A 112,390-nucleotide genomic window follows, 5' to 3' on the forward strand; every position below is an offset into this window, starting at 1 on the left:
ATCGGACACGGCCCCGAACACGCCCATGGCCGGCACCAGCTCACCGGCACCGTAGACTTTGATCTTCAGACGCCCGTCGGACATGGCCGCCACTTTTTTCGCGAAGCGCTCCGGCGCACTGCCGAGCCCGGGAAAGTTTTTCGGCCAGGTGGTGACGAGTTTCCACTCGAACGTTTCCTGATCGCTGCCCTTGGCGAAGTGCTGCGTCGGCCCTTTGGATGATGTGGAAACGACCAGGGCACCGAAGGTGATCACCAGCAGGGCGAGCAGGCCGAGAATGACCGGCGGATACCAGTTTATTTTTTTCATCGCGTTTTTTTATTTTTGTTGCTGTCTTGTTGATTAGTCAGTCCGGAGCAGGACGAAACTATGGTTCAGAGGGGCTGCAGCTTGGCCATCGCCACCACCAGCCACTTGCTGCCGGCGTCATCGAAATTGACCTGAACCCGCGCCCGTGGGCCGCTGCCCTCAAACTGTACCACGGTGCCCTCACCGAATTTCGGATGATCCACGCGGCCACCCAGCGCCAGCGGCGGCAGATCGTCGAAATCCGGTGCCGGATCGGAAAACTGCCCCAGGCTACCGACTTTACCGTAGTCAGGCTGGAATAGCGGCCGCGAGATCTCGGTCTTGAGCCGCACCTCGTGCACCAGGTTGGGCGGAATCTCACTGATAAACCGCGACGGGCTGTTATAGGTTTCCGTGCCGAACAGGCGGCGGTTTTCCGCATAGGTGATATACAGCTTCTGCATCGCGCGGGTGATGCCCACGTAACAGAGGCGGCGCTCCTCCTCCATGCGGCCCGGCTCCTGCGCGGACATCTTGTGCGGGAACAGGTTTTCCTCCACACCGGCCATAAACACCAGCGGGAATTCCAGGCCTTTGGCAGAGTGCAGTGTCATCAGCTGCACCGCGTCCTCGAATTCATCCGCCTGGCCCTCGCCGGCGTCCAGCGCGGCGCTGTCGAGGAACTGGTCCAGCAGCGGTGGCTCCTCCACTTCCTCATCGCCCTCGACAACCGGCACCGGCACGCCGTCGAAGGCGCGGCAGGCACTGACCAGTTCCTGCAGGTTCTCCACGCGGGTCTGGCCTTTCTCGCCTTTCTCCTTGCCGTGGAAGTCCAGCAGGCCGCTGGTTTCGATCACGTCCTCGGCGATGGCATCCAACAGCTTGTCTTCGGCATTGGCGGCGAGCTGGTTGACCAGATCGAGGAACGACTGCAACGCATTGCCGGCGCGGGCCGCCAGCACCCGCTGCTGCAACATCAGCTGCGACGCCCGCCACAGGGAGCAGCCCTGCTCGCGGGCGTAAGAGCGCACCATCTCGACGGTGCGCGCGCCGATTCCGCGGGTGGGCGTATTGACGACCCGCTCGTAGGCTGTGTCATCGTCACGGTTGCTGATCAGGCGCATGTAGGAGAGCGCGTTCTTGATCTCGAGTCTTTCATAGAAGCGCTGGCCGCCGTAGATGCGGTAGGGCACTTGTTCGCGCAGCAGGCCTTCTTCGAGAACCCGCGACTGGGCGTTGGAGCGGTAGAGGATCGCGATGCTGTCGCGGCGGTTGCCGTCGCGCACCCAGTCCTGGATCCGCTCGACAATAAAGCGCGCTTCATCCTGTTCGTTGTAGGCGGCGTAGAGGGCAATCGGCTCGCCTTCCTCACCCTCGGTCCACAGCTCCTTGCCCAGGCGCCCGGCATTATGTTCGATCACTGCGTTGGCAGCTTTGAGGATGGTGCTGGTGGAGCGGTAGTTCTGCTCCAGGCGCACAGTCTGCACGTCGTGCATATCGCGCTCAAAGTGCTGGATATTCTCGATCCTGGCGCCGCGCCAGCCGTAGATGGACTGGTCGTCGTCGCCAACGGCGGTGATATTGCACTGGTCGCCGGCGAGCAGGCGCAGCCAGGCGTACTGGATCGTGTTGGTGTCCTGGAATTCGTCCACGAGGATGAACGGGAAGCGGCGGCGGTAGTGCGCCAGCACCGCGTCGTTGTTCAGCAACAGCTCGTGGGCACGCAGCAGCAGCTCGCCGAAATCGACCAAGCCGCCGCGCTGGCAGGCCTCCTCGTAGGCGAAGTAGATGCGCACCATCGTCTGCAGCCAGGGATCGGCGCCGGCATTGATGTACTGCGGGCGCAGGCCCTCGTCTTTTTGTGCCCCGATCCACCACTGGGTCTCCCTCGGTGGCCATTTCTTGTCATCCAACTGCAGATCGTTCTGCACCCGCTTGATCAGGCGCAGCTGGTCATCGCTGTCGAGGATCTGGAAGTTCTGCGGCAGCTTCGCTTCCTGCCAGTGGGCTTTCAACAACCGGTGGGCGAGGCCGTGAAAGGTGCCCACCCACATGCCGAAGGTATTCACCCCCAGCAGCTCCTCGATACGCGCGCGCATCTCCTTGGCGGCCTTGTTGGTGAAGGTCACGGCGAGGATGGAGTAGGGCGAGGCACCCTCCACCTGCATCAACCAGGCGATGCGGTGCACCAGTACGCGAGTTTTGCCGGAACCGGCACCGGCCAGCACCAGCTGATTGCACGGCGGCGCAGCCACCGCCTCGCGCTGGGCGTCGTTGAGGGGGTCTAGAATTTGAGATACGTCCATGGCGGCGATTGTACCAGAGCTAGCGTCCACCACCTGTGTAAATAAACAGGTTTTTGCACCACTCCGGCACATGTTGCCTCCATCCCAGACGCGAAGGTCGTGCTGCTGGGGACCGTCTGGGAAACGATTGCCGATGAGGCTGTTGCGCGGACGGTCCCCGGCGGCACGACCGCCCGGGGCTCGCCAGCAGCGCGGCAAAGTCGCTCGCCAGCGGGGTTAGCAACCGCTAAACTGCGGTTCCGGAAATGAGAAGGAAGTCCCGTGAAGCCGGCGGAAGTCACGCAGAAAATCAGTGAGCAGCTGTCCTCCATGCGCAAATCCGAGCGCAAGGTGGCCGAATACATCCTCGCCAACCCGAATGAAATCATTCATATGCGCATTGTCGACCTGGCCACCGAGGCACAGGTCAGCGAACCGACGGTGGTACGTTTCTGCCGCGCCGTGGGCTGCTCCGGTTTCCAGGAATTCAAGCTGAACCTCGCGCAGCAGCTGGCCTCCAGCCCCAGCTTCGGCCAGATTGCCGTGACCGAGACGGATACCATTGCCGAATACAAGCGCAAGGTGTTCGACTCCACCGTCGATACGCTGCTGAACGTGCGCGACAAGATCGACGCCCGTGCACTGGAAGCGGCGGTAACGGCGATAGCCAACGCCAAACGGGTGGAGTTCTTCGGTTTCGGTGCCTCCGGTGCCGTGGCCGCCGACGCCCAGCACAAGTTCTTCCGCCTGCAGCTGGCCACTGCCGCCCACTCCGACCACCACATGCAGAACATGTCCGCCATGAGCATGGAGCCCGGCGATATCGTCGTGGCGATCTCCCAGAGTGGCCGCACCAAGGCCCTGCTGCGTTCGATGGAAATGGCCAAACAGCAGGGCGCCACCGTGATTGCCCTCGGCCCCAGTGGTTCGCCGGTGACGCAGCAGGCCACTATCCCGCTGGAAGTGGACGTGGAAGAGGACATCGAAATCTACACGCCGCTGTCGTCGCGCATCGCCCACCTGGTGGTGATCGACGTACTCGCCATCGGCGTCTCCCAGCGCAAGGGGCCGCAACTGCAGGAACACCTGCTGAAGCTCAAGCAGGGCCTCTACACGCTCAAGGAAGACAAGCACTGAAGCGCTCTTCCCGCTACATTTTCTACTGATGCCGCTGGCATCCCCCCAGGCGCGCCATTACCATGGCGCGCCTCTGGCGGTTGATCCCTGACGGTCAGCCGGCCATCTCTCTCGATATTCCGTTCCGCTGTACCTGAGCCGATTTATGAGCCCCAGTTCCCTCGCTGTCGACAAGACCCCACCGCGCTGGCTCGCCCTGTGGCTCGCCGCACTGGTGGCGCTAACGCCGTTTTCGATCGACAGCTATCTGCCGGCGATTCCAGCGATGGCCGCGGCGCTGGATACCGAAGTGGCGCGGGTGCAGCACTCGGTGTCCAGTTTCCTGCTCGGTTTCGCCATCGGCCAGCTGCTCGGCGGGCCGCTATCGGATCGCTGGGGCCGGCGCACCGTCGGCACCATCGGCCTGTCGATCTATATCGGCAGCTCGCTGCTGATCCTGTTTGCCAGCCATGTGGATCACCTGATTGCGCTGCGCCTGTGCCAGGCCATCGGCGGCGGTTTCGCCACGGTGATCTGTGCGGCGATTGTGCGTGACCTGTACAGCGGGCGCGAAGCGGCGCGGATCATTTCCCTGATCAGCACCATGATGCTGGTGGCGCCGCTGATCGCGCCGGTCATCGGCTCGGCGCTGCTGACTACGGCCGGCTGGCAGAGCATTTTCATTTTCCTGCTGTCGTACGCCACCGCGATGCTGGTGCTGGTGCGGATGCTGCTGCCGGAGACAGTGTCGCGCTTTTCCCGCGCGCGTCGCCAGCGCGGGCCCAAGCGGGATCTGCTGCGCAGCTACAAACAGGTGCTGGGCCAGCGACGGGCGCTGGGATTCCTGCTCGCGCAGGCCTGTATCAGCGGTTCGATGTTTATCTATATCACCACCGCACCGTTCGTTTTTATGCAGTATTTCGGCGTACCGGCGAGCCGTTTTCCGCTGTTTTTTGGCGCCTGTGTGCTCGGCCTGATCTGTATGGTGCAGCTCAATATCCGCCTGCTGAAGCGCTTTGAGCCGCGGCGTATCCTGCTGGCGGGCATATCACTGCAACTGGTGGGCTGCAGCCTGTTGCTGCTGGGCACACTGCCCGAAGGGAAAACCCTGTGGCTGTGGATGACACCGCTGGTAATGGTGATGGCCAGCATCGGCATTACCGGCCCCAATGCCGCGGCCTGCTACCTGGAATTCTTCCCGCGCATCAGTGGCAGTGCCAATGCGCTCTATGGCGCCACGCTGTTCATCGCCGGCGGCGTGCTCGGTGGGCTGGTGAATACGCTGCACACCGACACCCTGACGCCGATCGCCGCCGCCATGCTCTGCTGCGCACTGGTGGCACTGCTGTCGGCGCTGTTCATTGCCCGCGCACGGGATCCTATCGAGGTCGAGATGCCGGCGGCAAAGCGCTACGTGCCGCGCTAGCCCTTCAGCAGACCCTCTTCGCGCAGGGCTTTCTGCACGCCCGGTCGCGCTTCCATCCGTTTCTGGAAGGCGCCGAGCCTTGGCCACGCGTCGGCGTCGATCCCGTGGTTGCCGAGCCAGCTGGCGAGGGTATAGAGGTAGGCGTCGGCAACACTGAAATCGTCGCCGAGCAGGTAGTCATGCAGCAGATGTTTCTCGATGAAGTCGAAGCGCTTGGCGATGATCTGCTTTGCCCGGGCTTTCTCGTCATCCGGGCCGCTGCCGAACAGCGGCCCGAACGCCTTGTGTACCTCGGACGAAAGGTAATTCAGCCACTCCAGCAGCCGGTAGTGGTCGAGACTGCCGTACTCAGGCGCCAGATTCGCATCCGGTTTCTGTTCGGCGAGGAACTGCACAATGGCCGGCCCCTCGGTCAGTATCTCGCCCCCCTCCAGCTGCAGCGCCGGCACACACCCTTTGGGGTTGATCTCGGCGTAATCGGCGCCGCTTTCCAGCTTGTGCTCGCGCAGATTCACCTTGGCCAGCTCCAGTTCGATACCTGCCTCGCAGGCGACGATATGCGGTGATAGGGAGCAGGCGCCGGGGGCGTAAAAAAGTTTCATCGGGAGCCTCGCGCAGTGACAAACGGACTCCCTGCAGTATAGGTGCGGCCCGGTCGCGGAAGTGCCGCGCCGGAACCGAAAGCCCCATACCTGCTGCCAGGGCTGCTCGAGAACCGGGTAGGACGCGTCAACCGCGGTTATGCGGTGCCGAGTAGTCCAGTTCCGGCCCTTTCGGCACGATACCGGTGGGATTGATGGTGTCGTGGCTGGCGTAGTAGTGGGTCTTGATATGGTAGAAATCCACCGTGGCGGCGATACCGGGCCACTGGTACAACTCGCGGGTGAATCCCCACAGGTTCGGGTAGTCCGCCAGGCGTTGTTTGTTGCATTTGAAGTGACCGTGATAAACGGCATCGAAGCGGATCAACGTCGTAAACAGGCGCCAGTCCGCCTCGGTGATGCGGTCGCCGGTCAGGTAGCGGTTGCGACCGAGGCGTTGCTCCAGCTGATCGAGAGTGCTGAACAGTCGGTCATAGGCGTGCTCGTAAGCCTCTTCTGTCGTCGCAAACCCTGCACGATAGACGCCATTATTCACATTTTCGTAGACGATGTCGTTGGTAGCATCGATATCACCGCGCAGGTCAGCCGGGTAGTAGTCGTCGTCGTTTCCTGTCAGGCCATTGAAGGCGCTGTTGAACATGCGGATGATTTCCGACGATTCGTTGCTTACCACGCACTGGCGCTGCTTGTCCCACAGCAGTGGCACGGTGACGCGGCCGCTGTAGTTGGCGCGGTTTTTCGTGTACAGCTGGTAGAGGAAATCGCTGTTGTAGAGATGATCGCCGCTCGAGCCCGCGTCGGTGTCGAAAGTCCATCCGTGCTCGCGCATGTAAGGACTCACTACGGACACATCGATGTAATCGTCGAGCCCTTTCAGTTTGCGGAAAATCAGCGTGCGGTGCGCCCAGGGGCAGGCCAGCGACACATACAGGTGATAGCGGTCTTTCTCCGCAGCAAAGCCGCCCTCGCCGCTGGGTCCGGCGCTGCCGTCGGCAGTGATCCAGTTGCGCAGTTGCGCGGCCTCGCGCACAAACTCACCTTCGCTCTTGTCAGTGTCATACCAGCGGTCCTGCCACTGGCCGTTGACCAGTAAACCCATGGGGCCTCCTCGTTGATTCGGGGAATATTGGATATATCGGGAGTATTGAGTGGGCGCGGCCGCCGTGGTGGCCGCGCCCTGGGGGCAATCTCAACGATTGCGGCGGAAGAGGTGGTCGATGCTGAAGCGGCCGGCACCGGCGCAGGCGACGTAGATGAAACCACCGGCGATGGTCACGTTCTTCATGAAGTTGATCATCTGCGCCTGGTCGCCGGGATGGTAGTGGAACAGCCAAGCCGTCAGCAGCGAGAAGATCGCCAGTCCCAGCGCCACCCAGCGGGTCAGGAAACCGAACAGTATGGCCAGGCCGCCGCCCAGTTCCGCCAGGATCACCAGCGGCAGCAGCCCGCCGGGCACGCCCATAGCCTCCATATAGCCCTGGGTGGCCTCGTAGCCACCGATCTTGCCCCAGCCGGCGGTGATAAACATGTACGCCATCAGCACGCGGCCGAGCAGTTTTGCGAGATCGCAGGTTATTGCAGTATTCGTTCCTGAATTCATTTCTGAACCCTCTTTGTGAGATCAATCGATCAGTGATAGTGAAACTGCGTTCAGTGTAGTTCTATTATTTACTGTGAAAACCGCAAAATATCGCCAGTAACTTTCGAATTTTTCAATATTTGTCGCGAGAGACCACTGCAAGCTCACTCCAGCGGCCCGAGACAGTCGCGCAGGGCACCGATCAGCAGATTCGCCGCCGGACCGCAGCGATCGATATCGGCGTACACCAGGTAGACGGTGACATCGCGCTCCCAGGGCTCCTCGGTCGACAGGGGCAGCAGCTGGTCGGCGGACAGCGACTCGCGGATGCGGGTTTGCGGCAGCCAGGCAAATCCGAGTCCCCGCTCGATCAGCTCTACCGACGTTTGCACATTGGTGACGGTAATGCGCTGGTCCGAACCGAGCCAGCCTGCATCCTGGCGATTCCTGTGTGCGGAATCACGCACGACGATCTGCCGACAGCTTTTCAGGTCTTCACGTGTCACTGCCCGCCCGAGGTGGTGCAGCGGATGCTGCGGGTGCGCCACCGGCAGGAAACGCACACGGGCGATCGGCTCACCGACAAAACCCTGGGGCACCAGAGTACTTAGAATGAAATCGGCCTGTTGCGCCTGCAGCAGTTCCTCGGCGCCGGACAATACGGTTTCGCGCAACTCGATACGTGTGTGCGGAAACTCTGCAGCGCAGCGCTCGATGGCGTTGAACAGGCACTCGTAATCGAACAGCACATCCACGGCCAGGGTCAACACCGCTTCCTCGCCGCTGGAGAGACTGGCCGCCACCGATTCCAACGCTTCTGCCTCGTCCAGGAGTCCGCCGGCCCGTGCCAGCAGTATGCGCCCGGCGTCAGTGAGCTCGGCCTTGCGTCCACGCACTTCCAGCAGTGCCACGCCGAGACTTTCCTGCAGTTTGTGTACCGCGTGATTGATGGACGACTGGCTCTTGTGCACCGCCTGCGCAGCCTGGGAAAAACCGCCGTGTTCGACCACAGACTGGAACATACGCCACTGTTCCAGGGTTACCTTGGCCATCAGCACTCCTTTTGCATTGTTATCGACCGTTCGAGATATCCGCTCGCCGTGCGAACTGTATATAGCCCAACTAGTCTATGAATTCGAATATAAGCAGCGAATATTTGCCATTTTTTATCGAAATCATCGGTCTATACTGCCGACATCATCACACTGGGAGGTGAATATGTCAGCATTCGAACTCAAACCCGGCGCCCGCCCCGTAGTACGCGGTATCGCCAGCCAGGCCTCTTCCGACGGCGCCGGCGTCAAGATCCAGCGCGTAGCCGGATTCCAGAGCCAGGACTTCAGCCCTTTCCTGATGCTCGACGAGATCCGCTCGGAAAATGCGGACGACTATATCGCCGGTTTCCCGCCGCACCCGCACCGCGGTATCGAAACCCTCACTTATATGCTGAACGGCGAGTTCGAGCATCGGGATCACCTGGGCAATCGCGGCGCCGTCTCATCCGGCGGGGCCCAGTGGATGCGCGCCGGGCGCGGCATCATTCACTCGGAAATGCCGGCGCAGGCGCAGGACGGCACCGCTGGCGGCATGCACGGTTTCCAGCTGTGGATCAACATGGCCGCGGCCAACAAGATGGACAAACCCACCTGGCGCGATATTCAGGCGGCGGAGATGCCGGAAGTGCCACTGGATGACGCCGGCTCACTGGCCCGGCTGATCGCTGGCGAATGGACTGTTGCCGGCGAAAAGAAAAGTGCACCGCTGACGGACGCCGCGGCGGAAGCGGCGGTGGCGGATATCCGCCTGGCGGCAGATGCAGAAGTGTTACTGCCGCTGCCGGAGGCACACAGCGTGATGGTGTTCGTCTACAGCGGCGCGCTGGTGACCGAGCGCGGCCACATCCCCCGCGGCAATATGCTGTTGTATGGTGCTGGCGAAACGTTACAATTGCGCGCCGACCACTCGGGAGCAGGCTTGTTGTGCCTACATGGCCTGCCTCTGCGCGAACCCATTGCCCACTACGGCCCCTTCGTCATGAACAGCCGCGAAGAAATCGATCAGGCGCTGCGCGACTACAATAACGGCACACTCACCGACGACTAATCCGGGGCGCTGCGCGCGCCCCTTCCGTATCACTCCCGATCTGTGAGGGCGCCGCGCGGCATGGAAGTTTATTACACCTTTTGTTTTCTCGCCGCGGTGTCGGTGTTTCTCGGTTTTCTCAATCAATACGTCCTTCGCGCCCAGGCCACCATCGCTATTACCGCCGGTGCGCTGGCGCTGTCGCTGCTGGTCATCGGCCTTGGCAAGCTGGGGATAGTGTCGCTGCGCGGCTGGGCCGACCAGCTGCTGCCGCTGCTGGATCTCCAGAACCTGCTGCTGAAAGGCATGCTGGGCTTCCTGCTGTTTGCCGGCAGCCTGCACATTGACCTGCTGATGCTGCGCAACCAGCGCATCGAGATCACCCTGCTGGCGGTATTGGGTACGCTGATTTCCACCTTCGTGGTGGGCGCACTGCTGTACTGGTTCCTGCAGTTTGTCGGCCTGCCGGTGGGTTTCGTCTACTGCCTGCTGTTCGGCGCACTCATCTCCCCGACGGATCCCATCGCGGTGCTGGCGATCATCAAAAGCCTAAAGGCACCGGAGCAGGTGTCGATCCAGGTGGAGGGGGAATCCCTGTTCAACGACGGCTTCGGCATCGTCGTATTCACCGTGATCTTCGCACTGGCGTTTGAGGGCGCGGCGCCGACACTGCCGTCGGTAACCGAACTGTTCCTGGTGGACGCCGTGGGCGGCATAATTTTGGGACTCGCCATCGGCGGCCTGTTCCACTGGCTGATCGGCTGCACCGATGACCACAGCCTGGAGCTGCTGCTGACTCTGGTGATTCCCACCGCCGGTTTCTCCCTGGCCAATCTGCTCGGCGTCTCCGGCGCGCTGGCTATGGTGGTCAGCGGCATCATTATCGGCAACTTCACCCGCGAAACGGGTTTTTCCCGCGTCAGTCAGCACGAGCTGGACCACTTCTGGAACATCACCGAGGACTTCCTCAACGGCCTGCTGTTCCTGCTGGTCGGCCTGTTCCTGATCACCATCGACTTCCAGCTGTTCGATTACGTGTTGCTCGTTGCCGCAATCGTCATTGTATTGCTGAGCCGGGTGGTGGCCGTCACCGTGCCATTCACCGTCCTCAAGCGCTTCCGCAAATACCATCCCTATACCGAACGCATCCTGATCTGGGGCGGCCTGCGCGGCGGCCTGGCGCTGGCGCTGGCAATGTCGATCCCCGCCGGCCACGCGATGGTGCAAGGACAGGACATCCGCCATCTGTGGGTGGTGATGACCTACGGCGTGGTAGTCTTCTCCATCGTAGTGCAGGGTTCCACCATCGCCCCGCTGATCCGGCGCAGCCGCGAGTTCGCCGAGCCGGAGCAGCTGCCCGAAGCCGCCGGCGACTAGGGCAGGGCCACTGGCGGCGGCCGGACGGAAGCCCCGCACCCGTTGCAACCACACAAGAACAGACTCATGGAAGAAAGCGGCTTTCTGCTGCAGGCGGTGATCTACCTGACCGCCGCAGTTATTTCTGTCCCCCTGGCCACACGCCTCGGCCTGGGTTCCGTACTCGGCTACCTGCTCGCCGGCATGGCGATCGGCCCCTTCGCGCTGGGTCTGGTCGGTGACGCCAGCGACGAAATGCACATCGCCGAATTTGGCGTGGCGCTGATGCTGTTCCTGATCGGCCTCGAACTGCAGCCGCGCAAGCTGTGGCAGATGCGCGGTGCGATTTTCGGTACCGGCGGCGCCCAGCTGCTGGTCACCGCGGCCACCGTGGCCGCGCTGGCAATACTGCTTTATGAAGAGAACTGGCGCAGTGCCGTTGCCGTCGGCCTGATCCTCGCCCTGTCTTCCACTGCCATCGTGCTGCAGTCTCTGAGCGAGAAAGGCCTGCTCAAGACCGAGGGCGGCCGCGGTGCCTTCGCCGTACTGTTGTTCCAGGATATCGCGGTGATTCCGATCCTGGCGCTGTTACCCCTGCTCGCCGGCGGTGCCGCACCAGCGGAAGAGGGGGGGCTTGAAGGCTGGCGCTACGCGCTCGCGTTGATCGGCACCATCGTTGCCTTCGTCGCCGCCGGGCGCTACCTGTTGGGGCCGTTGCTGCGGCTGGTGGCGGGCAGCCAGCTGCGCGAAATGTTCACTGCCACTGCGCTGCTCATCGTGATGGCGGCCGCGGCGACCATGAGCTGGCTCGAATTGTCGCCGGCCCTCGGTACCTTCCTCGCCGGTGTGATCCTGGCCGAGAGCGAATTCCGCCACGAACTGGAGGCGGATATCGAACCCTTCAAGGGCCTGCTGCTGGGGCTGTTTTTCATCGCCGTTGGCGCCAGCCTCAATTTCCAGCTGATCGCCGAGTACCCTCTGTTGCTGCTGGCGCTGGTTCTGCTATTGGTGGTCACTAAGTTCCTGCTGCTGTTTGCCCTGGCGCGGTTTACCGGCATGTCCCGCGGCGAGGACTGGCTGTTTGCGCTGTCGCTGGCGCAGGCGGGGGAATTCGGTTTCGTGCTGGTGTCGTTTGCGATGCAGCACCGGGTACTCGACAGCACCAGCGGCAATCTGCTGACGGCGCTGATCGCGCTGTCGATGGCGATGACCCCAATCCTGCTGCTGATCTACGAGCGCTTTATCCTGCCGCGCTACATGCGCGGCTCAGACGCCGCCCGGGTCGCCGACGAGGAGCCACCGGTGGACAGCGGCTCACCGGTAATCATCATCGGCTACGGGCGCTTCGGCCAGATTGCCGGGCGCCTGCTCAATGCCTGTGGTTTTGACACAACACTGCTGGAACACAGCGCCGACCAGCTGGAAATGGTCCGCCGTTACGGCATCAAGGCATATTACGGTGACGCTTCCCGCGAGGACCTGCTACACGCCGCCGGGGCCGATAGCGCGCGTCTGGTGATACTGACCCTGAGCGACCAGGCCAAGTCGCTGGAAATTGTCGCGCAACTGCAGCGACACTTTCCGCACCTGGAGATTCTGGCCCGGGCGCGCAACCGCATGCACCACTACGCGCTGATGGAGGCGGGGGTCAAACACATCTTCCGCGAGACTGTGGATTCAGCCATATCCATCGGCGAGCGGGCACTGGAGTTGCTGGGCCTGAGCCCGCTGCAGGCGCGGCGCGCGGCGCGCAAGTTCAAGCAGCACGACCAGCGCATGCTGGAGTCGCTGTTCCCCTACTGGCGCGACGAATCCACCCACATCGCCCAGACCAAGATCTACCGCGAACAGCTGCTGCAGGCCCTGCGCGAGGACCGGCGCGACAAGGACCTGCACCTGGATCACTACTGGGAGGATTCCAGCAAACCGGGGCTCTAGGGCGCCTCTGAATAATTCGGTGATGCCTCCGGCTTGCAGAGATGCCCCGACCGGAAACTAATCCCGGGTGCACAAACTGGCCTCGAGCAAGTCGACCTCCAGCAGTAGTTTGCGGTGCAGTTCATCGTCGATCTGCCGCTCGAAACGCAGGTGGAACAGTTTTTCGCGCTCGGCGGCCAGAGCCGCCAACTGGTAGTCGCGCTCCGCCCGGGCCAGCACCCAGATCCGTTCGTCATCCACACTGCCATCGCCCGCCAGTCGGCGGTAATAAAGCTGGAGTACGAAGCCCGCCGCATCGAGCGCAATCTCGTTCTCTTCCCTCTCACTGTCGAGGCGCTGCTCCAGCTCCCCGAGCAGCTCTTCCAGCCGCTGCACTGCCGCCTGCGCCGCCGCCACACGGGCACTGCGCTCGTCGCCGATGTCGGCGAGGTGGGGCATCGGCGGCAGGCTGCGCACCAGCCGTGGCAGCGCAATGCTGGCCAGCAACAGCGAAACGAGAATGACACCCATCGCGATAACGATAGCCAGGTGCCGCGCGGGGAAGGGCGCTCCACCAGGCAGCAGCAGCGGCAGCGACAACACCCCCGCCATGGTGACGGCACCACGGACGCCGGCCACCGACGCGGTTGTCATCAGCAATAGCCGGGTCCGCAAATCCTTAACATCCCGACGCACGTGGGACAGGTGCATGGTCGCCGACACCCACACAAAGCGCAGGGCCAGCAGTACCGCAGCGATCGCGAGGATGTACAGCAACAGCGTCCAGTCGCTGGCGACGATACTGTGGCGCGCCGCCACCAGATCCGCGCGGAATACGCGTACCAGCTGCTCTCCGAGCAACACAAAAATGATGCCGTTGAGTACATCCTGCACGGTTTTCCACACTGCAGCCCTCTGCATCCGCGTCTCGGACAGCTCCGGACCGTGTAGATTGACGTACTGGGTGGCGATACCGGCAGAAGCGGCCGCCAGAATACCGGAGGCTCCCAGAGGCTCCGCCGCCAGATAGGCGGCAAAGGGCACCAGCAGGCTGACCAACACCTGCACCCCCGAATCCTCACTGCCGACGCGGCCGACCCAGCGCAGCAGATAGCCGCAGGCGAAACCGACACCGGTACCGATCACAACACCGGCCGCCGCCAGCCAGACAAAACCGAGCGCCGTCTGCGACAGGGAGAAACTGCCCGTGACCACCGCCAAAACCGCGAAACGGAAGCAGGCGAGTCCGGAAGCATCGTTCAGCAGCGCCTCCCCCTCGAGCACATGTTTCAGCCGCGGCGGCATCGGTGCGTCGCCGCGCACTGCGGCTACCGCCACCGGGTCTGTCGGTGCCAGGATCGCCGCCACAGCAAAGGCCACTGCCGCGGGCATCGCCGGCAACAGCCAGTGCACGAAGTAGCCCACGCCAATCACGGTGAAAATCACCAGTCCTACCGCGAGAATCAATATAGGCCGCAAGTCCCGCACAAAAGCGCCCTTGGGGATACGCCATCCATCCAGGAACAGTAGCGGGGGAATAAACAGCAGAAAGAAAATCTGCGGGTCCAGGGGTATCTCGACGCCAAGCGGGCCGCCGAGCAGGGCGCCGATCGCTATCTGCACCAGTGGCAATGGCAGGCGCAGGGGCAACAACCGGCAAACCATGCCGCTGAGCGCGACAGCCAGCAGCAGAACCAGCGAGAGGACAACATAATGCATCGCGCGCCGCCTCACCCGCCCACTATGGCACCGCCGCGGGGCTGAGGCCGGATCTAATGTAATCGCAGCAGAGTGTGCGGATAGGGCAAGGCGGCAAGGGAATCTCGCTGTAGAGCGGCGGATTTACAGCGAGTATAGAGTAAGTCGGCGCTGACAAACCGGGGCAGGGCGCGGCCCCGTTTAGTCAAACATCTCCGGCTGTTCGGCGCAGATCACGTTATATAGCGGCTGGAAACTGAATAGTCCCGCGAGCTCAGTACCGACCACGGCCCTGGTACGGATCGCCACTTCCGGCTCGATCAGTTTCGGTTGCCCGGCCGCCTCGGCGAGCAACTGTGCCTGGCAGCTGCGCTCCATGGTGATATACCACCAGGCCGCCTCATCGATCGACTTGCCCACGGTGAGCAGGCCGTGGTTCTGCAGGATCAGCGCCTTCTTGTTGCCCAGTGCCTGGGCCAGCGCCTCGCCTTCCCCCATTTCCAGCACCACGCCGGAAAAGGTGTCGAGCAGGCCGTGATCGCCGAAGAAGGCGCAGGCATCCTGAGTGATCGGGTCCAGCAAACGGCCGAGTGACGACCAGGCCTTGCCGTAAAGCGAGTGCGCATGGGCGGCCGCGACGACATCCGGGCGCATGCGGTGGATATGGGAGTGGATGGTGAAGGCCGCACCGTTCAGGTAACCGTCCCCCTCGACGACTTCCCCGCGGTGGTCGACTAGCAGCAGGTCCGACATTTTGATCTGGCGGAACGACACGCCCATCGGGTTGACCCAGAAATGGTCCTCCAGCTCCGGATCGCGCACAGTGACGTGGCCGGCCACCCCTTCGTCGAAACCGAATTTGCCGAATAGGCGGAAAGTGGCGGTGAGCTTGCGTTTGCGCTCGTCGCGCACCTCCTCCAGCGGCTGGGTGCTGTCCCCCAGCAGTACATTCACGTCGCCGTTCATGACGGCGGAATTAATGTCCTGCGCAGGTCTGGTTTTTTCTGTTGTTGTCATGCCCGGCCCTCTCATCATTTTTTAGCCGAGCGCTGGTTATAGCACGTTGATCGACTTTTGAGCGAGAGGGGGCGCCAATGTGAATAGCCGCAGGCGCCCCTTGCGTCAGCGCGACGGGCGGCGCTGCCAGGTCATGCTTGCCAGCACGCCGTCGCGGCGGACTAGCCTGTGCACCAGCGCCGCCGCCATATGACCGAGGATCAGCACCAACAGGCCATAGGCGAGCCAGCGGTGCGCCGGGCGCAGCAGTGCATACCAGTGATCCGACTGCGCCAGCAAAGGCGGCAGCTGCCAACCGCCGCCGAGGGACACCGGGTATCCGCCCGCCGACAGCATCGCCCAACCTACCAACGGCAGTGCCAACAACAGCCCATATAGCAGCAGATGGGACACTTTGGCGGCCAGTTGCGCCGCTTTCGGCAGTTCCCCCGGCAGCGGTGGCGCGCCGGTGGCCAGTCGCAGTGAAAGCCGCAGCACGGCCAATACCAGGATGGCGACGCCGAGGGGTTTGTGCAGATCGACCAGCCACAGGTGGCGCGCCGATACCGAACTGACCATGCCGGCACCGATAAACAGCATCGCCAGCACCGCCAGCGCCATCAACCAGTGCAGCAGGCGCAGGCTCCAGTGAAAGTGGGTTTTCATTGTTGCCCCTCCGCTTGTGCCTGTTCGCCGATGCGCTTGTCGAATGAGCGCGCGTAAACCGCCGAACGCGCCGCCAGCAGCGGATCGGCGGATGGCACCACCCCCTGCGGCACTATCAGTGGATCAAAATTGATATCGCGGCAGGCGCCCTCGGCCCGCGGCGCGCCGCCGGTCAGCACCAGGGTGCCGGCGCCTATGTGCGGATTCGAGGCGGGCCAGGCGTGGGTGGCGTCGTCGACGGGATCCCCCGGTCGGGCCAGTTGCAGCACCAGCTGCCAACGCAGCGGCCCCTGTGCCAGGCGGGCGGCGATGTCGTCAAACAGGAAGTCGTCGCCGGCGTCCGCGGCGCCCGGTGCAAAGGGCGTCTGTGGCACGAAGGACCAACGCACGGCCTGCCGTCGGCCGTGGTCATTGATGAGAAAGAAACTGTTTAGGCTGTTGTATTGGGTATTGGCGAAGCTGTCGGACGGCGTGTGCGACCCGGCCCAGGCGCGAAAAGCTGCCGTTTCCGGGTGCTGCGCGAAAAACGCACTGACCCGCGCCGGATCGGGCTTGCCGCTGGCGGCCGTGGGAGCCTGGGCGCGCAGCAGTTCGATAAACGCCTCGGGCCTCGACACCACGAACACCGGTGAAGAGATCATCGCCATGCGCCACTGCTGGCCATCGTCGGCGGTGAACTGCAGCGCCAGCGAGCGCACCAGCGCCTTGCCGTCGCTGGCGAGGGGGTTGCCCCCCGGGATCGAGAAGCGGCCGACGACCGGCGTGCGACCCGGTGCAAAGACCGCGGCGCTGGACAGCGCGGCGGCGGCACCGCTGCTGTCGAAGTAGCCGTCGACACAGAGGCCCTTGGCGTGGTTGCGGCGGTAGCCGGGATGTACCCCGGCGTTGGCTTCGAGTTGGCGCACATAGGTTGTCGGCGTCAGGCGGTCGGGTGCCAGGGCGCCCGCCACATAGGCGAAGGCCGCGCCGAGGGCGACCACAGGCAGCGCCACCAGCAGCCAGCGAGCGCGCTGTTTGGATAGGGTCATGGGAACATCTCCATTGTTATTGCAATATAAATACGCGCGGACGGCGGCTTTATTCCCCGCGGCGGGAATAAAGCCGCCGCTCGCGCGTATTTACCCACTCTGACGATGAGTGCTAGACCCGTGAACGATCTGGAACAGGAACTGGCGGCCGAGATCCCGGCCTTGCGCCGTTTCGCCACAACGCTGACCCGCCACACCGCCAATGCCGACGACCTGGTGCAAACGACGCTGGAGAAGGCCATCGTCGCCTGGGCGCGACGCGACGAGGATCGAGACATCCGCACCTGGCTGTTCTCCATCCTCTACCGCCAGTTTGTCGACAACCAGCGCCGCAGCAGCCGCCACCGCCGGCTGCTGCAGTGGTTCCTCCCCAGCGACGAGCCGGCGACCGGCAGCCTTGAGCAGCAGTACGAAGTGCGCAGCGCCCTCGGCGTCTTCGACCGGCTGCCGGAAAGCCAGCGCACGGTGCTGCTGCTGATCGCCGTGGAGGGCATGCGTTACAAAGAGGTTGGCGCGGCCCTGGGTATCCCCGTCGGCACCGTGATGTCGCGGGTGTCCCGGGCCCGCCAGACCTACCGCCAGCTGATGGAGAAGCCGCAGCGCGCGCGGCACCTGAAGGTGATGAAATGAAACCGACCCACGAACAACTGAACGCCTACCTGGACGGCGAACTGACAACTGCGGAACACCAGCAGGTGGAAGCCTACCTGCGAGAGCACCCGGACGTTGCGGCCACGCTGGAGGCCTGGCGCGCCGACGGCGCCGCCTTGAAACACGCGCTGGACACCGCGCCGCAGCCACCCAACCCGGCGCTGACGCCGCCGGCGATCCGCCGGCGCCGCGCGGCGCGCCAGCGGCACCGCTTCGGCCTCGCCGCCGGCCTGGCTCTGGCACTGGGGCTGGGTGCCGCCGGCGGCTGGCAGGCCCGCGGCAGTCTCTACGCCGCCGCCAGCCCACCGATGGCCGATGCGGTCGAAGCCTACAAACTGTTCGCGGCGACGGCCGATACGCCGCCGCCGAGCCAGGCGCAGTTGGCCGACTGGTTCAACCGCTATTTCGAGGGCGCCAGCCCACCGCCGACACTGGAGACCTATGGGCTGGAACTGGTAGACGCGCGCCTGATGGCCACCCAGGACGGTCCAGCGGTGGTGGTGCTGTACCGCAATGGCAACCGGCAGACGCTGCTGTTCTATATCCGCCCGCCGTCGCCGGGGGGCCCGTCGATGCCCAATGGCCAGCGCCACGACGGCGACCTGATGGCGCGCTACTGGTCCGACGGCCGCTTCAACTACGCACTGGTCAGCCGCAGCAATACGCCGCTGGTGCCGGGACCGGAACTGTTCGGTGCCTGATGCGGCCGGCCGTTTGGAGGGAATCTGAAAGGCCGGTGAATACCTTCCCCTACATTCCCAGCGGAGCGGGCTTCAGATAGAGGATCAGGCAGCAGATGCACATTCCGAGGGCAACCACGGAAAACTTCAGCGCGACAATCGAGGCAATGCCGAAAAAGCATAAAGTCACAATCGAGCGGATCCGCATGGATCTGAGCACCTTCAGCGACACATTCCTCTCGCCGATAAGCTCCCAGATCAAACAGATGTATGTGGCATTTACAAGGAAGAAAACCGCTGCATAGAAGGAAACGGGCTGCGGCGCCAATTTGCTCTCGGCCATCCAGGCGGTGGCGAGAGGAAGTAGTGACACAGAAAACAAATGCGCGAAGTTGAACCACAACAGTCGGGCGTTTGCGACAGTGGCATAGCGCAGGAGGTAGTGGTGATTGGTCCAGACAATGGCAATAAAAACATAGCTCACTATGTAGCTTAGCCATGTGGGCCAGTGGACAAGGAAGGCACTGTAAGTTGGAAGCTGCGGTGGATGCAGGTCCAAAACCAATACGGTGATTAATACGGCGAATACGGCATCGGAAAACCCACTGAGTCTCGAAGGGGACGCTTTGTGAGGCTTGGCCATATTTTCTGCACTAAGAATCTTCGTATGCTTTCCGACGTCCTAACGTCGCCGGCTCAAGAGCCGGCGCGCAGGGACCAGTTAGAGGAATAGAGAATCGCGATCAGGCTTTCTCTCCCCCAATCACTTCGCGAATTCGCCTGGCGATGTGAGCCACATGGGTTTCCAGGGCAAAGTGGCCAGTATCCAAAAGCTCCACCACCGCATTGGGGATGTCGCGCTTGAAAGCCTCGGCACCCGGGGGGATGAAGAAAGGGTCGTGTTCGCCCCAGATCACCAGTACCGGCGCGCGGGTCTCCCGGAAGAAGGCCTGGAAGTCGGGGTAGAGCGCAAGGTTATTTGCGTAGTCCAGGAACAGGTCGAGCTGGATGTCTTCGTTGCCGGGGCGCTCGAACAGCAGGGTGTCCAGGTGGTAGGCCTCGGGGGCGACGCTAAGTGGATCTTTGACGCCGTGGAGATACTGCCATTTGGTGCCCTCCAGGCTCAGGATGGCGTCCTTGACGGCCTGGCGGTTCTCGGCGGGGTTGTCCCAGTAAGCTCGAATGGGCGCCCAGGCATCACCCAGGCCTTCGAGGTAGGCGTTACCGTTTTGGGAGATAAGGCCGGTCACCCGCTCGGGATAGGCCAGGGCCAGGCGCAGTCCGATAGGGGCACCGTAATCAAATACGTACATTGCGTAGCTTTTCAGGCCTAACACATCAACAAAATCGACAATGGTCTTGCCTATCGCATCGAAGCTGTAGACATATTTGCGCTCCTCCGGGATCTCAGTGAAGCCGAAACCGGGAAAATCCGGCGCAATGATGTGGAACTTGTCTGCCAGCAGTGGGATTAGCTCGCGGAACTGGTGAGAAGAGCTGGGAAAGCCGTGCAGCAGCAACAAGGTCGGATTGCTGCTTTCGCCGGCTTCACGATAGAAGACGCGGACGCCATCGGCATCGGCAAACTGGTAGCGAACAGGGAAGTGGGTGTTGGCGGCCATCGCGGGGCTCCATGTAACTTTAAAAAACAGTATTTAACGGTTACCGTCACGCAAAGTATGCATTCTTACTGTAACTAGTCAATATTTATTTTAATGGTTACAATGCGACTGTGTTTTCACCTGACGAGGTATCTGAATTGAATGCGTCCAAGCAGGCCTCGCGGCCTGAACCCTATTTCCTCGCGGACCATGGCGCCCTGGACCTGCTCAACAGCGTGGCGAGCGTCGATGGTGAAACTCACGACTTCTGGCAATCAGATGAAGATGTCAGGCAGTGGCTCCTGCTGTCCGGACTGGTTCAGGTTCCGGCGGCGCTCGAATTCGAGAGTGGTGCCTTACTGACAGAGGCGCGTGCGTTGCGGGAAGCACTGCGACTCCAGGTTGAAAACCGCAAGGCGGGAAAGCCGGTATCCGTCGAGGGCCTAAACCGATTTTTGGCGCAATCACCCAGCTACATTCAGATTAGCCAAATGGACGACGGTGGCCTGCGCACGGAACGAATTTATCGACAGCAAACGCCGGCACAGTTACTGGGCCCGGTGGCCGAACTGGTCGCCAGCCTGCTGGTTGAAGGGAATTTTGATCTTATCCGTGTCTGTGAGCATCCCGATTGCACACTGTGGTTTTACGACAGAACCAAAGCGCACCGTCGCCGCTGGTGCAGCATGGCGTTGTGCGGTAACCGGGCCAAAGTGGCGAAATTTAGGCGACAGCAGAAATAGCCGTGATCTTGGTACCGGGCGTATCGAACCCCGGTATCGAGGGCTCCTGAAGGGCGAGGGCACCAGGCCAGGCCCGGATCAGGCATAACCCAGTGAAAGGCGGGCGGCAATACACTCAGGGGGAAGAAGGCTCTCCCCCCTGTCCGCGCGGCCGCCACGGCAAGCGATTATTCTACGGTCACTGACTTGGCCAGGTTGCGCGGCTGGTCCACATCAGTGCCCTTAAGAAGCGCCACGTGGTAGCTGAGCAGCTGCAGCGGCACCGTGTACAGGATCGGCGCCAGGCTGTCCGGCGCATCCGGCACCTCCACCACCGTGATGCCCGCCTCGCTGACAAAGCCCGCCCTTGGGCTCGCGAACACAAACAGCTCGCCCCCGCGGGCACGAACTTCCTGCAGGTTGGATTTTAATTTTTCCAGCAGCTCGTTGTTGGGCGCCACCACGATCACCGGCATATCCGCATCGACCAGGGCCAGCGGGCCGTGTTTCAGCTCGCCGGCGGGGTAGGCTTCCGCGTGGATATAGGAGATTTCTTTCAGTTTCAGCGCCCCTTCGAGGGCGATCGGGTACTCGACGCCGCGGCCCAGGAACAGCGCGTGGTGCTTTTCGGCAAAGGCCTCACTGGTGATCTGCACCAGAGTATCCAGACCGGTGAACTGTTCCATCAAGTCCGGTAACTGGTGCAGCGCGCGCACCAGCTCAGCCTCGCGCTCCGCCGGCAGACCGTTAACTTTGGCCAGGGCGATACAGAACAGCTGCAGCGCCACCAGTTGGGTAGTGAATGCCTTGGTGGAAGCCACGCCTATCTCCGGACCCGCCTCGGTCATCAGCGACAGCTCCGACTCACGTACCAGGGAACTGTTGGGCACGTTGCAGATAGTCATCGACGCCAGATAGCCGAGTTCCTTCGCCTGGCGCAGCGCCGCCAGGGTGTCGGCGGTCTCGCCGGACTGGGAGATGGTCACGAATAAAGTGCCCGGCCGCACCGCGGTCTTGCGGTAGCGGATCTCGCTGGCCACCTCGACGGAGCAGGGGATACCGGCCCAGTCCTCGAGCCAGTAGCGCGCCACCAGGCCAGCGTGGTAACTGGTGCCGCAGGCTACGATCTGTACCTGCTGCACTTCCGGCAGTATTTCGTGGGCCCGAGCACCCAGTGCTTCAGACAAGACCGTAGATTCGCCGATTCGACCAGCCATGGTCGCGGCTACCACCTGCGGCTGCTCGAAGATTTCCTTCTGCATGTAGTGGCGGTAGCGGCCTTTGTCGGCGGCGTCGTGACTGCCATCCAGCTTGTGCACCGGGCGGCTGACCTCGGCACCGCTGTGGTCGCGCACGGCGATTCCCGCGTCGGTAATCTCGGCGATATCGCCTTCCTCGAGGAAAATAAAGCGGTCAGTAACCTGGCGCAGGGCCATCGGGTCCGACGCGATAAAGTTCTCCTCGATGCCCACACCGATCACCAGTGGGCTGCCGGATCGGGCGCATACCATCACTTCGGGTTCACGGGCACTGATCACACCGAGGGCGTATGCGCCGTGCAATTGTGCAGTGGCCGCAGTCACCGCCTCGACCAGGCTGAGCCCGGAGGCGGCGAGCGAATGAATCAGGTGTACTACCACTTCGGTGTCGGTATCCGACAGGAATTCGTAACCTTTGCCCTGCAGCTCCGCGCGCAGGGTCTGGTAGTTTTCGATGATGCCGTTGTGCACCAGCGCTATGTCGCCGGACACGTGGGGATGGGAATTCCTGTCCGACGGCTCGCCATGGGTCGCCCAGCGGGTGTGGGCAATGCCGAGTCGGCCTCCAGCGGGTGATTCGGCGAGTTTCGCTTCCAGATCTGCCACCTTGCCGCGACTCTTGCGCAGTTGCAGTTGGCTGTCGCCGTCGACTAGGCAGACACCTGCGGAGTCGTAGCCGCGGTATTCGAGCCGCCGCAAACCTTCCAGCAGGATTTCACTGACATTGCGCTGGGCCAGCGCGCCGACAATTCCACACATGCTCTAAACCTCGTTCACTCTAAAAAACACACCCGCCGCGGTAACGGCTAGGCGTAAGTACTCACTTCCGCGCAGATTACGCGCACGCCAAGCCCCTCCAGCTGGGCGCGCACGGCGCCATCCAGGCCGTCGTCGGTAACCAGCGTGTTGACCTGCGCCCACGGCAGTTCCAGGTTGGGAATGCGCCGCCCGACCTTGCTCGACTCCGCCAACACCACCACCTCGCGCGCGACTTCCGCCATGATCCGCGACAGGCCGATCTGCTCGTTGAAGGTACAGGTGCCCCGCGCCAGGTCGATGCCGTCGGCACCGATAAATGCCTGATCGAAGTCGTAGCCGCGCAACACCTGTTCGGCGACGCGCCCCTGGAAGGCCTCGAAATGGGGATCCCAGGTACCGCCGGTCATCAGCAGCGTGGGTTCGTTTTCCAGCTCGCGCAGGGCGTTGGCCACGTGCAGGGAATTGGTCATCACCACCAGGCCGCGCTTGCGCTCCAGCTCTGGAATCATTGCCGCCGTAGTGCGGCCGTAATCGATGACGATGCGGTGGTGGTCGGGGATCAGCGCCGCAGCGGCACGGCCGATGGCACGCTTCACTTCCGACGGGGCCTCTTCGACCACCAGTTCCTTCGGTACCGGTATGGCACCACCGTGGCGCCGCAGCAGCAGGCCGTGGTTTTCCATGGAGCTCAGATCCTTGCGAATCGTAACTTCAGAGGTTTCGAACTGGCGCGCCAGCTGCTCGACGCTGGCTTCGCCGGCCTCGTTGAGCAGGGCAAGAATCTGGTGACGTCGCTGTTGGGTGTTGCGTTTGGACATAATCACATAAGTTTCGTTTCGAAACTTAAATATAGCAAAGCGAAAGAAATCTTCCCAGAAATTTCTATTTGCGCGGTCGGAACAGGCCTCAGGCGGACAGCGCCTCCATCATCACCTTCAGGAAGCGCGCGAGCTCGCCGCCGGTAACGGCGCGGTGGTCGGCACTGATGGACAGCGGCAGCAACGGGCGCACCGCAGGCTCGCCGTCGACACCAATGACGCCGTCGTAGGTTCGTCCGGCACCGACAATAGCCACCGTCGGCGGCATCACCACCGGCGTCGCGAAGCGACCGGCCATGCCGCCGAAATTGGACAGCAGAATGGTGGCGCCCTTCAGGTCCTCCTGGGCGATACCACTCTCGCTAGCCTGCCACTTGAACGCCTCGACCTGCTCCAGCAAATCGCCGTCGTCGCGGCTGGCGACATCCTTGAGTACCGGCACAAACAGGCCGCGCGGGGAATCCACGGCGAGGCCGATATTGATGGACGGGGTGGGGGACAGTTGATCGCTCTCATAGAGGGCGTTCAGGTTGGGCTCGGCGGTACAGGCGCGCTGAATGGCGCGGATCAGGCGCAGCGTCGCGCCCTCGCGGCGCCACCAGCGACCGATATCCACCACGTCGCACAGGGTCATCGGCGCCACCTGGTCCCGCGCGCGGGTCATTGCCAGCGCCATCGCCCGCCGCGCCGGGGACATCGCCGCCCCCGACTTCTGAGCTGGTCGGCCCGGTTTGGCCGGCGCCGCGCCGGCCGCGGCGCGAATTTCTGCGGCAGTAAATCGCTCCCCGGCCGGCCGCAGTGCGCTTAGATTCACACCCAGTCGCCGCGCCAGAGCGCGCACGGAGGGCGTGGCCGGGCGCTGCGCAATGCCGGTGGGGGCAATTTCCGCATCGAGGACCTGGCCGCTGCTCTGAATTTTGCCGACGACAGTGCCGCTGTCGGCGGGCTCCGTCTTTGTTTGATCGCTTTTCGCCGGGGGAGCTTCTGCAGCGCCAGCCTCGGCGGTTTCGACATCGGCGAAAGCCACCAGCGGCTCGCCGACCTCGACGGTGTCGCCTTCCTGCACATACAGCTTTTCCACGATGCCGCTGCGCGGTGCCGGCACTTCCACCAACGCCTTGGCGGTTTCCACGGTGACCAGGCTGGCGTGGGCGGCGACATGCTCCCCCTCGGCCACATGCCACTCGCGAATCACCGCATCCGGCAGTCCCTCGCCCAGATCAGGCAGCTTGAATATTTTCATCGCGCACCTCCCGCCCGGTAGTCCAGGGTTTCGCGGGCGACGGCCAGTATCCGCTCGACGCTGGGCAGGTAGTCGTATTCGAGTCGGTAGTAGGGCATCACCGTGTCGTAACCGGTGACCCGCGCCACAGGTGCATCGAGCAGGTCGAAGGCGTATTCATTGATCTGTGCCGCGATCTCCCCACCGAGTCCGCCGAAGCGCGCCGCCTCGTGCACGACGACGCAGCGGCGGGTTTTCTCCAGCGAGTCGATAACCGTGTGGATATCCAGCGGTTTCAGCGTGGCCGGATCGATGACTTCCGCCTCGATACCCTCCGCCGCCAGCTGGTCGGCGGCGGCGAGGGTTTCCTTCAGCGCCGCGCCCCAGGCAATCAGCGTCAGGTCCTGGCCCTCGCGCAGCACGAAGCAGCGATCCAGTGGCAGCGCCTCGCCGTTGTCCGGCACCTCCTGTTTGGCCGCCCGGTAGATGCGCTTTGGCTCGAGAAAAATCACCGGATCCGGATCGCGGATCGCCGCCAGTAACAGGCCGTAAGCGCGCGCGGGGGAGGAGGGCACCACGACGCGGAGACCGGGGATATGGGTGAAGATGGCTTCGGTGCTTTCCGAGTGGTGTTCCGGCGCGTGAATGCCGCCGCCATAGGGCGCGCGATAGACAAGCGGGCAGGACAGACGGCCACGGGTGCGGTTGCGAAAGCGCGCAGCGTGACTGAGGATGTGATCGAGTGCGGGGTAGATAAAGCCCATGAACTGGAACTCCGCCACCGGGCGCAACCCCTGGGTCGCCATACCCACCGCGATGCCGGCAATCATGTTCTCTGCCAGCGGGGTGTCCAGCACGCGCTCGGCACCGAACGCCTGCTGCAGACCGTTGGTGGCGCGGAAGACACCGCCATTGGCGCCGACATCCTGGCCGAATACGACCACGCGGGGATCTGCCGCCAGTTCGTGGGCCAGGGCCTGGGTAACCGCCTCGAGCAGGGTGATCTGCGCCATCAGCTACCTCCGTTGCCGGCAAGTTCATCGTATTGGTCGAGAAACGCTTCCGGCAGTGCCGCGTACAAGTGGTCGAACATGGCGGTGGGGGGTTCCTTTTGGCGATCGCGGTAATCCGCCAGCGCGCGCTCCAGGATTTCCGCCAGCTCCCGCTGCAGCTCGCTTTCGGCTTCGTTGCTCCAGTAGCCACCCGCGCGCAGGTAGCGGCCGAGGCGCACCAGCGGTTCGCGCTTTTGCGCTTCCGCGAGTTCGGCCTCGGGGCGATAGCGGCTGGCATCGTCGGCAGTAGTGTGGTCGCACATGCGGTAGCTCAATGCCTCGATCAGCATTGGCCCGGCGCCGTTGCGCGCGCGTTCGACGGCATCCGCCACCGCCGCGCGCACCGCGATGACGTCGTTGCCGTCCACCTGCAGACCGGGTATGCCGGCGGCCACCGCTTTCTGCGCAATCGTCTGTGCCGCTGTCTGTGCGCTGCGCGCGACCGAAATAGCCCACTGATTGTTGTTGATCACGAACACCGCCGGCAGTTTCCAGACCCCCGCCAGGTTCAGCGCCTCATAGAAATCGCCTTTGGAAGTCGCTCCCTCGCCGGCACTGGCCACCGCCACCCGCGCCGGTCGGCCCAACTGATCACGCTGATATTTCAGTGCGAAGGCGACGCCGGCGGCGTGCAGCAACTGCGTCGCGATGGGAACACACAGGGGGAGGTCTTCCGGAGCGTGGGCGTAATTCTGGCCGCGCTCGTCGCCGCCCCAGATGGCGAGAATCTCCTCGATTTCCACACCGCGTTCGAGCAGGGCGCCGGTCTCGCGGTAATAGGGGCAGTAGACATCTTGAGGTTGCAGCGCAGCACCGGTGCCGACGCCGATGGCTTCCTGTCCGAGTGTGGAAGGGTAGGTACCCAGCTGGCCGGTGCGCTGCAGTTTGACTGCGCGATCATCCACCAGCCGCGCCAGTGCCATCTGCCGGTACATGGCAAGCAGGGTGTCCGGCGTGGCGAAATCGGGTAACTCCTGAGTGGCATGGCCCTGTTCATCTAGGTATTGCAGGTGCGCAATATCGAACGAGGCGACCAGGTGCATTCGGGGCTTGTGCATCGGGCGAGTCCTTTTATTCCCGTTGCGCAAGTGTAATGGATGGTCGGAATGCTGCCGCTGAGGTGCACAGGCAGGGGTGGGGTTAGCCGCCGGATTTTATGCGGAAATGTCGCAACGGGGCGTTCAGAAGAGTGCACCAGGGCCTTCGCATCGGCTTCACTATTCTAGAAATAGAACAACTTCACCGCCGGGCGAAGGCAATGGTACCGCCACAAGGGCGATCAGGATTTCTTGGTTGGCCGCTGCCAGCCGCTGATATTGCGCTGCTTACCGCGGGCCACCGCCAGTTCGTCAGCGCTCACTTCGCGGGTGATGGTCGAACCCGCGCCGACCGTTGCGCCGGCACCGACCGACACCGGGGCCACCAGTGCAGTATTGGAGCCGATAAAGGCACCGTCGCCGATTTCGGTCAGGGACTTGTTCACGCCGTCGTAATTGCAGGTGATGGTACCCGCGCCGATATTCACGTTTTCACCGACCACCGCATCGCCGACATAGGACAGGTGATTCACCTTGCTGCCGCGACCGATCTTCGCTTTCTTGGTCTCGACAAAGTTGCCAACCTTGGCGCCGTCGGCCAGCTGCGTGCCCGGGCGCAGGCGCGCAAACGGACCGATGGTGCAGGCGGCGCCAACATCGGCGTCCTCGATGATCGAGTTGGCCTCGACGCGAGTGCCGTCCGCCAGACGGCAGTTTTTCAGCAGGCAGTTGGGGCCGATATGTACATCCTTGCCGAGGGTGACCTCGCCCTCGAACACGCAGTTGATATCAATGGACACGTCGGTGTCGCATTCGAGCCGGCCGCGGACATCGATGCGCGCCGGATCCAGCAGCGTCACACCCGCATTCATTAATGCCAGTGCGCGGCTGTGCTGTAGGGCGCGCTCCATCTGCGCCTGCTGGGCGCGGCTGTTGACGCCGGCGACTTCCAGCGGATCGCTGGCGCGCACACCGGTAACGGTAATATTCTCGCTGACCGAGCGCGCGATCACATCGGTCAGGTAGTACTCGCCCTGCGCGTTGTCGTTCGACAGTTCCGGCAGCCACTGGCGCAACAGGTCTGCCGGTGCGGCGAGAATACCGGTATTCACTTCGCGGATGGCGAGGGTGTCGGCGTCTGCGTCTTTTTCCTCGACGATCGCCTGCACGCGGCCGGCGTCGTCGCGCACGATACGGCCGTAGCCGGCAGGGTTGGCCATCTCCACCGACAGCAGGGCGGGGCCCCGGTCGGACGCACTCAGCAGGGACTGCAGTGTGCCGGTTTTGACCAGCGGCACGTCGCCGTAGAGCACCAGCACAGTGGCCCCGGCGCGGAAATTCGGAATGGCCTGGGCCACCGCGTGGCCGGTGCCGAGCTGCTCGGTCTGCTCGACAAACTGCACTCCGCTGTCGGCGAACTGCTCGCGCACGGTGGCGGCGCCGTGGCCGATAACGACGGTGATGGCAACATCCCCCAGCTGCTGGGCAGCGTCAATGACCCGCCCCAGCATCGGCACACCGCCGATCGGATGCAGCACTTTGGGCAGGTCGGAACGCATGCGCGTGCCTTTGCCGGCGGCGAGAATGACGACATCAATGCTCATAGAAACCCCTTAAAAAAAACCAACGCGGCAGGCCGAAAAATGCCGGCAATTGTGGCTACTGGAATCGTTTAACTCAAGTTTGCCCTTTTTGCGGCGGCCCATCCCTCTCCGCCACCGGTTTACACGCGTCGCTGCACTACACTTTGCGGTTCTGGAATACCGGAATATCAGTGGTCGGCATTCGCATTCCCACAGCAGTACACCTCCACAGAACATCATAAAAGGATTAGTCCCATGGAAGCTGTGTATTCTGAAAGCAAATCCAACTCCGCCACACCCAACCCCGCCAAAGTCGAGGCTTTCGCCGGCCGTATGCTCGGCGATCTGGCCGTGGCCGGTGCGCACGCGCTGGTGTACCTCGGTGATCAGCTGGGGTTGTTTATCGCTCTCTCCCGAGGGCCGGCGACGGCCGAAAAACTGGCCAATCGCGCCGGTCTGGACGCGCGCTATGTGCGCGAGTGGGCCAGCGGCCTGGCGGCAATCGGTTACCTGACCTATGACGCCGAGTCCGGAAAATTCAACCTGCCGCCCGAACACGCTGCGGTGCTGGCCGACGAATCTTCGCCGACATTTATGGCCGCAGCCAGCTCGGTGATCCGCACGCTATACCATTCGGCCGATGAGATCGCCGAGGCGTTCAGAACCGGAGACGGTTTTGGCTGGCACCAGCACCACCAGTGCCTGTTCCGCGGTACCGAGCGATTTTTCCGTCCCGGTTACCGGAACTACCTCGTGTCGGAATGGTTGCCAAAGCTCGAAGGTATGATCGACAAAGTCTCCGCGGGCGGCACAGTACTTGACGTCGGTTGTGGCCACGGCGCATCCACAATCATTATGGCCGAGGCTTTCCCGCACAGTTTCTTCGTCGGCATCGACTACCACGCAGATTCCATTCAGGCAGCGCGCCGGGCTGCGGTTGCCGCCGGGGTGGAGGGTCGAGTGGAGTTCCTCGTCGCTGGCGCACGCGATATCCCCACCGGCCCCTACGATCTGATCTGCTATTTCGATTGCCTGCACGATATGGGCGACCCGGTGGGTGCCGCCCAGATGGCGGCAGACAACCTGAAGGCGGGCGGCTCGCTCATGTTGGTGGAACCGCTGGCGCACGACAGCCTGGAAGACAATTTCAATCCGCTCGGCGCCCTCTACTACGCCGCGTCCACCTTTCTGTGTACGCCCTGTTCCAGGTCGCAGAAAATCGGGCTCGCCCTCGGCGCCCAGGCGGGGCCGGCGCGGTTGTCGGCAGTTTTGCAGAGCGCAGGTTTTTCCCGGGTGCGCGTCGCCACCGAGTCCATGACGAACCTGGTGATTGAGGCGCGCCTGTAGTGTTGTACCCGCCGAGAAAAAGCCGGTGCTTGTCTGTGTGTGCCGGTCTTTTCACTTCGTTTCGCCAAATGCCGTACAGCAATGATCCGGACTAAGAGCTCCTAGCGGAATCGCGCTAGAATCCTGCCGGTAGCGGGGATAACAAAAGAGGTCACGGAAGGCATGGAAACAAAGGGACTGTGGTTATCGATTCTGGGCTGCCTGTTTATGGCGGCGCTGGGATTCGGCTTCGCGCAACTAACTGGCTCCACAGCGATTTTTCTCGACGGCGTTTTTTCCCTGGTCAATTTCGTCATGTCACTGGTGATGCTGAATGTGTCGCGGCTGATCCGCAGGAGCGCAGACCGCCGCTTTCCTTTCGGTTACGCCAGCTTCGAGCCGGCATTCAATGTCCTGCAGAGCATGGTGATTCTGGGCGTGATGCTGATGGCGCTGTCCTCCGCCATTGCCGCGCTGTACCAGGGCGGCCGCTCGCTGGAAGCCGGGCTCGCGACCATCTACGCCACCATTGCCAGTCTGGGCTGCCTGGCTGTCTGCCTGGTGCTGCGGCGCATCGCCAGAACGACCAACTCCGCCCTGATCCAGGTGGATGCAGTTGCCTGGTTGATGGACGCCGTGCTCAGCTCCGTAGTCCTTATTACCTTCGCATTCGTGTGGCTGTTCGGGGAGCACCTGGGCGGCTGGCTGCCCTATGTGGACTCGTGGCTGGTGATTGCGATGGTGGCAGTGATGCTTCCGATGCCGATCCGAATTCTGTACCGCAACCTGATGGAAGTTCTGCTCGCCGCGCCTTCGGCCCGTGTGCAGCGGGAAATCCGTAGTGCCTTTGCGGATGCGCTGCACAGTATCCCGGCGGAAAATTGGTCATTGAGCATGACCAAGGCGGGCCGCTCCCTGTACCTGCACGCGCGCATTCTGCTGCGCGCCGATTACCACAGTGCACCGGTAGAGCAGGCGGATGAATGGCGCGAGTTGCTCACCGAGCGATTGAGCAACTTTGTCTCGGAGCAGGAATTCGATGTGGTGTTCACCACCGATGCTTCCTATATCTGAGCGATTTACTGTTGGCGCCGGGTAGCTATATAGCCGTACTTGAGCAGCCCGACGAATACTGAGCCGCCGATGGCGTTACCCAGCGTTGCGATGGCGAGAAAGCGGATCACGTCGATAACGCCTATGGTGCTGCCCGTATCCAGCCAGGCACTGAAGATGGCCACGGCGCCGGCGATACAGTGCGCCAGCCCACCCAGTCCGATCACAAACGTAATCACGACGATCACGACGATGCGACCGATGGTATCAGAGGACGATGCCACCACCCATCCCAGTAATCCCATCAGCCAACCGGCGAAAACCGCGCCGAGAAACAGTCCGGAGTTGCTGTCGGCGATCAGCTTCGCGCCGTAGTAACTCAGTGCGCTATTGTCGACATTGTGGCTCAACTCGATGAAGCGTACGAATATCACGCTGAAGGCGAATGCGCCGAGTAAATTGCCGGTGTAAATCACTGCCCAGATACGCGCCAGGTCCCTTCGGCGCTGCGCACGGTCGAGCACCGGCAATATCGCCAGGGTGGTGTGCTCGGTGAACAGATCGGCACGGCCGATAATGACCAGGACAAATCCAATCGGGTAGCTCAGGGAAATAATGAAGTGCAGCAGCTGCTCACCCACCAGATCATGGAAATGGGTATACAGGGCTGCCATCAGAAACACGCTGAAACCGATTTCCAGTCCAGCGGCGATGGACGACAGGAACAGGGAGCGATTGTCGCGCTCGTATTCGTGCAGACTGGCTTCCATCTGCTCGTGCAGAATCTGGCGGTCGCTCTTGGGCCGGTCAGAATCGCTGGTCATACGCTATGCTCATATCCTTGTTGCCGCCGACCCGTGAAGACCGACAGTTAACTCATAGCGTAGTTGTGCTCACGGCAGCTACAGCGAAAAAGCCCCCGTAATCGCGGGGGCTTCACTACCGCAGGTCGGCGCAGGAAGTCATCAGGCCTCGGTGGTTTCCCGCACGAGCGCGTCGTCCAGCGCGTTTGCGCGGATGAATGCCTCGCGTCCGCTGACCCGCTCAAAATAGGCGGAAAATTCATCGCGCTTTTCAATAGTACCGAACTGCAGTCCCCAGCCAATCTGCGCGCCCACATAGACATCGGCAGCGGTGAAGCGTGTACCGGCGATATATGGGTTGGCCTTAACCGCAAATGACAGCATGTCGATCGCGTCCGCATAGCAGCCGTAACCGAGCATCCGCTTCTTTTCTGCCGGCGGCTCTTCACCGAAAACAGACCGGTTAGTGATCGCCGCTTCCAGCGGTCCCGCAGTGAAGAACAGCCAGCGGAAGTACGCGGCCCGCTCGGCATCGTCCGCCGGTGCCAGCCCCGCGGCAGGGAAGGCCTCCGCCAGGTAGGCACAGATGGCCGCGCATTCGGTGATCACATTGCCGTTGTGGGTGACGGCCGGCACCTTGCCCATCGGGTTGATCGCCAGGAATTCCGGCGATTTCATGCTGGTGCCGTAATCCAGTACCTCCGTGTGATAGGGCGCTTCAATCTCTTCCAGCATCCAGCGCACAATGCGGCCGCGGGACTGGGGGTTGGTGTAAAAAACAAGATCGCTGCTCATTATCTCTCCTGAGCCGCATTTCCTTGCGGCAATTATTCGGATTGGCTTTTTATCCGCCTACCGCGCTTGCGGAAAAGCGCGGCGGGCAGATGATGGCAATTTACCACTGGGGACATGTAGGCACAGTGACAATGTGCGATTTGGCACGATATGGAAGTTTCGATAGCCGATTAATCGAAGGTATTTATTTAGTCGTGTCTTTGCTCGCACTAATCTTTGCCAGGCGCATACATAGATTGCAAAAAGCTGGCGAGAATATAGGAGCGGGAAGCAATTTAGTGTTGCAAGACCATATCTTCCAGCCAGGTCCGCAACCGTCGCGCCTCACGTTCCCCGGCGGCAACGGCCTCCGCGGCGCGGGCGTATTCCATCCCGCTGATCCCCCCCACTTTCGGCATAATCAGTACATCGGGAGGAGATCCCATCATTTTCGTGCGCTTGTGGCGGCGCTCCAGGATATCCATGGCCTGGTGCATGGTATCGAACATGCCCGGCGGAGATACCCGCGGGCGATTGCGCAGTTCGCGGAACTGCGTGAGCTGCTCCCGGCCCTGCTCCAGCAACCGTGCCAATCCATTGCTGTGATGATCTTCCTTCACCGCTTTTACGGGCGGCTCCCCGTGTGATATCTCAGCGCTTTCATCGGCCAGCTCGCGCATCTCATCATCACCAGTTTTTTCGCTGACGATGCGCTTTACCTCGCCTCGCTCGCGTTCGAGCAGAGGTCCCCCATCTTCGGTCACATCGACGGCGATGACACAGGTAGCGCCCATCGCGCGACACACGTCCACGGGGACGGGATTCACCACAGCACCATCCACCAGCCAGCGACCCGCCAGTGCTTTCGGCGACAACAAGCCGGGGATCGAACAGGAAGCGCTGACCGCGTCCTGCAGGTTGCCTTCCTGCAACCAGATTTCTTGGCCGCTGTGCAGGTCCGTGGCCACGGCAGTGAAGGGTAGGGGCAGGTCCTCGATGTTCTCGAATTGAAATTCTTCAAAGAAGGCGCGAAACGGCTTGATTCCGCCGAGTACGCCGCCGCCGAGAGTCCAGTTGATATCCAGCAGCGAGAAGACTTTCCAGTTATCGAGCTGACGCACCCACGCCTCAAGCTGGTCGAGCTTGCCGCCGGCATATGCGGCGCCCACGAAAGCCCCCATGGAGGTTCCCGCGATCACATGGGGTTTTATGCCCATCTCGTCTAGCACTTTCAGCACACCAATATGCGCAAAACCTTTGGCTGCACCGCTTCCGAGCGCAACTCCGAGACGAAGTTCCTGGTTAGCATTCACTTCTTGTCACTACCTTTTGATATTACACAACTCGAGGCTAGCTATTAGAGGCCGGACAGGTTTGATTGTTCATTCTGGGTTTTAGAGCCTTTCTATGAATCCGGACCATTAGACGTTTAAAACTCCTTCTTTGGACGCCCAGGCGATCGCACTATCAATGGTCTCCCCCCAGTTCATTTCCAAATCCCTCGCGAAGGCTATTTCTTTGTCGATTTCGAAAGGCGCACTGACAGGATCTTTAGCGTGTACTCTCGCAAGAGTATTCCACGCGCACTCCACCTCAACCGAAGAGAGATCAAGAGACAGCGCTTGATTCGCATAGGTTAATTCTGCGACGGGGTTTTTGCGCAAGGATTCCAGCGTTAAATGTCTTCCGTTTTTCTCGTTACCATGCAGGTCACCAAGTTGAATCGCCTTTTTTTGTGCACTGTAGCAACAGGCAATAAGGCAGCAGATGCTTGTCATACTATCTGTGAAGTTTTGCGCCTGTCTCACAAACTCACTGGAAATACTGCCCACTCCACACAATTTATCCAGGAGCTCGAGCGTTTGTCGGATTCTCGGTTTGCCGCCGCGAAATATCGATATAATGTACGAGCGAATTTCACTGCTTATAACAAGGGAATAGCTGTTATTTCTCAATCCAACATTGTTGGCCGAAATAAGAATATTGTCCCAGTTAGAAAGTTTTATAACCGACTTGACCTCGGTTCCCGCCCAAAAGACAAAGCGGCTGAGCAGCATATCAAACAAGAGTTGCAATTCTTCGGCTTCACCCGAATTGGCAGGCAAGCTTGCATAGAAGTTTGAGAGCTGAGTAATTGCGCGGGGCTCTCTCAGCACGAAGACTTTACCCGGAACCGAAAGCACTCGACTGAGCAGTGTGGAACCACAAAAACCGGTGTGTAAGATCAGCCTGGGTGGCGATAACACATCACGGGCACCGTACAACCAATCCTTGGCCCTATCTTCTTCGATTTCAACAATATCGTTTGTTGCTGCTATTGGCTGCCTGCCATCATGAAATGGCATATCAGAAATTTCAGCAATAGTAATTCGCGAAAATTGTAATTTTTTCCTATCTGTATCGTAGCTTATTGGTAGCCAATTCGGACTATTGAGAATCTCACTGGAGGATTCTATCGACAGTGCGCGTGCAGTGCGGACAATTCCACCTGGTTCCATAATGACTCCATCCCAGGAACTCGAACCATGATTGGAGCGACTTCATTGTTTTTAGGTTTTTCCGAGACAAGAAAGTATCCGAGGATGTCCCTCGAGATTGATTTCTAGATGGGATTCGAGCTGATTTGCTTCTGGCCCAACTGCATAACATGACTGACCTCACACTGAGGAACAACGTCACTTGTCGCAGCAGTTCATTGCTTTGTCGCAATGGCACAGTGGACCCGTTACGGGACTTATCGGCGTCTTTGAATGATCTGGGAGTGCGGCCAGTAGCAGGGAACCGGTCTCGAATGGTGCGCTTTCGGCCAATAATTGATCAGCTCGTTGCCGTGACCGGCTGGAAATACACAAGCGGGTTAGTCGCAAACTGGACAGCCCATAAAAAAAGCAGCCGAAGCTGCTTTTTTTATTGCCCGCAATCGGGGCCTTACACGGGGGTAAGAACCGATTACTTGCCGGTGGCCTTGCGAATGGCTTGCAGGGTGCGCAGGCGCGCCTCTGCTTCTGCCAGCTGGGCGGAGATGCGGGCATAGTCGATTTCCGACGGTGCCTGATGCAGCGCGTGGGCCGCTTCCTCGCGGGCCTTTTGCGCGGCTTCTTCATCGATTTCGCGCTCGGCCACATCGGCTAGGATGGTGACCATATTCGGCTGAACCTCGGCGTAACCGCCGCTCACGAACAGCACTTCCTCTTCACCGCCATCCTTGATGATACGTACCGGACCCGGCTTCAGTGCGGTGAGCAGCTGAGCGTGGCCGTAGGAGATACCCAGTTCCCCCTCGACGCCAGTGACGACCACCATCTCCACCAGTCCGGAGAAGAGGGATTGCTCGGCGCTTACGATGTCGCAATGTACAGTCATAGCCATAAGGCTACCTCATTCTCTGCTATTTGCCTGAAGAATTTCCGCCGCGGCACTCGAGTACCGGCGGCAGATAATTCAGCGCTTACTTGGCCTTGCTGGCTTTCTCGACGGCTTCGTCGATGGTGCCGACCATGTAGAACGCTTGTTCCGGCATGTGGTCGTAGTCGCCGTTGAGGATGCCCTGGAAGCCGCGGATGGTTTCCTTCAGGGAGACGTATTTGCCCGGCGCACCGGTGAATACTTCCGCAACGTGGAACGGCTGGGACAGGAAGCGCTCGATCTTACGCGCGCGGGATACGATCTGCTTGTCTTCTTCAGACAGCTCGTCCATACCCAGGATCGCGATGATGTCTTTCAGCTCCTTGTAGCGCTGCAGTACGGACTGCACGCCGCGGGCACACTCGTAGTGCTCCTGGCCGATCACCAGCGGATCCAGCTGCCGCGAGGTGGAATCCAGCGGATCCACGGCCGGGTAGATACCCTTGGAGGCGATGTCACGGCTGAGTACTACGGTGGAGTCCAGGTGCGCGAAGGTCGTTGCCGGAGACGGGTCGGTGTTGTCATCCGCCGGTACGTAAACCGCCTGGATAGATGTAATAGAACCAGTCTTGGTGGAGGTAATACGCTCCTGCAGAACACCCATTTCTTCCGCCAGGGTCGGCTGGTAACCCACCGCAGACGGCATACGGCCGAGCAGGGCGGATACTTCGGTACCAGCCAGGGTGTAGCGGTAGATGTTGTCGACGAACAGCAGTACGTCGCGGCCTTCGTCGCGGAATTTTTCCGCCATGGTCAGGCCGGTCAGGGCCACGCGCAGACGGTTGCCGGGCGGCTCGTTCATCTGGCCGTAAACCATCGCTACCTTGGATTTGCCGAACTCTTCGACGTTAACAACGCCGGCTTCCTGCATCTCGTGGTAGAAGTCGTTACCTTCACGAGTACGCTCACCAACACCCGCGAACACGGACAGACCGCTGTGCTCGGTGGCGATGTTGTTGATCAGCTCCATCATGTTCACGGTTTTGCCCACACCGGCACCACCGAACAGGCCGACCTTACCGCCCTTGGCGAACGGGCAGACCAGGTCGATTACCTTGATGCCGGTTTCCAGCAGCTCGGAGGAGCTGGACAGCTCTTCGTAGCTCGGGGCTGCGCGGTGGATGGAGGCGCGCTCTTTCTCACCGATCGGACCACATTCGTCGATCGGGTTTCCGAGCACGTCCATGATGCGACCCAGGGTCTCGTGGCCGACCGGCACGGAAACCGGGGCACCGGTGTTTTTCACCGGCAGGCCGCGGGAAATACCCTCGGAAGAACCCATGGCAATAGCGCGTACCACGCCATCGCCCAGCTGCTGCTGCACTTCCATGGTGAGGTTTTTCTCCTCAACCAGGAGTGCGTCGTATACCTTGGGCACGGAGTCGCGCGGAAATTCCACGTCGATGACCGCGCCGATCACTTGCACAATTTGTCCGTTACTCATTTCCGGATCCTCAACTTTAAATTCTGTCTTCAGCCGCCTTAGACCGCTGCGGCGCCGCCCACAATTTCGGACAGCTCCTGGGTAATGGCCGCCTGGCGCGCCTTGTTGTATACAAGCTGCAATTCGTCGATCAGGTCACCGGCGTTGTCGGTGGCGTTCTTCATTGCAATCATGCGCGCAGCCTGCTCACAGGCCTTGTTTTCTACTACTGCCTGGTACACCTGGGATTCGATGTAGCGGGCCAGAAGGCCGTCCAGCAGTTCCACCGGCTCCGGCTCGTACAGGTAGTCCCACTCGTGTTTGAGCAGCTCGTCTTCGTCCTTCGGCAGCGGCAGCAATTGCTCTACGCGCGGCTTCTGGGACATGGTGTTGACGAACTCGTTGGACACGAGATAGAGGCGATCGATATCGCCTTCGGCGAAGCGATCCATCATCACCTTCACGGAGCCAATCAGCTTGTTGGCCTGTGGGTGGTCACCGACATCGCGCAGTGCAGCCACGACTTTGCCACCGATGGTGTTGAAAAAGCTGGCCGCTTTGTTGCCGATCGCGCAGATCTCTACGTCGACGCCTTTTTCGGACCAGGCCTGCATTTCGCGAATCGCCGCCTTGAACATGTTGATGTTCAGGCCGCCGCAGAGGCCGCGATCGGTGGATACCAGAATGTAACCGACCCGCTTGGCTTCGCGCTCCTGCAGGTAGATATGCTGGTATTCGGCCGAGGCGTTGGCGACATGACCGATTACCGCGCGTATGCGCTGGGCATAGGGACGCCCCAGTGCCATGCGATCCTGAGCCTTGCGCATCTTACTCGCCGCAACCATTTCCATTGCGGAGGTAATTTTCTGCGTGCTCTTGATGCTGGCAATTTTTGTGCGTACTTCTTTTCCGCCTGCCATAGTTGATTACCCTGCCGGGGCACTGCGCTCTCCGCGGAGAGGCACAGCGCCGTTAGTCGTGTTTACCAGCTACCGGTAGCGACGAATTTCTCGATGGCCGCCTTGAAAGCAGCGTCGATTTCGTCGTTGTAGTTGCCGGTACTGTTCACTTTCTCCATCAGCTCTGCGTGTTCGCTGTTCATGTAAGCGAGCAGGGCGGATTCGAAGTCGAGCACTTTGGCAACTTCCACGTCCTTCAGGTAACCCTTGTCAGCGGCGTAAACGGAAACAGCCATGTCCGCGATGGACAGCGGAGAGTACTGTTTCTGCTTCATCAGCTCGGTGACGCGCGCGCCGTGGTCCAGCTGGGCCTTGGTGGCCTCGTCCAGGTCGGACGCAAACTGGGAGAAGGCCGCCAGTTCGCGGTACTGGGCCAGGGCGGTACGGATACCACCGGACAGCTTCTTGATCACCTTGGTCTGAGCGGAACCACCCACACGGGATACGGAGATACCCGGGTTGATGGCCGGGCGCACACCGGCGTTGAACAGATCAGTCTCGAGGAAGATCTGGCCGTCGGTAATGGAGATCACGTTGGTCGGTACGAACGCGGAAACGTCGCCGGCCTGGGTCTCGATGATCGGCAGTGCGGTCAGGGAGCCGGTCTTGCCTTTCACTTCGCCGTTGGTGAACTTCTCCACGTAGTCAGCGTTGACGCGCGCGGCGCGCTCCAGCAGACGGGAGTGCAGGTAGAAAACGTCACCGGGGTAGGCTTCACGGCCCGGGGGACGCTTCAGCAGCAGGGAGATCTGACGGTAGGCCCAGGCCTGCTTGGTCAGGTCATCGTAAATGATCAGGGCGTCTTCACCGCGGTCGCGGAAGTACTCGCCCATGGTGCATCCGACGTACGGTGCCAGGTACTGCATCGCGGCCGGATCGGCAGCGCCGGCGGCAACCACAATGGTGTGGTCCATGGCGCCGTGCTCCTCCAGCTTGCGTACTACGTTGGCGATGGACGACTGCTTCTGGCCGATCGCGACGTAGATACACTTAATGCCAGTGCCTTTCTGGTTGATGATCGCATCGATCGCCACGGCAGTTTTACCGATCTGGCGGTCGCCGATGATCAACTCACGCTGGCCGCGACCGATCGGGATCATGGTGTCGATCGCTTTCAGGCCGGTCTGTACCGGCTGATCAACGGACTGACGGGCGATAACGCCGGGCGCTACCTTTTCTACCGCGTCGGTCAGTTTGTTGTTCAGCGGGCCCTTGCCGTCGATCGGGTTACCCAGTGCGTCTACAACGCGGCCGAGCAGTTCCGGACCCACCGGGGTCTCCAGAATGCGGCCGGTGCAACGACACTTCTGGCCTTCGGCCAGGGACTTGTAGTCACCCAGGATTACCGCGCCGACAGAGTCGCGTTCCAGGTTCAGGGCCATACCGTAGATGCCGCCGTCGAACTCGATCATCTCTCCGTACATCACATCGGCCAGGCCGTGAATGCGGATGATACCGTCGGAAACGGATACGATGGTGCCCTCGTTCTGGGCTTCGGTGCTCACATCGAGATTGTCGATGCGGCTCTTGATAATTTCACTGATCTCAGAGGGATTCAGTTGCTGCATGCTCTGTTCCTCAAGTCCCCGGATTCCTACCGCAATCCGGGAAAGTAATTTAGGAGTTCATCGCCTCGGCGAGTTTGGTCAGACGACCGCGCACCGTGCCGTCGATTACGGTATCACCGGCGCGGATGATCGCGCCGCCCAGCAGGCTTTCGTCTACCGAGTGGTGCAGGTGCACTTCGCGTTCAAACTTCTTGTTAAGCGCCTGGGCCAACTGCTGTGCCTGCGCGTCGCTGAGCGGGCGCGCGGATACGACATCCACTTCCAGGGTGGCTTCCGCCTGTGCTTTCAGCTCTTCAAACAGCACGGAAATTTCCGGCAGCAGAGTCAGGCGGTGGTTTTCCGCCAGCAGCCGGATGAAATTCTTGCCGGAATCACTGAGGTCATCCGCACAGATCGACAGGAATTTTTCTGCGCGCTCGTTACTGGTGAGCTGCGGGTTTTCCAGCAGCTCACGCACTTTCTCGCTCTGGCTGACCGCCGCCGACGTTGCCAGCGCAGTGCTCCAACCGGCGAGGTCGGAGGCTTGCTGCGCATAACTGAAGGCCGCTTTGGCGTAGGGCCGGGCCAGTGTGCTGAGTTCCGCCATGGGGTTCCTCGCTTACAGCTCGGCTGCCAGTTTGTCGATCAGGTCGTCGTGCACCTTGGCATCGATATTGACCGAGAGAATCTTCTCCGCACCGGCAACAGACAGGGCAGCCACTCGGCTGCGCAGCTGTTCCTTGGCGCGGTTCACTTCCTGGTCGATCTCAGCCTTGGCTGCCGCCTTCAGGCGATCGCCTTCGGCTTCAGCAGCCTGCTTGGCTTCGTCGACTATCTGATTGGCGCGCTTGTTGGCACCATCGATGATCTCGGCCGCCTGTTCTTTGGCTTCTTTCAGCTGTTCAGCGGCTTTGCGCTGGGCCAGCTCCAGATCCTTGGATGCACGCTCGGCCTCTTCGAGACCGGTGGCGATCTTCTGCTCGCGTTCCTGCATGACGCCAAGCAGCGCCGGCCATACGAACTTCCAGCAGAACCATACAAAGGCCAGGAAAGTAATCGACTGGCCGATTAGAGTCAGGTTGATATTCACACCGACACCTCTTGCTCTTTGCTCTTTATAAAAAAAGAACTTTGGGGGTTAAGGGCAATTGGAACGATGGAATTAACCAGCCAGACCAGGAGCGACCGCGAAGATCAGGTACATGGCGATACCAACACCGATCATCGGAACGGCGTCGAGCAGCCCCGCCATCAGGAACATTTTACCCTGCAGGGCAGGAGCCTGTTCCGGCTGACGCGCGGAGCCTTCCAGCAGTTTGCCACCCAGAGTACCGAAACCAATCGCAGTACCCAGCGCGCCCAGACCGATCAGCAGTGCGCTCGCGATGTAAACCAGACCTAATGCTTCCATTGTGTTCTCCATTAAAAGGTTGAGAGTTGTTGAAAAGTTTGTGTAAAGGGTTAATCGTCAAAAAATCAGTGGTCGTTCTCGTGCTCGTCTTCCCGGTTATGCGCCATTGCCATGTACACGGTGGTCAGCACCATGAATACAAACGCCTGCAGCGTAATGACCAGAATGTGGAAGATGGCCCAGCCCATGTGCAACAGGCCGGCACCGATAAAGCCGAGAACCCCGACGCCAAACACGATGGCGATCAGGATAAAGATCATTTCACCCGCATAGAGGTTACCGAACAGACGCAGACCGAGAGAAACGGGCTTGGCCAGCAGGGAAACCGCTTCCAGCAGGAAGTTGAACGGGATCAGGAAAATATCCACATACCACTTACCGGAGTGGAACGGGTGCAGGGTCAACTCCTTGAGGAAGCCCAGCGCACCTTTTTCCTTGATGCTGAAGAAGATCATCAGCACGAACACCGCCAGGGCCATGCCCAGGGTCGCGTTCAGGTCGGTGGTCGGCACCACCTTGAAGTAGAGGTGCTCATTGCCGGCGGCCTTGGCGGCGGCCATCGGCAGCCAGTCGACCGGAATCAAATCCATCAGGTTCATCAGGAACACCCACACGAAGATGGTCAGCGCCATCGGGGCGACCATGCTGTTGCGGTGCGGGAAAGTGTCCTTGACCAGCTTGTCGACGAAATCGACGACCAGCTCGACCATGCTCTGGAACCCACTGGGCACACCGGCGGTGGCTTTCTTGGCCGCACGGGCAAACAGGAAACAGAACAGCATGCCCAGGCCGATAGACCAGCCCAGGGTATCCAGGTGAATAGCCCAGAACCCCATATCCGACGCCTCCTGGGAGGAGTGGGCGAGGGTCCAGGTGCTTTCCTGGAGAATCGAGCCATCGGCACGGGTGTAACCCGCCGGCAACTTGCCGTATGCCATGTTCTGCAGGTGGTGTTGGATATAATCCGTAGCGGTTTGAGCTTCGCCTGCCATAGTTCCTCAGCAATCGTAAAAGTATGAATTCTTTCTATTGCGCCGGTCTGCGGAGCTCATACCTACATAATAAGTAGAGCGATCAACGCACCGCGCGCGCCACCAGGACCCACTGTACGATCACACAGAGGCCATAGCTGATAAACAGTGCCGCCGGGTCCAGCGGTCTTACTACGACGAACACCGCCGCAAACCCCACCAGGGTGAGCACGAATTTGCCCGTTTCCCCTCGGTAGAAATTCTCCAAGACCCGATTGGCCGCGCGCGCGCCGCTATCGCGGAAGGCTCGCAGGCCGAAATACGCATTGGGCAGCGCGCACAGCAAACCGCCGAGCACGACGGAGAGCGCGGTCACCGGTTTGCCGCCAAGGTGCAGACCTGCACCGGCGAGCGATACCAGCAGCAGCTGTACCGCGGCAACAATCAACACCGGGGGTTTATACATAGACGGGGATTAGCCGACCCTGGTTGCCAAAACCTGAATATTCAGGGCATTTTCGTGCGCTGTCCGCCCAAATTTTGGGCGTGCGAATTATAGGAGCAACCGCATGGCCGGTTCAACCGGCAAATTTCGCCAAGTTATTTAATTTTCGACGTTTTTTCCGATCGAATTGGCCACCCTGTTAGTGGTCACTAACAAGGTGTTCTCGCGCCATTTTGGGGCAGCTTTGCTGTTTGCCGTTGGCGGCGGGGGGCGGCGATTGCCCCATACGGATCACCCGGGTTTCAGTCCTCTTTGTACCCGAGGTGGGCGAGGATGCCGTCGAGTTCATCGAGGCTGCTGTACTTGAGCACCAGCTTGCCGACCCCCTTCTCATTGTGATCAATGCTCACCGGGACGCCGACCTTCTCCGACAGCTGCTCGCTCAGGCGGCGGATATTGGGATCTTCCTTGGGCTTGGGCGCGGTGGGATTCTGCGCCTGCTGCTGCAGGCGGCGCACCAGCGCCTCGGTCTGGCGCACGGTCAGACCGCGTTCGACGACCTGCCGCGCGGCGGCGCGCTGGGTCTCGCCGGCGAGCCCCAGCAGGGCCTTGGCGTGACCGGTTTCCAGATCGCCGCGCTCGAGGAAAGTTCGCACCTCCTCGGTCAGGCTCAACAGGCGCAGCAGGTTGGTCACCGCGGTGCGGGATTTACCCACAGCCTCCGCCACTTCTTGCTGGGTTAGCTGGAATTCGTCCTGCAGTCGCTTCAGGGCAGCCGCCTCTTCGACGGGGTTCAGGTCTTCGCGCTGGATATTCTCGATCAGCGCCATGGCGATGGCGGCTTCGTCGGGCACTTCGCGTACCAGTGCGGGAACGCGATCCAGCTCGGCCAGCTGGGCGGCGCGCCAGCGGCGCTCACCGGCGATGATCTCGTATTTGTGCTCGCCCACCGGGCGCACGACGATCGGCTGCATGATGCCCTGGGCGCGAATGGAGTCGGCCAGTTCCTGCAGGGATTCCTGCGGGAAATCGCGGCGGGGCTGGTAGCGGCCACGCTGCAGGAATTCGATCGGCAGTTCGCGCAGTTCACCGTCCACGGATTCCTTGCTGCCGCCGTCGCCGGTGGCCATGGCAATCGCCTGGCTGGCTTCGCCACTGATCAGATGGGACAGGTTCTTGCCCAAACCTTTGCGCCGGGTGGCCATATGGTATTACCTCAGATTAAACGGCTTCCGCCACCGGGCGGTTTTGATTCTGGTTGGCGGCGTGGCGGCGGGTCATCTCGCCGGCCAGTGCCAGATAGGCGATTGCGCCCTTGGAGTGGCGGTCGTACTCGAGCGCGGGCTGGCCGAAACTCGGCGCCTCGGCGAGACGCACATTGCGTGGAATACAGGTGCGGTACAGGCGCTCGCCGAAATATTCCGACAGCTGCTCGGATACGTCGCTGGTCAAACTGTTGCGCGGGTCGTACATGGTGCGCAGGATGCCCTCGATCTTCAGCTCCGGATTGGCGGCGCGCTGGATCTGGGTGATGGTGTCGATCAGCGCCGACAGCCCCTCGAGCGCGTAGTACTCGCACTGCATCGGGATCAGCACACCGTGGGCAGCGCAGAGCGCGTTGACGGTCAGCATGTTCAGGGAGGGCGGGCAGTCGATGACGATGTAGTCGTAATCGGCGCTGATATCGCGCAGTGCGCGACGCAGGCGCGACTCGCGGCCATCCATGGTCAGCAGCTCCACTTCGGCGGCGGAGAGATCGCCGTTGGCGGGCATCAGTTCAAAACCGCTGGAGGTAGGGACGATCGCCTTGCGCGCCGGCAATTCACTGGCGAGCACGTCGTAGCTGGACAGCTGCAGTTCGCCCTTGTCCACGCCACTGCCCATGGTGGCATTGCCCTGGGGGTCGAGGTCGATCAACAGTACCCGGCGCTTGCTCGCGACGAGGGAGGCGGCCAAATTGACGCAGGTGGTGGTCTTGCCTACCCCGCCTTTCTGGTTGGCCACAGCGAATATTTTGCTCAAGGTTTTTATCCTTTGTTCTCCCGAAAAGTGGTCTCCCCGATACTTTTCAGGTCTCGCCGCGGAAAAGCCGGCATCAATCGGCACTCGGCTCCCTGCAACGGAGTGCGCTGGACTTGCAAAAATTGCGAATCAGATTCGTAAATTCAGCGGGATTTACGCCAGATCGCCGCGGTTATCGTCGCGGCTGAGTACGATGAGGTGGCGATCCGCGTCGCAACCCGGTACCGACAGGGGGTGCACCTGTTCGACCTTAATCCCTTTTGGAAGTGCGCTCAACTCATCTTCCGGCAACTTGCCCTTCATAGCGTAAAACCTACCACCCGGAGCTAGCAAGTGCTCACTTCCGCAAACCATATCCTCGATCGATGCGAAGGCCCTGGAAACCACCGCGGCGAAGGGTTGCTCGGGCCGGAAGGCTTCCACCCGCTCATTCACGACGGTCACGTTCGGCAGGGGCAGGGTGGTTGCCACCTGGAACAGGAAACGCGTCTTCTTGCCATTGCTGTCGAGCAGGGTGACCCGGCGCTCGGGGTGCATGATCGCCAGCGGAATACCGGGCAGGCCGCCGCCGCTGCCGACGTCGATCAGGTCGCCAGTGCCACACAGGTTGACCACACTGAGACTGTCGATGATATGGCGCTCGAGCATCTGCGCCGGATCGCGCACGGCCGACAGGTTGTAGGCCGCATTCCAGCGCGCGAACAGTGCCAGGTATTCCAGCAGCAGGTCCTGCTGGCGCTCATCCAGGTCAACCGCCATGCTCCGGGCGGCTTCGGTCAGGCGGGGACGAAATGATTCCATCTGCGGCAAAGCGGGCGAACTCCTGAATACAACGGTGCCGCGTTAAACGGCTTTCTTGCGGGTCAGCAGGCCGCGTTTCTTCAACTGGATCATCAGCAGCGAGATGGCGGCCGGCGTGACACCGGGAATCCGCGAGGCCCGCGCAAGAGTGTCCGGACGGGTGTCGCCGAGCTTCTGCTTGACCTCACTGGAGAGGCCGGAGATATCGCTGTAGTCGAAATCCGCCGGGATCGGTGTGTCCTCGTAGGCGTGCAGGCGCTCGATTTCATCGCGCTGGCGATCGATATAGCCCGCATATTTGGCGGAGATCTCCACCTGCTCGGCCACGCGCTCGTCCTCAACCGGCTCGCCTTTCAGCACCGCGACGTCGGCGTAGCCGAGTTCCGGGCGGCGCAGCAGGTCCATCAGGTTGTACTCGCGCGCCAGTGGTTGCGGCAGTTTTTCCTCGACGGCCGCGGCCTCAGGCGTGCGCGGGTGCACCCAGGTCTCGCGCAGGCGCTGCTCCTCGCGCGAGATGGTCTCGCGTTTTTCGCTGAAAGCGGCCCAGCGCGCATCGTCAACCAGGCCCAGCTTGCGGCCGGTTTCTGTCAGGCGCAGATCCGCGTTGTCCTCGCGCAGCAGCAGCCGGTACTCGGCGCGGCTGGTAAACATGCGGTAGGGCTCCTTGGTGCCACTGGTGATCAGGTCGTCCACCAGGACACCCAGGTAGGCCTCGTCGCGGCGCGGCGCCCAGGCATCTTTGCCCTGCGCGCGCAGGCTGGCATTGGCGCCGGCCAGCAGGCCCTGGGCGGCAGCCTCCTCGTAGCCGGTGGTGCCATTGATCTGGCCGGCAAAGTAGAGCCCCTGAATAAATTTGGTTTCCAGCGACGGCAGCAGATCCCGCGGATCGAAGAAATCGTACTCGATCGCATACCCGGGGCGGGTGATATGCGCCTGTTCGAAGCCCTTGATCGAGTGCACCAGGTCGATCTGCACGTCGAACGGCAGGCTGGTGGAGATGCCGTTCGGGTACAGCTCGTTGGTGGTCAGTCCTTCCGGCTCGATAAAGATCTGGTGGCTGTCCTTGTCGGCGAAGCGGTGCACCTTGTCCTCGATGGACGGACAGTAGCGCGGCCCGATGCCCTCGATCACGCCGGAATACATCGGCGAGCGGTCCAGACCGCCGCGAATGACGTCGTGAGTATTGCTGTTGGTGTGGGTAATCCAGCAGCAGACCTGGCGCGGGTGCTGCGCACGGCTGCCGAGGTAGGACATCACCGGCGTCGGCGCGTCTCCCCACTGCTCCTCGAGGTCGGAAAAATCCACCGAACGCGCGTCGATGCGCGGCGGCGTGCCGGTTTTCAGGCGCTCCACGCGGAAGGGCAGTTCCCGCAGGCGCTCGGCCAGGGCAATGGACGGCGGATCACCAGCGCGGCCACCGGAGTGGCTGTCGAGGCCGATGTGGATGCGGCCGCCGAGAAAGGTGCCGGCGGTAATGACGACGGTCCTGCCACGAAAGCGCACGCCGGCATTGGTGACAACACCGGTCACGCGCTCACCCTCGACAATCAGGTCATCGGCAGCCTGCTGGAAGATCTCCAGGTTCTGCTGGCGCTCGAGGATGCCGCGAATCGCACCGCGGTACAGCGCGCGGTCGGCCTGGGCGCGGGTGGCGCGCACGGCGGGTCCCTTGCGGGCATTGAGGACGCGGAACTGGATACCGCCGAGGTCGGTGGCTTCGGCCATGGCGCCGCCGAGCGCATCGACCTCCTTGACCAGGTGACTCTTGCCGATGCCGCCGATGGCGGGATTGCAGGACATCTGGCCCAGGGTCTCGATATTGTGGGTCAGCAGCAGGGTGGCGGATCCCATGCGCGCGGCCGCAAGGGCGGCTTCGGTGCCGGCGTGTCCGCCACCGATCACAATCACGTCGTAAGTTTTCGGGAAATCCATAGCTGCTGCCACAGGGGGTAAAAATGGGCGCACATTTTATAGTCAGCGGGTGTGAGACGGCAAATGGTGCGCGAATAAATTGCTGCTGTTGAAACTATAGGGTCTGTGCTGTTCCGGCTCTTCGCGGATGTTTGAGTTTCATGGACTTTTCTTAACTAATGAATAATTAAGTTATACATATCTTGTATGAGTATTGGTTTGTATTAGTAGTAATTATTAGGGGCCGGTGCTTTTCTGTATAAGCCTAAAATTAACATATAAATCAATGTCTTAGTGGCCATGCTAAGTTGCTGGTAACCCCTGTTCCGGAGCAGGGGTAACGACGGTACGAGGCTGTGGACAGATGGGATAACTTTTGCCCGTTGAGAACCCTCGCGGAGTTATACCCGGCTGGGCTCTCAGTTTTTGCGCGGTTTTCCCCCGTTTTTGTGCACAGCGGTGCGAATGAAGGGGGTTGTTGTGGCCAGATGGCGGCATTTTCTGGGGGCGGCCTGTGCATAAGTGCGGCATTCTGGATAACCCTGTGGGTAGCTGTGCGCAACTTTTGTGTTTTTTCCGTGGGTTAGGCGGTATTCAGTCCGGGCGACCCCCATGCTTGTGAGCAATTATGACCGTAGTGAACACGGTTTTTCGTCGGAGAGGTAGGTGCTGGTGTTGTGGTGTGTCCCCAATTTAAGTAGCTGGTTTATTGCGGAGATCTTGTTGTGCTGAACATGAATTTTGCCGAGCGCGTCGTGTTGGATACGGCGAAGATGGCCTGGCAGGCGAGCCCGATGGCGGGGGTGGAGCGCAAACCGCTGGCCCGCGAAGGGGCTGAGTCCGGTCATGCGACCAGCATCGTACGCTATGCCGCCGGTGCACGGTTCTCGACGCACGAGCACCCGGGAGGAGAGGAAATCTTTGTTCTGGACGGTGTGTTTTCCGATGAGTCCGGTGACTATCCAGCCGGTAGCTATATTCGCAATCCGCCCGGCAGTTCGCATGCGCCGTTTAGCGAGCAGGGTTGTACCCTGTTTGTGAAACTGGGGCAGTTTGCCGAGGGGGACACCGCTACGGTGCGCATCGACACACGCGCTGCGCCCTGGGTGCCCGGCCGCGGCGGACTCGAGGTAATGCCGCTGCATACCTTTGAGGGGGAACACACCGCGCTGGTGAAATGGCCGAAGGGGGAGCGGTTTGCCGACCACGGCCACTTTGGCGGCGAAGAGATCCTGGTGCTGTCCGGCACCTTCATGGATGAGTACGGGGAATATCCGACGCATTGTTGGCTGCGCAGCCCGCATATGAGCCGGCACCACCCATTCGTCAAAGACGAGACGCTGATCTTCGTGAAAACCGGCCACCTGCCGGTGAGCTGGCCCTCGTCGGCCGACTGAGCGGCGGCGTATGCCCCGGGCGGCTGCCAGAAACGGTTGCCGTCAGTTATTTGCCGATGCAGAAGCTGCCGAAAATCTTGCCCAGCAGTTCGTCGGCGCTCACTGCTCCGGTGATTTCCCCCAGTGCCTGCTGCGCCTGGCGCAGATCTTCGGCGAGGAGTTCGCCGGCGCCACTTTCGTGTAACTGGCTTTGTCCCTGTTCGATAAAGGCGCGGGCCCGCGCCAGCGCATCCAGGTGTCGGCGGCGGGCGCTGAAAGTGCCCTCGGCGGCGCCGCTGTAGCCCATGCTCTGTTTCAGGTGCTCTTTCAAGGCGCCGAGGCCGGCGCCTGTGCGCGCGCTGATCGCAATCACCGGCACGCCGTCGGTGTGGGCCTGTAGACCGGCGCTGTAGTCAGTCAGGTCAATCTTGTTCAGTACCAGGGTCAGGTTTTCCGTATCGGGCAGCTGTTCGGTGAATTCCGGCCAGACCGTATCCGGATCCAGACTGTGGGCCTGCTCCGCATCCACGACCAGCAACACGCGATCGGCGTGGCGGATCTCTTCCCAGGCGCGCTGGATACCGATTTGTTCCACCTGGTCGGGTGAATCGCGCAGGCCGGCGGTATCGGCGAACTGCAGGGGCAGGCCATCGATATGGATATGTTCGCGCAGGATGTCCCGTGTGGTGCCGGCAATATCGGTGACGATGGCCGCCTCGCGCCCGGCCAGGGCGTTGAGCAGACTGGACTTGCCAGCGTTGGGTTTGCCGGCAATGGCGACCCGCATACCCTCCCGCAGGATGCTGCCCTGGCGGGCCTCGTCTTCCACGGTGGTCAGTTGCTCGAGCAGCGAGCGCAAATCCGCCGAAACCTTGCCGTCGGCGAGAAAATCGATTTCTTCCTCAGGAAAATCGATCGATGCTTCGACATAGATGCGCAAGTGGGTCAGATTTTCGACCAAGTCTTCGATTTTTTCGGAGAATGCGCCTTGCAGAGAGCGCATCGCATTGCGTGCGGCCTGTTCGCTGCCGGCCTCAATCAGGTCGGCGATGGCCTCTGCCTGGGCCAGATCGATCTTGTCGTTGAGAAAAGCGCGCTCGGAAAACTCCCCGGGGCGCGCCTGGCGGGCACCCAGTTCGATGCAGGCGCGCAGTAGCTGATCGAGAATCACCGGCCCGCCGTGTCCCTGCAGTTCGACGATGTCTTCACCGGTAAAGGAATTGGGGCCGGGGAATGACAGCACAATCCCCTGGTCGATCAGCTGCTCGCCGTGGCGAAAGTCGCGGTAGTGAGCCTGGCGGGGTTTCAGAGGCTGCGCGCCGCAGAGTTGCTGGGCAATCTCCAGTGACTGTGGCCCGGACAGGCGGATAACGCCGATGCCGCCGCGACCGGGGGCGGTGGCGACGGCGGCAATGGTGTCGCGATTGAGGCTTTGCTGAGACATGGGGAAAGTTTACTCGACAGAAAAGCATTGAGGCCGCGAATGCGGCCTCAATGGGGTAGACGGTGTGTCGGCGGGCCTTAAGCCTTGCCGGACGCTTCCACCTTCTTGTTGATGTACCAGGTCTGGGTGATGGTGATCAGGTTGTTGGCAATCCAGTAGAGTACCAGCCCTGCCGGGAACCACAGGAAGAAGAAGGTCATCATTACCGGCATCAGCTGCATGATGCGCGCCTGGGTCGGATCCGCCGGCTGCGGGTTCAGGCGCTGCATGAACCACATGCTGCAACCCATGAAGACCGGCAGGATGAAGTAGGGATCGCGCGCCGACAGGTCGTGGATCCACAGCATCCATGGCGCGTGGCGGAGCTCTACCGTCTCCGTCAGCATCCAGTAGAGCGCGATAAAGACCGGCATCTGCAGCAGGATCGGCAGGCAGCCACCCATTGGGTTGATCTTCTCGCGGCGGTAGAGCTTCATCGTCTCTTCCGCGAGTTTCTGGCGGTTGTCTTTGTACTGATCCTGCAGCTTTTTCATCTGCGGCGCGAATTTGCGCATGCGTGCCATGGAGCGCATGCCTGCGGACGACAGCGGGTACAGCAGGGCTTTGATAAACACGGTCAGCAGGATGATGGCCCAGCCCCAGTTGCTGACGATGTTTGACTGGATGAAGTGCAGGATGCGGAACAGGGGCTTGGCGATAAACCACAGCCAGCCGTAGTCGACGGTCAGGTCCAGGTACGGAGAGATCTGCTCCAGGCGGTAGACATCTTTCGGGCCCGCGTAAAAGGAGGCGTTCAGCTCACCCTGCTGTCCCGGTGCGATGGTCACCTGCGGTGTGGTGAAGCCCATGCGGTAGAGACCGCTGGAGAGCTGGCGCAGGACGATGTTGTTGTTGGTGTTCTGCGGCGGAATCCAGGCACTGAGGAAGTAGTGCTGCACCATGGCCACCCAGCCCCCCTGAATGGTGATATCGGTGGGCTTCTCCGCGATTTCGTCGAACTTCTGTTTGAAATAGTTTTCATCCGGCGTGCGGATTGCCGCGCCGAGGAAGGGGTGAACGCCGATGCCCACATCGGTGGCCGGTTCGTAGCTGTCGCGCTTCAGCTGGCCATACAGGGCCGCAGTCCACGGTTGGGCAGCGGTGTTGTTTACCTGGTAGCTGACGTTCACCAGATAGTCGCCGCGCTTGAAGGTGTAGCGTTTGACGATGTCGGCGCCGGACTGCTGCAATTTCAGATCGACAGTCAGTGTGTCCTTGCCTTCCTCCATTGCATATTTGCTAGAGGCAGTGGAGAACAGGGGGCGGCCCTTGGCGCTGTCGGTACCGTTGTGGCCTATCAGGCCACTCTGGGCAATATAGGTGTGCTCGCGCGTCTGGTTCAGCAGAATCAGCGGTGTGTGGGAGTGCAGCTTGTCGTCGTACTCGCGCAGGGCCACTTTGACGATATCGCCGCCGCGCGGGTCGATGCTCACTTCAAAGACATCGGTAGTGACCGAGATCAGCTTGCGCTCGCCGCCGTTGTTGGCGGTGGCTGTGGTTTGCCCGTTTTTCAGCTGCGGTACGTCGCTGCCGGCATTTTTTTCTTCCGGCGGCAGGGTCGGTGCATCGGCGCGAACTACCGTTGTGCGGTCCACGGCCGGAGTGTTGACCTGTTTGAATTCGGTCCACTGAAATATCAGTGCCAGGACAACTGCGGCGATACCGCCCATCAGTGTGTAGCGTTGCCAATCCATCATAAAGCCTAGTGATCTGATTTACGGGGGGCGGGGGGAACCGGGTCCATACCGCCGGGATGCCAGGGGTGGCATTTTATAAGGCGCCGCGCGCTTAAATAACCCCCCTTTAGGAATCCGTGGGTTTTTAATGCCTCTTCCGCATAATGGGAGCAGGTGGGGTAGAAGCGGCACTGGTTGCCGACCCACGGGCTTGCCACGTAGCGGTAGAGGTGAATTAGCCGGATGGCCAGCCGGGTCACGACGCGCCGCCCTGCTGGGATGGCTGGGCCTGGGCCCGCTTGGCCAATTTGCGCCACAGCTTGTCGAACAGTTTCGTCAGTGCAGCATTGTCGAGCTCACCGGCGCCGGGGCGTGCGAGTACGACCGCATCAACGGCGGGCAGCTGGTGCTGGCGCAGGCGAAAAGTTTCACGCGCGATACGCTTGATGCGATTGCGGTCGGTGGCGTTACGGACGTGTTTTTTGGCCATGACAAGGCCGAGACGCGGGTGATCGAGCGCGTTGGGGCAGGCGAGAATCAGGAGATTCGGATGCGCGGCGCGTATCTGGGTACCCGAGAAGACCGAGCGATACTGCGCCGCGTTTAGCAGGCGCAGCGGCTTGGCAAATCCGAAGTCGCTGCGCGCCTGTTGCATAACTAAAAGACTGGTCCCGGGATTCGGGACGGCAGCAGTCTTATGCAGACAGTACTTTGCGGCCTTTGGCGCGACGGCGAGCCAGAATCTTGCGACCGTTCTTGGTCGCCATGCGGGCGCGGAAACCGTGGTTGCGCTTGCGCTTCAAATTGCTGGGTTGAAAAGTGCGTTTCATTGTCTTGCTACCTGAGACTTTGTGTTCGGAAATTCGTGGGGCTGGCCCCGGCTGCGCCCTGCATTCCAAAGCCTGACCGGCGGAGCAATGCGCTGCAAAGGCGGCGGATTGTATAGAAAGGCACCAGCTAAATCAACGCGGGTATGCAGGTAATTTTAGCCCTTTAGGGCCAAGTCTTTGATGTAATTAGCGCTATTGGCGACTGCCCACCGATTGACCCCAAGATACTCACAGTCCACTGTGGATAACCTCCGTGACGGCGCGCTGTTTTCTGCTCAAAAAGTGTGCAAGTGCTTGATTGTAAGGGAGTTTTCGCCGGCTTTTTTATGATAAATCCGCTGTTTTCTGTGGATAACCCTTGGGGCTAAAGGTATACTGGCTCGATCTTTTTGGCGGTACCGGGCGGTAAACAGCACCGGATTGGCCGCGACCATTCTCTCTTCTTTATATCTTGGGTTTTAGGGGGTTTCTTGTCTGAGTCCGTCTGGAAGCAGTGCGCTGACTGTTTACAGGATGAACTGCCGTCGCAGCAGTTCAATACCTGGATCCGGCCGCTGCGTGTCAGTCCTGCGGCAGCGGGTGAATTGCGCCTGCTGGCACCGAATCGCTTTGTATTGGACTGGGTCGGCGACAAGTTCCTGAGCCGTATGCTGGAGTTGGTGCAGCATTTTGGCGGTGAGCAGCCGCCACAAGTGGTGCTGGATGTCATCGAGCGCCGTCCCGCGCGTTTCCAGCGCGGGCGCCCCGCGGCGGAACCCCGGCCGGCGCCACGCGCGTTTGAGCCTCCGGCAGCCGCCGAGCCGACGCCGATGGACAGTCCGCAGGGGAGTCTGGCGTTCGGGCAGCAGTCCCGGGCCCAGAGCCCGGCGTCCCGCGCTGCGGCCGAAGAGGCGACTGCAGAGCAGATGACCAGCGGCGAGCTGGCGCTGACCGACCTGCGTCCGCCGCCCACCCAGCGTCCGCCTGCAGAGCCGGCGCGCAAGGTGGAGGTCGAGGGGGCCATCAAGCACGGTAGTTCGCTGAATCGGAACTTTACCTTCAAGTCGTTCGTCGAGGGCAAGTCCAACCAGTTGGGCCTGGCCGCGGCACAGCAGATCGCCGACAACCCCGGCGGCGCTTACAATCCTCTCTTTATTTATGGCGGTGTCGGTCTCGGCAAGACGCACCTGATGCACGCGGTGGGCAACGCGCTACTGGAGCGGAATCCCAATGCCAAAGTGGTCTACCTGCACTCGGAGCGCTTTGTCGCCGATATGGTCAAGGCGCTGCAGCTGAATGCCATCAGTGACTTCAAGCGCTACTACCGTTCGGTAGACGCGCTGCTGATCGACGATATCCAGTTCTTCGCCGGCAAGGAGCGCTCCCAGGAAGAGTTCTTCCACACCTTCAACGCGCTGCTCGAAGGTGGCCAGCAGATCATTCTGACCTGTGACCGCTACCCGAAGGAGATTGTCGGTCTGGAGGAGCGCCTGAAGTCGCGCTTTGGTTGGGGTCTGACAGTGGCTGTGGAGCCGCCCGAGCTGGAGACCCGCGTGGCGATTTTGATGAAGAAAGCGGAGCAGGTCGGTGTCGACCTGCCACACGATTCTGCGTTCTTTATCGCCCAGCGCATTCGCTCCAATGTGCGCGAGCTGGAGGGCGCGCTGCGCCGTGTGATTGCCAACGCCCAGTTCACCGGTCGCGCGATCGACGATATTCTGGTGCGCGAGGCGCTGAAGGATCTGTTGGCGCTGCAGGATCGTCTGGTCAGCGTGGATAACATCCAGCGCGTCGTCGCGGAGTACTACAAGATTAAAGTGGCCGATTTGCTCTCCAAGCGTCGCAGCCGCTCGGTGGCGCGCCCCAGGCAGGTTGCCATGTCGCTGGCGAAGGAGCTGACGAATCACAGCCTGCCGGAGATCGGCGATGCATTTGGCGGGCGCGATCACACCACGGTGCTGCATGCGTGCCGTAAAATTCGTGAATTGCAGGAGTCCGATGCGGATATCCGCGAGGACGTGAAGCTGCTGACGCGCTCATTGACTACGTAAACGCTATCAGCGACAAACCGAATAACTGACGATTAATTGATAAAAAAGTAAGGCGAAATATCCGATGAAATTCAATGTGAGCCGGGACGCCCTTTTGAAACCGCTGCAGCTGGTCGCCGGCGTGGTGGAAAAGCGCCAGACCCTGCCGGTGCTGGCCAATGTATTGATGCAGTTGCAGGGCCAGGAGCTTTCCCTGACCGGTACCGATCTCGAGGTGGAGATTGTCGGCAGATTGCCGGTGGACGGTGTGGAGATGGAAGGTGAAGTCACGGTGCCGGCGCGCAAGCTGCTGGATATCTGTCGCTCCCTGCCGGACGGCGCCGAGTTGAAGTTTGAGCGCGATGGTGAGCGCCTGATACTGCGCAGTGGCCGCAGCCGCTTTCAGCTGTCGACCCTGCCGGCAGCGGATTTCCCCAACCAGGAAGAGACCAGCGCCCAGACCCGCTTCAGCATTTCGCAGCGTGAAATCCGCCGCCTGATCGAGGCCACCGGCTTCGCCATGGCGCAGCAGGATGTGCGCTATTACCTCAACGGGCTGTTGCTGGAGTGTCGCCCGCAGCAGCTGCGCGCTGTCGCGACTGACGGCCACCGCCTGGCACTGTGTGATCGCGATGCGCCAGGACTGAATGTCGAGGCGCCGATTCAGGCAATCGTGCCGCGGAAGGGCGTACTGGAGCTGGGCCGCCTGCTGGATGATACCGATGCGTCCGCCGAGGTGGTGCTGGGCAATAACCATATTCGTGTGATCAGTGGCCAGTTCACGTTCACCTCCAAGCTGGTGGATGGCAAGTTCCCGGATTACGAACGGGTATTGCCGCGCGCTACCGGCAACGAGATCTATGCCGATCGGCAGGCGCTGCGCCAGGCGTTTTCCCGCGCGGCCATTCTCTCCAATGAGAAGTATCGCGGCGTGCGCCTGCAGATTTCCGAGGGAATGCTGCAGATTGTGGCGAACAACCCCGAGCAGGAAGAGGCGGAAGAGCAGCTGGTGGTGGATTACGTGGGCGATCCACTGGAGATCGGTTTCAATGTCGGTTACCTGCTGGACGTCACCGGTGCTATTCACAGCGACCAGATCCGCATTGGGCTGGCGGATGCCAACAGCAGTGCGCTGCTGCAGCAGCCGGAAGAGGGCGACGCGCTCTATGTGATCATGCCCATGCGGCTCTGATGGCTGCAGCGTTGTTCTCGATTAAGCGATTCGCAAAAGCCGCCATCCCCCCGGGAATGGCGGTCTTTTTATATATGGGGTACGGCAAGTGCGGGCCCTTAGACCGGGGAGTGGTTCAGTGGCGCTGAAACGACTCGCATTGACCAATTTTCGCAATATCGCCAGTGCGGACCTGGAGTTGGGGCCGGCCGTAAACCTATTCTGTGGCGTCAATGGCAGCGGCAAGACCTCGCTGGTGGAGGCGGTGCATATGTTGGCGACAGGCCGCTCTTTTCGCTCTCGCCAGCACCAGGCTGTGATCAGGGAGGGGCAGGAGAGACTCGCGGTATTTGCCCAGCTGGATACGGGCTACAGCCTGGGTGTCGAGCGCGGTCGCGATGGCAAGGGCAGAATCCGCATCAACCAGACACCCGCGGAGTCCAGCTCCCAGCTGGCAGCCTGCCTTCCTCTGCAGGTAATCAATAGCGACAGCTTTTCTGCTTTGGACGGTGGTCCCGGGGTGCGCCGGAGCCTGTTGGACTGGACTGTGTTCCACGTGGAACATGGGTACGCACAGGACTGGAAAAGTTATCAAATCGCACTCCGCCAGCGAAATGCGCTGCTGCGACGTGGTAAAATCGACGATGAATTGATGGGCGTATGGGAACAAAGGCTCGCCGAGAGCGGCTCACGGGTCGACCAGCTGCGCCGCGCCGTCTTTGAGCAGCTATCTGAGAGTATTCGCGGTTTTGTCGATGAACTCCCGGACTCCCCGCTGAGGCGGGTTGAGATGGCCTACCGGCGCGGCTGGAATAAAGACAAGGAATTGGCAGAAGCCCTGCGGGAATCCCGAGAGGGCGATCTGGCGCAGGGGCACACCCGCACGGGGCCGCATCGGGCGGACCTGCGTTTCGGCGTGGCCGGTGAGTCTGCGCACAACATCCTTTCCCGCGGCCAGCAGAAGATGCTGGTCTGCGCACTGCGCACGGCAATGGGCGATCTGGTCTGCCGGAAGGGCCAGAAACCGGTGTTCCTCGTGGACGATCTCCCCGCGGAACTGGATGAGAAGAATCAACTGCAGTTTGCCCGCTGGGTGAGCCGCTGCGCCAGCCAGGTGCTGGTGACAGGTATCGATAAAGGCGCCACCAGCAGCCCTTGGCGGCAACTGGCGCAACCCTGGAATAGTCCGACTGTGTTCCACGTGGAACATGGACACATTAGTGCCGAGCCCGAATCGGCCCCCTAAGTTGAATGGAGCGTGTAAATGTCAGAGCAGAACAGCTATGACTCCAGCAGTATCAAGGTGCTTAAAGGTCTGGATGCGGTACGCAAACGACCGGGCATGTATATCGGTGACACCGATGACGGTACCGGTCTGCACCATATGGTGTTCGAGGTAGTCGATAACTCCATCGACGAGGCACTGGCTGGGCACTGCGACGAGATCCGCGTGACCATTCACCCGGATGAATCAATCTCCGTATCGGACAATGGCCGCGGTATTCCCACGGAAATACACCCGGAAGAGGGTGTCTCCGCCGCCGAAGTGATCATGACGGTACTGCACGCCGGCGGTAAGTTCGACGACAACACCTACAAGGTTTCCGGCGGCCTGCACGGGGTGGGGGTATCGGTAGTGAATGCCCTGTCGAAAGAGTTGAAGCTGACCATCCGCCGCGGTGGCAAGGTCCACGAGCAGGTATACCACCACGGCGTGCCCCAGGCGCCCCTGGCCGTGGTCGGTGACACCGATACCACAGGCACCATGGTCCACTTCAAGCCGTCTGCGGATACCTTTACGAACATCGAATTCCACTTTGATCAGCTGGCCAAACGCCTGCGTGAACTTTCCTTCCTGAACTCCGGCGTGCGTATCGTGCTGAAGGACGAGCGCAGCGGCAAAGAGGAAGTTTACGAGTACGAGGGTGGTCTGCGCGCCTTTGTCGAGTTCCTCAACCAGAACAAGACGCCGATCAATAAGGTCCTGCACTTCCAGAACCAGCGCGAGGACGGTATCGCCGTGGAAGTGGCCCTGCAGTGGAACGACAGCTTCCAGGAAAATATCTACTGCTATACCAACAACATTCCCCAGCGCGACGGTGGCACCCACCTGGCGGGCTTCCGCGCCGCACTGACCCGTGGCCTGAACAGCTATATCGAGAAGGAAGGTGTCGGCAAGAAGGACAAGGTCAGCACCACCGGCGATGACGCCCGTGAGGGCCTGACTGCGATCATCTCGGTCAAGGTGCCGGATCCGAAATTCTCCTCGCAGACCAAGGACAAACTGGTTTCCTCCGAGGTGAAACCGGCGGTCGAGCAGGAGATGGGCCACTCGTTTAACGACTACCTGATGGAGAACCCGCAGGAAGCCAAGGCTGTGGTCGGCAAGATGATCGACGCGGCGCGTGCCCGCGAGGCCGCGCGCAAGGCCCGCGAAATGACCCGCCGCAAGGGCGCCCTGGACATCGCGGGCCTGCCCGGCAAGCTGGCGGACTGCCAGCAGAAAGATCCGGCCCTGTCTGAACTGTACCTGGTGGAGGGTGACTCCGCCGGTGGCTCCGCCAAACAGGGCCGGGACCGCCGCACCCAGGCGATCCTGCCGCTGAAGGGCAAGATCCTCAATGTGGAAAAGGCGCGATTCGACAAGATGCTGTCCAGCGCCGAAGTGGGCACACTGATCACCGCACTGGGCTGCGGTATCGGCAAAAGCGAATTCGACCCGGACAAGCTGCGCTATCACCACATCATCATCATGACCGATGCAGACGTGGACGGCGCGCACATCCGTACACTGCTGCTCACTTTCTTCTTCCGCCAGATGCCGGAGCTGATCGAGCGCGGGCATATCTATATTGCCCAGCCGCCTCTGTACAAGATGAGCAAGGGCAAGCAGGAGCAGTACCTGAAGGATGAGGCCGCACTGACCCAGTTCCTCACCAACGCCGCTCTGGAGGGCGCCAGCCTGTTCGTGAACGCGGATGCACCCGGCTTGTCCGGTCAGTCCCTGGAGACACTGGTGGGCGAATACCGCGCGGTGCTGGCGACCATCGACCGTCTGTCGCGAGTCTACCCGGAAGAGGTACTGCGCAGCATGATCTACCTGCCGAGCCTGACACCGGAAGATCTGAAATCCCGGGAGAAGATGGCCAGCTGGTGCGAAGCCCTTCAGGAGAAACTGGGCGAGGAAGGTGCCGGAGGCGGCCGCCGCCACACGGTGACCGTGGTGGAAAACACCGAGCGGGATCTGTTCCAGCCGCATATCCATGTGGTTGCCCACGGTGTCGGCAGCGACTACGCCATCAGCCACGAGTTTTTTGAATCCGCCGAATACCGCGCCATCCGCAGTCTCGGCGAGAAACTGGTGGACCTGCTGGAAGAGGGCGCCTTCATCCAGCGTGGCGAGAAAAAGCAGCCGGTGGACAGCTTCCCCGAAGCCCTGGAGTGGCTGATGAACGAGAGCCGCCGCGGCTACGGTATCCAGCGCTACAAGGGACTTGGTGAAATGAACCCGGAACAGCTATGGGAAACCACTATGGATCCCGAGAGCCGCCGCATGCTGCAGGTGACTGTCGAAGACGCCATCGCCGCGGACCAGATTTTCACCACGCTGATGGGCGACCAGGTGGAACCGCGCCGCGATTTCATCGAGAGCAACGCGCTGGCGGTGGAGAATCTGGACGTCTGACCAGCTTCGCTTGCTCACCCCAAAAAAAGGCCGCATCACGCGGCCTTTTTTATTGGGGGTCGAGGGGAATTCCGCGCGATCTACCCAATATTCCGAAATATTCCTGTACCTCCACGTCCGCGCCGCCTAGTTTTGCGAAAAATGACAACGGGAGCCGCCGATGAAAAGCATCACTATTTTTTTGCTGATGGGGATGACAACCGCAGCCATAGCTGAAAGCGACCGCTTCAATTTGCATGTCGAAGACGAGCGGCTTGCCGATGTCTGGCAGCTGGTGGAAAATTTCTGCGACGGCGGAATCCCGACAAAAACCGCCAGCCTGAAGCACCCCAATGCGCGTGTGAATACACAAATGGAGCAGGTAAACTGTAGCGAAGCCTATAAAAAACTGAGAGAGCTGGATGACGGGGCAGGGGAGTAGCCACCAGTTAGGTGAGACGATGAAACTCGCTCGGCTTGAACGGCGCATGAGTCAACGCGCGGTTGCCGAGCAACTCGGTATCCAGCAATCCTACTTATCCAAAGTGGAAACTGACGCGGCAATACCGTCCGTGGATATCCTGCGGAAACTCTGCGATTTCTATGGTGTGAAAACGCATCGTCTGCTGCGCCAACTGGATGGCGTTACGCTGCGCAGGAATGCCGCTTACCGCGCCCATCTACAGTGGGTTGAGCGCCGACAGCAGATAGTTAGCGCGAGTGCCATCGCGTTCCTTGTCGCAATCGCGATTATCACTTCAAGCCTGCTGCGGAATGAGGAAACAGCGTCGCCAATCCATCTACCGGTCACACTGGTCCTGAACGACATCGATGGCGCCGAGGCAATCGATCTCTTTGCAGCCTTTGGCCAGTTGGAAGTTCGAGGGCGCGATCTGGTCAAAGGCAAAACGGTTAGTATCGAGGTCAGGGATATACCCTGGGATCAAGCCTTTGCCGAGCTGTCCGACCGGCTGGGTGTGCGGGCCGAAATTTCCGGCGCATTGGTGGAGTTACACCCAAAGAATGGATAGGGCATGACGAGGCATCCCCGCCTGCTGAAGTCGCAAAAAAACGGCCGTTGCAAGCGGCCGTTATCATTTTAGCGGTGAGGGGCGCTTACTTCTGCAGTAGTAGCCCGCACTCGCGGTGCTCCTCGCCCTTGGTTGGGTCGAAATAGACGTCATTGTCGGGCAGTTCATGCTCGTACACGTACTCCTCCACATCGATCTCTTTCAGGTGGAACATCGGTGCGACGCGAATGATGCCGTGGTTGCCCTTGGTGAAGATATCCAGCGTGCGGCGATGGGCGTTCTGATCGTGGCGGATGCCATTCATCCAAACGTCCGGCTTAAGCTCCTGCATCGCACGGTTGAAGGGTTCCAGCTTCACGGTGCGGGAGAAGAAATCGTGCTCCGGGGTGTCCAGATCGGGAATGCCACCGTGGACGGCGTTGTAGTGCGCCGCGGACATCTTCGGCGAATAGACGTGCAGGTTCAGGTCCAGTCCCTTGATCAGGCCCTCGATGTGGCGATAGGTCTCAGGGGTGTTGTAACCGTGATCCACCCAGATCACCGGAATATCCGGCCTGGCGCGTGTCACCAGGTGCAGGAAGGCGACGGCCAATGGGCGGAAGTTGGTGAAGACCACCGGGTTTGCCGCATTGGCGATGGTGAATTGCATGATCTCGCTGGGCTTGGCACCTTTAAAGCGGGTATTGAGCGCTTCCAGGTCCGCGCCGTGATGGAAAACTGGTTCCGGAATACTGCTGTGGGTAGCGTTGAGTGCCATGTTTCTTCCAAGCCGTAATAATGCTATCTGCCCAGCATGCTACTTGCTCAAGAAACGGCTGAGAAACAATAAAAATAAGTTATAACCAACCTTTTGGTTATATAAGAGGTGCACTCACATCCTTGGAGCCTGGGCGCCTCGAGGGGCGGGGTCATTGGCTGCACTGTAACTCATCAGGATTTCCGCCTGGCCGGCGGCGGGATTCGGCTGCCGTTCGGTTTCGACAAAACCGTGTTGCTGGAGGAAATAGCGGCCGAGTAGATTTTCCTGCAGCAGGCGAGCCTCCAATTGGGGCTGGCTGCGCTTGACCGCCTCCATCAGCGCACTGCCGATACCGTGTCCGGCCTCGGACGGCGTCACGCAGAGAAAGGTGAGGGCGCCGTCCCGGTCCACTGCCGCGAACCCGTCGGCACTGCGGTGCTTTCCCGCCGTATACACCAGACTGCATTCGGATACCTTGCAGCGGCGGCGAAAGTCCCCGAGCCGCGACTGCCAGTAGTGTCGCGGCACCGATGGATGCGCGGTAATCACCGAGTACAGCCAGAGTTGCTCCATGCGCTCCAGATCCGCTCTGCTTGCCTGTCGAATCATGTGATGCACCGTAAGTGAACACTCGCACACAATGCTAGTCCGGACGGGATGGCGATCCTAATGCGCCTGGAAGTGCGATAAGAAGCGCCGCCTGAGCGACAGAATTATTTTACCCGGGTAAAAAATTGAGCTATTTTTACCCGGGTAATAAACTGAACGCTATCGGGAGTAGCGGACTTATGGAAGCATCAACCGGGCGCACCTGTAGCGCCTTTCTCGGCCACCGCTGTATCGCCAGCGGCCCTCTGCACCAGGTTGCAGCCACAGCAAAACGTACACTGGCGGAGGTGGATCTGCAGCAGCTGCTGGTTTTTGACGACTCTGACAGCCGGTCGGTAGAAATCGACTTTCGCGGCTCCGAGCAGGATGTGCTGGCGCGACTCGACGCCGACCGCAGCGCGAACCCAAAGGAAGCGGAAGCCAGCGCAGAAACGGAAAAGCCCCGCGGGCGCGGACGCCCCAAGCTGGGCGTCATCGCACGGGAAGTGACACTGTTGCCACGCCACTGGGATTGGTTGCGCAGCCAACCCGGCGGCGCCTCTGTGGCCCTGCGCAAGCTGGTAGAAGAAGCGCGCCGCGCCAGCCGCGGCCACGACCGGCGCCGCGCGGCACAGGAATCCTGTTACCGCTTTATGATGGCGGTTGCCGGCAACCTGCCGGGACTGGAAGAGGCCACGCGCGCACTGTTCGCTGGCGAGGAAGCCCTGTTCCGCAACGAAATCAGTGCGTGGCCCCAGGACGTGCGGGTGCACTGCGAACGCATCGCCAGCGACACCTTTACCTGCGCACGGAACAGCAGCGGGGTCAGGAGCCAATGAAGCGGATGACACACCTGGCCCCCACCGACGCTTCGGCGGTGGCACTCTTCCGGCGGGAACTGCGCGGCGAGGTGGTGATGCTGAACCTGCTGCGCCTGCGCCAAACCGCCGACTACTCCGCGCATCCTGCTTTGTATCCGCAGACGCCGATCAGCGGCCGCGAGGCGTTTCAGCGCTATATCGACCACACCCTGCCACTGTTGCGGGCCAGCGGCGGCGAACTGCTGTTTCTCGGTGAGGGCGGTGCCTTTTTTATCGGCCCGCAGGATGAGCAGTGGGATCTGGCGATGCTGGTCCGGCAGCGTTCCGTGCAGTCGTTTATCGACTTTGCCACGGACGACGCCTACCTTGCCATCGCCGGCCACCGGGAAGCCGCGCTGGTAGATTCACGTCTGCTGCCGCTGCAGGCGACCGGGAATGGTTTGTCTGCAGATTCAGTCCGCCGGTAACTCCGGCGGACTGATATGCCGACGCGAACGGGCGACTCTCGGTCACTGCAGGTGCACGAAATGGGCCTTCAGATAGCGGGTTTCGGGAATGGCCAGGTGCACCGGATGGTCCGCCCCCTGGCCGCCACTGGCAAGCAGTGACGCGCGGCGTCCCTGGTGGTGGGCCGCCCCGCGCACACAGTCGAGCAGCTCGTCTGCCTCCAGGTGCATAGAGCAGGAAGCACTCACTAACAGCCCACCCGGCGCCAACAGGCGAATCGCCAGTTCGTTGATATGGCGATAGGCAGCGAGCCCCGCCTTGTGGTCCTTGCGCCGCTTGATGAATGCGGGCGGATCCAGCACGACAATATCGAAGCGCTCGCGGGCATCGAGCAGCGTTTTCATGACGTCGAGCGCCTTGCCGCGCTCGGTGTGCAGCCGCTCCTCGACATTGTTATGCGCCGCATTGGCGCGGCACCAGTCCAGTGCCTGTTCGGACGCGTCCACACAGGTGACGTCACTCGCGCCACGCACCAGTGCCTGCACGCCCCAGCCGCCGGCATAGGAAAAAAGATCCAGTACCCGCTTGCCCGCTACCCACTGGTTCAGGCGTGCACGGTTATCGCGGTGGTCGTAAAACCAGCCGGTTTTCTGCCCGCGGTGTACCGGCGCCAACAGCGGTACGCCGTTTTCCTCAAACGGCGCCATCTCCGGAACCTCACCGAATACCACTTCATTGACCGCCGGCATGTCTTCGACGCCGCGGCCCTGGTGGTCGTTGCGCAGCAGTATGCCTTTAGGAGACACCAGCTCCCGCAGCTTGTCGATCACAACATCGAGTTGTTGCTCCATGCCCCAGTTGCTGACCTGAACCACCAGGTAATCGCCAAAGCGATCCACCACCAGTCCCGGCAACCAGTCCGAATCGCCGTAAATCAACCGGTAACTGGGATGACCGAAATAGCGCTCGCGCATGGCCAGTGCAGTCTGTAAGCGCTCACTGATCAGCGCCTCATCGAGGGGACCGGCGCGGGAAACCAGGCGTCCGCAGATCAGCTGACTCGGATTGACGAAGGCGGTGCCGAGCGCCTTGCCGCGGCTGTCGACAATTTCGCACTGGCTGCCGGGCTCGATCCCTTTGAGCGGCGAGCGCTTGGTATCCACCTCGTTGCTGTATATCCACAGATGGCCGCGTTTAAGGCGACGTTCGGCGCCGCGATTCAAAAACAGCTGTGACAAAGGCTGATCTCCATGACTGTAAAAGGCACCCCGCCAATTGGTGAGAGGCGTGCCGGGGCCGCCATTGTGCGCGCCCGCGCCGCCCGGTCAAGCGCGGCGTCGCGCGGCCGCTGAGCGGTAGGTAGCCTTTGACTATCCGCAGTACTACTGCCTCGATGAATTTGTGCTGGCAGTTTTTGCTGCCATTCTGTCGTTTCTGCCGTCGTCACTTTATGAAAAACTTTACCCATGCCACCCGAGTTCTCCAATACAGCCGCGTCGCGCACTGTCGCGATGGTGATTTACAGCGGCGCCCAGTGTCTGGATGTCACCGGTCCCCTCGAGGTCTTCTCCCTCGCCAATCGACAGTTGTGCGATATGGGACGGACCGACCGCGATGTCTACAGCATAGAACTGCTCGCCGACGCTCCGGGCCCGATCGCGACCTCCTCCGGGATCCGCCTCACTGCCGACCGCGCTTTCCGCGACGCCGACAATATTCATACGCTGCTGGTATGCGGGGGAACGGATGAAGCCTCCGCCCGACAGCGAGCCAACCGGGAACTGATCGACTGGCTCACTGATTCTGCGGCCAGGGTCGAGCGGCTAGGCTCCATCTGCAACGGTGCCCTGATCCTCGCCGAGACCGGACTGCTGAACGGGCGCCGCGCCACCACTCACTGGATGGATGTTGCCGAGCTGCAGGGTTACGACGGCGTCGATGTCGACGGCGATGCCATCTATATCCGCGATGGCAATTTTTACAGCTCTGCCGGCATTACTTCGGGCATCGATCTCGCACTCGCCCTGGTGGAGGCAGACTTTGGCAAACCGTTGGCGCTGGCGATCGCCCGGCGCCTGGTTTTGTACCTGAAACGGGACGGCGGCCAGCGCCAGTACAGTTCCTATCTCTCGAGCCAGGTGGCGAGTGACCGCTTTGCCGAACTGGTTGCGTGGGTCTACGCCAATCTCGAGCAACCGCTGGACGTTGACAGCCTGGCACGACGTGTAGCCATGAGCCCGCGCAATTTCGCCCGCCACTTTACCGCCGAGCTCGGTCTGACCCCGGCAAAATTTGTCGAGCGGGCGCGCGCGGAGAAGGCGCGGCAATTGCTCGCCGAAAAAAATCTGCCCCAGGCAAAAGTCGCCGCCCTGTGCGGATTTCAATCCCAGGAACAATTGCGCCGAGCCTTTAAGCGCCAGCTCGGTGTGCTGCCCGATGACTACCGCAAGCGCTTCAATCGCTAGCGAACGACAATAAAAGAAGAGGGAACTTTCGATGTCAGCAAAAAAATCATCCGCTGCCTTTGCCATCGCGGCGATCCTTGCAGTGCTGTACGCCGTCCCCGGTGTCAGCGAATCGCTGGACAATGGCCTTACCGCCGCGCGGTTCGATGCCGCGGAAAAACTGCAGCGGCCGGATAACCTGGATGAGTGGATTTTTCTCGGCGCCGTCGTCGGACACGGCTATCCGAACAGCGAAGAGCGGCAGTTCAGTGCCGACAGCCCCGGCATGATCCAGGTAGTCCAGATGGAGCCGGCAGCCTATCGCTATCTAAAACAGCACGGTAAATACGCCGACGGCACCATGCTGGCGCTGTCTTTCTACAACACACAGCAAAAACCGCAGCCGGAAGTGGATGGCATCGTACAGGGCGAGCTGGCCAGTTTTGAAATTCATTTGCTGGACAAACAGAAGTTCACGGACCGCAGCGCGTTTTATGTTTTTCCCAATGACAAAGACGCGATAGCGATGATACCCGCGGGGAATAACTGCGTGTCCTGCCACAAGGAAGATGGCGCTTACGACGCAACTTTCGCCCAGTTCTATCCGCAACTGTGCGACAGACTGTTGGCCGGCGCTTTACATGCCGCTGCCAAATAGAGTGTCTTGAGCAGCGCTGCTCCGGCGATACGATTTTTTCGCTTTACGTGAAAGGCAGGGTGCTGGACGCGCACGATACGGAAAACCAGTGCAGTAGGCTCGCCCGATAAACTCAGCGCAAAATAAAGTTGGCGAATTGCGCCAGGTCGTCGAAAACCGCCGTTGTCGCCAGCGCGGGATCGGGGTTTTCGATCAACTGATTGAGAGTCTGCGCACCGGCACCGGTTTTGACCAGTGCGGGTTTGCAGCCTTTGGACCGTGCTGCGTGCAGATCCTTCAACTTGTCGCCGACCATGTAACAGTCGTGCAGGCTGGTATCGAACTCCGCCTCGATGGCATCGAGCAAACCGGTTTTCGGTTTGCGACAGCGACAGTCATCAGCGGGGCCGTGGGGACAGTAGAAGATGGCGGCGATCTCGCCGCCGGCATCTTCCACCAGTGCGCGCATCTTGGCGTGCATGGCCTCCAGGTCGTCCAGGTCGAACAGGCCTCGAGCGAGGCCGCTCTGATTGGTGGCTACCACCAGCTGGTAGCCGGCGCGGCTCAAGTCCGCCATGGCGTCGATGCTGCCCGGGAGCGGAATCCACTCGTCGACATTCTTTATGTAGTCGGCGGAGTCATAGTTGATGACGCCGTCCCGGTCCAGCACGATGATGGTCATGGGCTTATTTCGCCGGCACCAGCAGCGAGATATCCGCCACTTCCAGGAACAGTGCGCGCAGCTGCGCCAGCAGCGCGAGGCGGTTGTTGCGCAGCTGCTCGTCGTCCGCCATGACCATGACGTGATCGAAGAAGCTGTCGACGGTTTGGCGCAGACCCGCGAGGCCGGCGAGCCCCTCGGTATAACAGGCATCGTCGTAGAGCGGTTGCACCTGCACCTGGGCATCTTTCACCGCTGCGTAGAGCGCCTTTTCCGCATCTTCCTGCAACAGGCTTTCGTCGACTACGGTCGGCGCCGGGCCGTCCAGCTTGGCCAGAATATTCGACACCCGCTTGTTCGCTGCGGCGAGGGCTTCGGCTTCGGGCAACTGGCTGAACGCGTGCACTGCGTGCACCCGGTTGTCGATATCCAGCGGGCGGGACAGTTTGCGCGCGGCCACGGCCATGAACACCTCGGTAGCAATGCCCTGGTCTTCGTAGCGGGCGCGGAAACGCTCGAGAATGTAATTCAGCGCGTCATCGACAACGCTGTTGTACTCACCCAGCGCGGTGCGCGGGTAATTGTCACGGGCCTTTTCCAGCAGCTCGCGCAGGTCCAGGTCAAGCTGCTTCTCTACCAAAAGGCGGATTACACCCAGGCTGGCACGGCGCAGTGCAAATGGATCGCGCGAACCGCTGGGCGGCTGGCCGATACCGAAAATACCGACGAGGGTATCGAGACGATCCGCCAGGGCGATCACGGTACCGGTGTCGCTCTTCGGCAATTCGTCGCCGGCGAACTTGGGCATGTACTGCTCGTACATCGCCTTGGCTACCTCAAGCGGTTCCTTGTCGTTTTCCGCATAGTAGTAACCGGCGATCCCCTGCATATCGGCGAACTCGAACACCATTTCGGTGACCAGGTCCGATTTGCACAGTTTCGCCGCGCGTTCGGCCCACTGGGTATTGGCGCCGGTCAGCGCGGCGATCTTCGGAGCCAGCGCAGCGAGGCGCTCGGTCTTGTCGTACACGGTGCCGAGCTTCTGCTGGAAGATCACGGTTTTCAGCTTTTCGCGGCGCGCTTCCAGGCTGGTTTTCTTGTCCGTCTCGAAGAAGAAGGCGGCGTCGGCCAGGCGCGGGCGGATCACCCGTTCGTTGCCGTGAATTACCTGGGCCGCGTCTTTGCTTTCGATGTTGGCCACGGTAATAAAGAAGGGCAGCAGCTGCCCGTCGCCGTCCACCACGTGGAAATATTTCTGGTGCTCCTTCATCGACGAGATCAGCGCCTCGGCGGGCACTTCGAGGAAACGCTCCTCGAAACGGCCGGTAAGCGCCACCGGCCACTCGACCAGGGCGGTGACTTCGTCGAGCAGGTCGTCGTCGATCACTGCTTCGCCGTTGACGTTGTGGGCTTCGGCGGTGACCTGATCGCGGATCGCCTCGCGGCGTGCGTCGAAATCTACGATCACATAGCCCGGGTCGCGCAGGTGCTGCACGTAGTCGTGGGCGGAGTGGATTTCCAGTTCCTGGTCGCAGTGGAAGCGGTGGCCGCGGCTGATTTTGCCGGCCTTCAGGCCGAGAACCTCGGCATCCACCACGTCGTTGCCGAACAGCATCAACAGCCAGTGCACCGGGCGCACGAATTCCTCGCGGCGCGCCCCCCAGCGCATGCGTTTCGGGATCGGCAACTGGGCCAGGGATTTTTCCACGATCCCGCCCAGCAGCGTGCTGGTGGCGGCGCCTTTCTGTTCGCTGACAAACGCAAGGCGCTCGCCCTTGTCGGTATCGACTTTGGACAGCTGCTCGACGGTCACGCCGTTGCTGCGCGCGAAGCCCTCGGCGGCCTTGCTCGGGTTGCCGTCCTTGTCGTAGGCGGCTTTGACGGCCGGACCGAGCTTCTCGATCTGCTTGTCCTGCTGCTTTTCCGCTAGGCCGGCGACGACAACCGCAAGGCGGCGCGGTGCGGCATAGGCCTTGATATCGGCGAAATCCAGTTCGGCGGCTTTCAGCCCCTGCGCGATACCATCGGCAAAGGCGTCCATGAGTTTGCGCAGCGCTTTCGGGGGCAGCTCTTCGGTGCCCAGTTCAACCAGAAAATCCTGCGCCATTACTGCTTCTCCTCTTGCTTGGACTGCTGTTCCGGCTCTTCGGCCAGAATTTCGCGGCGTAGTTCCTCGGCGGCCAGCGGGAAACCGAGCGCGCGTCGCGTGTCGTAGTAGGCCTGGGCCACTGAACGGGCGAGGGTGCGCACGCGCAGGATATAGCGCTGGCGCTCGGTGACCGAGATGGCGTGGCGCGCATCCAGCAGATTGAATGCGTGGGATGCCTTCATGACCTGCTCGTAGGCCGGCAGCGGCAGGCCCAGCTCGATCAGGCGGCCGCTCTCGCGCTCGCAGTGATCGAAGGTGTTGAACAGGAACTCAACGTCCGCGTGTTCGAAGTTGTAGTGGGACATCTCCACTTCGTTCTGGTGGAAGACATCGCCGTAGGTGACCGGGCTGCCGTCCGGGTTGCGGGTCCACACCAGGTCGTAGATGGACTCGACGCCCTGCAGGTACATGGCGATCCGCTCCAGGCCGTAGGTGATCTCGCCGGTGACCGGGTAGCACTCGATACCGCCCACCTGCTGGAAGTAGGTGAACTGGGTGACTTCCATGCCGTTCAGCCACACTTCCCAGCCGAGGCCCCAGGCGCCGAGGGTGGGGGATTCCCAGTTGTCTTCGACGAAGCGGATATCGTGCACGGCCGGGTCCACGCCCATGGCGCGCAGGCTGTCCAGATACAGGTCCTGGATGTTGTCCGGCGACGGCTTCATGACCACCTGATACTGGTAGTAGTGCTGCAGGCGGTTCGGGTTCTCGCCGTAGCGGCCGTCGGTGGGGCGGCGGCAGGGCTGCACATAGGCGGCGTTCCAGGTCTCGGGGCCGATGGCGCGCAGGAATGTGGCCGGGTGAAAGGTGCCGGCGCCCACTTCCATATCCAGAGGCTGTAGAATGACGCACCCTTGGCGCGCCCAGTAATCCTGCAGGGCAAAGATCAATCCCTGAAAGGTGCTGAGGTCGTATTGCTTGGACACCGCTATCTCCGGATATGTTGTGTTCGTTGCCGCCGCCGCGCCAGTGTGGACCGGCGGCAGCGGGCAAAGGGACGCAATTATAGCGGCAGCGGGTGGCGCACTAAAGGCGCCACGGCCGCCATCTCTGTGATTCCGTCGCCATACTGAAGGAGTCGGGAACGGGTTGCCGCTATCGGATCTCGTATAGGAAGTTGTTGCTTTGGATATCAAAGGCTGGCTCGCGGCCACTGCATTGAAATTAATGGGTAAGTTGCCTCTGCGCTGGTCGCGCCGCTGCGGCCGGGTGATCGGCCGCATCGCGGTACTGACGGGCAGCGAAAGCCTGCGTGTCAGCCGTATCAACCTGGAGATCTGCTACCCGGGTATGGATCCGGCCGAGCGCGAGGGGCTGGCGCGGCGCAGTGTCGTCGAGACGGCCATCGCCGGATGCGAGGTGGCGACCATCTGGCACCAGCCGTGGAGCCGCAGCGAGGACCAGATAATCCGGGTGCGCAACCAGCAGCTGCTGTGCAACGAAATACAGGATGACCGCGGCGTTCTGGTCCTGATGCCCCATACCGGCAACTGGGAAATCTTCGGCATGTACTTGGCGACACTGGGGTCGTCGACCGCGCTCTACGCGCCGCCAAAGATCGCCGCGCTCGACCCGATCATTCGCGCCGGTCGCGAAGCCACCGGTGTGCAGATGGTGCCCACCAATGTGCACGGCGTGCGCGCGCTGCTGAAGGCTTTGAAAGCCGGGGGCATCGTGATGGTCCTGCCAGACCAGGAACCGGATTCCAGCGGCGGCGATTTTGCCCCATTTTTTGGCAAACCGGCACTGACTATGACGCTCGTCCACAACCTGCAGCAGCGCACCGGCTGTCGCTGTGTGTTCGGTTTCGGCAAGCGCGTCGAAGGTGGATTCGAGCTGGTCTTCCTCCCCGCCGAACAGGCTATCTACAGCGAAGAGACCAAGGTATCGCTCGCGGCGATGAACCGCGGCGTCGAGGCATGCATCGCCGAGGCGCCGGAACAGTACCAGTGGGAGTACAAGCGCTTCCGCCGCCAGCCAGAGGGCAAGAGCCGCATCTACCGCAAACAGTAGCGGGGCTTGCCACCTTCACCACTGAGGTGCTGCTAGGCTGGGTGCAAGTGAACGATCGGAGTAGCGGTATGCACAAGGCGCCCAACCTGCTGGCGCAGATGGCCGTGTTTGCGGCCATCGGCATCGCTTACAGCAACACCATTGTTATCCTCTGGGGCTATCTGGCGCAGCACAACCCGTTGTTCCAGTGGATGCTGGCGCACCTGGCCGGTACCGGCTGGTTCTATCCGGCGGTGTGGCTTCAGGATTTCATCGCCTACCTGATGCTGTACCTGCCCCTGGCACTGTTAATATTTCGCGTCGCACCGGGCCGCCGGCTGCTGCTTCTCGCGGCCGCAGTATTGCCGTATTTTGTCTTTCAGAACTGGCCCCTTTTCTCCGCAGCGGGTTTTTCCTTTGCACCGGGTTACCTGCTCGGCTGGATACTGGAGCTGGCGGTGCTGCCGGTGGCGCTGCTGCTGATCTCGCGATTTCGCCGCGCCTAGGGCCGGGCCCCGGGGTGGAATTGCCGGCCGGGTGACTGCAAGTGCCCGGTCAACTTAACTCTATCCACTAAAATTCCACGACAGTCACCGAATAATCGGAAGCCGCAGGTGCCCGAACAGAAGCAACCCGAGCCGCCATCCCGCTGGCGCCATCTGCCGAATGTCCTTTCTGGGCTGCGCATCGCGTCGATCCCGCTGATTATCTGGCTGGCGCTGAAGCACGACTCGATGCCAGCATTGATCGTATTTCTCGCCGCCGCGCTCACCGATGCGCTGGATGGATTTGTCGCGCGCCGCTATCACTGGGAGACCCATTTCGGCGCGCTCCTCGACGCCATCGCCGACAAACTGTTTGTTCTCTGCCTGATGCCACTGTTGTGGTATTACGGAGGGGTAGTCACCGTCTACTCGGTTCTGGTAATCATGCGCTACAGTCTCGACCTCAGCGTGTTGCCGATCCTCGTGGCGTGGCTGAAGCGACGGTTCAAGGTGGCGCTGCGACCGGCACGGCGGTTAGCCATCGGGGTGGCCTTTCTGGTCCTCGGGCTGGGCTTTTTGCAGCAAGTGGCGATTGAATGGGTGCCGAACTACACCCTGCGCGGCAATGTGATCGACAACCTGATCACGGTTGCCAGCTCGGCCGGTTGCCTGCTCGAGGCGTGGATACTGGTGACTTTTGTGCCGCGCTACTGGCGCGTGGCGCGGGGCAAGCAAGATACGCTGGACTGACGCTGCTCCCGGCATCGGATCCGGGAACAGCGTTCCGGCACAATCGATCGCGTCAGGTTGTCTGCCGGAAGGCGACGATTACCGGCAGGCGCGCCGCACGCCAGGCGGGGAAAAACCCGCTGACGAAACCGATAACCAGCGCCAGCATTGCGCCCTGTACGAAAAGCTCCGGCGACATCTCGAAGCGGAACACCACCTGGGTAAAGCTGCCGCCGAGGGTGGAGGCGTTGAGGCCGTCGAAGAACAGAAACGCGGCGGCGGAGCCGAGCAGGCCGCCGGCAATCGCCAGCACCAGCGCCTCGGCAATGGTGCCGCAGAAGGCGGAAAAATTGCTGAAACCCAGCGCGCGCAGTGTGGCGATTTCCCGGGCGCGGTCGGCCACCGAGGTATACATGGTGTTGAGCGCGCCGGCCAGAGCGCCCAGCGCCATGATAAAGCTGATCACCCGGCCGAAAATGGCCATGTACTGCAACTGTTTGCCCTGACTGGTGAAGTAGGCCTTCTCGGTCTGCACATCCAGATTCAGGCGCGGGTCGGCGTCAATGCCCTGCTGCAGCGGTTGCAGATCTCCGGGCTTTTGCAGCTGCACGCGGATCGTCTGGAAACTGCTGCCGCGGTTGTAATGACTCTGGATGACCTTGGCATCCGCCCACAGCTCGCTCTCGAACACATTGCCGCCGGTAGAGAAGGCACCCACCACTCTCCAGGTGTTCTTGCCGAAGCGCACTTCACTGCCGACATCGAAGCCGTCGAATTCCCGCAGTACCCCCTCGCCGACGATCAGCTCGTTGGTACCCGGCGTAAAGCTGCGTCCGCGGGTCAGCTGCACATTCCCGCGCAGTGCCATACCGCGGCTATCGAGTCCGCGCAGGGGAATATTGGCCTCGGTACCGGTGGATTTCTTGATGCCGTCCACGATGACATACAGCTCCGGTGAAACCACCGGCCCATCCTTGTCGCTGGCGATACCCGGCAGGTCTTCCACCAGGTTGACCTGGTCGCGTGTGACGACGCTATTCAGCTCCGCCGCCGCACCCTCGCGCATCAGCATCGCGACGCGGTCGGAGCCGGCACTGCTCATGGTGGTTTCAAAGCCCTTGGCCATGGCGAGGAAAGCGAGCAGTATCGCCACCACTACCGCCGAGGCCAGTACCATCGCCAGCGACATCCACAGGCGCCGGGGCAGGCTGCGGATATTCATCACCGTGACGGTGGCGATTTGAGAAATTAGAGATCCCATTGTTCACGCCCCTCCGCGGTTAAACGCTGTGACGATGTTCAAACGCAGCGCATTGAACGCCGGCAGCAAGCCGGTGACCAATCCCAGCAGCAACATAAAGCCGACCGCCTGCGCGACGATATCCCCGCCCATGACCAGGTTGGGCAGGAACTGGGCCATGGCTGCCTTGGCGCCCTCGATCAGCAAATGCGCCGCCCCGAGGCCGGCGAGACCGCCGATCAGTGCGATCAGCAACGATTCCCCCAGCACCATTTTGAAAATGCGCGGACTGGAGAAACCGAGGGTTTTCAGTACGGCGATTTCACCGGTGCGCTCGCGCACCGCCAGCGCCATGGTATTGCCCACCACCACCAGGATGGTGAAAAACGCCATAAACACCACGCCGAAAATAATCAGGCCGATATTGCCGACCTGTTCGATAAACGCCTTGCTGAAAGCCTTTTCCGTGCTGGTGTCGGTCTCGAAGGCGGAGTTGGCAAAAGTCTCATCGATTTTTTTCGCCACCTGTTCGTTCAGGGACGGATCCTCGGTGGTCAGCACCAGCCAGCCGATATTGTCGCCACCGAAGGTCTGCGTTTCCTGGAAATACTTGTAATGGAAAACCATGTAACCGGTATCGTACTGCTCGGTGTTGCCGGTAAAGATGCCGTCGATAACGAAATCCCAGGTGTGGCCGCCGTCCTTGTGAGAAAAAATATTCGACGAGACCGGGATCTTGTCGCCGATTTTCCAGCCGTACAACTTCGCCAGTTTTTCTCCAACCAGCATGCCCTGGCGGTCGCGCAGCCAGGCCTGCTTCTGTTGCGGATCGACCACGACTTCCGGATAGACGCGCAGGTAGGATTCCGGATCCACCGCCATCACCACCAGCTGTTTTTTCGGGTCCTGGTAGTAACCGCCGAACCAGTTTGCGTGGGTCACATTTTTAACGCCGTCCATCGCCGCTACCTTGCGGAAGTAGGCAATGGGCAGTGGCACGGTGAAATTGATGCGGTTGACCACCATCAGCCGGTTGTCGGCGGCCAGGTCGATGCCGGAATCCATCGCGCTCTTCAGTGTGGTGACCGCGCCGTAAATCAGGAAGGCGATAAAAATGGCAAAACAGGTGAGGAAAAGCCGCAGCGGTTTCCTCGTCATATTTTTGTAAATTAGGTAGAGATCGTTCATGCCGCCACTTCCCTCTGCACGAACTTGCCCTTGTCGAGATGCACGGTCTTTTTCGCATAACTCGCAGCGGCGGGGTCGTGCGTCACCATGACGATGGTCTTGCCGTGATCCTGGTTGAGCAGCTGCAGCATTTCGAGAATTTCATCGGCGGTTTTGCGGTCGAGATCACCAGTGGGTTCGTCACACAGTATCAGTTGCGGATCGGAGACGATGGCGCGGGCAATGGCCACACGCTGTTGCTGGCCGCCGGACATTTCGCTGGGCATGTGTTTGGCGCGGTCATTGAGGCCCACCAGGGTCAGCGCGGTTTCCACGTTCGCGCGTCGCTGGGCTTTGGAGAGATTGGTCAACAGCAGCGGAAGTTCCACATTGCGCGCGGCGTTGAGCATCGGCATCAGGTTATAGAACTGGAAAATAAAACCGATATTGTGTGCTCGCCAGCGGGTCAGCTGACTTTCCTTGAAGCGGTCGATGCGCTCGCCGTTAAACCAGATTTCCCCGCCGGTGGGCTGGTCGACACCGCCGAGCATGTTCAGCAGCGTCGTCTTGCCGGAACCGGATGGCCCCATGATGGCGAGGAACTCGCCGCGGTTGATGGTCATATCGAGGTCGTCAAAAATAGATATCTCTTCCTTGCCTTTGACGAAACTCTTGCTGACTCCCTTGAGTTGAAACAGTACTTCTTCTGACATCACCAATTCCCTCCGGATTTCTCAGTCTTTGTAATCTGGTATTTTTACTCGCCCACCATTGATGGTTCCTGCGGCAGGAAGGCGACCTTAACTCCCATGTCGGGCAGTATGCGCGCGTCGGTCGAGTCGATGCCGATGCGCACGCGCACGGTCGCTTTGGCGCGATCGGCGGTCGGAATGATGGCCACCACGGTGGCGGGGATATCCCAGTCGGGATAGGCGTCCAGGTTCGCGCGCACTTTCTGCCCGGTAGCGACACGGCCGATAAAGGCCTCGTTGACGTCCACTTCAATTTCCAGCGAATCCATATCGACGATGGTGCAGATCCCGGTGCGGGTAAATCCACCACCGGCGGAACTGGGGGCGACGATTTCACCGGGCTGGGCATTTTTCTGCGTGACCACACCGGCGAAGGGCGCGCGAATTGTGTGGTCAAGGAGCTGCTCGCGCTGGCGCTGCACCTCCAGCTTTGCCACCCGGATATCCGCCTGTGCGCTGGCCAGCTGCGCCTGCAGGTTCTCCTCGTTGGCCTCACTCTGGGTCAGCTGCGCGCGGCTCGAATAGTGCTTGTCGATGAGGTCGGCGTAGCGCACCTTTTGGCGGCGCGCCTCGCCGAGATTGGCGGAGATGCTGCCGAGCCGCGCCTGCAGTACCTGTACCTGGGCCTGGGCCAGTTGGAGGTTGACCCGCGCCTTGGCATCGTCCAGCCGCGCGAGTACCTGTCCCTCGCTGACGCGCATTCCCTCCTCGACATCGACGCTGGTGATCAGGCCCATGACTTGCGCGGAAACGGTGGCCATGCGCCGTGCGGTGATATATCCGGAGGCGTTGAGTACCGCTTCGCGCTGCTCGACGCTGAACGTCGCGGTTTCGGCCGGTGCGGGAATAGTTGCTGTGGTATTCGCCGCCGGTTCGGGCGCGGCCGCCGCGGGCGCGGTATCGTCGGCCAGCAGGGCACTGATCAGGACGCTGGCGATGGCGCCGACGGCGGCACCGAGGGCTGCCGCCAGTAGTGTGCGCCGATAGGGCGCGGTGGGTGGAGGTGGCGCGTCGCGATCAATTTTCAGCTGACCGAGCAGCTCGCTGGTATCTCTGGTCATACAGCCCTGACTCTTATTATTACTTCCTGTATCGGGCTACTTTGGCAGAAAAATTGCGCGCTGACTATCGCACGCGGGCCTTGCCCACGGCGCATTCAGGGTACGCCGCATCGCGCGGCCGGTGGAATTGGCGGGCAATAATATTAATGGCGCCAGAATGCCGGCGTCAGCAGTACCAGCAGGGTGAAAATTTCCAGGCGGCCCAGCAGCATGGCCAGGATCAGGAACCACTTGGCGCGTTCGTCGAGTCCGCCGTAGTGGGCGGCGGCATCGCCGAGGGCCGGGCCGATATTGCTGAGACAGGACGCGACCGTGGAGAAGGCGGTCTCGAAATTTTCCCCGCAGGCCATGACGGCCACCGTGAGCACAAAGAACGACAGGATATAAACTGCGAAAAAGCCCCACACCGCATCGGTCACCCGCTCGGGAATGATCTTGCGGTTCACCTTGATCGGAATCACCGCGTTCGCGTGCACCAGGCGGTTCAGTTCGCGCAGACCGGATTTCATGATCAGCATCACCCGCACAGCCTTGATGCCGCCGGATGTGGAGCCGGCACAGGCACCCATGATGCCGACCATGATCAGCACGTAGGGCAGGAAGGCTGGCCACTTGGAGAAGTTCTCCGAGGCGAAACCTGCCGTAGTGCCGATGGAGACCACCTGGAAGACGCCGTGCAGCACACTCTTCTCCATATTGAAGGTGCCGGACATCCACAGGTAGCCGACGATCAGCACACAGGCACTCAGCGTCATCATGATGTAGAAGCGGAACTCGGAGTCGCGCCAGTAGTGGCTCAGGCTGCGGTTGCGGAAGGCGAAGAAGTGCAGGCTGAAGTTGATGCCCGCCAGCAGCATGAAAATGATGCTCACCACCATGATCGCGTGGTTGTTGGCAAAGAAGCCCATGCTCGCGTCGTGGGTGGAGAAGCCGCCATTGGCGACCGTGGCAAAGGCGTGGCAGACCGCATCGAACAGGGTCATACCGGCGGCCCAGTAACCGAGGGTACACAGCGTGGTAATGGCGATATAGATCACCATCAGCGCCCGCGCCGTTTCCGCGATGCGCGGCGTCAGTTTGGTGTCCTTCACCGGGCCCGGGACCTCGGCCTTGTACAGCTGCATACCACCGATACCGAGCATCGGCAGGATGGCCAGGGCGATCACGATCACGCCAATACCGCCAAACCACTGCAGTTGCCCACGGTAGTAGAGGATGGCCGGCGGCAGGTCGTCGAGCCCGGTAATTACCGTGGCACCGGTGGTGGTCATGCCGGAAATGGATTCGAAGATGGCGTCGGTGACGTGCAGGTGCGGCTGGGTGCTGATAATAAAGGGCAGGGCGCCGAAACAGCCGAGAATCAGCCAGAACAGAGACGTCACCACGAAGCCGTCACGAGTGCGCAGTTCCTGATGCAGGTCATGCACCGGCAGCCACATAAACAGACCCGTAATCAGGGTAATGACAAAGGCGGCGCTGAACGCGGTGTGAGTGTTGTCGCCGTACCACAAGGACACGCCGATTGGCGGCAACAGTGTCAGGCTGAACACTGTCAGAAGAATTCCGAAAACTCGCGCAATTACTGCTATCCGCATCGGCGCCAATCAGCCTGTTATTAAAATATTCAGTTATACCGGCGGGCATCGGCCCGCCCGGCACTTGGATTCTTTACACGGGTCGCTGCCAAGCGGTGGCAAAGCGTTGCTTCGCGCCCGGCATTAAATTCCGCCGATGCGGCACTAGAAAAAACCGAACCCCACCTGGAACAGCTGTTCCACGTGCCGCGTATGGCGGCGGTCGACCAGGAAAACGATCACGTGATCGTTGGTTTCCACCACCACGTCGTCGTGGGCGATCAGCACTTCGCTGCCGCTGTCCGTCTCGCGCACGATGGCGCCGATCGCGGCGCCCTCCGGCAGGTCGATATCCTCGATCTTGCGTCCCACCACCTTGGAGGTGCGGTTGTCGCCGTGGGCGATCACCTCAATGGCCTCGGCGGCGCCGCGGCGCAGCGAGTGGACGTTCACCATGTCGCCGCGGCGCACATGGGTGAGCAGGCTGCCGATGGTGTTCTGCTGCGGCGAGATGGCGATATCGATTTCGCCACCCTGCACCAGTTCCACGTAGGCCGGGTTGTTGATCAGGGTCATCACCTTGCGCGCGCCGAGGCGCTTGGCCAGCAGCGACGACATGATGTTGGCTTCGTCGTCGTTGGTCAGTGCGAGGAACACATCGGTGTCCTCGATGTTCTCTTCCAGCAGCAGGTCCTGATCCGAGGCGCTGCCGTGCAACACGATGGCGTTGGACAGTTCTTCCGACAGGAACAGGCAGCGCGCGTGACTCTGCTCGATGAGTTTGACCGAGTAGCGGCTTTCCAGTTTGTGCGCGAGGCGCAGACCGATGTTGCCACCGCCGGCAATGGTGATGCGCTTGTAACCCTGCTCCAGCCGGCGCAGCTCGCTCATCACCGCGCGGATATCGGCGCGGGCGGCAATAAAGAACACCTCGTCGCCGGCCTCGATGACAGTGTCGCCCTGGGGAATGATCGGGCTGTTGCGGCGGTAAATCGCCGCCACGCGGGTATCGACCTTGGGCATATGCTGGCGCAGGTAGCGCAGCTGGTGGCCCACCAGGGGCCCGCCCTGAATCGCGCGCACGGCGACCAGCTGCACGCGGCCATCGGCAAAATCGAGCACCTGCAGTGCCCCCGGGTGCTCCATCAGGCGCGCGATATATTCCGACACCAGCTGCTCGGGGCTGATCAGTACGTCGATCGGAATGGCCTGGGTGTCGAACAGCTGCGGGTATTGCAGGTAGGAGGCGGCGCGCACGCGGGCGATCTTGGTGGGCACGCGAAACAGCGAGTGGGCGATCTGGCAGGCCGCCATATTGGTTTCGTCGTTGTTGGTCACCGCGACGACAATATCGGCGTCTTCAATTCCGGCGTCGAGAAGGATATCCGGGTGGGAGGCGTGGCCGGCGACAATACCGATATCGAGACGGTCGCGCAGCTCGCGCAGGGTTTTCTCGTTGCTGTCCACGAGCACAATGTCGTTGCGCTCAGAGGCCAGGCTTTCCGCCAGCGATCCGCCCACCTGGCCGGCACCGAGAATAATAATTTTCATAACAGTTTGGGCTCGCGGCCGTTACCGCTTATTCCGTCTTGTTCAGCAGAGCGTAGTAGAAACCGTCGCCGCCTTCGGGATCGGGAAATATCTGCATCCCCACCGACTGCGGTTCTCCCCAGTGCGCGCCGCCCAGCAATTGCGGGGTATTGTCGCTCGCATCCTCGGTCTCCGCAACGAAGCGCGCTACCACCTCGGCATTTTCCGCCGGCAGGATCGAACAGGTGGCGTACAGCAGGGTGCCGCCGGATTTCAGCATTTGCCACTGTGCGCGCAGGATTTTGCCCTGCAACTGCGCCAGTTCGCCGATATCGGATTCCCGCCGCAGCAGCTTGATATCCGGGTTGCGGCGGATCACGCCGGTGGCGGAGCAGGGGGCGTCGAGGAGGATGCGGTCGTAGGGCGTGCCGTCCCACCAGGCGTCGGTTTCCACCGCGTCCGCGCAGATCAGCTCGGCCTCGGCACCGGTGCGGGCCAGATTTTCCGCCACGCGCTCGAGGCGGTCCTCGTCAATATCCAGCGCCGCGAGGTGGATATCCGGCTGCTGTTCCAGCAGGTGGCAGCTCTTGCCGCCGGGTGCGGCGCAGGCGTCCAGCACCCGCTCGCCGGCTGCCGGCGCCAGCAGCAGCGCCGCCAGCTGTGCGGATTCGTCCTGCACGCTGACGAGCCCGTCGTCGAAACCGGGCAGCTCGGTCACCGCGCGGGCCTCTTCCAGCGCGATGCCGACCGGCGAAATAGCACTGGCCTTTGCCGGGATTTCCGCTGCGGCCAGCGTCTGCAGGTACTCGTCGCGGGAGACCCGGGCGCTGTTTACCCGCAGTGTCATCGGCGGATTGGCGTTGTTGGCGCGGAAGATATCACCGGCGCGCTCCGGCCAGGCGGCCTTGATCCGCTGTTGCAGCCACGCCGGGTGCATGGAACTGAACTGCGGGTTGCCGGACAGCTTGCGCTGAAGTTGCTCGCGATTGCGCTGCGCGTTGCGCAGCACACCGTTGATCAGGCCGGTGGCGCGGTCCAGTTCGAGGACGCGGGCGGCGTTGACGGTGGCAGAAATGGCCGCGTGATCGGGAATGCGGGTGTATTCCAGCTGGTACAGGCCGAGCAGGATCAGCGCTTCGACTTCGGCATCTGCCGGCTTCTTGCGCAGCAGTTTGCCCGCCAGCAGCTGCAATCGTGGCGCGGTGCGCGCGCCGCCATAGCAGAGTTCCCGCAGCAGGCCGCGGTCGCGCTCGTCGACATTGGCCTCGGCGCGCGGCAGCAACCGCGCGAGCGAACCCTGCCCGGCGAGCAGGGAAGTCAAAACCTGCGCCGCCTGGGCGCGGACGTCGTTGTTCATTTATGCACCCAGCTGCACACCGGGCGCAAACAGCTCCCGGTAGCCCTTGAGGATTTCTTCAGCCGGCAGCGCCTTCTTGCCGGGCAGCTGCAGCAATTGCAGGCGCAGTGCCTCGCGGCCACAGGCGACCAGGATGCCCTCGGCATCGGCGCCGAGAATGGTGCCGGGTGCGTCGCTGTGGCAGCCGCGTTCCAGCTGCGCACTGTATACGCGCAGGCGCTGTTCACCCTTGCTGTCGCTATAGGTGGTCCAGCAGACCGGGAAGGGATTGAAAGCGCGGATCTGGCGCTCCAGTTCCACCGCGGGGCGCTGCCAGTCGAGACGCGCTTCATCCTTGGTTATTTTAGCGGCGTAATTGGCGGCGCTGTCATCCTGCGCCTGCGGAGCCGCACTGCCCGCCGCCAACTGGGCCAGGGCCTCGAGCAGTGCGGGGCCACCGAGTTCGGCGAGTTTATCGTGCAGGCTGCCACCGGTTTCCCGCGCAGTGATAGTGCAGCGGCGTTCGGTCAGGACCGGGCCGGTATCCAGGCCGGCCTCCATCTGCATGATGGCGACCCCGCTCTCGGCATCGCCCGCCTCGATGGCGCGCTGGATCGGCGCCGCGCCGCGCCAGCGCGGCAGCAGCGATGCGTGTACGTTGACGCAGCCGAGGCGCGGGGTATCGAGTACCGCCTGCGGCAGGATCAGGCCGTAGGCCACAACCACCATGATATCGGCGCCGAGGACAGCGAGTTCCGCCTGCGCGGCATCGTCGCGCAGTGACTGCGGCTGGTAGACGGGGATGTCGTGCTGCTGCGCCAGCTGCTTCACCGGACTGGCCAGCAGTTTCTTGCCCCGCCCGGCGGGGCGGTCGGGCTGGGTGTAGACGGCGATGACGCGGTGCTCGCTGTCGAGCAGCGCCTGCAGGTGTACGGCGGCAAAGTCCGGCGTGCCGGCGAAGATGATGTTCAATGGCTGGGTCATAAGTTCGGTGCGGATCAGCCGCCGGGTCGGCCGGCGGCGGTCATCGGAATATTGCGGCAGTGGATCAGGCGCGCTGGCGGTGGGCCTTCTCCAGTTTGGTGCGAATGCGCTTGCGCTTCAGCGGCGAGATGTAGTCGACGAACAGTTTGCCGTCGAGATGATCCACCTCGTGCTGGATGCACACGGCCAGCAGGCCCTCTGCCTCCATGGCGAAAGTCTCGCCTTCCCGGTCCAGCGCCTTGACGCGCACTTTGCGCGGACGCTCCACGGTTTCGTAGAAACCGGGTACCGACAGGCAACCCTCGTCGTACTGGTGAATGTCCTCTTCCAGCACTTCGATTTGCGGATTGATGAACACCAGAGGCTCGCTCTGGTCCTCGGAAACGTCGATCACCACGATACGCTGGTGCACGTTGACCTGGGTGGCGGCGAGGCCGACACCGGGGGCTTCGTACATGGTTTCGAACATGTCATCGACCAGCTGGCGCAGCTCATCTGTGACTTCGGCGACGGGTTTCGCTACCTGGCGCAGACGCGGATCGGGGAATTCAAGGATCTCAAGTTTGGCCATAACACCTGTGACAAACTTCTAGTATTCGTGGAACTTGCGCTGATAACATAATGATCGCGCTCAATATTTGCCGATTGGAGTCTTTTGTTCTAACGGCGTCGGCCAATTGCAAAAGACACCGGCCACTGACCCAGCGGCCCGGCGCTGTGAATTATAGCGATAAAGAGCATAGGAATGCTTCCATGAAAAAAATTATTCTGGCCGCTGCCGCAATGCTGGTGGTGACCTTTGGCATTCACGCGCAGGACCAGGTGCGCCTCAATCCCAATCACCCGGATGTCTACGTGGTGCAGAAGGGCGACACCCTGTGGGATATTTCGGGCAAGTTCCTCGCCCAGCCCTGGTACTGGCCGGAGATCTGGCAGGTCAATCCACAGGTAGAAAACCCCCACCTGATTTATCCCGGTGACCGCCTGCGCCTCGTCTATATCGAGGGCCAACCACAGTTGCACCTGGAGCGCGGCCCGCGCCCCTACAAACTGACCCCGGCCGCCGACAGCAGCAGCCTGCATCCGCAGGTGCGCCGCGAAGCTGTCGGCGAAGCGATTCCGACGGTGCCGCTGGAGGCGATCAACGCCTTCCTGTCCCGCACACGCATCGTTGCGCCCGACGCGTTCAAGGGTACGCCCTATGTAATTTCCGGCGCCGACCAGCGCATTCTCAACGGCGCGGGCGACACGATTTATGTGCGCGGCGATTTTCACGAGCCGCTGGCCTCCTACGGCATCTACCGCCCAGGTGAGGTTTACCAGGACCCCTATACCGGCGAAGTGCTGGGTATGAAGGCGCTGGATGTGGGCTCCGCCGACCTGTATCAGCTGGATCCGGATCGCCGCCAGGACTTTGCCGTGGCCACCATGGAAGTCACCCGGGTTGCCCGCGAAGTGCGCCTGGAAGACCGCCTGCTGCCCGCCGAGGAGCGAGCGGTTTCCGCGCTGTTCCAGCCGGGTTCGCCGGCGGTGCCGGTGGACGGCGTGATCATGGGCGTGGACGAGGGTGTCACCCAGATCGGCAAGTACGATGTCGTCGCCATCAACCGCGGCGAGCGCGAGGGCCTGCAACCGGGCCACGTGCTGGCGATCTACAAGCGCGGTGCCACCGTGCGCGACAACATCGAGCGGGAAAACGTCAAGCTGCCGGACGAGCGCGCCGGCTTGCTGATGGTGTTCCGCACCTTCGAGAAAATGAGCCTGGCCCTGGTACTGGATGCCGACCGGCCGCTCGAAGTTATGGATTTGGTACGCAATCCGTAAGCGCACTGTCCGAATTATCCGGCGGACCAGGATGTTTGGTCCGCCAACGCTTCAGAAAAATCGAATTTCACGGTAAATCGCATGGATGCGCTCACCGCCACGCTGGCACTCCTGCGGCTGGAGGGCGTCGGCCCCGCCCGCTTCTGGCAGCTCTTCGAACACTTCGGCAATGCCGTCCTGGCGCTGCAGAACCTCCCCGAGACCCTGTTGCACAAACTGCCCGAGCGCGCTCGGCAGCAGTGGCACGACTACGCGCGCCGTGAGGCCAACAGCGAACTGATCAACTGGGCCCTGGCCGAGCAGGAGCGCTGCGCCGCCTCTGGCGTGCAGTTACTGCTGTGCGGCAGCGCCGAATTTCCCCCGCTGCTCGCGCAGGTATCGCGCCCGCCGCCGCTGCTGTATTTGCGCGGCCCCATCGATCCGCTGCACCTGCCGCAGATCGCGATCGTTGGGGCGCGCCGCGCCAGCCGTGGCGGTCTCGACAATGCGCGCGCCTTTGCCGCGGATCTCGCCCGCGCCGGTTTCGCAATCACATCCGGCCTGGCCCTGGGCGTGGATGCCGCCGCCCACCGTGGCGCCCTTGATGGCGGTGGCGCCACTATCGCCGTGCTCGGCAGTGCGGTGGACCGGCTCTACCCGCGGCGCAATGCCGCGCTGGCGGAAGAGATCGTCGCCAGTGGCGGTGCGATCGTGAGTGAACTGCCGCCGGGCAGCGGCGCCGAGGCGGCGAACTTCCCGCGCCGCAACCGCATCATCAGCGGCCTGTCTCTCGGCGTGCTGCTGGTGGAGGCAGCGCTGCGCTCAGGCTCACTGATCACTGCGCGGCTGGCGCTGGAGCAGAACCGCGAGGTGTTTGCGATACCCGGCTCCATTCACAACCCGCTCGCCCGCGGTTGCCACCGCATGATCCGCGACGGCGCCGCGCTGGTGGAGACCAGCGCCGATATCGTTGCGGAACTGGGCGGCCTGCTGGCACGACCGGGCGACAGCGCGAAAGTGCCGGGCGAGGAGACGGGCCCGGTATCCCCGCTCCCGCAAGAGCCGGGAGCCCGCGCCCTGATAGCCGCGCTGGGCGGAGACCCGCGCACGATGGAGCAGCTGGCGCGGGACACCGGTGAAGGTGCCGGTGAACTGATGGCCGCGTTGTTGCAGATGGAACTGGCGGGGCTGGTGGAGCAGGTGCCCGGCGGCTACCAGCTGACGCCGCGCGGCGCCGGCTACTTGCAGCCGCAGGACTGATTGTATCCGGGCGCCAGCGCAAGAATGCACCTGCTTAAGAATGAGCACACGTTCCCGCGCAACGGGTCGACGCATTCCGCTGTACTAGATTGAATAAGGGGTAATCAGATTGCAGATGTTTGCCACGGCGGGACGGCGGAGGTGACTGCGACCTTGCGCGACAGCCTCTTCCGCCTTGTTTGGACGGCAACAATTCGATAGATTGCCGCGACTTTCCCGTATCGACAGCGCAATGAGAGTTCCAGTGAGCAAGCCTTTTGTCGCCATACTAATTGGGTCTGACTCCGATCTGCCGGTAATGGAAGCGGCCTTCGGCGTACTGGATAAGTTCGACATTCCGTTTGAAGTAAAAATCACTTCCGCCCAGCGGACCCCGCAGAATACCCACGACTATGTGACCGACGCCGACAAGCGCGGTTGTGTCGCGTTCATTTGTGCCGATGGTATGGCCGCACACCTGGCCGGTGCCGTGTCCGCCGTCACCCTGAAGCCGGTAATCGGCGTGCCGATCAGCGCTTCCCTGGAAGGCCTGGATGCTCTGCTGTCCACCGTGCAGATGCCCGGTGGTAACCCGGTAGCGACCGTGGCCATCGGCAAGGTTGGCGCCAGGAACGCCGCTTACCTGGCCGCGCAGATCATCGGCTCTGCCGATGCCGAGATGCACCGGAAACTTGTGGATGAGCGTGACGCCAACGCCGCAGCGATCATCGCCAAGGACGCGCAATTGCAGAAAGACCTGCAACAGCGCAAAGCCAAATAAGACGGCATCCGGCAATGAAATATTCTCCGTTAGCAGTACAGCAAGCCGCCCGTGCGATCGCCGCGGGTGGCGTCATCGCGCACCCCACCGAATCCGTGTGGGGTCTCGCCTGTGATCCCTTCAATGCCCGCGCCGTCGAGCGGCTGCTGCGGCTGAAAAACCGGCCGCTGGAAAAGGGCCTGATTCTCGTCTCCGGTGAGGAGCGTCATTTCGGCGAGTTGCTGGAAAACCTCAGCGCCAGCCAACTACAGCAAATGCACGCGACCTGGCCCGGCCCGGTCACCTGGCTAGTGCCCCATTTCGGCCGCGTGCCCCCGTGGATCAGCGGCGCACACCACTCCGTTGCCCTGCGCTGTACCGATCACCCGTTTACCGCGGCATTAACGCGGGCACTCGGTGGTGCTATCGTGTCCACCTCGGCCAACCCCTCCGGCAGCCAGGCCGCCCGGCACAAGTACCAGGTGCTGCGCTATTTCGGCGATGCGCTGGATTTTGTCGGCGGCGGTGCCACCGGTGGCCGCCGCGCACCCAGCGAGATCCGCGATCTGATCAGCGGCGGCGTGGTGCGCCCCAGTTAATTTCCCACAACAAGTAATCAATTCCCCATGAGTGAAGTCGACACAAATGCCGTCAAGAATTACCTGCTCGACCTGCAGGATCGCATCTGCGCGGCACTGAGCGCAGAAGATGGCAGTGATTTTCGCGAGGATGCCTGGCAGCGCCCCGGCGGCGGTGGTGGCCGCTCGCGGGTATTGGAAGAGGGTGCGCTGATTGAAAAGGGCGGGGTGAATTTCTCTCACGTCTTCGGTGACGGCCTGCCGCCATCGGCCACCGCCAGCCGCCCGGAACTGGCCGGACGCTCGTTCCAGGCCATGGGTGTCTCGCTGGTAATTCACCCGCGCAACCCCTATGTGCCCACCAGCCACGCCAATGTACGGCTGTTCGTCGCGGAAAAACCCGGCGCCGAGCCGGTGTGGTGGTTCGGCGGCGGCTACGACCTGACGCCTTATTACGGCTTTAGCGAAGATGCACAGCACTGGCACCGCACGGCGAAAAGCGCCTGCGAACCTTTCGGTGAGGCAATCTATCCGCGCTTCAAAAAGTGGTGCGACGACTATTTCTACCTGAAGCACCGCGAGGAGGCCCGCGGAGTGGGCGGGCTCTTCTTCGACGATTTCAACGAGGGTGGCTTTGACAACGCCTTCGCGCTGATGCGCGCTGTCGGCGACAGTTACCTCGACGCCTACCTGCCGATCGTGCAGAAACGCAAGGCCACCGAATACGGCGAGCGTGAGCGCGATTTCCAGCTCTATCGTCGCGGCCGCTATGTGGAATTCAACCTGGTCTACGACCGGGGTACGCTGTTCGGTCTGCAGAGCGGCGGCCGCACCGAATCGATACTGATGTCGCTGCCGTCGCTGGTGCGCTGGCGCTACGACTGGCACCCGGAGCCGGGTTCCGCAGAGGAAAAACTCTACACCGATTTCCTGCCGCACCGGGACTGGGTCTGATTCCACGTTGGTGAACCGCGGCAGCGGGCTGTTTGCTGCCACAGCATCGAAATCGATGCCGTCCATCACGACCCGCCGAGCCGGATAAATTTAACGGAAAAGGAGCGCCGCTGTGCACAAAGCGCGACTCGAACAAATCAATCGCCTGTTCCTGGATTACCGTCGTCAATTCGAAATTGGCGATGCGGAACAGGTCGCGGACTTCTACCGCTTTCCGCTGCATTATTACCGTGAGGACGGCAACAAGCTGGCTGTGTCGCGGGAAGAATTCGTATTGCAGGTGGACAAGCTGCTCAGCGCCTACCGGCGCCTGCAGGTCAACCAGATTCTCGGCACCGTCACCGACGTCATCGAACTGAATGACAGCAGCAGCCTGGCGACGCTGAACTGGATTCTGCTGTGTCCCCAGGGTGAAAAGAGCGCGGAGCTGTACAGCGCCACCACGCGTTATCTGCTGAGCGACACCGAGGACGGCCTGAAAATCGACGGTCTGATTCTGGTTGACGAAGCGGAGAAAATCCGCGGTGCCGTGCGCGCGCGCAGGCGTGCGGCAAAGCAGGGTTGAGTGTGGTGACCGACCGCTACGCCGTTGTCGGCAATCCCATCACCCATTCCCTGTCGCCGCTTATCCACAGCGCCTTTGCTGCCCAGACCGGCGAGGATATCCGCTACGACAAACTGCTGGCGGAGCGGGATGGCTTCGCGGAGTTCGCCCGCGAATTTTTTGCCGCCGGCGGCAAGGGACTTAACGTGACGGTGCCCTTCAAGCTGGATGCGTGCAATTTTGCCGACCGGCTCACCGAGCGCGCCAGCGCCGCCGGTGCCGTCAATACGCTGAAGCTGGAAACGGACGGCAGTCTGCTCGGTGACAATACCGACGGCGCCGGCCTGGTGGCGGATATCCGCGACAATCTCGGCTGGGACATCGCCGGCAAGCGCGTGCTGTTGCTCGGCGCCGGTGGCGCCGCCCGCGGCGCGCTGCTGCCGCTGCTGGCGGAGCAGCCGGCTCTGCTGTATATCGCCAACCGCACTGCCGCGAAGGCGCTGCAACTGGCAACGGAATTCGCCGGCCCGAGTCAACTTGGCGGCGGGGGCTACGACACCCTCGCCGGTCATTTCGACCTGGTGATCAACGCCAGCGCCGCCAGCCTCGGTGGCGAGGTACCGCCGCTGCCGGAGGGGATCTTCGCTCCCGGCGCCAAGGCTTACGACATGGTCTACGGTGCCGAGCCGACACCGTTTATGCGCTGGGCGCAGCAGCGCGGCGCCGCCGTGGCGGACGGCCTGGGCATGCTGGTGGGGCAGGCGGCGGAAGCTTTTAATTTATGGCGCGGCGTCAGGCCGGAGGTGGCTCCGGTGCTGCAACAGCTGCGCAAAGAAATACAAAACAAGTCATAACTATTCATAACAAGGGGGAGTGGCAGTGCGCGAGTTTCTGCGGAACCTGTCTTTCTGTTTTGCCGTCGGTAGTTTCGGCGGTCTCTGCTACGCCGTGGGTCTGTGGGCCATGGGCCACTACGGCTTCAACCGCTGGCTGGGCGTGGATATCGCCCCCTATCTGTCGAATGCCTATCTATACCAGCGTGTGGTCTGGGGCGGTATCTGTGGGCTGATCTTCCTACTGCCGTGGCAGAAATCCTGGTTTGCCCGTGGTTTCTTCCTGTCCCTGATTCCGGCGGGGATTATGCTGCTGTTGTTGCTGCCGATGCGCGGCTACGGTCCCGGCGCGCTCGCGCTCGGTGCCCTGACCCCACTGGTCATTATCCTGGCCTGTGCCATCGGCGGTATCGCCGCGTCCGGGTTGTTGCGCGCGCAGGGCAAGTAATCCAGGCGTCAACGGAACGCGAGTTTAGCGGCCCGAGTAGCGGGATTTGCCGGGTACCCGGGCCCTCACGTCAGCCTTCTTTACTTCAATTGCCCTCTCAGGCCGCGAACTCTATTTCCACCAGACTGCAGGTCTGCGTGTGGCCCAGCGACCGCTTGATGGTCGGGTACACCGAGGCGGTCGCCACGCAGACTCCGAGCTCGATGCGCTGGCGCTTATCCAGCTGCGCGGCGATACGCGCCTCCAGCTGCGGGTCGAGATTGCGATAGCCGGATACCGCGGTGGCGAAGTCGAAAATATCCTTCAGATCCTCGGGCAGGCGGCTGCCCCCCTGAATACAGGCTTCCACCAGCGCCCTGTCGACGCCGGCCTCCAGCGCCATACGCACGCTCAGTTGCAGGCAGGCGCCGCAGTCAGCCACCTGCATGGCGGCCAGCTTGCTGACCCAGTAACTTTCCAGCGACAGGAATTCGCGGTGATACGAAAGCGGGCGGAAATCGGCAAACTTGGCGAAGCCGGACGGCGACCCCTCGAGAAATTCCAGCAGGTAGCTGACGTCATAGCGGTAGCGTTCGGCCAGGTCTTGGAGACCCTGGCGGTGTTCTTCAATGTCCATGTGAAGTCTCCTTTTGTAGGTATTACAGCGGTAGCAGTGTGAGGATTCGCGCGGAGAGATAGAGGCCGAGGCCGAATACGGTATGGGTGGCGACGCTGCGCAGCCGCGCCCGCGATGGCTGCGGCGTCTTTGCCGCGGCGATACCGGCGCCCATGCCGGGTTGCAGGATCAGGAAGGGTGCCGCCACCGTCAGCACGCCGAACAGCAGCGCTGGGACCAGCGTTGGCTGCAGGGCCCAGCCGGGGCCGCTGAGTACCAGTAACAGGGCGGCCAAGGCGATTCCCACGGCGTAGTGAAACAGCCAGCCGAGGGCGGCTTCCCCCCGCACCGGCGTTGCCATCCCGATATGACCATGGGCCACACGGCCTTGGGGCAGGTGCCCGATCCAGCGGCCGACCAGGGACCAATCCAGCGAAGGCACGGCAAAACAGCGCCGCAGCAGCAGCGCCCAGCCATCCATCAACAGGGTTGCGCCGGCGCCGATCAGCAGGGCGCGCAGCGCAAATTCAATGTCATTGTGCACCGGTGGTTACCTCCCATGCGATTGCCTGTGGGAGGCATCATCGATCAGCAAGTCCGCTGATAAAAAGTTAAATCCCATCAGCTAACTCGATAGGTGGGCTGTAATAGTTGCCATACAGGCGCCGTGCCTCGCGGGCGAACCAGCGGGCCGCTAGCCCCTGGGGCGTGTGACCGGACCACAGCAGGTCTACCTCCAGGGTCCAGGCACTGAGTGCACTGGTCAGCTGCAACTCCACCAGCTTGCCGGCTTTCAGAAAGGGGCGCGCCAGCTCGAAGGGAGCGCTGGTCCAGCCCACGCCCTTGCTGGCGAGGTCCAGGGCCTGCAGCAGTGAATCGCAGCGCCAGGTCTGCGGTGACAGCAGCCAGCGCCGCCCGCCGGATGGGGATGCAGTGACGATCTGCCGGTGGGCGGCGGCCTCCTGCAGTGAAATGGGGCCGCCGTGGGATAGCGGGTGTTCGGGCCCGGCCAGGGGCAGGACACGCTGCCGGCCGAGGCTGTCGAAATCCAGCTGGTCGGGGTAGCGCTCGCGGGCGGCGACGAAGGCAAAGTCGGCTGCTCCCTCGGCCACCCGGCGCACAGCATTCTCATCGGATGTGGTGCTCGACTCGATGCGGGTGTCCGGAAAGCGCTCGGCGAAGGCCACCAGTACGTCGTTGAGCCGATCCGGCATCACCAGCTCCTCGAACACGATACGCAACTGCGGCTCCTCGCCGCGGCCGAAGGAGTCCGCCGCCTGCTGGAAACGCTGCAGCTGACCGATGGCCTGGCGCGCCAGCGGCAGCAGCGCGGTGCCGGCGGGGGTGGGGCGCGGGAATTTACCGCTGCGGTCGAACAGATCCAGTCCCAGATCCAGTTCCAGGTTCTGAATCTGCATACTCACTGCCGACTGGGCGCGACCCATCTGCCGCGCGGCGGCCGAAAAGGAGCCCTGCTCGCAAGCCGCGACAAAAGTGCGCAGCTGATCCAGCGTCAGGTTATTCATTGCGAGCTCCCGAAGTGAGCGGGTTTTACCCACAGCTTATTCTCACCGGCGCAATCCGGCTGTGGATAAGTCTGTGGCTGTGGGAATCAGGGTTGCTCTTCGCCGGTGAGATACTGGTTTTTCAGTTTCACGTAATTGGCGGCCGAGTAGCGGAAGAATTTCCGCTCCTTTTCTGACAGTGGCCGCGCCTGTTTGCAGGGGGCACCCACGTACAGGTAGCCACTTTCGAGGGTTTTGCCCGGTGGCACCAGCGCACCGGCGGCCAGTACCACGTCATCCTCAATCACCGCGCCGTCGAGCACTATGGCACCGATACCGACCAGCACGCGGCTGCCCACGGTGCAGCCGTGCAAACAGGCCTTGTGGCCGATAGTGACATCCTCGCCAATGACAAGCGGCCAGCCATCTTCGTTGAAGGGACCGGCGTGGGTAATATGCAGCACGGCACCGTCCTGCACACTGGTGCGCGCGCCGATGCGGATGCGGTGCATATCGCCGCGGACGACGGCCATCGGCCAAACGGAACAGTCGTCTCCCAGCTCGACATCCCCGATCACGGTGCACTGCGGGTCGATGTAGACCGCATTGCCGAGTTGCGGGGATTTTTCCTGGCCGCCGTTCTTATCGCTGGTGCCGTGGGGACGCAGTGGGGACATGCTCAAGCTCCTGTACAATGGGCTGTCTATCATAGCGTTATCGTCCATCGTGCACAGGGTGTCCCATGTCCAATCCGCTGCTGAATCTCCCGTTACTGCCCGCGTTCGACCAGCTGCAGCCGCAGCAGGTGGAACCGGCCATTACCGATTTGATCGAAGAGTGCCACGTTGCCCTGCGTACCGGCCTCGAAAACCCCGGCTGGGACAGTACCCTCGCACCCATGGAAGAGGCCCAGGATCGCCTCAACCGCGCTTTTTCCCCGGTCAGCCACCTGAACAGTGTGCTCAGTGGTCCCTGGCGTGAACCCTACGAGGCGGCGCTGGCGCAGGTTACGGCCTACTGGACCGAGTTGGGCCAGAACCGCGATCTCTATGCGGTCTATGAGCAGCTGGCGGCGACTGACGACTTTGCCAACTGGCCCCAGGCGCGCAAAAAGACTGTCGAACTGGGCTTGCGGGATTTCGTGTTGAGCGGTGTCGCCCTGGAGGGCGCGGCGCGCGAAAGCTTTGCCGCCAACAGCCGCCGCCTGGCCGAGCTGTCGAGCCGTTTTGCCAACAATGTGCTGGACGCCACCAACGCCTGGACCTATCAGACCGAAGACGAAAACGAGTTGTCCGGCCTGCCGCAGACGGCGCTGGCAACTGCGCGCGCCGTGGCAAAGAGTAAGGATTTGCCGGGTTGGGTGATCACGCTGGAAGGGCCGAGTTATCTCGCGGTGATGACACACGCGGACAACCGCGCGCTGCGCGAGCGGGTACATAAGGCCTTCGTCAGTCGCGCGTCCGAAGTTGGCCCCAATGCCGGCGAATACGATAATTCGTCGACCATGGAGGAAATCCTCGCGCTGCGCGCCCAGCAGGCACAGCTGCTGGGAATGGAGAGCTACGCCGAATTGTCGGTCGCCAGCAAGATGGCACCATCGCCGGAAAAAGTGGTGGAGTTCCTCGACGATCTGGCCGCGCGGGCGAAGCCGGCGGCGGCGAGTGAATTCAACGAGCTGCAGCAGTTCGCCGCCGAGCAGTTGCAATTGAGTCGGTTGCAGCCCTGGGATATCGCCTGGGCCTCGGAAAAACTGAAACAGGAGCGCTACGCCATCAGCCAGGAAGCGCTGCGCCCGTACTTTCCCTACAACCGCGTGCTTGATGGTCTGTTCGCTGTGGTGGAAAAGCTCTACGGTGTCACCGCCGAAGCCGACCCGTCTGTGCCGAGCTGGCACCCGGACGTGCAGTTTTTCTGGCTGCACAAAGGCGGCGAGCGTATCGCCGGCTTCTACCTCGATGCCTTTGCCCGCGAGCGCAAGCGCGGTGGCGCCTGGATGGATACCGTATGCGTGCGCAGGCGGGCGGCGGATGGCCTGCAATTGCCAGTGGCCTATCTGGTGTGCAACTTTTCCCCGGCCGCGGGCGATTCGCCATCGCTGCTGACCCATTACGAAGTCACCACCCTGTTTCACGAATTTGGCCACGGTCTGCACCATATGCTGACCCAGGTGGATGTAGCCGCGGTGTCGGGTATCAACGGCGTCGCCTGGGATGCGGTGGAATTGCCGAGCCAGTTCCTGGAAAACTGGTGCTGGCAGCCCGAAGCTATTGCGATGATTTCCGGCCACCACGAAACCGGTGAGCCGCTACCGCAGGTGCTGCTGGATAAAATGCTGGCGGCGAAGAATTTCCAGTCCGCGATGTTCACCGTGCGCCAGCTGGAGTTCGCCCTGTTTGATTTCCTGCTTCACAGTCGCGCCGGGGGTGCCACTGCGGATGAAATCCAGCAATTGCTGGACGAAGTCCGCGGGCGTGTGGCCGTGGTGCCGGTGGCCGCCGAAAACCGTTTCCAGCACGGCTTCAGCCATATTTTTGCCGGCGGCTACGCGGCGGGTTACTACAGCTACAAGTGGGCGGAAGTGCTGTCTGCCGATGCGTTTTCCCTGTTCGAGGAAAACGGCATTTTCGATCGCGATACCGGCGACCGCTTCCTGCACAGTATTCTCGAGCAGGGCGGCAGCCGCGATGCGCAGGACCTGTTCACAGAATTTCGCGGTCGCGAGCCTAAAATAGACGCCTTGCTGCGTCACTCCGGCATCGAGGAGCTGGAGCTGAATATCGGCCCGGGCTGAACGGCACAGCCGGTGCACTCATCCATCAGTAACGACATCGAGCAGTAAACGATGACCAAAGACGACAGCGACAAGCAGCAGAAGCCACAGAAGAAACGTTTTATCGCCGGCGCGGTGTGCCCGCGCTGCAGCGCCATGGACCGGATCGTCAACTTTCGCGAGGGGGGGAAAAACTATCGCGAATGTGTCGAGTGCGGCTTCAAGGATGAAATTCGCCTGCAATCCTCTCCGCGGGAATTGAACACCCGGGTAACCGCCGATCGCGAAGAAGTGGTGACACCGGTAAAAATAATTCAGCCACCCAAAAAAGAACAATAGTGAACAAATACTATCCGCTGCTGGCATTTCTGCTGGTGGCCATTGTCGCCGGGCTCACGGGCCTGGATCACTACCGCACCACACGCGCTCACCAGCGGGAACAGACATCCCAGTTGCTGGCGAGCTGTGTGAACCAGGGCTTGTTGTCCCTGTTCCAGCTGCAGGCCAATGACTGGCGACAGCGGCCGGATTTTTACCGACCGCAGAGTGAGAAACTGGCAAGCGCGGTGGCGGCACTGCCGCAAAAAGTTCTCGAAGGCGAACCGTTTGCAGAATGGCAGGCCGCACTGAATATCTGCACACAGCTGACCCGACACAGCAACCTGCAACACCGCACGATTTTCCGTCCACTGGGCGACTTCGGTGCTCCGGAGATGTCTGGCAACCGCTCACTCAAGGATCGCCGAACAATGGCGCGGCGGCAGCGTACACTCGACCGACTGCGCGTCGCCGCGCAGGCCGCCGAGCGCTATCTGGACGACCTGCGCACCGATATCCACAACCAGCTGCGCGTGAGCGCACTGTCGCCAGAGAGTCGCGAACGCGCACTCGCCGAGATACACGCTCAGGTTCTGGATTACTACCGCCCCGGCCACTTTTCGCGGCAAAAGGTCGATGCCCACCTGCAGCGCGTCGAGCGTTACTACCAGTTGCTGGCAGAGAATCCGCGCGGTTACACATTGCGCGGCGGCAGCCTGTATTTCTACGACCGCTCACTGCAGCGAGAAATTGAGCAACTGAATAGCGCAATCTTGCAGGGTGAGGCGCAGTTTTATGGAAACTGGCAGCAGATAGTGGCGCGGCAGCAGTACCGCGTCGAGCAGGGTTAAAAATAGCGAGCAGGCTCTGTTATAACTTGTTCTGCCCGCTCAATGGTCCCATCCTGGTTTTTATTATTGTTCGGTAACGACTGCCATCAGTGCAGCGTGTCGGTGTCCATTGCAAGCGCCGGCGCGCGCAGACCTATCTGCAGTTCCGCGGCAAAGTCCGGCCATTCTCCCGGTGTATCCACAAAGCGCTGCCTGCACAAAATTAGTGACACCAGGCTGTCGGGGCCGAGTTTCTGACCGCGATAGCGGCTGCCCAGTTTGACACTGACCGCATCGAGTTCCACCGCAAATGTCTCGCCCAAAAGTTCACGCACCACCAGATTTGCGACCATTGGATCCATTGGCAACAGGGGCAGGCCGCAGGCTGGCTGCAGTTGCTCGTTGATTTCCTCGAGGACCCGGTGCGCCAGGTAGGCGTCATCCAGCAGTGCGCCCAGCCCCACGTGATCCGGGTGCCGCTCCTGTGGTTCGGCAAAATAGCGTCCGATCAGTTCGCGGACTGGCGTAAATTCGATGCCGGCGGCAGCACAGAGTGTTTCCAGTTGGCGCAGCCACTTGGGTACAGCCTGGATATAGCGAATGACAAAGCTGGTGAGCCGCAGGGGGCCATCTTGTTGTGGTAATCGAATATTGCGATGCAGTCGGGGGAGGGAATTCCTGATCGCGCGGCGAAAGCGACCCTTATGCCGCTCGAGCGTTACCGCGCGATCGACACATTGTTGTATTACCTGATAGTCATCGGTCATCACTACCACTGTATTTTCCAACGGCATTTCCCCTTTTCCGTTGACTTGCTGGGTGGCAAAACCGCTTAACGATTAAAAAGAAGAATTAGTACCGCTGCTCCAGTTACATCCAAAGTTTTTTAGTAGTGTAGTAACGATAGTAAACCAGTAGACCGGCAGAGCGTGCGCTAATCCACAAAAAAAGGCTGAACCACACGCCATGGTTGCCCCAGGGCCGCGTTAACCACCATGCGGGAAAGAAAATCAGCACCGTGGCGATAAACATAGTATTACGCATATCGCGACTTTTTCCTGCGCCGATAAAAATTCCATCCAGTTGATAACTCCATACGGCAACCAAAGGTAGCGCGCACAGCCACCAGTACACCCGTGCGGCTTCGGCAATAACGGCATCGATATTGGTAAACAGCGGCAATATCCAGTCGAAGCTGGCAACGAGAATTAAAGTGATTACTGCGGCGCTGGCGAGTGCCCAGCCACCTGCACTGCGCACAGTCGTACTAAATAGCTCCGCGGAGCTCTTGCCAATGGACTCGCCGACGAGCGCTTCGGTGGCATGGGCAAAACCGTCCAGCGCATAGGAAGTCATCATCAACAACTGCAGCAGGATGGCGTTTGCCGCGAGTGTCGCGTCGCCCTGTGCCGCGCCCTGTGCGGTAAAAAACGTGAGTGTCAGCAGCAAGAGACAGGTGCGCACAAAAAGATCGCTATTAATGCGCAGCAGTTCGATCCAATGGGAGCGGTCATGCCAGGGAAAAAATTCCGGGCGGCGCCAGTGCTGTGCAAGTTTTTTCCAGATATTCCGGTCCACGCGGGTCAGCAGGCCGAGGCCAAATGCGAATGCGCAGATGTCGGCACAGACCGTGGCCATTGCCGCCCCGCGCGCACCTAGACCGAAGCCGAGGATCAGCGCGAAATCGAGCAGAATGTTCAGCAGGTTGGCGGCGAGCAAAATAAACAGTGGTGCGCGGCTGTCCTGCCGGCCGATAAAAAATCCCAGCAGCGCGAAATTGGCCAGTGCCAGTGGCGCACTCAACAGGCGGATCTGCAGGTAGGCCAGCGCGTGTGGCGCGGCGCTGGTACTGGCATTCATCCACTGTACGATCGCGCCGAGTAGCGGTGATGCCAGCAACAGCAGTGCGAAACCGAGCAGCAGGGCCACCAGCAGCGCGCGCAGTAACCAGGCTTCGCTGCCATCGACGCTGCGCGCCACCAGTCCGGTGGTGCCCATACGCAGAAACCCGAACGCCCACAGCAGCATCGACATGACACTGGCACCGATGGCGACCCCGGACAGGTATTCCGGAGAGGGCAGGTGCCCGAGAATCGCCGTGTCCACCGCGCCCAGCAGCGGTACGGAGATATTGCTCAGAATCATCGGCCAGGCGAGCTGCCAGACTCGCTGATAGGGGCGCTCCACGACTGTTAACTGCTTCATTCTGCTGCGGGAGCCCCTGTTCGATTGGATGTCTGCTCGCGGCACGGCCTTGGCCGCCGGTAACCCGTTGGTAGTGGGACATTTTAAGTGAGTGAGGGAACTGGCGAAACGCGTCGGTCGGATACCTTTGCCGCGCTACAGGACAGCGGCAGAGCCGTAGTGAAAATTGGCGCCAATCTGGTCATAAATAAATGAATGAACAGACCCTTTTAAGTTGGCGGTTTAATTGACTTTCCCCTGGCGATGTGTTCCTTTTAACCTTGCATAAGTTGCGACGAATTAAAGAGACACAGGTTGTTGGTTGTACCTTCCGGACGACGACATCTGAAGTAAAAATCTTTGATAAAGAATAACAAGTTGCACTGACAGCAGTATCGCGGGGCTCTCGGCCCCGCCCAGTGTATGTAGTCTTGTGTTACTACAGCATGTCCACAAATTATGTGTGGAAATACCACGCCACCGGCTTGCCGGCGGTGGGGGCTCCAGTTATCCGTGACGGCCAATGGCTGATATAACAACAATCACACGGAGATCTGTAGGCGATGTTGAGAGGCTTCAATCCGCTGTTCGCCTTGTTGGCCGCTTCGGTGCTGACCGGTCCCGCTATTGCGGAAGACAAGGGGCGCTGGGGGACCAATATGACCCGGGGGGTAACGGAAGTTGCCCATACCACTTACGATCTGCATATGCTGATCTTCTGGATCTGCGTAGCGATCGGCGTTGTGGTATTCGGGGTGATGTTCTACAGCATGTGGCGCCACCGCAAGAGCAAAGGCTACAAGGCGGCGCAGTTCCACGAGAGCACGGCGGTGGAACTGGTATGGACCATTGTTCCCACCATTATTCTCGTTTTGATGGCGATTCCCGCTACCAAAACCCTCTACCACATCTACGACACCAAGGAAGCCGATCTGGACATCATGATCACCGGCTACCAGTGGAAGTGGAAATACGATTACCTCGGCTCCGACGTTTCCTTCTTCAGCAACCTGGCCACACCGGCGGCGCAGATCGACAACCAGCTGCCCAAGGACGATCACTACCTGCGTGAGGTGGACGAACCGCTGGTGGTACCGGTCAACAAGAAAATCCGTTTTTTGATTACAGCCAACGACGTGATCCACGCGTGGTGGGTGCCTGAGCTCGCGGTAAAAAAAGACGCTATCCCCGGATTTATCAATGAGGCATGGACGCGTATCGAAGAGCCCGGCATTTACCGCGGACAGTGTGCGGAGCTGTGCGGCAAGGACCACGGGTTTATGCCGGTTGTGGTCAAGGCCGTACCTGAAGCCGAATACACCGCGTGGCTGGGCGAGCGCGCTGCAGCTGCGGCCAAGGCCAGCGAACTGGCGAAGAAAACCTTCACCTTCGATGAGCTCTACAGCCAGGGCGAGCAGGTCTACAACAAGATCTGTGCGGCCTGTCACCAGCCCAATGGCCAGGGCGTACCCGGTACCTTCCCGGCAATGGCGGGCTCCAAGATTGCCACCGGTCCTATCGACGCGCACGTAGAAATCGTCGTGCACGGCTCGAAGAAAAACCCTGCCATGCAGGCGTTCGGCGAGCAGTTGTCGGAAGTGGATCTCGCCGCGGTGATTACCTACGAGCGCAACGCGTTTGGCAACGATATGGGCGATTCCATACAGCCCGTCGACATTCTCAATTTCAAGAATAAGCAGTAAGGCGGGGGAGTATAAGAATGGCACACGGTCCTCAACCCGGATTCAAGCGCTGGCTGTTTACTACCAACCACAAAGACATCGGTACCATGTACCTGTGGTTCAGCTTTGCGATGTTCTTGCTCGGCGGTTGCATGGCGCTGGTAATTCGCGCCGAACTGTTCGAGCCCGGCCTGCAGATAGTACGGCCGGAATTTTTTAACCAGATGACCACCATGCACGGTCTGATCATGGTCTTCGGTGCCGTGATGCCGGCCTTCGTCGGCCTCGCCAACTGGATGATCCCGATGATGATCGGCGCTCCGGATATGGCGCTGCCGCGCATGAACAACTGGAGCTTCTGGATTCTACCGTTCGCGTTCGCGATGCTGGTGTCGACCCTGTTCATGCAGGGCGGGGCGCCGAACTTCGGCTGGACTTTTTACGCTCCGCTGTCCACCGAATACGCGCCGCCGAGCGTCACCTTCTTTATTTTCTCCATCCATATTATGGGCGCGTCGTCGATCATGGGATCGATCAACATCATCGCCACCATCCTCAACATGCGCGCGCCGGGCATGACCCTGATGAAGATGCCGCTGTTCGTATGGACCTGGCTGATCACCGCCTATCTGCTGATTGCGGTGATGCCAGTACTCGCGGGCGTGGTCACCATGATGTTGATGGATATCCACTTCGGTACCAGCTTCTTCAGCGCTGCCGGTGGCGGTGACCCGGTCCTGTTCCAGCATGTGTTCTGGTTCTTCGGGCATCCAGAGGTGTACATCATGATCCTGCCGGCGTTCGGTATCGTGTCGGCGATCATTCCTACCTTCGCGCGCAAACCGCTGTTCGGTTACAGCTCGATGGTGTACGCCACCGCGTCCATTGCTTTCCTCAGCTTTATTGTCTGGGCCCACCACATGTTTACCGTGGGTATGCCGGTGGCCGGCGAACTCTTCTTTATGTACGCCACCATGCTGATCGCAGTGCCCACCGGGGTGAAGGTGTTCAACTGGATCTCCACGATGTTCCGCGGCTCCATGACGTTCGAGACACCGATGTTGTTTGCCGTGGCCTTTGTGATCCTGTTTACCATCGGCGGTTTCTCCGGCCTGATGCTGGCGATTGCACCGGCGGACTTCCAGTATCACGACACCTACTTCGTGGTGGCGCATTTCCACTATGTGCTGGTGCCCGGTGCGATTTTCTCCATCACCGCGGGGGTCTATTACTGGCTGCCGAAGTGGACCGGCCACATGTACAACGAGACCATGGGCAAGGTGCACTTCTGGCTGGCGTTTATCGGCCTGAACGTCACCTTCTTCCCGATGCACTTTGTCGGCCTGGCCGGCATGCCGCGACGGATTCCGGATTACGCCCTGCAGTTTGCCGACTTCAACCAGATCGCCAGTATGGGTGCCTTCCTGTTCGGCGCCGCACAGCTGGTGTTCCTGTTCAATGTGGTGCGCACTGTTCAGGGCGGTCGCAAGGCGACGGATGAAGTGTGGGATCACCCGCAGGGGCTGGAGTGGACTGTGCCATCGCCGGCGCCGTACCACACCTTCAGCACGCCGCCTGCGGTTCGCTAGCGGGAGCGGTGTACCATGCGGTGGAGTGACAACGCCAAGATTACTGCAAAGCTGCTGGCTCTCGCCGGCGGCATGCTGGTCTTTGCCCTGTTCGTCATGCCGCCGCTGTATAACGCCTTCTGCGATATCACCGGCCTGAACGGCAAGACCGGGAAGAAATATGAAGCGGTACCGGCATCGGTCGACACCGAACGGCTGGTGAAGGTGCAATTCGTTGCCAGCAATAACGAAAATATGCCGTGGATGTTCAAGCCCAGCGTGGTATCCATCAAGGTGCATCCCGGCGAGCCGACCGATACCGTGTTCCTGGCCCGCAACCCCACTGGGCACGACATGGTCGCCCAGGCAATTCCGAGCCTAGTGCCGTTCGACGCGGTGCAATACTTCCACAAGACAGAGTGTTTCTGCTTCCATCAGCAGACACTCAAGGCCGGCGAATCGGCCGAGTTGGAGCTGCGGTTTATCGTCGATCCGGAACTGCCGCCGGCCATCAATACCGTGACACTTTCCTACACGCTATTCGATATAACGGAAAGGGTCTCCGCCAACCGCAATTCAGATAACAAGAATACCGACTCCTAGCGAGAGGGATAAAAAACTATGGCCAGTGAAAGCAGCTACTATGTGCCCGCGCAGTCCCGGTTGCCTATTTTGGCAACCATCGGGCTGTTCATGACAGCGTTTGGCGCCGCCAATTGGATCAACGGGCATGGGGCTTATATTTTCTTTGCCGGAGCACTGACCCTGGCCACGGTGCTGTGGTCCTGGTTTGCCCAGGTCATTCGCGAAAATATGGCCGGACTCAACAGCGAACAGCTAAAGCGCTCCTATGTCTGGGGCATGGGCTGGTTTATTTTTTCCGAAGTCATGTTTTTTGCCGCTTTCTTCGGCGCACTCTACTACATCCGCAACTTCGCGGTGCCGTGGCTCGGCGGCGAGGGTGATCGCGGTGCCTCGAACATGCTGTGGCAGGGATTTGAAAGTACCTGGCCGCTACTGGTCACACCGGATGCCGCAGTCCACGGCGATGCGGCGAAGGTCATCGGCCCGAAAGAGATCATCGACCCCTGGCACCTGCCGCTGTTGAACACCGTGATCCTGCTGTCATCGAGCTTCACCGTACATATCGCCCACGTCTTCCTGAAAAAGAACAAGCGCAGCGCCTTCAACCTGTGGCTCGGCATCACCGTCATACTGGGTGCGGCCTTCCTTTACTTTCAGGCCGACGAATACCACGAGGCATACAAGCACCTGGGACTGACGCTGGAATCCGGCGTTTACGGTACGACGTTCTTTATGTTGACCGGCTTCCACGGCGCACATGTGACACTGGGAACCATCATGCTGCTGGTGATGCTGTTGCGTTCGGTAATCGCACATCACTTCAAGCCGGATGACCACTTTGGTTTTGAGGCTGCCAGCTGGTACTGGCACTTCGTGGATGTGGTCTGGGTGGGATTGTTTATCTTCGTCTACGTACTGGGTTCCTGATCAACCTGCTTACAGGCGCTTCTTTAGGGGAGCGCCTGAACAAAACGCAGCGAACTCAGTATTTATTGGCCCAGGGTGCCGTATTCGAGAGTATGCCGCTGTCAAAGCCATACCAGATGGCGATCAGCAGCAGCGCAGCCAGGGAAATGCGGATACCCAGCGCATACAGGGTGCGCTTCGAATGCGGAGCGCCCATATCGCGCAACAGAAAAAACAGAGCGCTGGACAGGCTGGCCAGCACTGCGAGAAACAAAAACACAATAACGATTTTCAGCCACATTTTTATTAGCCATTTGTAGTAGGAGCCTGCGCGCAGGCGAAAATCGGCATGACAGTACACACCACATCAGTGCAAACCGGAACCGCCAGTGTAGCACTGATCCGCAACTGGCCCCTTACTCTGCTCAGCGCTGTGTTGCTGCCGCTGTTGATCGGACTCGGTATCTGGCAAATGCACCGGGCCGACGAAAAAGCCGCCCTCAATGCCGCGATAGATGCTCGCCTGTCGATGCAGCCGCAGAATCCGGCGGAACTGACGGCACTCCAGGCTTATACGCCTGTTCGCCTGCTGGGATACTACAGTGGCGAGCCCTACTATCTGGATAACCGCACCCGCAGCGGCAAAGTGGGCTACGAAATACTGCAGGTATTTATCGCCGGTGAACAGCGCTGGCTCGTCAATCGCGGCTGGGTGGCTGCCGGTAGTGATCGCGGTAGACTCCCGGAAGTACACTGGCCGCTCGCGGCCAAAGTCATTACCGGCTTCCTTTATCCGGTCGCTGATGCGCAAGGGCAGGGCAGCAGCGCCGATGGCGCTACTGCTGCGCGTATCCAGTCGCTGAACAGCGATCTGACTTCGCGCCTGAACCTGGCGCAGCCGCTCTGGACCATTCGCCTCAGTGCCGATTCGGATACCGCGCTGGTGACAGACTGGCAACTGCTGCCGAGTCCGCCACAGCGTCATACCGCCTATGCGGTGCAGTGGTTTGCGATGGCCATCGCGCTGGTATTGCTGTGGCTGTTCGCGGCGACGAATATCCGCGAACGACTGCGAAAAAAATAATTATTAGAAAGATGATGAGGGGTATCGCGCCGTGAATCAGAACGCGCAAAGCAGCCAGACAATGGACCACAATTCGGAACGCTCCGGCTTGAGTCGCCTGCAGGGCATATCCGTGATCGCCTCGGTGGTATTGCCGATCGTTGCGGCGTATATCGTCTACTACACGGGGATCGGTATGCCCCGCAGTACCATCAACGAGGGGGAACTTCTGCAGCCAGCGGTCGATGTGAAGTCACTGCCGTTTGTGGAGCGCGGCACCGGGCCTCTGCAGTTCACCGCGGAAAAGCTCAAATGGCGCTATCTGGTGATTCCAGCCGGCCCGTGCACCTCTGAATGTGAAAAGCTGCTTTATACCAGTCGCCAGGTTCATATCCGACTGGCGGAAAAGGCGGACCGAGTGGAGCGGCTGCTGGTCAGCACCTCACCACTGAGCGACGCACGTCATCAGCAGTTGCAGCGGGAGCATCCGCGCCTGCGTTTTGTCACCCTGGCTCCCGCCGTGCTGGAAAAGCTCGAGCGCGATGCGGGCTTTGACCAGTGGGATCGCCCGCGGGCCCTGCTGGTTGACCAGCAGGGGTACGCGATGATGGCCTATGACAACCGGCACAGCGGCAATCAGTTACTGAAAGATATCAAGCGTCTGCTGAAGTACTCCTATGAGCAGTAGCGGGGAGAGAGTGATGGAAAACCTGGAACTGGATCCGACCGAAAACAATGCGCATACGGATTGGCGTCTGCGGCTGGCGTTGATCGGCAGCGCGCTCGCCGTGGTCGTCGTGGTACTCGGCGCTTTCACGCGGCTGACTGACGCGGGTCTGGGATGCCCCGACTGGCCCGGCTGTTATGGCCACCTCACCTGGCCCAGTGAAAGTCACGAGATTGCCACCGCCAACGCGGCGTTTCCGCACGCACCGGTCGCAACGGATAAAACCTGGCCGGAGATGGTGCACCGCTATTTCGCCGGCAGCCTGTTGTTGCTGGTCGGCACGCTGACGGTCATGGCCTGGCGCCGCCGCGGTCACCGTGCATTCAAGCAGACGCACATCCTGTTGGTGCTGATTGTGTTGCAGGCCGCGTTCGGTATGTGGACGGTTACCCTGAAACTCTGGCCGCAGGTCGTCACCGCGCACCTGCTCGGAGGTATGGCGACCCTGTCGGTGTTGTGGTTGATCGTAGAACGACTGCGCAACCGCGGTCGCTTTATCCCGGCCCACGAATTCCGCATGTTACAGCGCTTGCGCCCGCTGGCATTCGTCACCGTTGCCGCAGTGGGCCTGCAGATCGCGCTCGGCGGATGGACCAGTTCCAATTATGCGGCACTCGCATGTCCGGATTTCCCCACCTGTCACAACCAGTGGTGGCCGGCGGCGGATTTCAGTCAGGGCTTCAACGTTGCCCAGCACATTGGCCCCAACTATCTCGGCGGCGCGCTGGAAAATGAGGCGCGTACGGCCATCCATCTCACACACCGCATCGGTGCGATGCTGGTCAGCCTGCTGGTACTGATGCTGGCCGCGCTGGCGTGGCGGGCGGGATCACCCCGCTGGGCAATTGGCCTCGTCGCCGTGCTCGGCCTGCAGGTCCTCCTCGGCATAGCGAACGTGGTGTTTTTCCTGCCGCTGCCGATTGCGGTCGCACATAATGCCGGTGCGGCACTGCTCCTGCTCGGCCTGCTGACATTCTGCTACCGGATCCAGACGGCACAATCGAAACCCTCCCGTTCGGACAGGGTGGATGTGGAAGAATCCGTGCTGGCGGGCGAATTATAAGCGCGCAGATAATGACAATAACGAGGTGAAACCATGACCGCACAAATAGCCGCCCTCGGCCGCGCAAGCTGGCGCGATTATTACGAGCTCACCAAGCCGCGGGTGGTGATGCTGATGATCCTCACCTCGGTGATCGGCATGTTGCTCGCGGTACCGGGCATGGTGCCGCTGGACATCCTGATTCTGGGTAACCTGGGTATTGCCCTCTGTGCCGGCAGCGCCGCCACCGTGAATCACCTGGTCGATCGCCGTATTGATATCAAGATGGCGCGCACCAGTAACCGACCGGTGGCGAGGGGCCGCGTTGAACCACAAAGGGCTCTGGCGTTTGCCTTGCTGTTCGGTTGTGCGGGCATGGGAATCCTGCTCGCTTTTGTCAATCCACTGACTGCCTGGCTGACCCTTTTCTCCCTACTGGGTTACGCCGTGGTTTACACCATGTTCCTGAAGCGCGCCACGCCGCAGAACATAGTCATTGGCGGTATTGCCGGCGCCGCGCCACCGCTGCTGGGTTGGGTCGCCGTCACCGGCGATATTCACGGCCACGGCCTGTTGCTGGTGCTGATCATTTTCGCGTGGACGCCGCCGCATTTCTGGGCGCTGGCCGTGCACCGGCGCGAAGAATACGCAAAAGCGGATATTCCGATGTTGCCGGTTACCCACGGGGTGGCCTACACCAAGTTGCACATTCTGCTGTACACCTTTGTGCTCTTCGCAGTCACGCTACTGCCGTTTGCGACCGGCATGCTCGGCTGGCTGTACTTGCTCGGTGCGGTAGTGCTGGGACTCGGATTTATCTACTGGGCGGTGGAAATGCTGCGGGACAAAAATCCCAATGCGGGGATGGAGACCTTCAAGTACTCGATCATTTACCTGATGGCTCTGTTCTGCATCATGCTGCTCGACCACTACCTGATTGCGGTGTAAAGCTATGACGAACTTCGCTACCGACGGCCAGCGCGATCAAAAAAGCCCTGAACAGCAGCGCGGTATCCTGATCACGGTTGTGGTGCTGGTGCTGTTCATGTGCGCGGTCCTGATTGGATTCCTGCACAAGATGGCGCAACCGCGTGTCCTCAGCGAGGCCGAATTGCGTGCGAATGGCGCGATAGAATTGACCCGGCCCAGAATACTGGATGACTTTGCGCTGTTGTCGGACAGCGGCGACACCTTCCATACGGAGACTCTGACCGGCCACTGGACGCTGGTGTTCTTTGGTTTTACCCGCTGTCCCGATGTCTGCCCCACCACCCTGTCGACGCTCAACAGCTTTTACCAGATGCTGGACGAAGACACCCGCGCCGATACCGACATCCTGTTGGTTTCGGTCGATCCAAAACGGGACAGGCCCAAGCAGCTGCACGACTACGTGCGTTACTTCAATGCAGACTTCCGCGGCCTGACCGGAGAGTTCATCGACATCAAGCGCTTCGCCAACCAGCTCAATGTGCCCTTCAACAAGGTCACTCTGGAGAATGGCGACTATACCGTTGACCACGGAGCACAGGTGGTGCTGATCAATCCCCGCGGCGATTACCACGCGTTCTTTAAGGCTCCACTGGATCCCGCCAAAATGAAATTGACATATCGTTCAATGCGGGCGACCTTTAACGGCTAATTCATCAGTCGAGAAGCAGGAAGCTATGTCCGGATTGTCGCGGGCCGACTCCCAGCGCGCAGGTTCCGCGCCAATTTCCCTATTTCCCAACGCCTGGGGTGTCGCCGCCGCGCTACTGCTTTGCACGATACCTTTCGGCTGGATCGGCGTTTTGGCGCCGCTGATCTGGCTGATGCTCTGCGTCATCGAAAGCAGCTCGGGCTGGCAGCGTCGCGTCGCATTTCTCGCGACCGCATTGCTGATGCTCACCGCCGCGATGGGACTGGTGCCGGGCAGCGAACGTATCGAACTGCTGGCACCCTATACCGACGCCGTTGGCAACAACATCCAGGTGGCTTTCAATCCGGGTAAGGCGGTCATTGCCCTCGCGCTGTTGCCGCTGCTGATACGACCGAAGCACTGGCCCGCGCGTGGCGATATTCGCATTATCGCCGCAGCGGTATTACTGCCGCTGATTTGCGCTGCACTCGTCGCCGGTTTCTCAGTAAAATTTGCCCCCGTGATCGTTGCGGCAGCCCTGGTGAACTTTGCCGTGGTCTGTATCAGCGAGGAGGGATTTTTCCGCTGGATACTGCAGCGGGGTATGGAAGAAAGCTTGGGACGGTGGCGCTGGGTTGCAGTGCCGGTAGTCGTGGTCATTTTCACGGCGCTGCATACCGGCTGGGCGGCGACACCGGCCGTGCTGGCGCTGGTGGCAATTGCCGGAACCAGCTACGCAATGCTGTGGCACCTGCGCGGCAATATCTGGGCCTGTGTATTGGCGCACTGGGGTGTCAATACCTTACATATGTTCCTGCTACCCTATCCGCTGACGCTCGGTTAGTCCGGTCTTCCTTTGTTGGTGTAAGCGGATGCAGATCAATTAAATTCTATTTCAACTTATTTAGATAATCACAAAAAATGCAAGTCAGTACTCATATCATTTTTTCCCTCATTTCATACAAATTGGCTTCGCTTGTTGTCGGCAGCGTGTTCGCCCATATGGGTTACCGGTTATTTATGTCTGGTGTCTGGGGAAGTGCCGGTGAGCTGGAGGCGAGTTTTGCGGACAACAAGTTGATCTTCAAGAAAGCCGCACCCGGAACTTTCTTTGCCGTATTCGGTGCCGTGATTATCGCGATCACCCTGTACAAGGGGCTGGAATTTGAGAACTATACCAAGGGCAAGGAATCCTTCGTCGAAATCGCCGAAGAGGGCGATACCAGTCTCCCCGACACCAAAAAAATGTAATTGTCTTAAAGAAAAACATTTGCGCAAGCCGATTTCCGAAAAATTGACCCTGCTGATAGTGTTTGCCTTTATCGGCGCTCTCGGCCTGGCGATTGCCTGCGGTTTCTATCCGCGCGAAGTCCTGTGGTGGATCATGGCCACCAGTTTTCTGTCCCTCGCCCTCTATGCCTGGGACAAACGCGCGGCCGTCAACGGTCGCCAGCGAATCAGCGAGGCGACACTCCATTTCTGGTCCGTAAGCGGTGGCTGGCCCGGCGCGGTGCTGGGGCAGCAGTTGTTTCGGCACAAGACAACGAAGCGCGCTTTCCGGAACCGCTTCTGGCTTACGGTGTTCGTCAACGCTCTACTGGTGGCCTGGACTTTTACCGACAGCGGCGTGCATCTCCTCAATTTGACCATCGACACGGCGCGAGACTATACCGATAGCGGCATTGATCTTCTGCAGCGGCTGTAAGCCGCCTCGATCGCCATATCGCCATTCGCCGTTGTCCCATCCCCCGCGTGTTCAATTCAACTAGTCTTCGAGTAGAGATATCCCTATTGCCGTTCCTGGACCGCCGCATTGAAGAACCTGTTTGACCAATTTTCCCGCTCGCAGCTTGCGCGCCGGATCGTCGGTGTTGTGGGATTGTTGATGGTTCTGCCAATGGCGCTCTGGTTACTGCTCGGCTTTATCGGCGCAGTGCCCTCGATGTTATCGGTCTTCGGTATGGAGGGACTGCGGACACCGGCATCCATAGTGATCGGGGGGCTGCTGATTGCCGCGGTCGGATTCTGGGATTACGACACTGATTAATGAGGGCTACCAATGTTCAAATTATCGGATCTGTTTATTCTGCTGGCGGTGGCGATTTCTTTCGCGCTGTCCGGCTTCCTGTGGTTTAACGGGTACAAGGACCAGGGGGTGTTTACCGCCCTGTGGGTGCCGACGATACTGGCGTTCGGCATCTACTTTAAAGTGTCCGCACTGCTCGCGCGCAGCCGTTAACCATGTCGGAAACGCTACTACTCAAGATTGCCGCCGGGGTCTTCCTGATGTTGTTGATTGGCATTGCGCTGACGGTCTACGAATTTCATCGCGCCGGTTGTGAGCCGGTGGAGAAATCGCGCCAATCCGCTGGTCGCAAGGAATAGCGAGATTTTGCGGTCATACCCGGACGCGGCGCAGCTGACAGAGCAGAAACAACAGGCTGGCTGCAAGCACGATGGACGGCCCCGCTGGGGTATCCCACAGTATGGATGCGAGCAACCCCAGGACCACTGCCGTGCAGCCGATGGCGGAGGACAGTGAGGCCATTTGTTCGGGGGTATGCGAAAGCCTGCGCGCGGCGGCGGCGGGAATAATCAACAGTGCGGTGATCAGCAGCACGCCGACCACCTTCATGGCGATGGCAATCAACAGCGCCAGCATCAGCATCAGTGCCAGGCGCACTTTTTCCACCGGGACACCTTCGACAGCGGCAAGCTCCTCGTGCAGCGTGAACGCCAGCAGCTTTTCCCACAGGAAATACAGCAGCAATGCGATCAGTGCGGCGGCGGCGCCCATCATCAGCAGATCCTGGCCGCCAACCGCGAGCAGATCACCGAGCAGCAGTGATAGCAGGTCCACGTTGATATCGAACAGGCTCACGGTGACGATCCCGAGTGCGAGCATCGAGTGCGACAGTATGCCGAGCAGGGTATCGACGGAGAGCTTTTGCCGGCGCTGCAGGTAAACCAGCACGATGGCCAACAGGCAACAGGTGGCGCCGACCGCGAGGGTCGCGTTCAGCTGCAGGATAAAACCCAGAGTGACGCCGAGCAGGGCGGAGTGGGCCAGGGTGTCGCCGAAATAGGCCATCCGTCGCCACACCGCAAAGCAGCCCAGCGGGCCGCTGACGATGGCTACCAGCAAGCCCGCCGCGAGCGCGTACCAGAGAAATTGGCTGTGAATCAGTTCGCCGAATGGGGCCACTTACTGTTGCTCTCGTTTGTCGGTGGAGTGGTGGTCGTGATCGCAACTGTGGTCGTGCAGTATCCCGCCACTCAGATCGTGTTCGTGATTGTGCTGGTGGGTATAGGGCGCCACCTTGTCGCCGAAGAGTTCCAGGTAAGCTGGATCGCGGCTCACCTGTTCCGGGTGCCCGTGACAGCAGATGTGCTGGTTGATGCACAGCACCTGGTCGGTCGCCGCCATCACCAGGTGCAGGTCGTGGGACACCAGCAACACGCCACAGCCGAGCTCGTCGCGCAGCGCCGCAATCAACTGGTAGACCTCGCTTTGGCCACCCACATCGACCCCCTGTGTGGGTTCATCGAGCACCAGCAGTTGTGGTTTGCGCGACGCGGCCCGCGCGAGCAATACCCGCTGCATCTCGCCTCCGGACAGCTCGGCCAGACTGGCGTCTGCGAGCTGGCGGGCACCCACCCGCTCCAGCGCACTCAGCGCCTCGGCGGTGTGCACCCGCGGGTGGCCCAGTTGCAGGAAGCGCTGCACCGACATCGGCATCGACGGATCTATCTGTAACCGCTGTGGCATATAGCCCAGGCGCAGGCCCGGGCGGCGCCAGACCGAGCCGCTGGTCGGCGTGCTGAGGCCGAGCAGCAGGCGCAGCAGTGTGGTCTTGCCGGCGCCGTTGGGCCCGATGACCGTGACAATCTCGCCCGGCTGTAACTGCAGGGTAATGTTTCGCAACAGCTGGCGGCCGGACACTGCCAGCCCGAGATTTTCGGCGGTGATTAGCGGCTCGGATTGGCTCAGGGTCACATCTCCAGGGATAGTGTGGGGAAACGAAAGACGGCGCCGGCGCGAACGGGCTGGCGGGCACAGGCCGGGTGTGATTATATCGTGTCCGCCCGGAAATGGGGGCGCACCGCGGCGCGCCGACCATGTTCCCTGTTTTTTCGCACCCGTACCGCTGGATTCCGATGAAAGTTCTGCTGTCCCTGTCTCTGATTTTTGCTCTGCTGAGTGTCGCCGCCTGTGACAAATCCGCCCCCGAAACCCAGCGCGAGCTGCTGGTAAGCGTCCGTCCGCTCGCACTGATCGCACGGGAAATTGTCGGCTCGGATATGCCGGTGCGGGTGTTAATCCACAATGGTGACCCGCACCACTACGCCCCCACCGTTACCGACCGCGCGGCGCTCGAGCGCGCGCAACTGGTCGTGTGGCTGGGGCCGCAGATGGAAGCGGTACTGGCCCGGCAGATGGCGCAGTTGCCGGCAGCGCGACAACTGGCGTTGTTGCCCGCGGGCGGGTATGAATACGAGGGAGCTTCGCCACAGGATCCGCACCTGTGGCTGCGCCCGCGCAATGCGGCGGTGATGGCCGCGCACATCGCCGAGCGCCTGGCGGAACTCGAGCCCGCGCGGGCCGATGTCTATCGCCACCGGGCGCGGGACTTTTCCCGCAGCATGGCCAACCTGCAGAAGGTCCAGAATCGCGCGCTGTGGGGATATCGGGGTGTGCCGATTGTGGTGACCCACGATGCCTACGGGCATTTCTTCGGACCCGCCGGTGTCGAGACGCGGGCATTGAGTGACAGCAGCCACAGTCAGCGCGGCGCAAAGACGCTACTGGAGCTTCAGGGCGCTGGCGACGGCTGCCTGTTTGGCGAAGTACCGGCCAACGACCGCGACCGGCAGAGCGCGGCCAGCCTCGGATTGCATTACGCACCGCTGGATCCGCTGGCGATCAACCTGCCGGCGGATGCAAGCTATCGGGACCTGATGGTCAAAGTACTGGCGGATGCCCGCCGCTGTCTGGCCCAAGTTCCGGATAAACAGGTACCGGACAAAGAGGTACCGGATAAACAAGAGCCGGACAAACAGGTGCCTGACAGCAGCACAGCGGAGTAGCCGTTTCCGGGGGTCTAGGACTGCTGGAGCAGTTGCTGTAACTTCTGCGCGCGCTCCTCGTCCTTTTGTGCCTCTTCCCGCAGGCGCTCCAGCTGGCGCATCTGCCGCTGCAGTAATGCATCGTAATGAGTCTGCGGTTTCTGTAGCGGTTGCGTCTGCGCGGTCTGCCCGATCTGCTTCTGTGCGGCGGCTTCCAGCTGCCACGTCGGTGCAGGCAGGCTCTGCTGTTCACTGGACGCTGCGCTGGCGGACGCAGTGGTGATCGTGGCTGCGATCAGCAACCCGGCATATCCATAGCCTTTCATCGTCAAGTCCCTCTCACTGGCAGTTGTACAAAATCCCGGCGGTCCGTAGCCGGGCGACCATTACACGGCGGCCCTGTTGCCGCCGCGTAACGGCTTGCAGATGTTTTGGTGAACAAAGGATGGCGATTCCGTGAAGGGCGCCCGCCGGGGATTGCCGCCGCCAGTCAGGAGGATTCCTGTTCCCCGGTCTGTTCTTCCGCGACGGCTTCCTTGTGCGCCCGCCGGGCTTCCTGTTCCGCCTGCAGGCGCTGTTCCTCTTCCGTGGAACGGGTCTTCACCAGTTTTTCCCGCAACTGCTGTAACTGGTTTTCCCGCAGCAGTTGCAGCTGCTCGTTGCACTGCTGCTTGGTCAGCGCTTCGTGCTGCGCGCGCGCCTCCAATTCTTTTTCCCGGGCGGGATCGGCGGGATCCGGGACACCGATCACTTCCAGGTATTCCATCGGTCCCGGTTGCTGTGCCTGCTCGCCGATGGTATCGGCCACAGCCGCCGTCGAGCCGGCACAGGCCAGTAGCAGCAGGCCGGAAAAAACAGTACTTCGCATGGTCACTTCCCTCGGTGAACACTCTGTCCGCAAAGGCGGAATCACAGCAGCCC

At 61.1% G+C, this 112,390-nt stretch carries 117 protein-coding genes (1 of these 117 cut by a window edge); 51 read left to right on the forward strand and 66 right to left on the reverse strand.

Annotated elements, in window-relative coordinates:
• Together IG168_RS07030 and uvrD are read right to left on the reverse strand one after the other, a co-directional pair.
• Positions 1-309 carry the 5' portion of a TRAP transporter substrate-binding protein gene (locus IG168_RS07030; RefSeq protein WP_193163282.1) on the reverse strand. 840 nt of this gene lie to the left of the window's left edge, so only the first 309 of its 1,149 coding nucleotides appear in the window; it begins with the start codon at positions 307-309; its stop codon lies beyond the left edge, outside the window.
• Between the two features lie 65 nt (positions 310-374).
• Entirely contained in the window at positions 375-2,594 is a 2,220-nt protein-coding gene (uvrD, locus tag IG168_RS07035; RefSeq protein WP_193163284.1) for a DNA helicase II, read from the reverse strand.
• Between the two features lie 261 nt (positions 2,595-2,855).
• Between uvrD and hexR the strand changes: the two genes are divergently transcribed.
• Both hexR and IG168_RS07045 read left to right on the forward strand, forming a co-directional pair.
• Entirely contained in the window at positions 2,856-3,710 is an 855-nt protein-coding gene (hexR, locus tag IG168_RS07040; protein ID WP_193163286.1) for a transcriptional regulator HexR, read from the forward strand.
• Between the two features lie 145 nt (positions 3,711-3,855).
• The gene (locus tag IG168_RS07045; RefSeq protein ID WP_193163288.1) at positions 3,856-5,115 is read left to right on the forward strand and encodes a multidrug effflux MFS transporter; all 1,260 of its coding nucleotides are present in this window, start codon (positions 3,856-3,858) and stop codon (positions 5,113-5,115) included.
• Here IG168_RS07045 and gstA read toward each other — a convergent pair.
• The 4 genes from gstA to IG168_RS07065 all read right to left on the reverse strand — a co-directional run bounded on the left by gstA (position 5,112) and on the right by IG168_RS07065 (position 8,348).
• Positions 5,112-5,717, reverse strand: coding sequence for a glutathione transferase GstA (gene gstA / locus IG168_RS07050; RefSeq protein ID WP_193163290.1), 606 nt, complete (start codon positions 5,715-5,717; stop codon positions 5,112-5,114). The two genes, IG168_RS07045 and gstA, sit on opposite strands and share 4 nt — an antisense overlap.
• A 127-nt stretch (positions 5,718-5,844) precedes the next feature.
• Positions 5,845-6,816, reverse strand: a complete 972-nt coding sequence (locus tag IG168_RS07055) for a glutathione S-transferase family protein (RefSeq protein ID WP_193163292.1) — start codon at positions 6,814-6,816, stop codon at positions 5,845-5,847.
• Between the two features lie 90 nt (positions 6,817-6,906).
• The gene (locus tag IG168_RS07060; RefSeq protein WP_193163294.1) at positions 6,907-7,317 is read right to left on the reverse strand and encodes a DoxX family protein; all 411 of its coding nucleotides are present in this window, start codon (positions 7,315-7,317) and stop codon (positions 6,907-6,909) included.
• A gap of 143 nt (positions 7,318-7,460) precedes the next feature.
• Positions 7,461-8,348, reverse strand: coding sequence for a LysR family transcriptional regulator (locus IG168_RS07065; protein ID WP_193163296.1), 888 nt, complete (start codon positions 8,346-8,348; stop codon positions 7,461-7,463).
• Between the two features lie 166 nt (positions 8,349-8,514).
• On the opposite strand from IG168_RS07065, the gene IG168_RS07070 reads away from it, so the two are divergent.
• The 3 genes from IG168_RS07070 to IG168_RS07080 all read left to right on the forward strand — a co-directional run bounded on the left by IG168_RS07070 (position 8,515) and on the right by IG168_RS07080 (position 12,672).
• Positions 8,515-9,399: a pirin family protein gene (locus IG168_RS07070; RefSeq protein ID WP_193163298.1), complete on the forward strand. Its 885-nt coding sequence runs from the start codon at positions 8,515-8,517 to the stop codon at positions 9,397-9,399.
• A 60-nt stretch (positions 9,400-9,459) separates the two neighbouring features.
• A complete protein-coding gene (locus IG168_RS07075) occupies positions 9,460-10,755 on the forward strand; it encodes a cation:proton antiporter (RefSeq protein ID WP_193163300.1) in 1,296 nt (431 codons plus the stop codon).
• Positions 10,756-10,821: 66 nt separating this feature from the next.
• Positions 10,822-12,672 carry a monovalent cation:proton antiporter-2 (CPA2) family protein gene (locus IG168_RS07080; RefSeq protein WP_193163302.1) on the forward strand — a complete coding sequence of 617 codons (1,851 nt, stop codon included), beginning with the start codon at positions 10,822-10,824 and terminating at the stop codon, positions 12,670-12,672.
• Positions 12,673-12,729: 57 nt separating this feature from the next.
• Here the strand turns inward: IG168_RS07080 and IG168_RS07085 are convergent, their stop codons facing one another.
• From IG168_RS07085 to IG168_RS07100, 4 genes are all read right to left on the reverse strand, one after another.
• Complete coding sequence (locus tag IG168_RS07085; RefSeq protein WP_193163304.1) at positions 12,730-14,370, reverse strand: Na+/H+ antiporter; 1,641 nt, start codon at positions 14,368-14,370, stop codon at positions 12,730-12,732.
• Positions 14,371-14,550: 180 nt separating this feature from the next.
• The gene (locus tag IG168_RS07090; protein WP_193163306.1) at positions 14,551-15,366 is read right to left on the reverse strand and encodes a class II aldolase/adducin family protein; all 816 of its coding nucleotides are present in this window, start codon (positions 15,364-15,366) and stop codon (positions 14,551-14,553) included.
• Between the two features lie 105 nt (positions 15,367-15,471).
• Complete coding sequence (locus IG168_RS07095) at positions 15,472-16,011, reverse strand: cytochrome b (RefSeq protein WP_193163308.1); 540 nt, start codon at positions 16,009-16,011, stop codon at positions 15,472-15,474.
• Positions 16,008-17,039 (reverse strand): catalase family peroxidase, encoded by a 1,032-nt coding sequence (locus IG168_RS07100; protein WP_193163310.1) that lies wholly within the window; start codon positions 17,037-17,039, stop codon positions 16,008-16,010. Before IG168_RS07100 ends, IG168_RS07095 begins: the two co-directional genes overlap by 4 nt.
• A 105-nt stretch (positions 17,040-17,144) precedes the next feature.
• Here IG168_RS07100 and IG168_RS07105 point away from each other — a divergent pair, with 105 nt between their 5' ends.
• On the forward strand, positions 17,145-17,669 hold the full coding sequence (locus IG168_RS07105) for an RNA polymerase sigma factor (RefSeq protein WP_226876607.1): 525 nt from the start codon (positions 17,145-17,147) through the stop codon (positions 17,667-17,669).
• Positions 17,666-18,391, forward strand: coding sequence for an anti-sigma factor family protein (locus tag IG168_RS07110; protein WP_193163312.1), 726 nt, complete (start codon positions 17,666-17,668; stop codon positions 18,389-18,391). The genes IG168_RS07105 and IG168_RS07110 overlap by 4 nt, the downstream gene beginning before the upstream one ends.
• A 49-nt stretch (positions 18,392-18,440) precedes the next feature.
• Here IG168_RS07110 and IG168_RS07115 read toward each other — a convergent pair whose 3' ends face one another.
• On the reverse strand, positions 18,441-19,013 hold the full coding sequence (locus IG168_RS07115) for a TMEM175 family protein (protein WP_193163314.1): 573 nt from the start codon (positions 19,011-19,013) through the stop codon (positions 18,441-18,443).
• A 100-nt stretch (positions 19,014-19,113) separates the two neighbouring features.
• Positions 19,114-19,992 carry an alpha/beta fold hydrolase gene (locus IG168_RS07120; RefSeq protein ID WP_193163316.1) on the reverse strand — a complete coding sequence of 293 codons (879 nt, stop codon included), beginning with the start codon at positions 19,990-19,992 and terminating at the stop codon, positions 19,114-19,116.
• Positions 19,993-20,129: 137 nt separating this feature from the next.
• On the opposite strand from IG168_RS07120, the gene IG168_RS07125 reads away from it, so the two are divergent.
• Entirely contained in the window at positions 20,130-20,714 is a 585-nt protein-coding gene (locus tag IG168_RS07125) for a CGNR zinc finger domain-containing protein (RefSeq protein WP_193163325.1), read from the forward strand.
• Positions 20,715-20,881: 167 nt separating this feature from the next.
• Here the strand turns inward: IG168_RS07125 and glmS are convergent, their stop codons facing one another.
• The 6 genes from glmS to glmU all read right to left on the reverse strand — a co-directional run bounded on the left by glmS (position 20,882) and on the right by glmU (position 28,444).
• Positions 20,882-22,711: a glutamine--fructose-6-phosphate transaminase (isomerizing) gene (gene glmS / locus IG168_RS07130; RefSeq protein WP_193163327.1), complete on the reverse strand. Its 1,830-nt coding sequence runs from the start codon at positions 22,709-22,711 to the stop codon at positions 20,882-20,884.
• Positions 22,712-22,758: 47 nt separating this feature from the next.
• Positions 22,759-23,529, reverse strand: a complete 771-nt coding sequence (locus IG168_RS07135; RefSeq protein ID WP_193163329.1) for a DeoR/GlpR family DNA-binding transcription regulator — start codon at positions 23,527-23,529, stop codon at positions 22,759-22,761.
• An 88-nt stretch (positions 23,530-23,617) separates the two neighbouring features.
• The gene (locus IG168_RS07140; RefSeq protein WP_193163331.1) at positions 23,618-24,772 is read right to left on the reverse strand and encodes a dihydrolipoamide acetyltransferase family protein; all 1,155 of its coding nucleotides are present in this window, start codon (positions 24,770-24,772) and stop codon (positions 23,618-23,620) included.
• Positions 24,769-25,764: an alpha-ketoacid dehydrogenase subunit beta gene (locus IG168_RS07145; RefSeq protein WP_193163333.1), complete on the reverse strand. Its 996-nt coding sequence runs from the start codon at positions 25,762-25,764 to the stop codon at positions 24,769-24,771. The genes IG168_RS07140 and IG168_RS07145 overlap by 4 nt, the downstream gene beginning before the upstream one ends.
• On the reverse strand, positions 25,764-26,861 hold the full coding sequence (gene pdhA, locus IG168_RS07150) for a pyruvate dehydrogenase (acetyl-transferring) E1 component subunit alpha (protein WP_193163335.1): 1,098 nt from the start codon (positions 26,859-26,861) through the stop codon (positions 25,764-25,766). Before pdhA ends, IG168_RS07145 begins: the two co-directional genes overlap by 1 nt.
• 221 nt (positions 26,862-27,082) lie before the next feature.
• Positions 27,083-28,444, reverse strand: coding sequence for a bifunctional UDP-N-acetylglucosamine diphosphorylase/glucosamine-1-phosphate N-acetyltransferase GlmU (gene glmU / locus IG168_RS07155; RefSeq protein ID WP_193163337.1), 1,362 nt, complete (start codon positions 28,442-28,444; stop codon positions 27,083-27,085).
• 234 nt (positions 28,445-28,678) lie between these two features.
• On the opposite strand from glmU, the gene IG168_RS07160 reads away from it, so the two are divergent.
• Positions 28,679-29,770 (forward strand): class I SAM-dependent methyltransferase, encoded by a 1,092-nt coding sequence (locus IG168_RS07160; RefSeq protein WP_193163339.1) that lies wholly within the window; start codon positions 28,679-28,681, stop codon positions 29,768-29,770.
• A 162-nt stretch (positions 29,771-29,932) separates the two neighbouring features.
• Entirely contained in the window at positions 29,933-30,823 is an 891-nt protein-coding gene (locus IG168_RS07165; RefSeq protein ID WP_193163341.1) for a cation diffusion facilitator family transporter, read from the forward strand.
• Between the two features lie 5 nt (positions 30,824-30,828).
• On the opposite strand, the gene IG168_RS07170 is transcribed toward IG168_RS07165, so the two are convergent.
• The 17 genes from IG168_RS07170 to mnmG all read right to left on the reverse strand — a co-directional run bounded on the left by IG168_RS07170 (position 30,829) and on the right by mnmG (position 47,295).
• A complete protein-coding gene (locus tag IG168_RS07170) occupies positions 30,829-31,626 on the reverse strand; it encodes a formate/nitrite transporter family protein (protein WP_193163343.1) in 798 nt (265 codons plus the stop codon).
• 141 nt (positions 31,627-31,767) lie between these two features.
• Positions 31,768-32,400 carry a glutathione S-transferase family protein gene (locus IG168_RS07175; protein ID WP_193163345.1) on the reverse strand — a complete coding sequence of 211 codons (633 nt, stop codon included), beginning with the start codon at positions 32,398-32,400 and terminating at the stop codon, positions 31,768-31,770.
• Positions 32,401-32,675: 275 nt separating this feature from the next.
• Entirely contained in the window at positions 32,676-33,692 is a 1,017-nt protein-coding gene (locus tag IG168_RS07180) for a patatin-like phospholipase family protein (protein ID WP_193163347.1), read from the reverse strand.
• A 108-nt stretch (positions 33,693-33,800) separates the two neighbouring features.
• Positions 33,801-34,877 (reverse strand): hypothetical protein, encoded by a 1,077-nt coding sequence (locus IG168_RS07185; RefSeq protein ID WP_193163349.1) that lies wholly within the window; start codon positions 34,875-34,877, stop codon positions 33,801-33,803.
• Between the two features lie 451 nt (positions 34,878-35,328).
• Complete coding sequence (locus IG168_RS07190) at positions 35,329-35,748, reverse strand: F0F1 ATP synthase subunit epsilon (protein ID WP_193163351.1); 420 nt, start codon at positions 35,746-35,748, stop codon at positions 35,329-35,331.
• A gap of 79 nt (positions 35,749-35,827) precedes the next feature.
• Positions 35,828-37,228 (reverse strand): F0F1 ATP synthase subunit beta, encoded by a 1,401-nt coding sequence (atpD, locus tag IG168_RS07195; RefSeq protein ID WP_193163353.1) that lies wholly within the window; start codon positions 37,226-37,228, stop codon positions 35,828-35,830.
• A gap of 38 nt (positions 37,229-37,266) precedes the next feature.
• On the reverse strand, positions 37,267-38,127 hold the full coding sequence (gene atpG / locus IG168_RS07200; RefSeq protein ID WP_193163355.1) for a F0F1 ATP synthase subunit gamma: 861 nt from the start codon (positions 38,125-38,127) through the stop codon (positions 37,267-37,269).
• Between the two features lie 62 nt (positions 38,128-38,189).
• Positions 38,190-39,734 carry a F0F1 ATP synthase subunit alpha gene (atpA, locus tag IG168_RS07205; protein ID WP_193163357.1) on the reverse strand — a complete coding sequence of 515 codons (1,545 nt, stop codon included), beginning with the start codon at positions 39,732-39,734 and terminating at the stop codon, positions 38,190-38,192.
• Between the two features lie 49 nt (positions 39,735-39,783).
• On the reverse strand, positions 39,784-40,320 hold the full coding sequence (locus IG168_RS07210; RefSeq protein ID WP_193163359.1) for a F0F1 ATP synthase subunit delta: 537 nt from the start codon (positions 40,318-40,320) through the stop codon (positions 39,784-39,786).
• Between the two features lie 12 nt (positions 40,321-40,332).
• Entirely contained in the window at positions 40,333-40,803 is a 471-nt protein-coding gene (locus IG168_RS07215; protein ID WP_193163361.1) for a F0F1 ATP synthase subunit B, read from the reverse strand.
• Positions 40,804-40,875: 72 nt separating this feature from the next.
• On the reverse strand, positions 40,876-41,124 hold the full coding sequence (atpE, locus tag IG168_RS07220) for a F0F1 ATP synthase subunit C (RefSeq protein WP_067084854.1): 249 nt from the start codon (positions 41,122-41,124) through the stop codon (positions 40,876-40,878).
• A gap of 65 nt (positions 41,125-41,189) precedes the next feature.
• A complete protein-coding gene (gene atpB / locus IG168_RS07225) occupies positions 41,190-42,116 on the reverse strand; it encodes a F0F1 ATP synthase subunit A (protein WP_193163363.1) in 927 nt (308 codons plus the stop codon).
• 82 nt (positions 42,117-42,198) lie between these two features.
• Positions 42,199-42,561: an ATP synthase subunit I gene (locus IG168_RS07230; RefSeq protein WP_193163365.1), complete on the reverse strand. Its 363-nt coding sequence runs from the start codon at positions 42,559-42,561 to the stop codon at positions 42,199-42,201.
• A 281-nt stretch (positions 42,562-42,842) separates the two neighbouring features.
• Positions 42,843-43,745 carry a ParB/RepB/Spo0J family partition protein gene (locus tag IG168_RS07235; protein ID WP_193163367.1) on the reverse strand — a complete coding sequence of 301 codons (903 nt, stop codon included), beginning with the start codon at positions 43,743-43,745 and terminating at the stop codon, positions 42,843-42,845.
• 16 nt (positions 43,746-43,761) lie between these two features.
• Positions 43,762-44,562: a ParA family protein gene (locus IG168_RS07240; protein WP_193163369.1), complete on the reverse strand. Its 801-nt coding sequence runs from the start codon at positions 44,560-44,562 to the stop codon at positions 43,762-43,764.
• Between the two features lie 153 nt (positions 44,563-44,715).
• Positions 44,716-45,363 (reverse strand): 16S rRNA (guanine(527)-N(7))-methyltransferase RsmG, encoded by a 648-nt coding sequence (gene rsmG / locus IG168_RS07245; protein ID WP_193163371.1) that lies wholly within the window; start codon positions 45,361-45,363, stop codon positions 44,716-44,718.
• Between the two features lie 42 nt (positions 45,364-45,405).
• The gene (gene mnmG / locus IG168_RS07250) at positions 45,406-47,295 is read right to left on the reverse strand and encodes a tRNA uridine-5-carboxymethylaminomethyl(34) synthesis enzyme MnmG (protein WP_193163373.1); all 1,890 of its coding nucleotides are present in this window, start codon (positions 47,293-47,295) and stop codon (positions 45,406-45,408) included.
• A gap of 713 nt (positions 47,296-48,008) precedes the next feature.
• Here mnmG and IG168_RS07255 point away from each other — a divergent pair.
• Positions 48,009-48,671 carry a cupin domain-containing protein gene (locus IG168_RS07255; protein ID WP_226876653.1) on the forward strand — a complete coding sequence of 221 codons (663 nt, stop codon included), beginning with the start codon at positions 48,009-48,011 and terminating at the stop codon, positions 48,669-48,671.
• 46 nt (positions 48,672-48,717) lie between these two features.
• On the opposite strand, the gene mnmE is transcribed toward IG168_RS07255, so the two are convergent.
• From mnmE to rpmH, 5 genes are all read right to left on the reverse strand, one after another.
• Positions 48,718-50,094, reverse strand: a complete 1,377-nt coding sequence (gene mnmE / locus IG168_RS07260) for a tRNA uridine-5-carboxymethylaminomethyl(34) synthesis GTPase MnmE (protein WP_193163377.1) — start codon at positions 50,092-50,094, stop codon at positions 48,718-48,720.
• Between the two features lie 77 nt (positions 50,095-50,171).
• Positions 50,172-51,827: a membrane protein insertase YidC gene (gene yidC / locus IG168_RS07265; RefSeq protein ID WP_193163572.1), complete on the reverse strand. Its 1,656-nt coding sequence runs from the start codon at positions 51,825-51,827 to the stop codon at positions 50,172-50,174.
• A gap of 8 nt (positions 51,828-51,835) precedes the next feature.
• On the reverse strand, positions 51,836-52,126 hold the full coding sequence (gene yidD, locus IG168_RS07270; RefSeq protein ID WP_404931993.1) for a membrane protein insertion efficiency factor YidD: 291 nt from the start codon (positions 52,124-52,126) through the stop codon (positions 51,836-51,838).
• On the reverse strand, positions 52,066-52,464 hold the full coding sequence (gene rnpA / locus IG168_RS07275; protein ID WP_193163381.1) for a ribonuclease P protein component: 399 nt from the start codon (positions 52,462-52,464) through the stop codon (positions 52,066-52,068). Before rnpA ends, yidD begins: the two co-directional genes overlap by 61 nt.
• 40 nt (positions 52,465-52,504) lie before the next feature.
• Positions 52,505-52,639 (reverse strand): 50S ribosomal protein L34, encoded by a 135-nt coding sequence (gene rpmH / locus IG168_RS07280; RefSeq protein ID WP_067084833.1) that lies wholly within the window; start codon positions 52,637-52,639, stop codon positions 52,505-52,507.
• 470 nt (positions 52,640-53,109) lie between these two features.
• Here rpmH and dnaA point away from each other — a divergent pair, with 470 nt between their 5' ends.
• The 6 genes from dnaA (at position 53,110) to IG168_RS07310 (ending at position 60,514) form a co-directional block, all read left to right on the forward strand.
• Complete coding sequence (gene dnaA, locus IG168_RS07285; protein ID WP_193163383.1) at positions 53,110-54,669, forward strand: chromosomal replication initiator protein DnaA; 1,560 nt, start codon at positions 53,110-53,112, stop codon at positions 54,667-54,669.
• A 64-nt stretch (positions 54,670-54,733) separates the two neighbouring features.
• A complete protein-coding gene (gene dnaN / locus IG168_RS07290; RefSeq protein ID WP_193163385.1) occupies positions 54,734-55,840 on the forward strand; it encodes a DNA polymerase III subunit beta in 1,107 nt (368 codons plus the stop codon).
• 118 nt (positions 55,841-55,958) lie between these two features.
• Positions 55,959-57,065 carry a DNA replication/repair protein RecF gene (gene recF / locus IG168_RS07295; RefSeq protein WP_193163387.1) on the forward strand — a complete coding sequence of 369 codons (1,107 nt, stop codon included), beginning with the start codon at positions 55,959-55,961 and terminating at the stop codon, positions 57,063-57,065.
• An 18-nt stretch (positions 57,066-57,083) separates the two neighbouring features.
• Positions 57,084-59,504: a DNA topoisomerase (ATP-hydrolyzing) subunit B gene (gene gyrB, locus IG168_RS07300; RefSeq protein WP_193163389.1), complete on the forward strand. Its 2,421-nt coding sequence runs from the start codon at positions 57,084-57,086 to the stop codon at positions 59,502-59,504.
• 160 nt (positions 59,505-59,664) lie between these two features.
• Positions 59,665-59,925 (forward strand): hypothetical protein, encoded by a 261-nt coding sequence (locus IG168_RS07305; protein WP_193163391.1) that lies wholly within the window; start codon positions 59,665-59,667, stop codon positions 59,923-59,925.
• Positions 59,906-60,514: a helix-turn-helix domain-containing protein gene (locus IG168_RS07310; protein ID WP_193163393.1), complete on the forward strand. Its 609-nt coding sequence runs from the start codon at positions 59,906-59,908 to the stop codon at positions 60,512-60,514. The genes IG168_RS07305 and IG168_RS07310 overlap by 20 nt, the downstream gene beginning before the upstream one ends.
• A gap of 85 nt (positions 60,515-60,599) precedes the next feature.
• On the opposite strand, the gene IG168_RS07315 is transcribed toward IG168_RS07310, so the two are convergent.
• Together IG168_RS07315 and IG168_RS07320 are read right to left on the reverse strand one after the other, a co-directional pair.
• Entirely contained in the window at positions 60,600-61,271 is a 672-nt protein-coding gene (locus tag IG168_RS07315; protein WP_193163395.1) for a phosphoadenosine phosphosulfate reductase domain-containing protein, read from the reverse strand.
• A gap of 114 nt (positions 61,272-61,385) precedes the next feature.
• A complete protein-coding gene (locus IG168_RS07320) occupies positions 61,386-61,862 on the reverse strand; it encodes a GNAT family N-acetyltransferase (RefSeq protein WP_193163397.1) in 477 nt (158 codons plus the stop codon).
• A gap of 179 nt (positions 61,863-62,041) precedes the next feature.
• On the opposite strand from IG168_RS07320, the gene IG168_RS07325 reads away from it, so the two are divergent.
• Positions 62,042-62,680: a DUF2239 family protein gene (locus IG168_RS07325; protein WP_193163399.1), complete on the forward strand. Its 639-nt coding sequence runs from the start codon at positions 62,042-62,044 to the stop codon at positions 62,678-62,680.
• 5 nt (positions 62,681-62,685) lie between these two features.
• Positions 62,686-63,129 (forward strand): DUF1330 domain-containing protein, encoded by a 444-nt coding sequence (locus IG168_RS07330; protein ID WP_226876611.1) that lies wholly within the window; start codon positions 62,686-62,688, stop codon positions 63,127-63,129.
• A 42-nt stretch (positions 63,130-63,171) separates the two neighbouring features.
• Here the strand turns inward: IG168_RS07330 and IG168_RS07335 are convergent, their stop codons facing one another.
• Positions 63,172-64,347 (reverse strand): class I SAM-dependent rRNA methyltransferase, encoded by a 1,176-nt coding sequence (locus tag IG168_RS07335; RefSeq protein ID WP_193163403.1) that lies wholly within the window; start codon positions 64,345-64,347, stop codon positions 63,172-63,174.
• Positions 64,348-64,575: 228 nt separating this feature from the next.
• Here IG168_RS07335 and IG168_RS07340 point away from each other — a divergent pair, with 228 nt between their 5' ends.
• Together IG168_RS07340 and IG168_RS07345 are read left to right on the forward strand one after the other, a co-directional pair.
• On the forward strand, positions 64,576-65,574 hold the full coding sequence (locus IG168_RS07340; protein WP_193163405.1) for a GlxA family transcriptional regulator: 999 nt from the start codon (positions 64,576-64,578) through the stop codon (positions 65,572-65,574).
• 31 nt (positions 65,575-65,605) lie between these two features.
• Positions 65,606-66,211, forward strand: coding sequence for a cytochrome P460 family protein (locus IG168_RS07345; RefSeq protein WP_193163407.1), 606 nt, complete (start codon positions 65,606-65,608; stop codon positions 66,209-66,211).
• A 112-nt stretch (positions 66,212-66,323) separates the two neighbouring features.
• On the opposite strand, the gene gmhB is transcribed toward IG168_RS07345, so the two are convergent.
• From gmhB to glyQ, 3 genes are read right to left on the reverse strand one after another with little or no spacing between them, the layout of a single operon-like run.
• Entirely contained in the window at positions 66,324-66,872 is a 549-nt protein-coding gene (gene gmhB / locus IG168_RS07350) for a D-glycero-beta-D-manno-heptose 1,7-bisphosphate 7-phosphatase (protein ID WP_193163409.1), read from the reverse strand.
• Between the two features lie 4 nt (positions 66,873-66,876).
• Complete coding sequence (gene glyS / locus IG168_RS07355) at positions 66,877-68,958, reverse strand: glycine--tRNA ligase subunit beta (RefSeq protein WP_193163411.1); 2,082 nt, start codon at positions 68,956-68,958, stop codon at positions 66,877-66,879.
• On the reverse strand, positions 68,958-69,926 hold the full coding sequence (gene glyQ, locus IG168_RS07360; protein WP_193163413.1) for a glycine--tRNA ligase subunit alpha: 969 nt from the start codon (positions 69,924-69,926) through the stop codon (positions 68,958-68,960). The genes glyS and glyQ overlap by 1 nt, the downstream gene beginning before the upstream one ends.
• A 199-nt stretch (positions 69,927-70,125) precedes the next feature.
• Here glyQ and IG168_RS07365 point away from each other — a divergent pair, with 199 nt between their 5' ends.
• The 3 genes from IG168_RS07365 (at position 70,126) to IG168_RS07375 (ending at position 72,227) form a co-directional block, all read left to right on the forward strand.
• Positions 70,126-71,013, forward strand: a complete 888-nt coding sequence (locus IG168_RS07365; protein WP_193163415.1) for a lysophospholipid acyltransferase family protein — start codon at positions 70,126-70,128, stop codon at positions 71,011-71,013.
• 68 nt (positions 71,014-71,081) lie between these two features.
• On the forward strand, positions 71,082-71,498 hold the full coding sequence (locus IG168_RS07370; protein WP_193163417.1) for a hypothetical protein: 417 nt from the start codon (positions 71,082-71,084) through the stop codon (positions 71,496-71,498).
• A 108-nt stretch (positions 71,499-71,606) separates the two neighbouring features.
• The gene (locus IG168_RS07375; RefSeq protein ID WP_193163419.1) at positions 71,607-72,227 is read left to right on the forward strand and encodes a CDP-alcohol phosphatidyltransferase family protein; all 621 of its coding nucleotides are present in this window, start codon (positions 71,607-71,609) and stop codon (positions 72,225-72,227) included.
• A gap of 52 nt (positions 72,228-72,279) precedes the next feature.
• Here IG168_RS07375 and IG168_RS07380 read toward each other — a convergent pair whose 3' ends face one another.
• The 9 genes from IG168_RS07380 to def form a co-directional block, all read right to left on the reverse strand.
• Positions 72,280-73,467, reverse strand: a complete 1,188-nt coding sequence (locus IG168_RS07380) for an ABC transporter permease (RefSeq protein WP_193163421.1) — start codon at positions 73,465-73,467, stop codon at positions 72,280-72,282.
• A gap of 3 nt (positions 73,468-73,470) precedes the next feature.
• A complete protein-coding gene (locus IG168_RS07385; protein WP_193163423.1) occupies positions 73,471-74,634 on the reverse strand; it encodes an ABC transporter permease in 1,164 nt (387 codons plus the stop codon).
• On the reverse strand, positions 74,631-75,326 hold the full coding sequence (locus tag IG168_RS07390; protein WP_193163425.1) for an ABC transporter ATP-binding protein: 696 nt from the start codon (positions 75,324-75,326) through the stop codon (positions 74,631-74,633). The genes IG168_RS07385 and IG168_RS07390 overlap by 4 nt, the downstream gene beginning before the upstream one ends.
• A 44-nt stretch (positions 75,327-75,370) precedes the next feature.
• Positions 75,371-76,426 carry an efflux RND transporter periplasmic adaptor subunit gene (locus IG168_RS07395; RefSeq protein ID WP_193163427.1) on the reverse strand — a complete coding sequence of 352 codons (1,056 nt, stop codon included), beginning with the start codon at positions 76,424-76,426 and terminating at the stop codon, positions 75,371-75,373.
• A gap of 143 nt (positions 76,427-76,569) precedes the next feature.
• Entirely contained in the window at positions 76,570-78,021 is a 1,452-nt protein-coding gene (locus tag IG168_RS07400) for a TrkH family potassium uptake protein (protein ID WP_193163429.1), read from the reverse strand.
• A gap of 144 nt (positions 78,022-78,165) precedes the next feature.
• Positions 78,166-79,551 (reverse strand): Trk system potassium transporter TrkA, encoded by a 1,386-nt coding sequence (gene trkA / locus IG168_RS07405; protein ID WP_193163431.1) that lies wholly within the window; start codon positions 79,549-79,551, stop codon positions 78,166-78,168.
• A gap of 28 nt (positions 79,552-79,579) precedes the next feature.
• Positions 79,580-80,887 (reverse strand): 16S rRNA (cytosine(967)-C(5))-methyltransferase RsmB, encoded by a 1,308-nt coding sequence (rsmB, locus tag IG168_RS07410; RefSeq protein ID WP_193163433.1) that lies wholly within the window; start codon positions 80,885-80,887, stop codon positions 79,580-79,582.
• Positions 80,888-81,850, reverse strand: a complete 963-nt coding sequence (gene fmt / locus IG168_RS07415) for a methionyl-tRNA formyltransferase (protein WP_193163435.1) — start codon at positions 81,848-81,850, stop codon at positions 80,888-80,890.
• A gap of 64 nt (positions 81,851-81,914) precedes the next feature.
• Positions 81,915-82,421, reverse strand: a complete 507-nt coding sequence (gene def, locus IG168_RS07420) for a peptide deformylase (protein WP_193163437.1) — start codon at positions 82,419-82,421, stop codon at positions 81,915-81,917.
• Positions 82,422-82,603: 182 nt separating this feature from the next.
• Here def and IG168_RS07425 point away from each other — a divergent pair, with 182 nt between their 5' ends.
• The 8 genes from IG168_RS07425 (at position 82,604) to IG168_RS07460 (ending at position 89,009) form a co-directional block, all read left to right on the forward strand.
• A complete protein-coding gene (locus IG168_RS07425; RefSeq protein ID WP_193163439.1) occupies positions 82,604-83,674 on the forward strand; it encodes a LysM peptidoglycan-binding domain-containing protein in 1,071 nt (356 codons plus the stop codon).
• An 81-nt stretch (positions 83,675-83,755) separates the two neighbouring features.
• Positions 83,756-84,913, forward strand: a complete 1,158-nt coding sequence (dprA, locus tag IG168_RS07430; RefSeq protein WP_193163449.1) for a DNA-processing protein DprA — start codon at positions 83,756-83,758, stop codon at positions 84,911-84,913.
• A gap of 244 nt (positions 84,914-85,157) precedes the next feature.
• Positions 85,158-85,673 carry a 5-(carboxyamino)imidazole ribonucleotide mutase gene (purE, locus tag IG168_RS07435; RefSeq protein ID WP_193163451.1) on the forward strand — a complete coding sequence of 172 codons (516 nt, stop codon included), beginning with the start codon at positions 85,158-85,160 and terminating at the stop codon, positions 85,671-85,673.
• 14 nt (positions 85,674-85,687) lie between these two features.
• On the forward strand, positions 85,688-86,251 hold the full coding sequence (locus IG168_RS07440) for an L-threonylcarbamoyladenylate synthase (protein ID WP_193163453.1): 564 nt from the start codon (positions 85,688-85,690) through the stop codon (positions 86,249-86,251).
• A gap of 27 nt (positions 86,252-86,278) precedes the next feature.
• Complete coding sequence (hemF, locus tag IG168_RS07445) at positions 86,279-87,184, forward strand: oxygen-dependent coproporphyrinogen oxidase (RefSeq protein WP_193163455.1); 906 nt, start codon at positions 86,279-86,281, stop codon at positions 87,182-87,184.
• Positions 87,185-87,296: 112 nt separating this feature from the next.
• Entirely contained in the window at positions 87,297-87,749 is a 453-nt protein-coding gene (locus IG168_RS07450) for a hypothetical protein (RefSeq protein ID WP_193163457.1), read from the forward strand.
• A gap of 5 nt (positions 87,750-87,754) precedes the next feature.
• The gene (gene aroE / locus IG168_RS07455) at positions 87,755-88,582 is read left to right on the forward strand and encodes a shikimate dehydrogenase (RefSeq protein WP_193163459.1); all 828 of its coding nucleotides are present in this window, start codon (positions 87,755-87,757) and stop codon (positions 88,580-88,582) included.
• Positions 88,583-88,607: 25 nt separating this feature from the next.
• Positions 88,608-89,009 carry a hypothetical protein gene (locus IG168_RS07460; RefSeq protein ID WP_193163461.1) on the forward strand — a complete coding sequence of 134 codons (402 nt, stop codon included), beginning with the start codon at positions 88,608-88,610 and terminating at the stop codon, positions 89,007-89,009.
• A 97-nt stretch (positions 89,010-89,106) separates the two neighbouring features.
• Here IG168_RS07460 and IG168_RS07465 read toward each other — a convergent pair whose 3' ends face one another.
• The 4 genes from IG168_RS07465 to IG168_RS07480 all read right to left on the reverse strand — a co-directional run bounded on the left by IG168_RS07465 (position 89,107) and on the right by IG168_RS07480 (position 91,786).
• Positions 89,107-89,625, reverse strand: coding sequence for a carboxymuconolactone decarboxylase family protein (locus IG168_RS07465; protein ID WP_193163464.1), 519 nt, complete (start codon positions 89,623-89,625; stop codon positions 89,107-89,109).
• Between the two features lie 22 nt (positions 89,626-89,647).
• A complete protein-coding gene (locus tag IG168_RS07470; protein WP_193163466.1) occupies positions 89,648-90,148 on the reverse strand; it encodes a DUF2938 domain-containing protein in 501 nt (166 codons plus the stop codon).
• Positions 90,149-90,215: 67 nt separating this feature from the next.
• On the reverse strand, positions 90,216-91,130 hold the full coding sequence (locus IG168_RS07475) for a LysR family transcriptional regulator (protein WP_193163468.1): 915 nt from the start codon (positions 91,128-91,130) through the stop codon (positions 90,216-90,218).
• An 86-nt stretch (positions 91,131-91,216) separates the two neighbouring features.
• Positions 91,217-91,786, reverse strand: a complete 570-nt coding sequence (locus IG168_RS07480) for a gamma carbonic anhydrase family protein (protein WP_193163470.1) — start codon at positions 91,784-91,786, stop codon at positions 91,217-91,219.
• A 65-nt stretch (positions 91,787-91,851) separates the two neighbouring features.
• Between IG168_RS07480 and IG168_RS07485 the strand changes: the two genes are divergently transcribed.
• Genes IG168_RS07485 through IG168_RS07495 form a run of 3 tightly spaced genes read left to right on the forward strand, consistent with a single transcriptional unit; the run spans position 91,852 to position 95,048 of the window.
• Positions 91,852-93,900 (forward strand): M3 family metallopeptidase, encoded by a 2,049-nt coding sequence (locus IG168_RS07485; protein ID WP_193163472.1) that lies wholly within the window; start codon positions 91,852-91,854, stop codon positions 93,898-93,900.
• Positions 93,901-93,951: 51 nt separating this feature from the next.
• Positions 93,952-94,218 (forward strand): YheV family putative zinc ribbon protein, encoded by a 267-nt coding sequence (locus IG168_RS07490; protein WP_193163474.1) that lies wholly within the window; start codon positions 93,952-93,954, stop codon positions 94,216-94,218.
• Positions 94,218-95,048, forward strand: coding sequence for a hypothetical protein (locus IG168_RS07495; RefSeq protein ID WP_193163476.1), 831 nt, complete (start codon positions 94,218-94,220; stop codon positions 95,046-95,048). The genes IG168_RS07490 and IG168_RS07495 overlap by 1 nt, the downstream gene beginning before the upstream one ends.
• Positions 95,049-95,134: 86 nt before the next feature.
• Here the strand turns inward: IG168_RS07495 and IG168_RS07500 are convergent, their stop codons facing one another.
• Together IG168_RS07500 and IG168_RS07505 are read right to left on the reverse strand one after the other, a co-directional pair.
• The gene (locus tag IG168_RS07500) at positions 95,135-95,821 is read right to left on the reverse strand and encodes a hypothetical protein (RefSeq protein ID WP_193163477.1); all 687 of its coding nucleotides are present in this window, start codon (positions 95,819-95,821) and stop codon (positions 95,135-95,137) included.
• Positions 95,822-95,897: 76 nt separating this feature from the next.
• Positions 95,898-97,232, reverse strand: coding sequence for an MATE family efflux transporter (locus tag IG168_RS07505; RefSeq protein ID WP_226876613.1), 1,335 nt, complete (start codon positions 97,230-97,232; stop codon positions 95,898-95,900).
• A 542-nt stretch (positions 97,233-97,774) separates the two neighbouring features.
• Here IG168_RS07505 and coxB point away from each other — a divergent pair.
• From coxB to IG168_RS07525, 4 genes are read left to right on the forward strand one after another with little or no spacing between them, the layout of a single operon-like run.
• Positions 97,775-98,914 carry a cytochrome c oxidase subunit II gene (gene coxB, locus IG168_RS07510; protein ID WP_193163479.1) on the forward strand — a complete coding sequence of 380 codons (1,140 nt, stop codon included), beginning with the start codon at positions 97,775-97,777 and terminating at the stop codon, positions 98,912-98,914.
• A 17-nt stretch (positions 98,915-98,931) separates the two neighbouring features.
• Complete coding sequence (gene ctaD, locus IG168_RS07515) at positions 98,932-100,482, forward strand: cytochrome c oxidase subunit I (protein ID WP_193163481.1); 1,551 nt, start codon at positions 98,932-98,934, stop codon at positions 100,480-100,482.
• A gap of 15 nt (positions 100,483-100,497) precedes the next feature.
• Positions 100,498-101,064 carry a cytochrome c oxidase assembly protein gene (locus IG168_RS07520; RefSeq protein WP_193163483.1) on the forward strand — a complete coding sequence of 189 codons (567 nt, stop codon included), beginning with the start codon at positions 100,498-100,500 and terminating at the stop codon, positions 101,062-101,064.
• An 18-nt stretch (positions 101,065-101,082) separates the two neighbouring features.
• Positions 101,083-101,973 (forward strand): cytochrome c oxidase subunit 3, encoded by an 891-nt coding sequence (locus tag IG168_RS07525; protein ID WP_193163485.1) that lies wholly within the window; start codon positions 101,083-101,085, stop codon positions 101,971-101,973.
• 55 nt (positions 101,974-102,028) lie between these two features.
• Here IG168_RS07525 and IG168_RS07530 read toward each other — a convergent pair whose 3' ends face one another.
• Positions 102,029-102,253, reverse strand: a complete 225-nt coding sequence (locus IG168_RS07530; protein ID WP_193163487.1) for a DUF2909 domain-containing protein — start codon at positions 102,251-102,253, stop codon at positions 102,029-102,031.
• 48 nt (positions 102,254-102,301) lie between these two features.
• Between IG168_RS07530 and IG168_RS07535 the strand changes: the two genes are divergently transcribed.
• From IG168_RS07535 to IG168_RS07585, 11 genes are all read left to right on the forward strand, one after another.
• Positions 102,302-103,036 carry an SURF1 family protein gene (locus tag IG168_RS07535; protein ID WP_193163489.1) on the forward strand — a complete coding sequence of 245 codons (735 nt, stop codon included), beginning with the start codon at positions 102,302-102,304 and terminating at the stop codon, positions 103,034-103,036.
• Positions 103,037-103,097: 61 nt separating this feature from the next.
• The gene (locus tag IG168_RS07540; protein WP_193163491.1) at positions 103,098-103,703 is read left to right on the forward strand and encodes a hypothetical protein; all 606 of its coding nucleotides are present in this window, start codon (positions 103,098-103,100) and stop codon (positions 103,701-103,703) included.
• A gap of 13 nt (positions 103,704-103,716) precedes the next feature.
• Positions 103,717-104,805, forward strand: coding sequence for a COX15/CtaA family protein (locus tag IG168_RS07545; RefSeq protein ID WP_193163493.1), 1,089 nt, complete (start codon positions 103,717-103,719; stop codon positions 104,803-104,805).
• Between the two features lie 33 nt (positions 104,806-104,838).
• Positions 104,839-105,732 (forward strand): heme o synthase, encoded by an 894-nt coding sequence (gene cyoE, locus IG168_RS07550; protein ID WP_193163495.1) that lies wholly within the window; start codon positions 104,839-104,841, stop codon positions 105,730-105,732.
• A 4-nt stretch (positions 105,733-105,736) separates the two neighbouring features.
• Positions 105,737-106,423 carry an SCO family protein gene (locus IG168_RS07555; protein ID WP_193163497.1) on the forward strand — a complete coding sequence of 229 codons (687 nt, stop codon included), beginning with the start codon at positions 105,737-105,739 and terminating at the stop codon, positions 106,421-106,423.
• A gap of 25 nt (positions 106,424-106,448) precedes the next feature.
• Positions 106,449-107,246, forward strand: coding sequence for a CPBP family intramembrane glutamic endopeptidase (locus IG168_RS07560; protein WP_193163499.1), 798 nt, complete (start codon positions 106,449-106,451; stop codon positions 107,244-107,246).
• A 176-nt stretch (positions 107,247-107,422) separates the two neighbouring features.
• Complete coding sequence (locus IG168_RS07565) at positions 107,423-107,653, forward strand: hypothetical protein (RefSeq protein ID WP_193163501.1); 231 nt, start codon at positions 107,423-107,425, stop codon at positions 107,651-107,653.
• Positions 107,654-107,672: 19 nt separating this feature from the next.
• Positions 107,673-108,107: a DUF1294 domain-containing protein gene (locus IG168_RS07570; RefSeq protein WP_193163503.1), complete on the forward strand. Its 435-nt coding sequence runs from the start codon at positions 107,673-107,675 to the stop codon at positions 108,105-108,107.
• A 108-nt stretch (positions 108,108-108,215) separates the two neighbouring features.
• Complete coding sequence (locus IG168_RS07575; protein ID WP_193163505.1) at positions 108,216-108,449, forward strand: hypothetical protein; 234 nt, start codon at positions 108,216-108,218, stop codon at positions 108,447-108,449.
• A gap of 12 nt (positions 108,450-108,461) precedes the next feature.
• Entirely contained in the window at positions 108,462-108,641 is a 180-nt protein-coding gene (locus IG168_RS07580; protein WP_193163507.1) for a hypothetical protein, read from the forward strand.
• A gap of 2 nt (positions 108,642-108,643) precedes the next feature.
• Positions 108,644-108,787 (forward strand): hypothetical protein, encoded by a 144-nt coding sequence (locus tag IG168_RS07585; RefSeq protein ID WP_193163509.1) that lies wholly within the window; start codon positions 108,644-108,646, stop codon positions 108,785-108,787.
• 13 nt (positions 108,788-108,800) lie between these two features.
• On the opposite strand, the gene IG168_RS07590 is transcribed toward IG168_RS07585, so the two are convergent.
• The gene (locus tag IG168_RS07590; RefSeq protein WP_193163511.1) at positions 108,801-109,607 is read right to left on the reverse strand and encodes an iron chelate uptake ABC transporter family permease subunit; all 807 of its coding nucleotides are present in this window, start codon (positions 109,605-109,607) and stop codon (positions 108,801-108,803) included.
• On the reverse strand, positions 109,608-110,399 hold the full coding sequence (gene znuC, locus IG168_RS07595; protein ID WP_404931994.1) for a zinc ABC transporter ATP-binding protein ZnuC: 792 nt from the start codon (positions 110,397-110,399) through the stop codon (positions 109,608-109,610).
• Between the two features lie 161 nt (positions 110,400-110,560).
• Between znuC and IG168_RS07600 the strand changes: the two genes are divergently transcribed.
• On the forward strand, positions 110,561-111,490 hold the full coding sequence (locus IG168_RS07600; protein ID WP_193163513.1) for a metal ABC transporter substrate-binding protein: 930 nt from the start codon (positions 110,561-110,563) through the stop codon (positions 111,488-111,490).
• Between the two features lie 14 nt (positions 111,491-111,504).
• Here the strand turns inward: IG168_RS07600 and IG168_RS07605 are convergent, their stop codons facing one another.
• Both IG168_RS07605 and IG168_RS07610 read right to left on the reverse strand, forming a co-directional pair.
• A complete protein-coding gene (locus IG168_RS07605) occupies positions 111,505-111,795 on the reverse strand; it encodes a hypothetical protein (protein WP_193163515.1) in 291 nt (96 codons plus the stop codon).
• A 164-nt stretch (positions 111,796-111,959) separates the two neighbouring features.
• On the reverse strand, positions 111,960-112,337 hold the full coding sequence (locus IG168_RS07610; RefSeq protein ID WP_193163517.1) for a hypothetical protein: 378 nt from the start codon (positions 112,335-112,337) through the stop codon (positions 111,960-111,962).
• Between the last annotated feature and the right edge of the window lie 53 nt (positions 112,338-112,390).

The organism is Microbulbifer hainanensis, from assembly GCF_014904735.1.
Taxonomy (GTDB): domain Bacteria; phylum Pseudomonadota; class Gammaproteobacteria; order Pseudomonadales; family Cellvibrionaceae; genus Microbulbifer; species Microbulbifer hainanensis.

Coding starts and splice junctions, on each gene's coding strand:
- uvrD (WP_193163284.1), bottom strand. CDS start 2,594: ATGGACGTATCTCAAATTCTAGACCCCCTCAACGACGCCCAGCGCGAG.
- IG168_RS07045 (WP_193163288.1), top strand. CDS start 3,856: ATGAGCCCCAGTTCCCTCGCTGTCGACAAGACCCCACCGCGCTGGCTC.
- gstA (WP_193163290.1), bottom strand. CDS start 5,717: ATGAAACTTTTTTACGCCCCCGGCGCCTGCTCCCTATCACCGCATATC.
- IG168_RS07055 (WP_193163292.1), bottom strand. CDS start 6,816: ATGGGTTTACTGGTCAACGGCCAGTGGCAGGACCGCTGGTATGACACT.
- IG168_RS07060 (WP_193163294.1), bottom strand. CDS start 7,317: ATGAATTCAGGAACGAATACTGCAATAACCTGCGATCTCGCAAAACTG.
- IG168_RS07065 (WP_193163296.1), bottom strand. CDS start 8,348: ATGGCCAAGGTAACCCTGGAACAGTGGCGTATGTTCCAGTCTGTGGTC.
- IG168_RS07070 (WP_193163298.1), top strand. CDS start 8,515: ATGTCAGCATTCGAACTCAAACCCGGCGCCCGCCCCGTAGTACGCGGT.
- IG168_RS07075 (WP_193163300.1), top strand. CDS start 9,460: ATGGAAGTTTATTACACCTTTTGTTTTCTCGCCGCGGTGTCGGTGTTT.
- IG168_RS07080 (WP_193163302.1), top strand. CDS start 10,822: ATGGAAGAAAGCGGCTTTCTGCTGCAGGCGGTGATCTACCTGACCGCC.
- IG168_RS07085 (WP_193163304.1), bottom strand. CDS start 14,370: ATGCATTATGTTGTCCTCTCGCTGGTTCTGCTGCTGGCTGTCGCGCTC.
- IG168_RS07090 (WP_193163306.1), bottom strand. CDS start 15,366: ATGACAACAACAGAAAAAACCAGACCTGCGCAGGACATTAATTCCGCC.
- IG168_RS07095 (WP_193163308.1), bottom strand. CDS start 16,011: ATGAAAACCCACTTTCACTGGAGCCTGCGCCTGCTGCACTGGTTGATG.
- IG168_RS07100 (WP_193163310.1), bottom strand. CDS start 17,039: ATGACCCTATCCAAACAGCGCGCTCGCTGGCTGCTGGTGGCGCTGCCT.
- IG168_RS07105 (WP_226876607.1), top strand. CDS start 17,145: ATGAGTGCTAGACCCGTGAACGATCTGGAACAGGAACTGGCGGCCGAG.
- IG168_RS07110 (WP_193163312.1), top strand. CDS start 17,666: ATGAAACCGACCCACGAACAACTGAACGCCTACCTGGACGGCGAACTG.
- IG168_RS07115 (WP_193163314.1), bottom strand. CDS start 19,013: ATGGCCAAGCCTCACAAAGCGTCCCCTTCGAGACTCAGTGGGTTTTCC.
- IG168_RS07120 (WP_193163316.1), bottom strand. CDS start 19,992: ATGGCCGCCAACACCCACTTCCCTGTTCGCTACCAGTTTGCCGATGCC.
- glmS (WP_193163327.1), bottom strand. CDS start 22,711: ATGTGTGGAATTGTCGGCGCGCTGGCCCAGCGCAATGTCAGTGAAATC.
- IG168_RS07135 (WP_193163329.1), bottom strand. CDS start 23,529: ATGTCCAAACGCAACACCCAACAGCGACGTCACCAGATTCTTGCCCTG.
- IG168_RS07140 (WP_193163331.1), bottom strand. CDS start 24,772: ATGAAAATATTCAAGCTGCCTGATCTGGGCGAGGGACTGCCGGATGCG.
- IG168_RS07145 (WP_193163333.1), bottom strand. CDS start 25,764: ATGGCGCAGATCACCCTGCTCGAGGCGGTTACCCAGGCCCTGGCCCAC.
- pdhA (WP_193163335.1), bottom strand. CDS start 26,861: ATGCACAAGCCCCGAATGCACCTGGTCGCCTCGTTCGATATTGCGCAC.
- glmU (WP_193163337.1), bottom strand. CDS start 28,444: ATGAGCATTGATGTCGTCATTCTCGCCGCCGGCAAAGGCACGCGCATG.
- IG168_RS07160 (WP_193163339.1), top strand. CDS start 28,679: ATGGAAGCTGTGTATTCTGAAAGCAAATCCAACTCCGCCACACCCAAC.
- IG168_RS07165 (WP_193163341.1), top strand. CDS start 29,933: ATGGAAACAAAGGGACTGTGGTTATCGATTCTGGGCTGCCTGTTTATG.
- IG168_RS07170 (WP_193163343.1), bottom strand. CDS start 31,626: ATGACCAGCGATTCTGACCGGCCCAAGAGCGACCGCCAGATTCTGCAC.
- IG168_RS07175 (WP_193163345.1), bottom strand. CDS start 32,400: ATGAGCAGCGATCTTGTTTTTTACACCAACCCCCAGTCCCGCGGCCGC.
- IG168_RS07185 (WP_193163349.1), bottom strand. CDS start 34,877: ATGGAACCAGGTGGAATTGTCCGCACTGCACGCGCACTGTCGATAGAA.
- IG168_RS07190 (WP_193163351.1), bottom strand. CDS start 35,748: ATGGCTATGACTGTACATTGCGACATCGTAAGCGCCGAGCAATCCCTC.
- atpD (WP_193163353.1), bottom strand. CDS start 37,228: ATGAGTAACGGACAAATTGTGCAAGTGATCGGCGCGGTCATCGACGTG.
- atpG (WP_193163355.1), bottom strand. CDS start 38,127: ATGGCAGGCGGAAAAGAAGTACGCACAAAAATTGCCAGCATCAAGAGC.
- atpA (WP_193163357.1), bottom strand. CDS start 39,734: ATGCAGCAACTGAATCCCTCTGAGATCAGTGAAATTATCAAGAGCCGC.
- IG168_RS07210 (WP_193163359.1), bottom strand. CDS start 40,320: ATGGCGGAACTCAGCACACTGGCCCGGCCCTACGCCAAAGCGGCCTTC.
- atpE (WP_067084854.1), bottom strand. CDS start 41,124: ATGGAAGCATTAGGTCTGGTTTACATCGCGAGCGCACTGCTGATCGGT.
- atpB (WP_193163363.1), bottom strand. CDS start 42,116: ATGGCAGGCGAAGCTCAAACCGCTACGGATTATATCCAACACCACCTG.
- IG168_RS07230 (WP_193163365.1), bottom strand. CDS start 42,561: ATGTATAAACCCCCGGTGTTGATTGTTGCCGCGGTACAGCTGCTGCTG.
- IG168_RS07235 (WP_193163367.1), bottom strand. CDS start 43,745: ATGGCCACCCGGCGCAAAGGTTTGGGCAAGAACCTGTCCCATCTGATC.
- rsmG (WP_193163371.1), bottom strand. CDS start 45,363: ATGGAATCATTTCGTCCCCGCCTGACCGAAGCCGCCCGGAGCATGGCG.
- mnmG (WP_193163373.1), bottom strand. CDS start 47,295: ATGGATTTCCCGAAAACTTACGACGTGATTGTGATCGGTGGCGGACAC.
- IG168_RS07255 (WP_226876653.1), top strand. CDS start 48,009: ATGAATTTTGCCGAGCGCGTCGTGTTGGATACGGCGAAGATGGCCTGG.
- mnmE (WP_193163377.1), bottom strand. CDS start 50,094: ATGTCTCAGCAAAGCCTCAATCGCGACACCATTGCCGCCGTCGCCACC.
- yidC (WP_193163572.1), bottom strand. CDS start 51,827: ATGGATTGGCAACGCTACACACTGATGGGCGGTATCGCCGCAGTTGTC.
- rnpA (WP_193163381.1), bottom strand. CDS start 52,464: ATGCAACAGGCGCGCAGCGACTTCGGATTTGCCAAGCCGCTGCGCCTG.
- rpmH (WP_067084833.1), bottom strand. CDS start 52,639: ATGAAACGCACTTTTCAACCCAGCAATTTGAAGCGCAAGCGCAACCAC.
- dnaN (WP_193163385.1), top strand. CDS start 54,734: ATGAAATTCAATGTGAGCCGGGACGCCCTTTTGAAACCGCTGCAGCTG.
- gyrB (WP_193163389.1), top strand. CDS start 57,084: ATGTCAGAGCAGAACAGCTATGACTCCAGCAGTATCAAGGTGCTTAAA.
- IG168_RS07305 (WP_193163391.1), top strand. CDS start 59,665: ATGAAAAGCATCACTATTTTTTTGCTGATGGGGATGACAACCGCAGCC.
- IG168_RS07310 (WP_193163393.1), top strand. CDS start 59,906: ATGACGGGGCAGGGGAGTAGCCACCAGTTAGGTGAGACGATGAAACTC.
- IG168_RS07315 (WP_193163395.1), bottom strand. CDS start 61,271: ATGGCACTCAACGCTACCCACAGCAGTATTCCGGAACCAGTTTTCCAT.
- IG168_RS07320 (WP_193163397.1), bottom strand. CDS start 61,862: ATGATTCGACAGGCAAGCAGAGCGGATCTGGAGCGCATGGAGCAACTC.
- IG168_RS07325 (WP_193163399.1), top strand. CDS start 62,042: ATGGAAGCATCAACCGGGCGCACCTGTAGCGCCTTTCTCGGCCACCGC.
- IG168_RS07330 (WP_226876611.1), top strand. CDS start 62,686: ATGACACACCTGGCCCCCACCGACGCTTCGGCGGTGGCACTCTTCCGG.
- IG168_RS07340 (WP_193163405.1), top strand. CDS start 64,576: ATGCCACCCGAGTTCTCCAATACAGCCGCGTCGCGCACTGTCGCGATG.
- IG168_RS07345 (WP_193163407.1), top strand. CDS start 65,606: ATGTCAGCAAAAAAATCATCCGCTGCCTTTGCCATCGCGGCGATCCTT.
- gmhB (WP_193163409.1), bottom strand. CDS start 66,872: ATGACCATCATCGTGCTGGACCGGGACGGCGTCATCAACTATGACTCC.
- glyS (WP_193163411.1), bottom strand. CDS start 68,958: ATGGCGCAGGATTTTCTGGTTGAACTGGGCACCGAAGAGCTGCCCCCG.
- IG168_RS07370 (WP_193163417.1), top strand. CDS start 71,082: ATGCACAAGGCGCCCAACCTGCTGGCGCAGATGGCCGTGTTTGCGGCC.
- IG168_RS07380 (WP_193163421.1), bottom strand. CDS start 73,467: ATGGGATCTCTAATTTCTCAAATCGCCACCGTCACGGTGATGAATATC.
- IG168_RS07385 (WP_193163423.1), bottom strand. CDS start 74,634: ATGAACGATCTCTACCTAATTTACAAAAATATGACGAGGAAACCGCTG.
- IG168_RS07390 (WP_193163425.1), bottom strand. CDS start 75,326: ATGTCAGAAGAAGTACTGTTTCAACTCAAGGGAGTCAGCAAGAGTTTC.
- IG168_RS07395 (WP_193163427.1), bottom strand. CDS start 76,426: ATGACCAGAGATACCAGCGAGCTGCTCGGTCAGCTGAAAATTGATCGC.
- IG168_RS07400 (WP_193163429.1), bottom strand. CDS start 78,021: ATGCGGATAGCAGTAATTGCGCGAGTTTTCGGAATTCTTCTGACAGTG.
- trkA (WP_193163431.1), bottom strand. CDS start 79,551: ATGAAAATTATTATTCTCGGTGCCGGCCAGGTGGGCGGATCGCTGGCG.
- rsmB (WP_193163433.1), bottom strand. CDS start 80,887: ATGAACAACGACGTCCGCGCCCAGGCGGCGCAGGTTTTGACTTCCCTG.
- fmt (WP_193163435.1), bottom strand. CDS start 81,850: ATGACCCAGCCATTGAACATCATCTTCGCCGGCACGCCGGACTTTGCC.
- def (WP_193163437.1), bottom strand. CDS start 82,421: ATGGCCAAACTTGAGATCCTTGAATTCCCCGATCCGCGTCTGCGCCAG.
- IG168_RS07425 (WP_193163439.1), top strand. CDS start 82,604: ATGAAAAAAATTATTCTGGCCGCTGCCGCAATGCTGGTGGTGACCTTT.
- dprA (WP_193163449.1), top strand. CDS start 83,756: ATGGATGCGCTCACCGCCACGCTGGCACTCCTGCGGCTGGAGGGCGTC.
- IG168_RS07440 (WP_193163453.1), top strand. CDS start 85,688: ATGAAATATTCTCCGTTAGCAGTACAGCAAGCCGCCCGTGCGATCGCC.
- hemF (WP_193163455.1), top strand. CDS start 86,279: ATGAGTGAAGTCGACACAAATGCCGTCAAGAATTACCTGCTCGACCTG.
- IG168_RS07465 (WP_193163464.1), bottom strand. CDS start 89,625: ATGGACATTGAAGAACACCGCCAGGGTCTCCAAGACCTGGCCGAACGC.
- IG168_RS07475 (WP_193163468.1), bottom strand. CDS start 91,130: ATGAATAACCTGACGCTGGATCAGCTGCGCACTTTTGTCGCGGCTTGC.
- IG168_RS07480 (WP_193163470.1), bottom strand. CDS start 91,786: ATGTCCCCACTGCGTCCCCACGGCACCAGCGATAAGAACGGCGGCCAG.
- IG168_RS07485 (WP_193163472.1), top strand. CDS start 91,852: ATGTCCAATCCGCTGCTGAATCTCCCGTTACTGCCCGCGTTCGACCAG.
- IG168_RS07490 (WP_193163474.1), top strand. CDS start 93,952: ATGACCAAAGACGACAGCGACAAGCAGCAGAAGCCACAGAAGAAACGT.
- IG168_RS07500 (WP_193163477.1), bottom strand. CDS start 95,821: ATGCCGTTGGAAAATACAGTGGTAGTGATGACCGATGACTATCAGGTA.
- IG168_RS07505 (WP_226876613.1), bottom strand. CDS start 97,232: ATGAAGCAGTTAACAGTCGTGGAGCGCCCCTATCAGCGAGTCTGGCAG.
- coxB (WP_193163479.1), top strand. CDS start 97,775: ATGTTGAGAGGCTTCAATCCGCTGTTCGCCTTGTTGGCCGCTTCGGTG.
- ctaD (WP_193163481.1), top strand. CDS start 98,932: ATGGCACACGGTCCTCAACCCGGATTCAAGCGCTGGCTGTTTACTACC.
- IG168_RS07520 (WP_193163483.1), top strand. CDS start 100,498: ATGCGGTGGAGTGACAACGCCAAGATTACTGCAAAGCTGCTGGCTCTC.
- IG168_RS07525 (WP_193163485.1), top strand. CDS start 101,083: ATGGCCAGTGAAAGCAGCTACTATGTGCCCGCGCAGTCCCGGTTGCCT.
- IG168_RS07530 (WP_193163487.1), bottom strand. CDS start 102,253: ATGTGGCTGAAAATCGTTATTGTGTTTTTGTTTCTCGCAGTGCTGGCC.
- IG168_RS07535 (WP_193163489.1), top strand. CDS start 102,302: ATGACAGTACACACCACATCAGTGCAAACCGGAACCGCCAGTGTAGCA.
- IG168_RS07540 (WP_193163491.1), top strand. CDS start 103,098: ATGGACCACAATTCGGAACGCTCCGGCTTGAGTCGCCTGCAGGGCATA.
- IG168_RS07545 (WP_193163493.1), top strand. CDS start 103,717: ATGGAAAACCTGGAACTGGATCCGACCGAAAACAATGCGCATACGGAT.
- cyoE (WP_193163495.1), top strand. CDS start 104,839: ATGACCGCACAAATAGCCGCCCTCGGCCGCGCAAGCTGGCGCGATTAT.
- IG168_RS07555 (WP_193163497.1), top strand. CDS start 105,737: ATGACGAACTTCGCTACCGACGGCCAGCGCGATCAAAAAAGCCCTGAA.
- IG168_RS07560 (WP_193163499.1), top strand. CDS start 106,449: ATGTCCGGATTGTCGCGGGCCGACTCCCAGCGCGCAGGTTCCGCGCCA.
- IG168_RS07565 (WP_193163501.1), top strand. CDS start 107,423: ATGTCTGGTGTCTGGGGAAGTGCCGGTGAGCTGGAGGCGAGTTTTGCG.
- IG168_RS07580 (WP_193163507.1), top strand. CDS start 108,462: ATGTTCAAATTATCGGATCTGTTTATTCTGCTGGCGGTGGCGATTTCT.
- IG168_RS07585 (WP_193163509.1), top strand. CDS start 108,644: ATGTCGGAAACGCTACTACTCAAGATTGCCGCCGGGGTCTTCCTGATG.
- IG168_RS07600 (WP_193163513.1), top strand. CDS start 110,561: ATGAAAGTTCTGCTGTCCCTGTCTCTGATTTTTGCTCTGCTGAGTGTC.
- IG168_RS07605 (WP_193163515.1), bottom strand. CDS start 111,795: ATGAAAGGCTATGGATATGCCGGGTTGCTGATCGCAGCCACGATCACC.
- IG168_RS07610 (WP_193163517.1), bottom strand. CDS start 112,337: ATGCGAAGTACTGTTTTTTCCGGCCTGCTGCTACTGGCCTGTGCCGGC.